This window comes from Amycolatopsis methanolica 239, assembly GCF_000739085.1.
Classification (GTDB): Bacteria; Actinomycetota; Actinomycetes; order Mycobacteriales; family Pseudonocardiaceae; genus Amycolatopsis_E; species Amycolatopsis_E methanolica.
The window spans coordinates 1,348,183-1,455,867 of sequence record NZ_CP009110.1 but is presented as its reverse complement, the minus strand read 5'-3'; the positions used below and the strand labels follow the sequence as shown (position 1 = coordinate 1,455,867).

Here is a 107,685-nt window from a genome sequence, read left to right as displayed (position 1 = left end):
GACGTCGTGACCGGCGCCAACGTGGCCTGCGGCTTCCACGCCGGTGACCCCTCGACCATGCGGCACGTCTGCGAGGCGGCGGTGAAGCGCGGGGTCACCATCGGAGCCCACGTCGGGTACCGGGACCTGGCCGGGTTCGGCCGCCGGTTCCTCGACGTGGACCCCGTCGAACTGATCGACGAAATCCTCTACCAGCTGGGTGCGCTCGACGCACTGGCCGGCGCGTCGGGCGGCGAGATCGCCTACGTCAAGCCGCACGGCGCGCTGTACAACGCAATCGCCACGCACGAGAAGCAGGCGGGCGCGGTGGCCGAGGCGGTGTGGCAGTACGACCCGACGCTGCCCGTGCTCGGGCAGCCCGGGTCCCGGTGGCTGGCGCGTGCCGCCGAGGCCGGGCTGACCACCATCGCCGAGGCCTTCGCCGACCGCGGTTACTCGCCCGACGGGCGGCTCCTCCCCCGGCGTGAGCCGGGGGCGGTGCTGACCGACGCGGACGAGGTGGCGCGGCGGTGCGTCCGGCTGGTGCGGGACGGCGAGGTGGTGGCCGTGGACGGCACGGTCATCCCCCTCCAGGCGGGTTCGCTGTGCGTGCACAGCGACACCCCGGGCGCGGTGGAACTGGCCACCGCGGCCCGGACCGCCCTGGTGTCGGCCGGGGTCGAGGTGCGGAGCTTCGCATGAACATCCGGCGATGCGGGGACCAGGCGCTGCTGGTCGACGTCGGGGACACCGGCGGGATCGACGCGGTGCTCGGCCTGTACTCCGCGCTGTCCGACCCTCGTCCCGACGGCGTGACGGAACTGGTGCCCGCGGCGCGCACCCTCCTGGTGCGCTTCGACCCGGCCGTGATCGGCGCCGGTGAGCTGGCTGACCTGCTGGCGGGCACCGAACCGGTGCCCGCCGAGGCGATGCGCGGCGAACTGGTGGAAATCCCCGTGTTCTACGACGGCGCCGACCTGGCCGAGGTCGGCAAGCACACCGGCCTCGGCGCGGACGGCGTCGTCGAAATGCACACCGCCGCCGAGTACACGGTGGCGTTCGGCGGGTTCGCGCCCGGTTTCGGTTACCTGACCGGGCTGCACCCGAAACTGCACCTGCCGCGGCGGGCCACGCCGCGGACGCACGTGCCCGCCGGGGCGGTCGCCATCGCCGGTGAGTTCACCGGCATCTACCCGCGGTCCTCGCCGGGTGGCTGGCAGCTGGTCGGCCGGACCGAGGTCCCGCTGTGGGACCCGGCCCGCCGTCCGCCGGCCCTGCTGCGGCCCGGCACCCGCATCCGCTTCCGGGAGGTTCGATGATCGAGGTGGTGCGGCCGGGTCCGCTGACCACGGTGCAGGACCTGGGACGTCCCGGACTGGCCGCCCTGGGGGTCGGCCGGTCCGGGGCGGCCGACCGGCGGTCGGCCGCGCTGGCGAACCGGCTCGTCGGCAACCTCGACGGCGCCGCGGTGCTGGAAACCACGTTCGGCGGCCTGGTGCTGCGGTTCCAGCAGGTGGCGCGGGTCGTGGTGACCGGCGCGCCGTGCCCGATCCGGCGGGGCCGCCGCGGCGAGGCGATGAACGCGCCGTTCACCGTCTGGCCGGGCGAGGAGCTGACGCTCGGTGCGCCGACCTCCGGCCTGCGCACCTACGTCGCCGTGCGTGGCGGGATCGGCGTCGACAAGGTGCTGGAGTCCCGCTCGACCGACTTGCTGGCCGGGCTCGGCCCCGCCGCGCTGAGCGAGGGCGACGAGCTGCCGATCGGCGACGACGAGTGCGGCCCGCTGCCCTCGGTCGAGGTCGCGCCGGTGCCCGACCCGGCCGGGTTCGCGCTGACCGTGCGCGTGATGCCCGGCCCGCGGGACGACTGGTTCACCGCGGAGGCGCTGAAGACCTTCGCGTCGGCGACCTACGAGGTGACCTCGGAGAGCAACCGCGTCGGCGTCCGGCTCACCGGCCCCGTTCTGGAGCGGGCCCGCGAGGGCGAGCTGCTCAGCGAGGGCATGGTGCCGGGCGCGATCCAGGTGCCGCCCTCGGGACTGCCGCTGGTGTTCCTCGCCGACCACCCGGTGACCGGCGGATACCCGGTGATCGGTGTGGTGCTGACCGACGACCTGCCGGTGATGGCCCAGGCGCGGCCGGGCCAGACCGTGTCGTTCCGCCTCGTGTCCGCCGATCTCCCGGCGGCTGCCTGATCTCCCGGGAGCCATCCGGCGGGGTGGCTCCCGGGCTCCAACCTCAGCGCCCGGCGAGCTCCCGCAGCGCCGGCAACAACGCCCGCAGGGCGCGGCCGCGGTGGGAGAACGCGTCCTTCTCCGCCGGTTCCATCTCCGCCGACGTGCGGGTCTCCCCCTCCGGCACGAAGATCGGGTCGTAGCCGAACCCGTTGGCGCCCCGCGACTTCCGCGTCAGCCTCCCCCGCCACTCGCCGCGCACCACCGTCTCCGCGCCGCCCGGCAGGACCAGCGCGGCCGCGCACACGAAGGCCGCGCCCCGGCGCTCGTCCGGGGTGTCGGTGAGCTGTGCGAGCACCAGGTCCAGGTTCGCCTGGTCGTCGCCGTGCCGTCCGGCCCAGCGGGCGGACAGCACGCCGGGCATCCCGTTCAGCGCGTCCACCGTCAGGCCGGAGTCGTCCGCGACGGCGGGCAGACCGGTGGCCGCGACGGCGTCCCTGGCCTTGGCGACCGCGTTCTCCTCGAAGGTCGCGCCCGTCTCCGGCGCCTCGGGGAACTCCGGCACGTCGGCGAGACCGACCACCTCCAGCCCCTCGACCCCCTCGGCCGCGAGGATTCGCCGCAGCTCGCCGAGCTTCTTGGCGTTGCGGGTGGCCAGCAGGACGCGGCTCACTTCGAGCCCTTCTTCTTGCCCGTGACCGGCTCCGGCAGCTCGTACGGGTACGGCTCGGCCAGCGCCGCCGTCTGCAGCCGGGTCAGCTCCGCGCACCCGGTCTGCGCCAGATCCAGCATCTTGTCCAAAGTGGATCGGGTGAAGGTCGCGCCCTCGCCGGTGCCCTGCACCTCGATCAGCGTCCCGGCGTCGGTGGCGACGACGTTCATGTCGACCTCGGCCCGCGAGTCCTCCTCGTAGGGCAGGTCCAGGCGCACGCGCCCGTCCACCACGCCGACGCTGACCGCGGACACCATCGCGGACAGCGGTTGCGGATCAGCCAGCCGGCCCGCTGCCGCGAGCCAGGTGACCGCGTCGGCCAGCGCCACGTAGGCGCCGGTGATCGCGGCCGTGCGGGTGCCGCCGTCGGCCTGGATCACGTCGCAGTCGAGCTGGATCGTGTTCTCACCGAGCGCGGCGAGGTCGATGCAAGCCCGCAGGGAGCGGCCGATCAGCCTGCTGATCTCGTGGGTCCGCCCGCCGATCCGGCCCTTGACCGACTCGCGGTCGCTGCGGTCGTGCGTGGCCGACGGCAGCATGGCGTACTCGGCGGTCACCCAGCCGAGGCCCGATCCCGTCCGCCACCGCGGCACACCTTCGCTGACGCTCGCCGCGCAGAGCACCTTCGTGTTGCCGAACTCGATGAGCACCGAGCCGGCCGGCCACTGCTGGAATCCCCGCGTGATCTTCACGTCGCGGAGCTGGTCGTCGTTCCTGCCGTCTTTTCGCACCACGCGTGCAGCGTAGAACCCCGCTACCGTGCCTGTTCATGCGCGCCGCCTTCGCGACCCTGCTCGCCTGCCTGCTGTGCCTGACCGCCGCACCCGCCACCGCGTCCACCACCACCTGCGCCGGCACGCTGACCTGCACCGCCGAGGACATCAACGGGATGACGATCGCGCAGCGCCTGGAGTTCGTGCGCGCGCTGTCGGCCGGTCCGGCGGCGGAGGTCGTCCCCGGTCACGCGCCGCGCTGGCGCAACATCGAGGGGGTGCTGGAGTTCTTCGCCGACCGCGGGCTGGGCGCGCCGGGCAGCTGGGTGTCCTATGTGGATGCCGGGATCCTGGAGGGCGTCGAGCGGGGGATCGCGCTGGCCCGCGGGGACAGCACGGACACCTTCGGCAACCCCGGTGCGACCTTGTGGGCGAGCTACCTCACCCGCCTGCGTGACGGGAGGCTGACGGCCCGTTCGGCGCACGACCGCGCGTGGAGCGAGGCCGAGCAGTCCTCCACCGAGTACGGCGTCGCACTGGCCCGGCGGGTGCACGGCATCGCCGCCACCCCGGTCGAGGAGCGCTTCTACCAGTTCTCCGAGTTCTACCGCTGGACGCTGCGCAGCCGCCCGATGCTGCTGGACCCGCTGACCCCGCCGGTCGGCCCCGGCGACCAGCGGCAGCTGACGTTCCTCGACTGGTTCACCGACGTCACCAACGACGTGCCCGCCCGCCGCGGCTCGCACCTGGCCTACGACCTCGCCGAGTTCGACGTGCCGGGCGGCACGCTGAACTTCCTGGCCCTGTTCGCCGCCTACTCCGACGCGCTGGCCGAGGACTACCTGGCGGTGTAATTCAGCACATGTTGACAAAGGCGCACCCGCGCGGAGAATTCATCATAAGGTGAATTAGGGGGTGTGCGTGATGCGGCGCAGACTCGTCCAGGCCCTCGGGCTCGCGGCCGTCCTGGCGATCGTGGTCGGGACTCTGCGCGACCGCGTCCCCTCGCCCGGGAAGATCGGTGCCGCGCTCCGCCAGGCGGATCCACGCTGGCTGGCGGTGGCGGCAGCCGCCGAGTTCGTGTCGATGGGGATGTTCGCGCGCCAGCAACGGCGGCTGCTCACCGCGTTCGGCGTGACCCTGCAGCGCCGCCGGATCCTGGCCCTGTCCTACAGCCGGTCCGCCATCTCGATCAGCCTGCCGCCGGTTCGGCCGTGTCCGCCGCCTACGCGTTCCAGCAGTTCCGGGCAGGCGGCGCGAACCGGAAGCCGGCCGCCCCGGTGATGGTGCTCTCCGGCGTGCTCTCCGCGCTGGGCCTGGCGCTGCTGTACGGGACCGGCGCCCTCGCCGCGATCCACCCGGCGGCCGCGGTGGCCCTCGTCGTGGGCGCGGTCGTGCTGGTCACGCTGGTGTCCCGGCAGTCGAGCGCGATCGCGCCCCGGCACTGGCTGCTCGCGCTCGCCGCGGCCACCGCGAACTGGCTCGGCGACCTCGTCTGCCTGGTCGTGGCGGCCCGTGCCTTCGGCATCGGCCTCGGCGTGCTCGAACTGGCCACGCTCGACCTCGCGGTGCAGCTCGTGCGACAGATCCCGCTCACCCCTGGCGGGATCGGCGTCATCGAGGTCAGCCTGCTCACCGGGCTGGTCTCGGCGGGCGCGGCGGAACCGGTCGCCGCAGCGGCGGTGCTCACCTACCGGCTGCTGTCCTGCTGGCTGATCATCCCGATCGGGCTGGCCTGCTGGGCGGCGCTGCGGCGGGCCTCAGACGTCGTAGACCGCGCCGCGCTCGACGAGCGCCGCGCCGGGGAAGACCGCCCGCGCCTCGGCGAGGATGGCGTCCCGATCGCTCCAGGGCGCGACGTGCGTGATGAGCAGCCGCTCCACTCCCGCGTCCCGCGCCAGCTCGCCCGCCTGCTTGCCGGACAGGTGCACGCCCGGCGGCCGGTCGTCCGCGTCGGTCCAGGACGCCTCGGCCAGCAGGACGTCGACGTCGCGGACCAGGTCGGCGAGCGCGTCGCAGGGCCCGGTGTCGCCGGTGTAGGCGAGCGTGCGGCCGGCGTGCCGCACCCGTAGGCCGAACGCCTCGGTCGGGTGGACCACCGGGATCGCGGTGACCTCGAACGGGCCGATCTTCACCGGCTCGCCGGACAGGGCGTGGAACTCGTAGACGTCGGACAGATCGGTCTCGGCCAGTTCCGCCTCGTTCGGGGCGTACGCCATCGCGAGCCGGACCGGCGCGTTCGCCGGGGCGTGCACCGGGAGACGGCGCGCGGTCGTGTCGTACGGCGGGGCCGGGTGGTAGCGGCGCAGCACGGTCAGCGCACTGAAGTCCGCGCAGTGGTCCGGGTGGAGATGCGACAACACGAGCGCGTCGAGGTCGAACGGGTCACGCCGCTGCTGCAGCTCGGCGAACACGCCGTTGCCGAACTCGAGACCGAGCAGGAAACCGTCCGCTTCGAGCAGGTAGCCGGACGCGGGCTGGCCAGGGCCGGGAACGCTGCCCGAACAACCGAGGATCGTCAGTCGCACGGGACAACACCCTGCCAGCTCAGGCGCTGATCGGCGAGAGCACGCCGGGTGCGAATCCCATGAAGCGCTGCGCGAGCCGGACGAACGGCTCCGGTGAGCCGGTCGCGATGAACTCGTGCTGGGGCGGCGTGTCCCGTTCGGCCAGCATGTCCTGTTCGGTGAGCACGCGGACGACGTCCTTCGCGGTCTCCTCGGCGCTGGACACGAGCGTCACGTCCGGCCCCATGACGATCTGCAGGACCCCGGCGAGCAGCGGGTAGTGCGTGCAGCCGAGCACGAGCGTGTCGACCTCGGCGCGCAGCAGCGGTTCGAGGTACCCCTGCGCGAGGCCCAGCACCTGGCGGCCGGACGTGACACCGCGCTCGACGAAGTCGACGAACCGGGGGCACGCGACGCTGGTGACCGACACGTCCCGCGCCGCGGCGAAGGCATCCTCGTAGGCGCGGGAGCGGATCGTGCCCTCGGTGCCGATCACGCCGATGCGACCGGTGTGGGTGGCGGCCACGGCCCGGCGCACGGCCGGCAGCACGACCTCGATCACCGGCACGTCGTAGCGCTCGCGCGCGTCCCGCAGACACGCCGCGGACGCCGTGTTGCACGCGATGACCAGGGCCTTCACCCCATCCGCGACGAGCTTGTCCAAGGCCGTGAGCGCGAGTTCCCGCGCCCGCGCGATGGGCAGCGGGCCGTACGGGTTGTGCGCGGTGTCCCCGACGTAGCGCAGCTGCTCGGACGGCAGCTGGTTCAGGATCGCGCGGGCGACCGTGAGGCCCCCGACTCCGGAATCGAACACACCGATCGGGGCCTCACGACTGCTCACGGCTTCGAGGGTACCGCCCGCTTCCGGCCGGCCCGCGCGGCGAACCAGGCCGCGAGAACCCCGCCGAGCGCGCCGAACAGGTGCGCCTGCCACGAGATGCCGGGCTGGCCGGGCAGCACGCCCCACAGCATCCCGCCCCAGCCGATCAACAGCACCGCGGCGAGCGCGATCTGCCAGAACGCGCGGTTGAACAGCCCGCGGACCAGCAGGTAGGCCAGCCATCCGAAGGCCAGCCCGGACGCGCCGATGGTGATCGTGCCCGGCTCCGAGGTGAGCCACACCCCGAGGCCGCTGACCAGCCAGATCGTGGCCGTCACGAGCGCCCACCGGGCGATCCCGCCCGCCATCGCGAGGAAGGCGAACACCATGACCGGCAGCGTATTGGCCAGCAGGTGCGCCCAGCTGCCGTGCAGCAGCGGCGCCCACACGACGCCGTCCAGCCCGTCTAGCGAGCGCGGCGCGATGCCGTCCGCGTCGAGCCGGTTGTCCAGCACGACGTCGACGCCCTCGACGAGGTACAGCAGCGCGGTGAACGCCAGCACCACGAGGGCGGCGGTCATCGGCTTCGCCGGCAGGACGCGCTTCGCCTGGTCGGCCTGGGGTGCGGGCAGCGTGCTCATGCCTCCACGGTACGAGCGCCGCGGGCCTGCGGAATCGGGTGAAAACCCTGAATTGACACCGGTATTACCTGGCAGAAACCGCGCTCCGGTTCGCTGGTCCCAGGTGACCACCACTGCCTGGAGGAACACGCGTGACGAGCATCTACGAACAGATCGGCGGGCAGGACGCGCTGATCGCCGTGGTCGACGACTTCTACGAGCGGGTGCTCGACGACGTCGAACTGGCGCCCTTCTTCACGGGCACGAACCTGCCGCGTCTGAAGGGCATGCAGGTCGAGTTCTTCGCCGCCGCGCTCGGCGGGCCCGACGAGTACCGGGGCCGGTCGATGAAGGACGTGCACCGCGGCCGCGGCATCGCCCAGCACCACTTCGACCTGGTCGCGAAGCACCTCACCGAGTCGCTGCTGGCCGCCGGGGTGCCGGAGGAGACCACGAACACGATCATCGGCGCAGTCGCCCCGCTGTCCGCCGACATCGTCTCGCCGAGCGCCTGAACAGCGAAAACGCCCCTCTCCCCGCCGGGGAGAGGGGCGTTCGCGCGTGGTCCTAAGCCCAGAGCTGCCCGTCGAGGCGCTCGGCTGCCTCGTCCAGCGTGCCGCTGTAGGCGCCGGTCGACAGGTACTTCCACCCGGCGTCGGCGACGATGAACGCGATGTCGGCCTTCTCGCCCTTGGCGGCGACCTTCTCGGCCGTGCCGAGCGCCGCGTGCAGCACCGCGCCGGTGGAGATGCCGGCGAAGATGCCTTCGTGCTCCAGCAGCTCACGCGTGCGGCGCAGCGCGTCGTACGCGCCCACCGAATAGCGGCCGTTGAGCACGTCCGGGTCGTACAGCTCCGGCACGAACCCCTCGTCGAGGTTGCGCAGCCCGTACACCAGCTCGCCGTAGCGCGGCTCGGCGGCGATGATCTGCACGTCCGGCTTCTGCTCGTGCAAGTACCGGCCGACGCCGACCAGCGTGCCCGTGGTGCCGAGGCCGCCGACGAAGTGGGTGATCGTCGGCAGGTCCTTCAGCAGCTCCGGCCCGGTCGTGCGGTAGTGCGCGTCCGGGTTGGCCGGGTTGCCGTACTGGTAGAGCATCACCCAGTCCGGGTTCTTCTCCGCCAGCTCCTTCGCGCGCCGCACGGCCTCGTTCGAGCCGCCCGCGGCCGGCGAGAACACGATCCGCGCACCGTAGGCCTGCAGCAGCTGCTTGCGCTCGGCCGAGGTGTTCTCCGGCATCACGCACACCAGGCCGTAGCCCTTGAGCTTCGCGGCCATCGCCAGCGAGATGCCGGTGTTGCCCGACGTGGGTTCGAGGATCGTCGAGCCCCGGCGCAGCCTGCCCTCGCGCTCGGCGGCCTCGATCATGGCCAGCGCGGGCCGGTCCTTGATCGAACCGGTCGGGTTACGGTCCTCGAGCTTGGCCCACAAGCGCACGTCGTGCGTCGGGGACAGCCGGGGCAACCCCACCAGCGGCGTGCCGCCGAGGGCTTCGAGCAGCGATTCGTACCGGGCCATGGCCTAGCGTGCGCCGCCGGCCACCGCGGGCAGGATGGTGACCGTGTCGCCGTCCTTGACCTCGGCGTCCAGACCGCCGGCGAAGCGCACGTCCTCGTCGTTGACGTAGACGTTGACGAAGCGGTGGAGCTTGTCCTCCTTGACCAGGCGGGCCTTGAGACCACCGTGGCGCGACTCGATGTCGTCGATCACCTCGGCCACGGTCTTGCCGGCCGCCTCGACCGACTTCTGACCACCCGTGTGCGTGCGCAGGATGGTGGGGATGGACACGGTCACGGCCATGGGTAACTACCTCCGCTTGGGTTTCTTCCAGGTCTGACGTCGGGCTGCCCGGCGTTATTCCGTGATCTCCACGGGCTCTTCGGTGACGACCCCGTCGACGATCCGGTAGGACCGGAACTCGTGCGTCTCGGGGTCGCGGGTGGAGACCAGCACGTAGTGCGCGTCGGGCTCGGAGGCGTAGGACACGTCGGTGCGTGACGGGTAGGCCTCGGTCGCGGTGTGCGAGTGATAGATCACGACCGGGACCTCGTCGTTCGCGTCCATCTCGCGGTAGAGCTTGAGCAGGTCACCGGAGTCGAACTCGTAGAACGTCGGCGAGCGCGCCGCGTTCAGCATGGGGATGAACCGCTCGGGGCGGTCGGAGCCCTCGGGCCCGGCGATCACGCCGCACGCCTCGTCCGGGTGGTCCCGGCGAGCGTGGGCGACGATCTCGTCGACGAGTTCACGGCGGATCCGAAGCACGACGGACATCTTACGTGCCGGACACCGGGGGCTCACAGGGTGAGACTGCGCACGCCTGTGCCAGCGCGGCCTGCGTGTAGTGCAGCCAGAAGAGCCGGACCTCGTTCTCGGTGACCGGCAGCCGGGTCCAGGCGCCGACCGTCCAGCGCGGCTTGCGCACGTACAGGGCGGGGGCGTGGGCGACCATGGTGAACCAGGCCCGCAGCCAGGCGCGGTCCAGGGTGAACACCGTCTGCCCCCGGTAGTTGAGCACCACCGCGCGCACCGCCGCGGTCAAGCTCTCCCGCATCGCCGCGCCGTGCCGCTCGCGGAACGCCTTGCTGTCGCGGATGAGCTCGTAGGCGTCCGGGAACAGGTCCTCGTCCCGCAGGCGCCGCCGGCCCCGGTAACCGGTCTCCAGCGCGGTCAGCAGGTCACGGCCGATCGCGTACAGGCACTCGGCGACGTTGGGGGACATCTCGACCAGGACGTGCCCGCCCTGCCCCGGCACGGCGTTCAGGAAATCCACCTCAGCGCCCCTGCAGCGTCGCGTGCAGGCCGAGCACCTGGAGGTGGGCGACCAGTTCCTCGGCCTGCTCCCGCCCGGCGCACAGGGTCAGTTCCGCGCGACCGTGCTCGATGACGTCCTCCACGAGTTCGAGTCCGCGCTCGAACGGCAGGCCGAAGACCTCGTGGATCGCGTAGGCGATCGACGGGGAGGAGTTCATGTGGTCGTGCACGACGACCGCCCAGGCCTGCTCTGCGCTCACGGCCATCAGATCGCTCCGTGACCAGCCGTGTTACTCGAACGCTTCCGGCCACACGTCCCGGTACGCGGGCACGCCCGCCAGGCCCACCGCGCTCACCAGCCCGTGCACGCACGCCCGCGCGAAGACCCGCGCCGCGGCCGCGCACAGTTCGTCCAGGCCGGCCGCGCGCGTGGTCACGCCGAAGGGGCCTTCGGCCGCCGGCAGGTCCCGCGCGCCCGTGGCCAGCGCGAACACCGTATCGCCGTCGAACATCGAGTGCGCCGGGCGCACCGCGCGGGCCAGGCCGTCCTGCGCCGCCACCGCCAGGCGGCGGCACTCGGCCTTCGACAGGTCCGCGTCGACCGCCACCACGCCGATCGTGGTGTTCAGGTCCGTCTCCCGGCCAGGCGCCGACGCCGCCCGGTCCGGCCAGCGCACCCCGAACTCGCCCGCCACCTCGTGGTCCGCCGCGTACGGGCGGCCGCTGTCGAACGACACCGCCTCGCCACGCGCGTTGACCACCGCGAGCGCCCCGACCACGAAGTCGCCCACGCGCTCGCTCGCCGTGCCGACCCCGCCCTTCAGCGACCCGACCGTCGCCCCCGCTCCCGCGCCGACGCAGCCCTGCTCCACCGCGGTGCCCGCCGCCTCGCAGGCGGCGTACCCGAACGACGCGTCCGGCCGGTTGCCCCAATCCGACCGCGGCAGGTCGAAGATCACCGCGCCGGGCACGATCGGCACCACCTCGTGCGGCTCGACGCCGACCTGGAACCCGCGGTCCCGCTCGGCCAGCCACCGCATGACCCCGTCCGCGGCCGCCAGCCCGTATGCGCTGCCGCCGGACAGGCAGATCGCATCGACGTACCGGACCAGGTTCTCCGGCTCCAGCAGGTTCGTCTCGCGCGTGCCGGGCGCGCCGCCGCGCTGGTCGACCGCGCCCGTCGTGCCCGGCGGCGCGAGCACGACCGTCGTCCCGGTCGCCCAGCCGTCCCCGATCCGGTGGTGGTGCCCGACCAGCACACCCGGCACGTCCGTGATCACGCCGTCAGTGCCTGGACCAGGCTTTCCTGCACCCAGGTCAGCCAGTGGTAGACGCCGAGGTGGGGCGAGCGCGGATCGTCCTCCGGCAGCTCGTCGGGCATGTCCTCGGTGACGTCGAGCGCGGTGCCCAGCGCCAGCCGGACGTCGTTGAGCGCGGACAGCCACGCGTCGGCCTGCTCGTAGGTCAGCTTCACGTCGCCGCCGTCGCGGGGCAGGGTCTCCATGACCACCGCGGCCACGCCGACCTTCGCGTCGACCAGCTCGGGCTCGTGCAGCGACCGCAGCGCGCTCGCCGAGTCCAGGACCTCCTGGCTCGGCGTGTCCGGGTCGATCTTGTGGTAGTCCGGGAGCAGGCGGGACAGCACCGGGTCGTCCGGCGACTGCGACGGGCCGGTGCGGATGCCGGTCAGCTCGGCCAGCGGGTCCTGCGGGGCCTCCTCGGCACGCGCCCGCAGCATGTCCTCGAGCTGGCTCACCAGGCCACGCAGCACGGCGGCCTCCTGCTGCTCGAAACCGGCGTGCACGCGGCCGCCCCTGCGCTGCCAGCCCCTCACGAAGTGTGCTCCATCGTCGCCCACAGTCCCGCGGCGTGCAGTTTCGTCACGTCCGCCTCGACCTTCTCCTTCGTGCCCGAGGACACCACCGCGCGCCCCTTGTGGTGCACGTCCAGCATCAGCTTGGTGGCGTGGTCGCGGCTGTAGCCGAACAGCTTCTGGAAGACGTACGTCACGTACGACATCAGGTTCACCGGGTCGTTCCAGACGATCGTCTGCCACGGCTGGTCTTCGGCGCCTGCCTCGGTGCCGAGTGGTTCAACCTGCGTCTGTTCGGATGCGACAGGCGTGGTCATGCGCCCCATGGTGTCACGGAACCGGCACTGCGTGGACCGGTGGTGGGTCTGTTCGGGTGATTCGGCCGGACGCGCAAGTACCTCATAGTCTGATCCCATGGGTTTCCCCGAGACGCACGGCAGCACCGCCCTGCTGACCGACCACTACGAGCTCACCATGCTGGGCAGCGCCCTCGCCGACGGCACCGGCGACCGCCAGTGTGTGTTCGAGGTCTTCGCCCGCCGCCTGCCCGCCGGACGGCGCTACGGCGTGGTCGCGGGCACCGGGCGCGTGCTGGAGGCGATCGCCGACTTCCGGTTCACCGACGCCGAGATCGACCAGCTCGCCGCCACCGCCGTGGTCGACGACGACACGCTGTCCTGGCTGGCGAACTACCGGTTCGGCGGCGACGTCGACGGCTACCCCGAGGGCGAGCTGTACTTCCCGGGCTCGCCGATCCTCACCGTTCGGGGGACCTTCGCCGAGGCGGTCCTGCTGGAGACCGTCGCGCTGTCCATCCTCAACCACGACAGCGCGATCGCCTCCGCGGCCGCACGCATGTCCTCGGCCGCGCACGGCAGGCCGATCATCGAGATGGGCGGCCGCCGAACGCACGAAATGGCCGCGGTCGCCGCGGCGCGCGCCGCCTACATCGGCGGGTTCGCCACCACGTCGAACCTGGAGGCCGGGCGCCGCTACGGCATCCCGACCCGCGGCACCGTGGCGCACGCCTTCATGCTGCTGCACGACAGTGAAGAGGACGCCTTCCGCGCCCAGGTCGAGAAGATGGGCACCGACACCACCCTCCTGGTCGACACCTACGACATCACCTGCGGCATCGAGACCGCGGTGCGCGTGGCGGGCCCGGAGCTTGGCGCGATCCGCATCGACTCCGGCGACGTGGGCGTGCTGGCCCGCAAGGCGCGTGAGCAGCTCGACTCGCTCGGCGCGAAGGACACCCGGATCGTGGTGTCCGGCGACCTCGACGAGCACGCGATCGCCGCCCTGCGCGCCGAGCCGGTCGACGCCTACGGCGTGGGCACATCGGTGGTCACCGGGTCCGGCGCGCCGACCGCCGGGATGGTCTACAAGCTGGTCGAGGTCGACGGCCGCCCGGTCGCCAAGCGCAGCGAGAACAAGGCCTCGCGCGGTGGTGAGAAATCCGCGCTGCGCCGCCACAAGCCGACCGGGACGGCGCTGGAGGAGGTCGTGTACGCGGCCGGTCAGCGTCCCGAGGCCGGGGAGAACGACCGCGAGCTGCCCATCCCGCTGGTGCGCGGCGGCAAGCCGGTGGACGGCCTGCCCACGCTGGAGGACAGCCGTCAGCGGCTGCGCGAGGGCCTGGTCAGCCTGCCGTGGGAGGGCCTCAAGCTCTCCAGCGGCGAACCCGCGATCCCCACCGTCTTCCCCCAGGAGGCGTGATGAGCAGGGCACTGATCGTCGTCGACATGCAAAACGACTTCTGCGAGGGCGGCGCACTCGCGGTCACCGGCGGGGCCGAGGTGGCCGCCAGGATCACCGAGCACCTCGCGCGCGGCGGTTATTCGGCCGTCGCCGCGACCCGCGACTACCACATCGACCCGGGCGCGCACTTCAGCGACAACCCGGACTACGTGCGGTCCTGGCCGCGGCACTGCGAGGCCGGGACTCCGGGCGCGTCGTTCCACCCGGCGCTCGACGTCGGGCCGATCACCGCGGTGTTCTCGAAGGGCCAGTACAGCGACGGCTACTCGGGGTTCGAGGGCCACACCGACGCCGGCGAGAAGCTCGCCGACTGGTTGCGCGAGCGGCAGATCACCGACGTCGACGTGGTGGGCATCGCGACGGACCACTGCGTGCGGGCGAGCGCGCTGGACGCGGCGGCGGCCGGGTTCTCGGTGCGGGTCCTGCTGGACCTCACCGCAGGCGTGGCGCGCGAGACCGTGGACGAGGCGCTCGAACAGCTGCGGGCCGCGGAGGTGGATCTCGTGGGCACCCCGCGGGTCGGCTGATGCGCACCGTGCTGCGGAAGCACAACAACCGCTTCCGGGAGCGGCTGGCGACCGGCCGCGTGGTGGCGATCCTGCGCGCGGATGACCCGTCGTGGTTCGCCGACGCGGGCCAGGTCCTCTACGAGGCGGGGCTCGGTGTGCTGGAGGTCGACCTGGCGACCCCGGGCGCGCTGGACGCGATCGGCGTGCTGCAGGCCGAACTGGGGCAGGACGCGCTCATCGGCGCCGGCGGGGTGCGCACGGTGGCCGCCGTGGACCGGTGCGCCGCCGCGGGGGTGGACTTCATCGCGACGACGGTCTTTTCGCCGGACGTACTGTGGCGGGCGCGGGAATACGCGCTGCCAATCGTGTGCGGCGCGCTCACGCCCACGGAGGTGGACGCCGCCTGGCGCTACGGCCCGGCCGCGGTGAAGCTCCACCCGGCGGCCACCGCCGGCGGAGCGCGGTACCTGGAGGAGGTCCAGGCCGCGCTGCCGGAGGTGCCACTCGTGCCCGCCGGCGGGGTGGAACTGTCCGATGTGGACGCCTACCTGGCCGCGGGCGCCCTCGCGGTCGGCGTCGGATCCCCCCTGTTCGGCGACGCCCTGGACGGCGGCCGCCTCGACGAGCTGGGCAAACGCGCGTCCCAGCTGGCGGCGACCGCCGACCGCTACGCCTGAGCCGTCAGAGCCCGAACGGCGAGCAGCTCGCGGACCCGACGAGGATGTCGCCGGAAGCCGGGCCGCCCTGCGGGAACAGCTTGATGTGCATGGCGTTCGTCGTGAGGCTGCCGTCGGCGGGCACCGGCACGACGAGCTCGTTCAGCACGACCTCGGCCATCGGCGGCGCGCCCGGCGTCGCGCCCGGGATGGTGATCACGTGGTTCGGCGGGATGTTCTGCGGCACCGTGATCCCGGTGACGGTGCCCAGCGACATGTAGCCGTTGCTGCCGTTCGCCGTGGTGTTGCAGCCCGCGCCGAACGTCCTCGCCTTGATCACGGGCCCGCCGAACTGCTGCAGCACGCTCGTCTCGAACCGCTGGCCGGTCACCTTCACGCTCGCCGTGCCGTCGGCGTTGCGCGTGCACGTGGTGCTGCCAAGGCCGTACTTCGTGCGGGTGCCGACGGTGATCGGATCGGTGCGGCCCTCCGCGGTGGTGTCCACGACGCACGGCGCGATCGGGTCCGCGTGGGCCGACACGCCGTCGACCGTGATGTCGACCGCACCCACCGAACCGGCGCCGGTCGCCTCGGCCTGCGCCTGCGCGGTCGCCGGCACGGCCACCACCGCCCCGAACACGGCCGCCACCGCCACCATCCGCCTGGCCCGCTCCATGAGCCGCTCCTTTCGCCGGAGAAATGCCTCCTCGACAATCGGCAGGTCGCGGCGGCACCCTGACCCACCCGGCCGGATGCCACCCGGACGAGTGGATCCCGGACTTGCCGGGAGCGGGGCGGTGGCCCGGTCTTGACGGTGGCCCCCGGTACCGTGTCCTGGTGGCCGTCCGTACTGCGTTCCCCGGTGTCAACGAGCTCCTCACGACCGCTGTCGAGGCGCTCGGCGGTGCGGAGCGCCCGGGGCAGGTCAAGATGGCCGAGGCGGTCGGCCGCGCGATCCGCACCGGCGAGCACCTGGCCGTGCAGGCGGGCACCGGCACCGGGAAGTCGCTGGCGTACCTGGTCCCGGCCATCCGGCACGCGGTCGAGAAGGACACCACGGTGGTCGTGTCGACGGCGACGATCGCGCTGCAGCGCCAGCTCGTCGACCGCGACCTGCCCCGGCTGGCAAAGGCGCTGAAGAAGCCGCTGGGCCGCATGCCGACGTTCGCGATCCTCAAGGGCCGCCGCAACTACCTGTGCCTGCACCGCCTCGACTCCGGCGCGCCGGAGGAGCCGGAGGACCCGGCCCTGTTCGACCCGTTCGCGGTGTCGCGGCTGGGCAAGGAGGTCACGCGGCTGCGCGAGTGGGCCTCCGACACCGAGACCGGCGACCGCGACGAGCTGGTGCCCGGCGTGACCGAGCAGGCGTGGCGGCAGGTGTCGGTCACCGCCAAGGAGTGCCTCGGCGTCGCGCGCTGCCCCATCGGCCAGGACTGCTTCGCGGAGCGGGCGCGCGGTGAAGCGGGCAAGGCGGACGTGGTGGTCACCAACCACGCGCTGCTGGCGATCGACGCGTTGCAGGGCTACCAGGTGCTGCCGGAGCACGACCTGGTGATCATCGACGAGGCGCACGAGCTGGTCGACCGCGTCACGTCGGTCGCGACGGGCGAGCTGACGTCGTCGGCGGTCGCGGTGGCCGTGCGGCGCTGCGGGAAGCTGATCGACGCCGACACGGCCGACCGGCTGCAGGAGGCTTCCGAGGGCCTGGCGATGATCCTGGAGGACATGCCGGCCGGGCGGCTGGACACGCTGCCGAAGGCGCTGGGCGGCGCGGTGGCCGCGGTGCGGGACGGCGCGCACGCGTGCCTGAGCGCGCTGGGCTCGGACCGCAAGGAGGACGTCGAGGAGGCCACCGCCCGCAAGCTCGCGCGCTCGCAGCTGGAGGAGGTGCACGACACCTCGGTGCGGCTGCTCGACGCGTTCGCCGAGGACACCGCGCACCAGCGGGACGTGGTGTGGCTGTCCAACGACAAGTTCTCGTTCAGCAGCAGGCCGCCGATGCTGCACGTGGCGCCGCTGTCCGTGGCCGGGTTGCTGCGGGAGCGGGTGTTCGCGCAGAAGACGACGGTGCTGACGTCGGCGACGCTGGCGCTGGGCGGCGCGTTCGACACGCTGGCGCGGCAGTGGGGGCTGCCGCCGTCGCAGGCGCGGGTGGTCGCCGCGGAGGGCACGGCGACGGAGAAGGCCCCGCCGGCGGACGACGACGAGCTGAAGTGGTCCGGCCTGGACGTCGGTTCGCCGTTCGACCACCGGCGCAACGGGATCCTCTACATGGCCAAGCACCTGCCGCCGCCGGGCCGCGACGGTCTCGGCGAGAAGACGCTGGACGAGATCGCGTCGCTGATCGAGGCCGCTGGTGGCCGGACGCTGGGCCTGTTCTCGTCGATGCGCGCGGCGAAGCAGGCGACCGAGGAGCTGCGGGACAGGATCAGTTTCCCGATTCTGTGCCAGGGCGAGGACACCACGTCGCTGCTGGTGACGAAGTTCGCGGAGGACCCGCGGACCTGCCTGTTCGGGACGTTGTCGCTGTGGCAGGGCGTGGACGTGCCGGGGCCGTCGCTGCAGCTGGTGATCGTCGACCGGATCCCGTTCCCCCGCCCGGACGACCCGGTGTCGTCGGCGCGCCAGCGGGCGGTAGAAGCCCGCGGCGGCAACGGTTTCCTGACGGTGGCGGCCACCCACGCGGCGCTGCTGCTGGCGCAGGGCACCGGACGGCTGCACCGCTCGGTCGGTGACAAGGGTGTGGTGGCGGTGCTGGACTCCCGCCTGGCAACGGCCCGCTACGGCGGCTTCCTGCGCTCCTCACTCCCCCCGTTCTGGCCGACGTACGACCCTGAGGTGGCGAAAGCAGCGCTCAAACGCCTGGACGCCGCCGCCAGCTGACCCCGCGCACTCGCGCGCCCCACCCTCAACGCCGCGGGTTCTACCTCCAGCCGCGCGAGCTCCACACTCACCGCCGCGAGTCCCACGCTCAGCCGCGCGAGTTCTGCCTCCAGCGGCGCGAGTCCCACGCTCGGCGGCGCGAGTAAGCAGCGCGAGTTCCCCGCCCGCACCGCGAGCTCCGCGCTCGGCCCGCGGCGAACCATCCCCGACGCGGGCCGAACGCTCACGTGAGGGCCTGCGTCTCCAGCCGCCAGTCCCCGCCTGCCCTACCGGCGCGAGCCGTCCTCCGGTCCACCGGCGAACTCCTCCGTCACCGGGATCCCCTTCTTCAGCGTCCGCGACACCGTGCACAACCGCTCGATCGCACGGTCCACCGCGGCCACCACCTTGTCCCGCTCGTCGTCCGCCAGTGTCGACAGGTCGACGTCGAAGAGCACGTGCACCGCGTCCAGTTCGGACGCCCCCTCACGGCGGTCGGCGGTCACCGCCACACGCAGCGGCGCGTCGGTCCGGCGCGTGATCAGCTCCTCGGCCGTCACCGCGGCGCAGCCGGCCGCCGCGATCTGCAGCAGCTCCGCGGGAGAGAACGACCCGGGCGCGCCCTTCCGCCCGATCCGCACCGACGCGCCACGCTCGTTGCGCCCGACGAACTCGTGCTCGCCCTCGCGGCGGACGTCCAGGCTCACACGCACTCCTCGATCGGGGTCAACGCCACTGGGCAAGGACCGTGACGGTTCCGGGGTCGACCTCGGTGAACCCGGCGTCCCGCACGGCGACGACCCGCCGCTCGCGCCAGGCCGCCGCGGGGTCGTCTCCCGGGTGCAACTGCTTCCACTGGTCAACGGTCGCGGTCCGCACCGCGCACGCGTAGCCCCGCTCGGCCCACGCGGCCAGTTCGTCGTCGCCGAGGAGCGACGCGAGGATCATCGTGCCGTGGCCGACCTGGGCGGCCGCCTTGCCGACGGTCATCGCGACCTCGGGGTTGAGCAGCAGCAACGGCAGGTCGTCGGGGGCCGGACCGGGCTCGTCGGGCGGCAGGTCGCTGCCCGAGATCTGCAGGCGGCTGATCTCCTTCGGCACGTCGACCACGCGGCCCGGCACCAGCGCGCGGACCTCGGCTCCCTCGACCGAAACGGTCACGCCAGGGAAGTCCTGCGCCGCGACCCAGTGCGCGCCCCGCGCACGGCGGGCGACCTTCCGGATGTGTCCGGCGACCCAGTCGTGCACCGGCTCGTGCCACTCCCTGCCCGGCTGCGCGCGTTCGTCCAGGCAGACGGCGAGCGCCGCGGTGGCAGCGGCTTCGAGCAGCGGGGTGCGCGACGGCGGTTCGGCCTTTTCCAGTCGCAGGATCACCGGCATCGCCCGGACCTGCTCGGGCGAGGCCTCCGGCAGCGCGGTCTCCTCCGCGGGCAACCCGAGCCAGGTGGCGTACCGGGCGGCCAGCGGGTCGAGAACGCTCATGGCCGGGCGAGCGAGAGGCCGTCGGCCGCGTCGGCGGCCTCGACCTCCGCGCGGCTGACGCCGAGCACGAACAACACGGCGTCGAGGTACGGGTGGGACAGCGCGGTGTCCGCGACCTCGCGCAGCGCGGGCTTCGCGTTGAACGCCACCCCCATGCCGGCCGCCTTGAGCATGTCGATGTCGTTGGCGCCGTCACCGACCGCCACGCACTGGGCGAGCGGGATGCCGTAGTGGTCGGCGAACCGGCGCAGCGCCGTCGCCTTCCCGGCCCGGTCGATGATCTCGCCGACAACCCGGCCGGTGAGCTTGCCGCCCACCACCTCCAGCTCGTTGGCGGCGACGAAGTCGAGCCCGAGCTGGTCGGCGATCGGCTGGATGATCCGGGTGAACCCGCCGGACACGACACCGCAGCGAAACCCGAGCCGCTTGAGGGTCCGGACAGTGGTGCGCGCGCCCGGAGTCAGCTGGATCTGCTCGCCCACCTCGTCGAGCACCGACTCGGGCAGCCCGGCCAGCAGGCCGACCCGCCGTTCGAGCGACTCGGTGAAGTTCAGCTCGCCGCGCATGGCGGCCTCGGTGATCTCGCGGACCTTCGGCTCGACCCCGGCGTGCGCGGCCAGCATCTCGATGACCTCGCCCTGGATGAGGGTCGAGTCCACGTCGAACACGATCAGGCGCTTGGCCCTCCGCGCGAGCCCGCCGCGCTCGATGGCGATGTCCACACCGCCTGCCGACGCGACGTCCGCGACCGCGGCTCGCAGCTCGGTGTCGGCCTGCTCGGTGTCCTCCGCGACCGACAGGTGCACCTCGAGCCCGGTGACCGGGTAGTCGGCGATGCGCCGGATCGCGTCGATGTTGGCACCGAGCGCAGCCAGCCTGCCTGCGAAGTCGGTGAAGGCCCGGGCGGTCAGCGGCCGCCCGAGGATCACGGCGACGTGCGTCGAGCCCTGCCGGGCGGGGGCGAACGGGTCCTCCCCGATCTCGTCCCCGACCCGAACGTCGACATGCATGGCCACGCTGGCCATCGCCTGCTCGACGGACTCCTGCAGGCCCTCCGGATCGTCGGCCACCGCGACCAGCACACCCAGGGTGAGCCGGCCGCGGATGACGACCTGTTCGACGTCGAGCATCTCGACACCGTGCCGCGTGAGAGCCGCGAAGAGCACCGACGTGACGCCCGGCTTGTCCGGACCGGTCGTTGTGATCAGCACCGGCGTCATGGTCTCGTTCCCACCCGGAGGCCGCGGATCACTGCTCGCTCGCGTTGTCCTTGTCGTGGTCGCCCGGGATGACCGCGTCGGTGAGGGCCTGCGACGGGGCCTTGACCCCGGCGTGGACCTTCGGCTTGCCGAAGAAGCCGATCTCACCCTCGTGGTGCATCCGCTCGACCATGTGCGGGTAGTGCAGCTCGAACGCCGGGCGCTCGGACCGGATCCGGGGCAGCTCGGTGAAGTTGTGCCGCGGCGGCGGGCACGAGGTGGCCCACTCCAGCGAGTTGCCGTAGCCCCACGGGTCGTCCACCGTGACGAGCTCGCCGTAGCGGTAACTCTTGAACACGTTGTAGATGAACGGCAGGGTCGACGCGCCCAGGATGTAGGCGCCGATGGTCGAGATCGTGTTCAGCGTGGTGAAGCCGTCGCTGGCCAGGTAGTCGGCGTAGCGGCGCGGCATGCCCTCGGCGCCCAGCCAGTGCTGCACCAGGAACGTGGCGTGGAAGCCGAGGAACGTGGTCCAGAAGTGGAGCTTGCCCAGCTTCTCGTCCAGCATCCGCCCGGTGATCTTCGGGAACCAGAAGTAGATGCCGGCGAAGGTCGCGAACACGATCGTGCCGTAGAGCACGTAGTGGAAGTGCGCCACCACGAAGTAGCTGTCCGACACGTGGAAGTCGATGGCCGGGGCGGCCAGCAGGATGCCGGTCAGACCACCGAACAGGAAGGTCACGAGGAAGCCGACCGAGAAGATCATCGGCGTCTCGAAGCTCAGCTGGCCCTTCCACATGGTGCCGATCCAGTTGAAGAACTTGACACCGGTCGGGACCGCGATCAGGAAGGTCATGAAGGAGAAGAACGGCAGCAGCACGGCGCCGGTGGCGTACATGTGGTGCGCCCACACCGCGACCGACAGCGCCGCGATGCCCAGCGTCGCGAAGACCAGACCCTTGTAGCCGAAGATCGGCTTGCGCGAGAACACCGGGATGATCTCGGAGACGATGCCGAAGAACGGCAGCGCGACGATGTACACCTCGGGGTGCCCGAAGAACCAGAACAGGTGCTGCCAGAGGATCACGCCGCCGTTGGCCGGGTCGAACACGTGCGCCCCGATGTGCCGGTCGGCCATCAGGCCCATCAGCGCCGCGGTGAGGATCGGGAAGGCGAGCAGCACCAGGATGCTGGTGACCAGGATGTTCCAGGTGAAGATGGGCATCCGGAACATGGTCATACCGGGCGCGCGGAGGCACACGATCGTGGTGACCATGTTGACCGCGCCGAGGATGGTGCCCAGACCGGAGACCGCGAGGCCGGCGATCCACATGTCCGCGCCGATGCCCGGCGAGTGGATGGCGTCCGACAGCGGGGTGTAGGCGAACCAGCCGAAGTCGGCCGCGCCACCCGGGGTCAGGAAGCCGGAGACGGTGATGATGCCACCGAACAGGTACAGCCAGTAGGAGAAGGCGTTCAACCGCGGGAACGCCACGTCCGGCGAACCGATCTGCAGCGGCATGACGAAGTTCGCGAACCCGAACAGGATCGGGGTCGCGTACAGCAGCAGCATGATCGTGCCGTGCATGGTGAACAGCTGGTTGTACTGCTCCTGCGACAGGAACTGCTGCCCTGGGCGCGCCAGCTCGGTGCGAATCAGCATCGCCATCGCGCCGCCCACCATGAAGAAGGCGAACGACGTGACCAGGTACATGATGCCGATCTGCTTGTGGTCCGTCGTGCGGAACAACCGCAGCAGCAACGAACCCTTGGCCTCCTGTCGCGCCGGGTACGGACGCGTGACAATCGGCTGCGGGGCTACGGCTGTCACTCCTGCCTCCAAGATCCTCTTCGGTGTGTCAGCGGCCGCGGCGAACGCGACCAGTCCGGATCGTATCCCTCGCCCCCGACACAGGTGCGCACCGGCTGGGAAGATCACGCCATGAGAGACCGCCACACGACCGCCGCCGGGGCGGCCGCGGTCGAGGTCGGGCAGCGGTTCCGGCTGCCCGCCGAGCACCCGGAAGTGCTGGCCACGCGGTCGAACGTGCTGGTGAGACTGGGTGCGGTCGTGGCGAGGGTGCCCGGGACGACGCTGGTCGCGCGGCCCGGGTGCTCCAGTCGCTGGCCCGCGAAGTGGCACTCTCGTCGTTCCTCGAGATGCGGGACGCGCCGGTCGTGCCGCCGTTCGAAAGCCCAGGTCCGCACGTCGCGAACGGTCTTCCGGTCACATTGTGGCGTTTCACACGTCACGACCCGAATCACGTCTTCGCCCCCGGCGAGGCGGCCTGGTCGCTGGCCGCACTGCACGCCGCGCTGCGGGATTTCCCCGATCCGCTGGACGCGCCGGGACCGCTGGCAGAGGCCCGTTCCTGGATCTCGCGGTTCGACCTGCCTGCGGAGCTGGCGGACGAGGTCGACGCCCTCGAGGCGGCGCTGCCGGACGGCCCGGCGCAGCCCCTGCACGGCGACGCGCACCCGGGCAACCTGCTGGCCACGGCGAGCGAGCCGCACTGGCTCGACTTCGAGGACACCTGGGCCGGGCCGGTCCTCTGGGGCCTGGCATGCCTGGCGCTGACCACGCGGCTGGACGGCCGCGCCGCGGTCGCCGCGTACCCGGGCGCGCCGGATCCCGACGAGCTGGCGCCGTGGCTGAGGCTGCGCGACCTGTTCGGGGTGTGCTGGCGGTTCGCGATCGCGCGCCGGTTCCCGGAACGGTTGCCGGAAGTGCAGGCTGACCTGCGGCGATTCAAAACTGTCGGTGGGTCCCGCTAGCTTTCCCGGCATGGAGAAGCCCGGGTACCTCACGGCGTTGCGCAGGGACGGCGGCCGCTTGGCGGAAGCGGTGCGAGACCTGCGTGCGGCGGTGCCTGCGTGCCCGGGCTGGGACGTGGCCGAGCTGGTCTGGCACACCGGCGAAGTCCACTGGTTCTGGCGGCAGATCGCGTCCGGAGCGGTTCCCGGGCCGGACGACTACCGGGAGCCGCCGCGGCCGGCGGACGACGAGCTGGTGACGTGGTTCGCCGAGGGGGTCGATGCGCTGGCGGGCGCCTTGGCCGCGCTCGACCCGGCCGAGCCCAGGTGGACGTGGGCGGAGCGGAAGGACGCGGGGTTCATCCAGCGCCGGATAGCCCAGGAGACGGCGGTGCACTGCTGGGACGCGCTGTCGGCGGCAGGGCGGGACGAACCAGTCGAGCGGGAGCTCGCGGTGGACGGGATCGACGAGTTCCTCCGGTTCTTCCTCCCGGACGCCCCACCGGCCGGCTTCCGGGCGGACGTGCACCTCCACGCGACGGACGGTCCGGGCGAGTGGCTGGTCCGGCCGTCCGGCGCGAACTGGTCGGTGACGGGCGAGCACCGCAAGGCCACGGCGGCGGTGCGCGGGACGGCGTCGGACCTGTTGCTGCTGCTGTGGCGCCGGAAGGGTCCCGAAGAGGTCGAGGTACTCGGCGACGCCGGGCCCCTGGAGGAGTTCGTTGATGTTTCTCAACTGAATTAGCCGGGTGGGCTGGAGCGCGCAGGGGGCGTTCCGACGCTGGCGGCGCGTGCGCGTCGCGGGCGCTGCCCTGGCTGGGGCCGTCCAGCTGTTGAGGTGGCGACGCGAACCTCCGCCGGGCACCTTCACGCGAAGGGCCACCAGCCCAGGATCGCCTCGATGACCATGGCCGGCGCTTCCAGCGGCGTGAGGTGCCCGGCCTGGGGCACGACCACCAGTTCGCCGCTGGGCAACGTCTCGGCCATCGCCTGGGCGCCGTGGGGTGGGGTGAGCCCGTCGTCCTCGCCCACGATCACCAGGGCGGGCACGTCGGTGGCGGCCAGCAACGCGGTGGAGTCCGGCCGGTCGGCCATCGCGCGAGCGGCCCATGCCACGCCCGCCGGGGGTTGGCTGTCGATGAGGTCACGCACCGTCTCGACCACGTCTGGGCGGGTCTCGCGGGTCTCGGCGCTGAGCACGTTCGGCAGCATGGCCTCGGCGAGCCAGCCGGTCACGCCCTCGGACTCGGCGCGCAACGCCAGGTCCCGCCGGGCCTGGGCCGCCTCGGGCGCGTCCGCGGTCGCCTTCGTGTCGATGAGGACCAGCCCGGCGACGCGCTCGGGCGCGGCGCGCAGCACGGCCATGCTCACGTAGCCGCCCATGGAGCAGCCGCCGAGCACGACCTGCTCCAGTTCGAGCTTGTCGAGCAGGGCGACCACGTCCCGGGCGGCGTCGTCGAGGCTGGGCTCGCGGTCGGTCCCGGGCAGCGGCGTCCGCCCGAGGCCCCGCTGGTCGGGCGTGATCAGCCGGTGCCGGGTGGTCAGACCGCCGCGGACGGGGTTCCACATGCGGGCGTCCACCGGGAAGGCGTGGAGGAGGACCAGGGGAAGATCAGCCATACCGAGATTGTGCTGGACCGGCGCGCTACCTTCGCCCTGTGAGCGTCGAGTGGCGGGAGATCCGCACTGACCGCCTGTTGCTGCGGCCACTGCGCCCGGAGGACCGGGACGACGTCGTCGAGATCCAGACCGACCCGGGGACCAACCGCTACCACCCCGCGCCGCCCGGCGAGGAGGAGACCGAGGTCAAGCTCACCGCCTGGCTCGAACACTGGAAGGCCCACGGGTTCGGCTACCTCGCGGTGGTGCCGCTCGCCACTGGTGCGGTCGCGGGTATCGGCGGGCTGCAGCACCTGGAGTTCGGCGGCGCCCGGCTGCTGAACCTCTACTACCGTTTCCGGCCCGGGGTGTGGGGGCGCGGCTACGCGACCGAGATGGCCCGGGCGGTGGTCGAGTGGGCGGAGCGGGAGCTGCCCGAGTTTCCGGTGCAGATCAGCGTGAACATCGCCAACGAGCCGTCACTGCGCGTCGCGGAGCGGCTCGGGTTCACCGTCTACACCGAGACCTTCTACGACGGCGCCGTGTCCCGCCACTTCCGGAAGCTCCCGAAGCCCGAAGACGCGCGGCGGGCCTAGAAGCGCTTGCGCGTCGGGCCGCGGCGGCCGCGCGCGTCCCAGCAGGCGCGGTGCCAGTGCCTGCGATCGGCCACCGAGCCGAGTTCGTCGGCGGGCCAGGCCACCACGTGCGGCACGCCGGGCTGGATCTCGTGGTCGCAGCCGGGGCAGCGGTACACCTTGGTCGCCTGGCTGCCCGGGACGCTGCGCACCAGCCAGTCACCGTCCGGACCGGACTCGGCGTGCGCCCAACCGGGAGCCGCCCCGGCGCGGTCGGCGTCGGGGCGGCCACGGTGTGGTCGGTTGCGGCGGGGCACCCGGCCACGGTAACGCCTACGCGGCGCGGTCCGCGTCGCGACGGAAGGTGAGTGCCACCACGAAGGTGAGGCACGCGATCACCACCGAGCCGGCGAACGCGGTCGTCATCCCGGTGACCAGCACGTCGTGCGGCGAGCCGGTCGCGGTGCGGGTGGTCGCGCCGAAGATGGTGACCAGGATGGCGAGGCCGAGGGTCGCGCCGGTCTGCTGCATCGTCTGCAGCACACCGCCCGCCGCGCCGGCGTCCCGCGCCGGGACGCTGCCCATGATGATCACGTTGAGCGGTGAGAAGGCCAGTCCCATGCCCAGTCCCATGAGGACCATCGGGCCGAGCACACCGGTCAGGTAGGGAGTGCCGGTTGCCAGCTGCGTCAGCCAGCCCACCCCCGCGATCATCGACAGCGTCCCGGCGATCGCGACCGGCTTGGGCCCGAACCGGGGCAGCAGCCGTGGGATGGCCCGGCTCAGCGCGAACACCAGCAGCGCCATCGGCAGGAACGCGAACCCGGTGCCGAGCGCGTTCATGCCCCGCACGTCCTGCAGGTACTGGGTGAGGAAGAAGAACATCGACATGCCCGCCATCGGGCCGAGGAAGAAGTTGGCGTACGCGGCGGCTCGATTGCGGTCGGCGAACAACCGCAACGGCAGCAGCGGCTCGGCGGTGCGGACCTCGACGGCGAGGAACGCGCCGAGCAGCACCAGCCCGGCGATCAGCGAGACCAACGTCAGCGTGTCCGACCAGCCCGCCTCGGCGGCGCGGATGAAGCCGTAGACGAGGGCCGCCACCCCCACCGTCCCGGTCACCGCGCCGGGCAGGTCGAGCCGTGCCCGCTGCCGCGGCGGCTCCACCACGAACCGGGCGGCCAGTGCGGCCACCACCAGTCCGAACGGCACGTTGATGAACAGCACGGCCCGCCACGACAGCCACTCGGTGAGCAGCCCGCCGAGGATGAGGCCGACCGCGAACCCGGCGCTGGACATGCCGGAGAACAGGGCGAGCGCGCGCAGCCGGGCGCGGGCTTCGGTGATGGTCGTGGTGAGCAGGGCCAGCGTGCTCGGCCCCGCGGCGGCGGCGCCGAGGCCCTGCGCGATCCGCGCCACGATCAGCCACTCGGCCGATCCGGCCAGGCCGCCGGCGAGCGAGGCGGCGGTGAACAGCAGCACGCCGCCGGCGAACATCCGCTTGCGACCGAAGAGGTCGCCCGCGCGTCCGCCGAGCAGCAACAGACCACCGAAGACGAGGGTGTAGCTCGACATCACCCAGCTCAGCGAGGCCGCGGTGAACCCGAGGTCAGCCTGGATCCGGGGCAGCGCGACGTTCATGACGGTGATGTCGAGGACGATCATCAGCTGGCAGGTGAGCAGGGTTGCCAGCACCACGCCGGGGCGTGGCCGCGCCGCGGTCGCGGCGACAGCCGTGCCGGACGCGGGCAGCGTTGTCTCAGACAAGAAGTCTCCGTCGAAAGAGGACGACAGAAGCGGACAAACTCTCCGCTTCGATGGAGCTAGCATATGGAGAATGTCTCCGGTTGCGCAAGGGCATCCGGAGAATGTGTCCGGTTTTGAGGGTGAGGCGCATGGCGGCACCGCGGCCGATGCGGGCTGACGCGCGGCGCAACTACGAACGGATCCTGGTCACGGCTCGCGAGGCGTTCCGGGAGCACGGACCGGACGCCCCGCTGGACGACATCGCGCGCCGGGCCTGCGTGGGCGCGGGCACCCTCTACCGGCACTTCCCCACCAGGGAGACGCTCATCGAAGCCGTCTACCGCGACGACATCGAGCGGCTGAGCTCCGCCGCACACAAGTTGCTGGAGGAGCACGAGCCAGCGGAGGCGCTGGAGCTGTGGATGCGCGAGCAGGTCGCGTTCGTGCTGCACAAGCGCGGGCTGGCGGCCACGCTGAAGGCGGCGATGGACCGGGATTCCGAGACGTTCGCCGTGTGCAAGACGCTGATCAACGACGCCGCCGCAGTGCTGCTCAGCCGGGCGCAGGAAAGCGGCGCCATCCGCGACGACGTGCGACCGCGCGACCTGCTCCTGCTGGGGCACGGGGTGGGCGTGGCCGCGGAAGGCAACGACGAGACGGCCGAGCGGCTGCTCACCGTGCTGCTGGACGGCCTGCGCCGGCCGAAGCCCTGAGCCGGCGGGGATTCCACGCCGCCTGCCCCGATCCACGTCCAAGGCAAACGGCCGGCAGGAATTCGACGGTCGCGGCTCCCCGATTGACGGGAATCCAGCCACCGGGGGTTCCACGGCAAGGGGGATCCGGCCGACCGGGATCCCACGCCGAGCGAGCGGCTCCGCGCCGCCCACCTGCCCCCGATCGACGACTGACAGCAGCCCGCGCGGAACCGGCGCCTCAACGGTGCGCAACCGCCAGCGGCACCAGCCGCCCAGCGCCCCAACTACGCAACCGCCAGCGGGGCCAGCCCGCAGCGCCTCAGTGGCGCAACCGCCAGCGGGGCCAGCCGTTCGGCGCCTCAACGGCGCGCAATCGCCGACGGGGCCAGGCGCTCAGCGCCCTGCCGGTCCGCAACCGCCAGCGGCACCCAGTCGCTCGGCCCTCAGCGCCACCAGCCGCCCAGCGCCTCAACGGTTCGCAACCGCCAGCGGCACCCAGTCGCTCAGCCCCTGAACGGTGCGCAACCGCCAGCGGGCCCCTCGCCCAGCGCCACAACCGTGGGCGACCGGCCGGCGAACCCCCGCGCTCCGCGCCTCAGCGGCGCGCAACCGCCAGCGGGGCCAGGCGCTCAGCGCCCAACCGTGCGCAATCACCAGCGGCGCCCAGTCGCTCGGCCCTTCAGCGGCGGCCAATCGCCGGCAGAACGAGGCGCGGTGCCTCAAGGGCGCGCAACCGCCGACGGCACCCGCCGATCAGCGGCTCAGCGGTGCGCGATCGCCAGCGGGACCAGTTGCTCGGCGGGCGTCATGGAGCCGTGTTGGCCGATCAGCTTCGACTCCAGCGGCTCGGCCGTGCGGCGCAGCATCCCGAAGTCGTCCCGGGCGGCGGCTATCACGTCGCCGAAGCGGGAGCGCACCCGGTCGCTCACGCGCGGCCCCAGCCAGCCCGCCGCGATCGCCTCGTCCCGGCGCGTCACCCACGCCCGCGGACCCAGCACCGAGCGCCACGTGGCCAGCACGTCCTCCGCCGCGCCGGGCTCGGTGTACACGTGCCGCACCCGCGGGTCCCCACCGAACGCCCGCACTCCGGACCGCAACTCCGGCGTCACGTCGATGTCGATCACGTTGGCGCCCAGCGCGACCATCCCGTGGTCGGCCACCACGGCCAGCACCCGGCCGGGCGGCAGACCGTCCACAAGCAACTCGACGAGCCGGTCGACCTGCCTCAGCTGCATCACCCACGCCGGCGAACCCGGGCCGTACCGGTGACCGAGCTCGTCCAGCTGGCCGTGGTAGGCGTAGCAGAACCCAGGCGACTCGCGCAGGGCGCGCAGCGTCTCCGCGGCCAGGTCACCCATCGCGTACACGCCGCGGTACTCCGCGCCGCGCTGCACCGCCCGCGTCAGCGGCGAGTTCGCGAACTTCGCCTCGGCCACCACCACCGCCTCGACACCCGCCGCGGCCGCCCGCTCGAACGTCGTGGGCAACGGCTGGACGTCCTCCGGCCGCAGGTCCAGCTCGCCGCCGCCGGGATGCTCGCGCCAGCGCAAGGCGTTGAGCACACCACAACCAGGCACCTCGAAGGTGTACCCCGCCATCCCGTGCTCCCCCGACGCGACCCCGGTCCCGATCGCGGCCAGCCCGGCGACCGTCGTCGACGGGCAGCCGACCGTCAGCGTCGCCTTCGCGAGCTCGGTCAGCACCGGCGCGTCGTCGGCGTGCGCGCGCAGCAGCTCCGAACCCAGACCGTCGATCAGCAACACACAGACTCCGGCAGCATCGGGCAGGCCTAGCGTGTCGACGCAACCAGGCACACCCAGCGTCGCGAGGACCGACGGCACAACCTCGGCGAGATGCCCCTGGCCGGACAGCGTTGGCAGCTCCACATGGTCAGCTTGGCAGGAAAGTGGCTCCGAGCGCACGCCTTACCCGATAATGACGACATGCCGACCTACGCCTACCGCTGTCGCGAATGCACCGGCACCTTCGAGGTGAACCGGCCGATGAGCGAGTCGAGCGCGCCCGCGACCTGCCCCGAGGGCCACACGGACACGGTCAAGCTGCTCACGACCGTCGCCCTGACCGGTTCCGCCGCAGGCGCGCCCGCGGGCGGCGGTTGCTGCGGCGGCGCCTGCGGCTGCGGTCACTGAGCGGTGTAGTCCGCGAACCCCTTCCCCGTCTTGCGGCCCAGCCGCCCGGCCGTGACGAGGTGTTCCAGCAGCGGCGCGGGTGCGAAGCCCTCCTCGCGGAACTCGTTGAACAGCGTCCGCTGGATCGCCAGCGACACGTCGAGCCCGACGACGTCCAGCAGCTCGAACGGGCCCATCGGCAGCCCGCACCCGACCTTCATCGCGATGTCGATGTCCGCGGCCTGCGCGTAGTGCGCCTCGAGCATCTTCACCGCGTCGTTCAGGTACGGGAAGAGCAGCGCGTTCACGATGAAGCCGGCCCGGTCACCGCAGTGCACCGGGTGCTTGCCGATCGCCGCGCAGACCGCGTGCGCGGTGGCCACCACGTCGGGTGCGGTGGCGACCGTGCGCACCACCTCGACCAGCTTCATCACCGGCGCCGGGTTGAAGAAGTGCAGCCCGACCACGTCGCCGGGGCGCTCGGTCGCGGCCGCGCACTCGATCACCGGCAGCGACGAGGTCGTCGTCGCGAGGATCGCGCCCGGCTTCGCGACCGCGTCCAGCGCGGCGAACACCTCCTGCTTGACCGCGAGGTCCTCGGCCACCGCCTCGACCACCAGGTCCACACCGGACAGCGCGTCGAAGCCGGCGACCGGCGCGGTCCTGGCCAGCGCCGCGGCGCCGTCGGACTCGGAAAGCTTGCCCTTCGATACCGCCCGGTTCACCGACTTCGCGATCCGCGCCACCGCGGCCTCGGCCTTCTCGGTGGTGCGCGCGCGGAGGACGACGTCGTACCCGCGCTTGGCGAACACCTCCGCGATCCCGGTCGCCATCGTGCCGGTGCCGATCACGCCGACCGCACGAACCGCCCGCACTTCACCGGGGTCCACGGGTGCGACGCCAGGCGCCGAGTCAACGACGACCGGTGAGTCCGGGCCCTCGTAGGTGTAGAACCCGCGACCGGACTTCCGGCCGAGCAGGCCCGCGGTGATCATCTGCTTGAGCAGCGGCACGGGCGCGTGCAGCCGGTTGCGCGACTGCCGGTACATCGACTCGAGGATCTCGTATGCGGTGTCCAGCCCGATCAGGTCGAGCAACGCGAGCGGGCCCATCGGGTACCCGCAGCCGAGGCGCATCGCCGCGTCGAGATCCTCGCGCGTGGCGTAGCGCTGCTCGAACATCCGCACCGCGTGGTTGAGGTAGCCGAACAGCAGGGCGTTGGCGATGAACCCGGCGCGGTCGCCGATCACGACCGGCGTCTTGCCGAGGCGCTCGGCGAACCCGGTGACGTCGGCGATCACGTCCGGCTCGGTGACGACGGTCCGGACGATCTCGACCAGCCTGAGCACGGGCGCCGGGTTGAAGAAGTGCATCCCGACGACCTTGCCGGGGCGCGAGGTGTGCACGCCGATCTCGGTGACCGACAGGGACGACGTGTTCGACGCGAGGACCGCGCCGGGTCCGACGATCTTGTCCAGCTGGGCGAACACCTCGGCCTTGAGGTCGAGGCTCTCCGGGACGGCCTCGATGACCAGGTCGGCTTCGGCGAGGTCGGTCAGCGAGGTGGTGTAGGTGATGTGGGTCAGGAGGGCCGCGCGGTCGTCTCGTCGAGCTTGCCGCCGGTGAGCGCGCGGGCCGTGGACTGCTCGACGTGCCCGCGGGCGCGCGTCACCGCGGCGGAGTCCACCTCGACGCCGATCACCCGGATGCCGCTGCGGGCCAGGACCTCCGCGATCCCGGAGCCCATCGTGCCGAGCCCGACCACGCCTGCCGTTTCGATCGTCCGCGCCATAGCGGCCTCCGGGTTACTCGTCGGTAGCCCTCGATGGTGCCACGCGGGGCGACCGGACGGGAGGTGTATCGAATCAGGTGTACCCGCGCGAGTTCCACCGCCGCTGGGCTTGGTACCGGGAGACGGGCGGCGGCGTGGACGCGGATCGCAGTCCGGCCGGATACGGGTGTCGATCGTGAAGGTGGGACTCGCGCTGGCGAGTGGGGAACAGGCGGCCAGGAGCGTGGGACTCGCGGCGACGAGTGCAGACCTGCGACCAGCGGCGCGGGCTCGCGGGCCAGGGACGCATGGCTCGAGACCGCGAGCGCCGCGCTCGCGACCGCCAGCGCCGCACGGCCGGCAAGCGCGGGGCCGCGGTCAGGAGCGCGTGGAGGCGCCGCGAGGGCCGCGTGCGGCCCAGCGGCGAAACGGCAGGCGAACCGTCAGGCGGGGTCGCCGAAGTTGTCCTCCACCAGGTCCTGCACCACGCGCAGCGCCTCGGCCGCCTGGGGGCCGCCCGCGCGCACCTCGATCCGGTCCCCCTTCCGGGCGCCGAGCGCCATCAGCGCCAGCACGCTGTGCGCGTCGGCCTCCTGGTCGCCCAGCCGCACGCTCACCTCGGCCTCCAGCTCGGCCAGGCTGCGTGCCAGCACCGCCGCGGGGCGGGCGTGCAGGCCCACCTCGTTGGTCAGCGTCAGCTCCACGCAATCCGTGGCCTGCTCCGCCGGCGCGGCCAGCTCCGGGGGCGCGGCGGCCGCCGTGGCGGCTTCCAGCACCCCGGCCCGGTCGGCTCCGTTCTGCGCCGCCACCGCCGCCGCGACCGTGCCCTCCACCAGCGGCGCGTCCGCCACCCCGACGGCGGACGGGTCCGCCAGCGATTCGACCGCGAGCTCCGCCGTCATCTGCGCGCTGCCCAGGTCGTAGAGCAGCACGACCCCGGACCCGGAATCGGCGCGCTGCACGGCAGCCACCACCGAGTCGTAGTCCGTGCCGATCCCGCCGCCGGGCAGCCCGCCCGCCGGCACGATCGTCACGTCGGGCGCCATCTGCGCGGCGACCTCGGCGACCCCTTCGGCGAGCTTCGCGCTGTGCGACACCAGCACCAGGCCGACGCTCATCGGGCCGCCTCGGCGAACGCGGCGAGCAGCAGCGACGTCGAGCGTGCACCCGGGTCGAGGTGACCCGCGCTGCGCTCGCCGAGGTAGGACGCCCTGCCCTTCCGCGCGACCAGGTCCACAGTGGACTCGGCGCCGGTGGCCGCGCCCTCGGCGGCCGCCGACAGGACGGCCGCGACGTCCCCGCCGCCCGCCTTCTCCGCCGCCGCGACCGCGGGCAGCAGCGCGTCGACCATCGTCTTGTCGCCCTCCACCGCCTTGCCGCGCGCCCGCACGCCTTCCAGCCCCGCCCGCAACGCGGCCACGACCTCCGCCGCGCCCAGCTCCGGCTGGTTCGACACCACGGTCGACGCCCGCAGGAAAGCCGTGCCGTACAACGGCCCCGCCGCGCCGCCGACCTTCGAGATCAGCGTCGTCGCCGCGAGCTTGAGCACCCCGCCCGGCGTCTCCGGCAGGGCGCTGTCCAGCGCGGCCACCACGGCCTGGAACCCGCGGTTCATGTTCTCGCCGTGGTCACCGTCCCCGATCGCCCGGTCGAGTTCGATCAGTTCGGCGCGGTGCTCGGCGATCACGGCCGCGGCGCCCCGCAACGCGTTCGCGACGCCCTCCGGCGTGCATCCCATGTCCTCAGGCCTTCCAGCGCAATGCGGCGGTGTTCACCGGCGCGTCCCACAGTTCGGTCAGCTCGTCGTCGAGCTTCAGCAGGGTCAGGCTGATGCCCTGCATCTCCAGGCTGGTGATGTAGGGGCCCACCAGCCGGCGTTCGACCATGATGCCGCGATCGGCCAGCAGCCGCTCGGCGATGCCGTGCGCGAGGTACAGCTCGACCAGCGGGGTGGCGCCCATCGAGTTGGTGAACAGCAGCACCCGGTCGCCCTCGGTGAACGGCAGGTCCTCGACGACCGCACCGACCATGCGCGCCACCAGCTCGTCGGCGGGCTCGGCCTTGATCCGCTCGCGGCCCGGCTCGCCGTGGATGCCGATGCCGAACTCGATCTCGTCGGCGCCGAGGTCGAAGCTGGGCTCGCCGACGTGCGGCACGGTCGGCGCGGTGAGCGCGACCCCGATCGACCGCACCTGGCCGATGACCTTGCGCGCCAGCGCTTCCACCGCGTCCAGCGAGTCGCCCCGCTCGGCCGCGGCGCCGGCGATCTTCTCCAGCAGCACCGTGCCGCCGACGCCCCGGCGTCCCGCGGTGTAGGTCGAATCGGCGACCGCGACGTCGTCGTCGATCACCACGCTGCGCACTTCCAGGTCCTCCGCCGCGGCCAGCTCGCCCGCGGTCTCGAAGTTCAGCACGTCACCGGTGTAGTTCTTGACGATCAACAGGGCGCCTGCCGCGCCGGTGGTCGCGCTGATGGCGGCCTGCACCGCGTCCGGCGTGGGCGAGGTGAACACCGCGCCGGGCACCGCCGCGTCGAGCATGCCGACGCCGACGAACCCGCCGTGCAACGGCTCGTGCCCGGACCCGCCGCCGGAAATCACCGCGACCTTGCCGTCCACCGGCGCGTCGGCGCGCACGACCACGTTCGGGTCCTCCTGAACACGCAGGATGTCCGCGTGCGCGGCGGCCAGCCCGCGCAGCGACTCGGTGACCACGTCGGCCGGATCGTTGATGATCTTTTTCATGCCCGCCTCCTGACTCCGTCGTCGCCCCTTTCCTATCAGGACTTGGGCAGCTTGGGCAGGATCGTGTCGACAATGCGCCGCGCTTTCCCGCACGAGTCGTCCTCGGCGGCGTCGTCGTGGAAGTTGTCGTACTCGAACTTCACGACCTCGCCCTCGCCGTCGCCGGTCCGCAAGTGGGTCCACGCGATGGTGCAGCTGTTGCCCGCCGTGGTCCGCTTCTCCTGGTAGCCGGTGATCCCGCCGCCCAGGTCGACGCGCGTTCCGTCGTCGCCGTCGGAGGGCTCGACGGCCTCGGAGATCCGCAGGTAACCAGTGGCGTTGCCGCCCGACCAGTGGCACTCGTGCAGGCCGCCGGGCCGCTTCTCGGTGCTGCGGCCGAGGACCTCGGCGGCGACCGCATCGTCCACCAGCGTGCACGGGTCGAGCGGCACGGCCGAGTTCGCCGCGCGGGTCATCCGGGGCGGCGAGCCGTGCATCTCGGCGACGACCTCGCGGATGACGGTCAGGCCGGCGCCACAGGCGTCCCCGCCCTGGTAGGTGACCTGGACGGAGATGCCGATGGCAGGCGTCTCGGAGGTGACCGCGGTGACCACGCAACCCTCGTTCTCGGTGGTGTCCGGGTCGTCCAGGTCGCTCTCGACGACCGGCAGGCCTTCGACGGTGCCGACCGGGGTCGTGGAGGACAGCAGGAGCGTCTCCCCCATCGTGAGGCTCAACCGGGCCTCCTTGCCGCCCGCGTCGGTGACCTCGACGGCGCAGCCGTCCAGCCCGGTCGGGTGGAGGCTGTCCTCGACCGGCGTGCCGACGCCGGTGACGGTGTCGCCCTGCAGCACCCCGCACGGGTCGACGGTGCGCAGCGCGTCCGTGCTGACCGCGGCGTCGTCGACCGGACCGGTGGCGACGCTGGTCTGCGTGACGGTCGTGCGCGGGAAGTTCTGCTTGCCGAGGTCCGGTCCGGCGCACGCGGAAACGGTCAGTGCGAGCAGGACCACGGGGACGAAACGGCGAGGCCGGGCGACATGGTGCACGCGGTGCACCGTAGCCGCCCGGCCTCGCCGGGATGTTCCGAACCTGCCTATCCGGCCGGGGTCTCGTCGCCTTCCGGCACCGGGACCCGGATCGGCCGCAGCACGGCCCACAGCACGAACAGCGCGGTGAAGATCAGCATGCCGATGCCGGCCCACAGGTTGATGTTCACGCCCGCCGCCTTCTGCAGCTCGGCGTCGTCGGTGAACGCGATGCCCATGATCGTCAGGACCACGCCGTACACACCGGTCAGCAGCGCGATGATCAGCCGGATGTCGAACGCGCCTGCGCGGCGCGTGCGCACGGGGGTTTCGCTAGCCATGTCTGCCAACCTCCTAGAAGGCGATGTTCAGCGCGATCGTGAGGACCAGGACGATGCCCGCGAGCAGGCCCGGGTTGCGGTACCAGCCCGCGTCCTCGCCGGTGGTGGAGCGCTTGAGCGACTCCCGCGGGGTCAGCGAGTAGACCAGGCCGGTCAGCTCGGAGGCCTCGCGCGGCTTGGTCACCATCGTGACCGCCACGCTGACCGCGATGTCGACCACGAACGCCGCACCGGCGCCGATGAAGCTGGCGCCCTGGCCGGGCAGGTCCCACACGCCGGTCTCGGCGAGCAGGAACACCACGATGGCCGACGCGGTACCGGACAGCAGACCGATCCAGGCCGCGGCCGGGGTCATGCGCTTCCAGAACATGCCGAGGATGAACGTGGCGAACAGCGGCGCGTTGAAGAACGAGAACAGCTGCTGCAGGTAGTCCATCAGGTTCGAGTACTGCGACGCGATGGCCGCCGTGCCGATGGCCAGGACCGTGGCGCCCGCGGTGACCCAGCGGCCCATGTTCAGGTAGTACGAGTCCGGCTTGTCCTTCTTGATGTAGGCCTGCCAGATGTCGTACGTGAAGACCGTGTTGAACGAGCTCAGGTTCGCCGCCATGCCCGCCATGAAGGAGGCCAGCAGACCGGCGATGGCGACACCGAGCACACCGTTGGGCAGCAGATCGCGCATCAGCAGCAACAGCGCGTCGTTGAAGGTCGCGCCGCTGGGCGCGGAGCCGCCGTCGATCAGGGCCTGCTTGTTCTCGCCCTGCAGCTCGGTCACGGTGACCGCGGCGATCATGCCCGGGATGATCACGATGAACGGAATCAGCATCTTCGGGAACGCGCCGATGATCGGGGTGCGCTGGGCCGCCGACATGCTCTTCGACGCCATCGCGCGCTGGACCTCGACGAAGTTCGTCGTCCAGTAACCGAAGGACAGCACGAACCCGAGACCGAACACCAGGCCCAGCACGGACAGGAAGTTGCTGCCGAAGCCGGTGAGCTGGTTGCCCGGCCAGGATTCCAGCTGGGCCGCGCCGCCGGGGCCGCCGGAGACCTTGTCGACCAGGCCGTCCCAGCCGCCGACCTTGTAGAGGCCGACGATCGTCAGCGGCACCAGCGCGGCGACGATGACGAAGAACTGCAGCACCTCGTTGTAGATCGCGGCGGACAGGCCGCCGAGCGCGGTGTAGGCGAGCACGATGACGGCGGCGACGACGATCGACACCCAGATCGGCCAGCCCAGCAGCAGGTTCACCACGCTGGCCAGCAGGTACAGGTTCGCGCCCGCGATGAGGATCTGGGCCAGCGCGAAGCTGATGCCGTTCGTCAGGTGGGCGCCGGTGCCGAAGCGGCGCCGCATGAACTCCGGCACGCTGCGGACCTTCGACCCGTAGTAGAAGGGCATCATCACGATGCCGAGGAACAGCATCGCCGGGATCGCGCCGATCCAGAAGTAGTGGGCCGTCGGCAGGCCGTACTGCGCGCCGTTGGCCGACATCCCCATCACTTCGATGGCGCCGAGGTTGGCGGAGATGAAGGCGAGCCCGGTGACCCAGGCAGGCAGGGAACGGCCGGACAGGAAGAAGTCGATGCTGCTCGACACCTGTTTCCGGGCCAGGTAGCCGATGCCGAGCACCAGCACGAAGTAGAACGCGAGCAACACGTAGTCGATCGCGTGCGCATCAAGTCGCAGGTTCGCTGCGGCTAGGACGGGCACCGATGCCACCTCCGGGAGTCCAACATCTCCGAACAAAAATCACCACGATCGAGTGACGAGCGCACATTACTACGCGGTATCCCAGCCGTGCACGCCAGCGGGTGCGCCTTGACCGTGTCGAGATCAAACCGGTGACAACCCAACAGCGCGGCGTCACCCAGCGCAACTCGGCGCCCGATCGTGATCGTGATCCACGTCATGGGAGATGCGAAACGTCGCGGAAAGCGCCCGTTACCCAGCGGCAATGCGCCTTCGATTGCCTTCGCCGGTCGCCGGATACGGCGGCGTACCCACCGTTGACAATTTTCGAGGGAGGACCCCGGTGAGCCTGAACGACCTGGTCTACGGCCTGATCAACCTGATCAGCGCGATCGTCAACAGCATGTGATGTGAACGGGGATTCGCCGCACCACGTCCGGCGTGGTGCGGCGAATCCGCGTGTTCAGAACAGGCGGAGATCGTCGGATTCGGTACCGCGGAGGGCGTCGTAGTCCAGCGTCAGGCAGCGGATGCCGCGGTCCTCGGCAAGGGTGCGCGCCTGCGGCTTGATCAGCTGCGCGGCGAACACGCCCTGCACCGGCGCCAGCAGCGGGTCGCGGTTGAGCAGCTCCAGGTAGCGGGTCAGCTGCTCGACGCCGTCGATCTCCCCGCGGCGCTTGATCTCCACCGCCACCGAGCCGCCGTCGGCGTCGCGGGCCAGGATGTCGACCGGCCCGATCGCCGTCGGGTACTCGCGGCGGACCAGCGTGTACCCCTCGCCGAGCGTGGTGATGTGCTCGGCGAGCAGCTCCTGCAGGTGCGCCTCGACGCCGTCCTTCTGCAGGCCCGGCTCGGCCCCCAGGTCGTGGCTGATCTCGTCGATCCGCTCTTCGATGGTGATGACGAGCTTCTCGCCCGCCTTGTTCTGCACCGTCCAGACGTCGCCGTCCTCGATGAGCCAGCAGGGCGGGCTCATCCAGTTCAGCGGCTTGTAGGCGCGGTCGTCGGAGTGCACCGACACCGAGCCGTCCGCCTTGATGAGCAGCAACCGGGTGGCCATCGGGAGGTGGGCCGTCAGACGGCCGGCGTAGTCCACTTGGCAACGAGCGATCACGAGACGCACCCGGCGAGGGTAGAAGATGCTTCGGCAGACTGGTCGCGTGGATCCCATCGAACGGCTCGGCTCCCGCGAGGTGTACCGGAACAACTGGATGACGGTGCGCGAGGACGGCATCCGCCGCCCGGACGGCTCGACCGGCATCTACGGCGTCGTCGACAAGCCGGACTACGCGCTGGTCGTCCCGCTCGACGGCGACCGGCTGCACCTGGTCGAGCAGTACCGGTACCCGCTCGGCCTGCGGCGCTGGGAGTTCCCGCAGGGCACCGCGCCCGGGCTGGCCGAGCTGGACCCGCTGGAGCTGGCGGCGCGTGAGCTGCGGGAGGAAACCGGGCTGGTGGCCGGTTCACTGACCGACCTCGGGCTGCTGGACGTCGCGCCGGGCATGTCGAGCCAGCGCGGCCGGGTCTACCTGGCGACGGAGCTGGTCGAGGGCCCGCACGAGCGTGAGCACGAGGAACAGGACATGCGCACGGCGTGGTTCAGCCGGGACGAGTTCGAGAAGATGATCGCGCGCGGGGAGATCACGGACGCCCAGTCGATCGCGGCGTACGGGCTCCTGCTGCTGCACGAACGCTGACCATCGCGACAGCGCCGAGGAGCGGGCCGATCGACAGCAGGGTGACCGCGTCGCGCCAGCCGGTGAGGTCGGCGAGCAGCGGGAGCAGCTGGATGGTGATCGCGCTGACGACGAACCCGGCGGCGGTCATCGCGGTGAGGGCGGTGCCGGCGTAACGCGGGTCGGCGACCTCGGACAGGGCCGCGGAGAACTGCGCGGAGTCGGCGATCACGGCGGCGCCCCACACGAGCAGCAGCGGCGCGAGCAGGGGCGTCCCCCACGCGGCGACGGAGAGCAGACCGCAGGCGGCGCTGGTGAGCATGGCGCCGGTGGTGACGGCCGCGCGGCCGAAGCGGTCGGCGAGGACGCCGCCGAGCAGCGCCCCGGCGACGCCCGCGACGCCGATGGTGGCGAAGGTGTCGCCGTCGCCGGCGGCCGCGACATAGCTGGGCAGCCAGGCCCACAGCGCGTACAGCTCCCACATGTGGCCGAAGTAGCCGAGGCAGACCAGGCGTTGCGCCCGGTCGCGGGCCATGCGGAGCAGGTAGCGGGGTTCCCACGGCGGCGACGGGCGCCAGTCCGGCCCCGGCCGGACCAGAGTGAGGGCGATCGGGGCGGCGAGGAGGGCCAGCGCCGCGGCGATGACCAGCACGATCCGCCAGTGGCCGGCGCCGCCGAGGAGGCTGGGCAGCGCGGAGCCGAGGGTCAGCGCGCCGACGAGGACGCCGAGCGCGGTCCCGCGCTGACGCGGGAACCAGGAGACGACGATCTTCATGCCGACCGGGTAGACGGCCGCGAGGGCGAACCCGGTGATGAACCGGAGCGGGGCGGCTGCCGCGGACCCGGCCGACGGGAACGCGAACGTGGCGGCCGCACCGAGCGCACTGCCCGCGGCGACGAGGACCTGCGGCCGCGTGCGATCGGCGAGGTTGACCGCGGCGGAGACGACGGCCCCGGTGGCGAACCCGAGCTGCACGGTGATGGTCAGGAGGATCCCCGCCTGCCGCGAGAGACCCCACTCCGCGCGGAGCGCCGGGACCACGGTGGACGCGGAGAACCAGAGGCTCATGGCGAGCACCTGCACGAGGGCGACGAGGGCCAACTGAGGTCCGCGCCGCCGGAGGATCACTCGTCGTGCTTATTGGCGGTGGGTTGGCGCGGTCAATCGCGGGGCACGGTGCTTCATCCGATCGCGTGGAACCGGTCCCAGGCCGTGGAACGCGGGGTCCCGTCTCAGGGACCCCCCGTGCCCCGGCCGGCTGGGTCAGCCGGTTTGCGCGGTGAGCAGTACCACCAACGCGACGTAGAGGGCGGCGGACACCACAGGAATGATCACCAGCACCCACATCAGGATGCGGCCGATCGAGTGCAGCACCGAAAGCTGCTCCAGCGCGATTTGCCGCGCCGCTTCTTCAGGGCTGTCGGCCTCGACGATGTTCCGGTGACTGCCCTGAATCGGAGCGGCGTGGATCCAGTTCCAGGGCCGCATCAGCCCGAGTCCGGTCAGGTCTCTGGGCGCGGTCTCGGTCACGTCAGTGGCCCGTGTAGGAGCAGATCGCGGCCACCAGGTTCGAGTTCTCGGCGACCGGCTTGCCGTCCACGGTGATCTTGCAGCTGTTCGGCCGGGCGTTGACGTCGGTGGTCACCGGCGTCACCGTGACCGACGTGAAGCCGAGTTCCTCGACGCCCAGGGTCTTGGACCAGGTCTGCCCGGCCTCGACGATCTCCTGGTTGTTCACGCTGAGCCCGCTGGTCCAGTTGAGGTTGCTCCGCTGACCTGTGGTCACCTCGAGCAGGATCTGGTGCGCTGCCGCAGCCGGGTCGCCACTGGTCGGGGTCGAGTCGTTGACCTTGTCGACCGCGGCGCCGAACACGGCGGTCCACAGGATGCAGATCACGAGGCCGACCGCCGAGCACACGACGCCCGCGACGGCGAGCCCCTTGTTCGTCGCGGCGCCCTTGGTGGCGCGGGAAACGCCGACGATCGACAGGATCAGGCCGATGATGACCAGCGGCCACGCCACGACGCCGACGAGCGGGATGAAGGCGAACACGAGGCCCACGAGTCCGAGGACGAAACCCGCGGTGCCGAGGCCGTTCTTCGGCTGCGCGTGCGCGGGCGGGGCATAGGGCGGATGAGTCACGAGCGTTCCTTGAGTGCGTGCGCAGCGGGCCGTCCCGCATGCGTCGCACCGTGAATCGCCGCGTGCTCCGGGTTGTAACAGCGTTCAGGCGGGCGAACCGGCAGAAGTGGATCTTGACCGCGGTCGCCCACGGTGGCGCTGAAGTGCGCGAACGACCACCGTTCCGGACGTGACGGAACGTGGTGGTTGAATTTTCAGTTCACCCGAACAGAGCAGTCCGAGCATCCCTCACTCGGGCCACTCCGGCTTCCGCTTCTCCAGGAAGGAAGCCATCCCCTCCCGCGCCGCCGGCGTTTGCGACGCCGCCGCCATCACCTCGACCGCGATGGCGTACGCGTCGGCCTCCGGGCGGTCCAGCTGCGCGTACAGGGTCTGCTTCCCGAGCGCCTTGCTGGCCCGGCTGCCGCGCGTCGCCCTGGCCAGCAGGTCGGCCACCGCCGCGTCCAGGTCCTCGTCCGGCACCACCCGGTTCACCAGGCCCCACTCCAGGGCGGTCGCCGCGTCGATGACGTCCCCGGTCAGCGCCAGCTCCATCAGCCGCTTGCGCCCGATCGCCCGCGCGACCGGCACCGCCGGCGTGTGGCAGAACCAGCCGCCCTTGCCACCGGGCAGCGCGAAACCCGCCGAGGCCGCCGCGACCGCCAGGTCGCACGACGCGACCAGCTGGCACCCCGCCGCGGTCGCCAGTCCGTGCACCCGCGCGATGACCACCTGCGGCACCGACTCCATCGTCCGCATCAGCCGGGTGCACAACGTGAGCAGGCTCCGCACCCCCGTCAGGTCCCGCGACGCCACGTCACCGAAGTCGTGCCCCGCCGAGAACACCGGGCCCGCGCCGGCCAGCACGACGCCCGTCGCGTCGGTCGTGGCCGTCTCCTCGAACGCCGCCAGCAGCTCGGCGAGGTGGGCTTCGGACAGGGAGTTGCGGCGGGCGGCCCGGTTCATCGTGATCGTCACCGTCGCGTCGTCGCGCTTGACCAGGATGTGCTCGTACTCGGCCATGGCCCGACGCTACCTCGCGGCGGCCGTGTTGTGGTACCCGAAGACGCGCCGCTCCCGCGCGGTCACCGTCGACATCACCCGGTCCCGCCACGGCGTGCTGGTCGCGTGCCGGTAGGCAGGCGACTCGAACAGCGACACGTCCGCGATCTCGTGGAAGGCCAGCAGATCCGGCCCGGCCCCCTCGACCCGCCGGTACCGCCGGATCCGGTGCCAGCCGGGCAGCTCCAGCAACAGCGGCACGTGCTCCTCGCGGTACCAGCGCTCCAGTTCGGCGGCGTCGCCGGACAACGCCACCGACACCACCACCGGCGCCGGCGTCTCACAGTCACCCCAGGCCCCGGTCAGCTCGTAGACCCGCCGGTCGAGCGTCGCCAGCCGCGAGACCACCGACTGCTCCCGCGGGCTCCGCCGCCGCGCGACCTCGTACCCCGGGCTCGCCAGCGCCGCCAGGTCCAGCTCGTACCAGGCCAGCCACGACGGCCGCGCCCCATCCAGAGCGCGGTACCGGTACCCGCTGCGGATCCCCGGCACCCCGACGCGCGCGGGCGCGTGCTCGTTGTCGTACCAGTCGTGGAACTCCGCCTCGGCGACCTCGCCCGGCTCGGACAGCACGTACAGCAGTCCCTCCGTCATCCGCCACTCCTCCCCCGCGCTCGGGTACCGTTTCGGGCAGGCGACCACGGCGAGGAGCGGCAGTGTCGAGAGAGGACCCCGACGTCATCGACTCGGTGGAGAAGGCCTTCCGGCTGCTGCAGACCTTTTCCGCGGAACGGCCGGCGATGACGGTGAGCGAGGCGGCCGCGGCCACCGGGTTCACCCGCGCCACCGCGCGCCGCATCCTGCTGACACTGGAACGCCTCGGGTTCGCCGAGGTGGACGACCGCCGCTTCCGCCTCACCGCGGGCGTCCTGCGGCTCGGCTACGGCTACCTGGCCGCGCTGCCGTTCTGGGAGCACGCCCAGCCGCACATGCGCGCGCTGGCCGACGAGCTGCGGGAATCCTGCTCGATGGCCACTTTGGACGGTCCGGAGATCGTCTACGTGGCCCGGGTTCCGGCGTCGCGCTCGATGTCCATCACGCTCAACGTCGGTTCGCGCCTGCCCGCCTACCCCACGTCGATGGGCCGCGTGCTGCTCGCCGCGCTGCCATCCGCCGAGCTGGAGTCTTATCTGGACACCGTGGAACTGCGGAAGCTCACACCCAACACCATCACCGACCCCGCCGAGCTGCGGGCGGAACTGGCCCGGGTCGCCGAGCGCGGGTACGCCGTGGTGGACGGCGAGCGCGAGGAAGGCGTCCGCTCGGCCGCCGCGCCCGTGCGTGGCGGGGGCGGGCGGGCGCTGGCCGCGCTCAACGTGTCGGTCAACGCGGCCCGCGTCTCGCTGGACGAACTCACCGACCGGTTCGTGCCGCGCCTGCTGGACACCGCCGCGGCCATCACCCGCGACATCGAGGGTCTGCACTAGTCCTCCGCGAAGAAGCAACGCGCCGGGTTCGTGACGAGCAGCGCCTCCGGGTCCGGGGTGATCTCTGCGATCAGGTCGGCCAGGTCGCCGTCGTTGGGCACGAAACCGTGCGTGTTCGGGTGCGGGAAGTCGGTGCCCCACACCACCCGCTCCGGCGCCTCGGCGGCCAGCAACCGCGCCAGCTCCACGGAATCGGCCATGCTGGGCGGCGCGGTCGCGATCCGGTCGGCGCCGCTCAGCTTCACCCACACCGAACCACTCTCCAGCAACCGCAACAGCGACCGCACGGCGGCACTGTCCAGCCCCTGCCGCAGGTCGACGCGGGCCATGTGGTCGATCACCACCTGCACGCCGAGCGATCGCACCAGGTCCGCGTGCTCGGCGATGCCGTCACCCGCGACGTGCAGGGCGATGTGCCAGCCGTACGGCCGGATCAGGGCGAGGATCGCGTCGATCTCCTCCTGCGACGGCGCCGGCCCGAGGTGCGGTGTGAAGTGCAGCCGGGCGCCGCGCACGCCGGCCTCGTGCAGGCGCTCCACCTCGGCCTTCGGCGTGGTCGGCCGGATCAACGCGACTCCGCGGTACCGGCCGCCACCGGTTTCCAGCGCGTCGAGCAGCGCCGAGTGGTCGGCGCCGTGGCAGGCGGACTGCACGATGACCGCGCGCTCGAAGCCGAGCAGCCGGTGCAGCGCCTGCAGGTCCTCTTTGGGCGCCTCGGGCGGGGTGAACGTGCGGTCCGGCGCGTACGGGAACTTCGCGATGGGCCCGAAGATATGGCAGTGCGCGTCGCAAGCGTTTGCGGGCAACGGTATCGCGGGCGCGTGCGGGTTCGGGTCCGGGCCGGGGTTGCGGGGATCGGTCATCAGTCACACCTCGCGGTCATGCCGCCGTCGACGACGATTTCGGTACCGGTGACGAACCGGGCTTCGTCGGAGGCCAGGTACAACGCCGCGTACGCGGTGTCGCGGCCGTCGCCGGCGAAGCCGAGCGGGATGCGCGCCTGCCGCTGGGCGAGCAGCGCGTCCACGTCCCCGCCCGCCCGCTGCCCGGCCAGGCGTGCCTCGACCATCGGCGTGTGCAGCTGTCCCGGCACCACGGTGTTGACGCGGATGCCGTCCGGCGCGTGCTGCACCGCGATCACCTTGGACAGCTGGATCACGCCCGCCTTCGCCGACGCGTAACCGGCCTGCGCCGAGCCGGTCCAGCGGGTGCCGGACGTGGACGCGGTGTTGACGATCGCCCCGCCGCCCTGGGCCTTCATCACCGGGATGACGTGCTTGCAGGTCAGGAACACGCTCGTCAGGTTGTAGTCCAGCTGGGCGGACCAGTCCTGTTCGGACAGTTCGACCGGTCCGCCCTTGCGCGAGCCGCCGACGTTGTTGACCAGGACGTCGACGTGGCCGAACTCCGCCCGGCACGCCTCGACCATCGCCGCCACGGCCGCGCTGTCGGTGACGTCGCACAGGTGCGTTCGGATCGTGCCGCCCTCGGATTCGACCGTGGCGACGGTCTCCGCCAGCGCCTCGGCCCTGAGGTCCACGGAGAACACCTTCGCACCTTCGCGGGCGAAGAGCACGGCGGCGGCCCGGCCGTTGCCCCAGCCGGGGCCGACGCTGCCGGCGCCGGTGACGATCGCGACCTTGCCGGCCAGGCGCCCCGTCACGACCCGACCTCCAGCGCCACCAGGAACCGGGACACCAGGTTGTAGGCGCCGATCGTCACGGTCAGCTCGACGATCTCGCGGGCGTCGAAATGCTCGCGCAGGGTCGCGAACAGCTCGTCCGGCACCCGGATCCGCCTGGTCATCGCGTCGGTGTAGTCGAGGACGGCGCGCTGCCGACCGTCCAGGACGTTCCGGTCGCCGCCTTCGCGCAGGGCGGCGATCTGCTCGACCGTCATGCCCTCCTCCTTGGCGACCGGCTCGTGGGCCGCCCATTCGTACTCGGCGCCGTTCAGCTCGGCGACGCGCAGCACCGCCAGCTCACGCAGGTCCCCGGGCAGCGTGCCCTGCCCGCGGATGGCGCCCAGCAGGCTGTTCCAGCCATCGGCGAACGGCGGGCTGTGCAGCAGCATGCCGTCCAGCGGGGTCAGGCGCCCCCCTCGGCGCGCGCGGATCCGGTCGGCGACCTCGCTGCCCGTCTCCACGTAGTCCAGCCTGGCCATGTGTTTCCCTTCTAGTTCACTGCGACGGTCGCGGGGACGGGCTCGTGCCCGTCGAGGACGCGGCGCGCCCGGTCGCGGTCGAAGACGCCCTCCCAGCGGCTGACGACGATGCTGCCGAGCATCTGGCCGCACAGGCTGACGAGACCGCGCATGGTGGAGAGGAACCGGTCGATGCCGAGGACCAGCATGATCCCGGCGACCGGGACGACGCCCGTGGTGGACAGGGTCGCGGCGAGGATGACGAACCCGGCGCCCGCCACGCCCGCGCTGCCCTTCGAGGTGATCATGAAGACGGCGAGCAGGCCGACCTGCTGCCAGATCGTCAGGTTCACGTCGAAGGCCTGCGCGATGTAGAGCGAGGCGAAGCCCAGGTACAGGCACACGCCGTCGCCGTTGAAGGCGTACCCGGACGGCACCACGAGGCCGACGATCCGCTTCGGGCAGCCGAGGTGCTCCAGCTTGCGCATCAGCTGCGGCATCACGACCTCGTAGTTCGCGGTGCCGAGCGTAATGAGCAGCTCGTCCTTGAAGTACCGGTACAGCTTGAGGATCCGGATACCGCACAGCCGTGCGACGGCCCCGAACACGACGAGGCAGAACACGATCCCGGTGCCCCAGAAGAGGAGGACGACGCCACCGAGGCTGGCCAGGGTGGCGGCCCCGAACTTGCCCGTCGTGTAGGCCATCGCGGCGAACGCGCCGACCGGCGCCAGGTACATGACGAGCTTGACGATCCCGAACACCACTTCGCCGATCCGCTCGATGCCGCGGATCACCGGCGCGCCGCGTTCGCCCAGCGCCTTGACCGCGATCGCGAACAGGATCGAGACGAGAAGGACCTGCAGGACGTTGCCGCCGGTGAAGGCACTGACGACCGTGTCCGGGATGATGTTGATCAGGAAGTCGTACCAGTGCTGGGATTCGCCGGTCTGCGCGTACTGCTGCGCGGTGCCGGACAGGTGCAGCGCGGCCGGGTCGGCGTGGATGCCGGCGCCCGGGTTGAACAGGTCCATCACGATCAGCCCCACGATGAGCGCGATCGTGGTCAGGACCTCGAAGTAGACCAGTGCCTTGACCCCGATGCGGCCGACGCTGGTCAGCTCGCCCGCCGAGGCGATCCCGGTGACGATCGTGCAGAACACCACCGGGGCGATGAGCATCTGGATCAGCTCGATGAACCCGGTGCCCACGGGTTGCAGCGCGGCGCCCACACCCGGCGCGACGAAGCCGAGGGCCGCGCCGAGGACGATCGCCACCAGCACGGTGACGTAGAGCTTGGTGGTGAAGGCGGTGCGCAAGAACGATCCGGCGGACATCTTCGTCTCCCTTGTGTTCGTCTGACGTACAGTTGCACGTCTGACGAACACGAGTATGCGAGACGACACCCGGGCGGGTCAACCCATGACGAAAGTCGGTTCCCTTCCCTGCCGTCCGTGTCCTGTGCGGACACCCGCCCGGTTCCTACCTTGGCTCTCGTGAAACGCGTGTGCGCGGCGATGGCCGCGATCGTCGCCCTGATCCCCGGTACGGCGACAGCAGAACAACTAGCGGATCCGTCCTCGATCGACTCCTACGTCGCCGAATTCGCCGAGACGGCCGGGTACCCCGGGGTCGCGCTGGCGATCACCGAGGACACCGACGTCGTGCACCTGCACGGCTACGGCACCGCGACGGCGACGACCCCGATGCCGATCGCGTCGGTGTCGAAGGCCTTCACCGCGCTGGCCGTGGTGCAGCTGGCCGAGAGCGGCAGGCGCGGCCTGGACGTCCCGGTCGCCACCTACTTACCGGAGTTCCGCCTCGCCGACCCGCGCGGCGGCGCGATCACCGTGCGGCACCTGCTCAACCAGACCTCCGGGATCACCGACGGAACCCTGCCGGGGAAGAGCCTCCCGCAGCCGGACGACCTGGCCGGCGCCGTGCAGCGCGCCCGCCAGGCGGCGCTGGCGAGCGATCCCGGCGCCGAGTACCGCTACACCAGCACCAACTTCCACCTCGCGGCGCGGCTCGTCGAGGTCGTCAGCGGCCAGGCCTTCGGCGACTACCTGCGGCAGCACGTCTTCGAACCGGCGGGGATGCGCTCGACGACCGCCATCACGCGGACGCCCCGCGACCTGCCCGCCACCGTCCACCGCGGACACGTCTACGCCTACGGGCTCACCCCCGCGGCGTCCGAACCGGACCGGTTCGTCGCAGGCTCGGACGGGGTGATCACCACCGCCGAGGACATGGCCCGCTGGCTCGCCGTCCAGCGCACCGGGGGCGGCCTCGTGTCCGCGGCGGGCCTCGCGCTCATGCACACCGCCGCGCGCGAGAACTACGCCACGGGCTGGCAGACCGACGACCAGCGCCGGGTGAGCCACACCGGGATCTGGTTCACCTACACCGCGGGCGCGCTGATGCTGCCCGACGGATACGGCATCGCGGTCATGGTCGACAGCGGCGTCTCGCTCGGCAACGAGGGGACCACTCAGCTCACCGAGGGCATCGCCGCGATCCTGCACGGTCAGCAGCCGCCGGCCCCGTCCTCGACGCGGCTGCTGGTCGACCTCGTCCTGGCCGCGCTGGCGCTGCTCACCGTCGGCATCGGGATCCGCACCGCGCTCCGCACCCGCCGGTGGGCGGCACGGGCCACCCGGTGGCGGGTCGTCCGCGGACTGTGGCCCCGGGTGATCCCGATCGTCGCGCTCGTGGCGCTGGCAGACCTGGCGGGCGGCCTGTTCGGCGGGCGCGACGCCACCTGGTTGCAGACCGCGTACTTCTCCCCCGCGCTGGTGATCTGGCTCGCGCTGTGGAGCGCGACGGAACTCGCCGTGATCGCCGCCAGGACCGCCGCGCTGGTCCGGCTCACCCGCGGTCGAGCACCGCTTGCAGGAACTCCCGTGTCCGTCGGTGGTCCGGGTCGGTGAACAGCTTCTCCGGCGGCGCGTCCTCGACGATCTGCCCATGGTCGAACATCAGCACGCGGTCCGACACGTCCCGCGCGAACTGCATTTCGTGCGTCACGCAGAGGAACGTGATGTCCGTGGTCGACGCGATCTCCTTCAGCACCTTCAGTACGCCGGCCACCAGCTCGGGGTCGAGCGCCGAGGTCACCTCGTCCAGCAGCAGCACCTCGGGCCGCATCGCCAGCGCGCGGGCGATCGCCACCCGCTGCTGCTGGCCACCGGACAGCTGAGAGGGGTGAGCGTCGGCCTTCTCGCTCAGCCCGACCATCTCCAGCAGCTCCCGTCCGCGCTGCTCGGCCTCCTCGCGGGTCAGGCCGAGCGCGCGGATCGGGGCCTCGGTGACGTTCTGCAGCACCTTCATGTTCGGGAACAGGTTGAACTGCTGGAACACCATCCCGATCCGCCTGCGCATGCGCCGCTGGTGCTTCTCCCCCGCCGGCACCATCCGGCCGCCCTTGTCGACGTGCGACAGGCATTCGCCGCCGACGAAGATGCGCCCCGCGTTCACCTGCTCCAGCGTCATCAGAAGCCGCAGGATCGTCGTCTTGCCCGAACCGCTCGGCCCGATCAACGTGACGAACTCCCCGGGCTGCACCGAGAAGTCCAGCTCCCGCAACACCACGTGGTCGCCGAACCTCTTCACGACCTCCTCGAACCGGATCATCTCAGAGCTGTCCGACACGGCTTTCCAACCTTCGCACCAGGATCGACGACGGGTAACTGATCAGCAGGAACAGGATGCCCGCGAGGGTGTAGGGCTCGATCACCTGGAAGGTCTCGGCCCCCTGCTCCTTGGCCCGGTTGAGCACGTCGAGCACCCCGATGCTGATCAACAGCGGGGTTTCCTTGAACATCGAGATCATGTAGTTGCCCAGCGCGGGCACCACCCGCGGCACCGCCTGCGGCAGGATGATCCCCGTCCACACCCGGCCGCGCGGCAGGCTCAGCGCCCTCGCGGCCTCCCACTGTCCTTTCGGGACGGCCTCGATCCCCGCGCGGTACACCTCGGAGGTGTAGGTGGCGTAGTGGATCCCGAGCGCGATCACGCCGGTCACGAACGCCGACGGGGTGATGCCCAGTGCCGGCCACAACAGGTAGAAGACGATGAACACCTGGATGAGCAGCGGAGTGCTGCGCACCACCTCGATGAATAGGTACATCAGCTGGCTCAGCACCGGGATCCGGGCCCGCCGCACCAGCGCGAACACCAGGCCCAGCACGTAGGCCACCGCGGAGCCGAGCACGGTCAGCTCGAGGGTGACCAGCAAACCCTCCAGCAGCAGCGGGACGGATTCCCAGAAGTAGTCCCAGTTCCAGTTCATCCGGGCGCCCCCGCCCTGGCCCACGCGCGCTCACGCTTGGGCGGCTCACGCCCGAGCCGCCGCGCCAGCACGCGTTCCAGCGCCCGCATGATCATCGTGATCACAACGGCGATCGCCAGGTAGCACAACAGCTCGACGCCGTAGATCAACACGAGCTGGCTGCCGTACACCGGCCGCAGCAGCTCGCCTTTCTCGGTGATCTCCCCGGCCGAGATGAAGTACAGCAGGGCCGTGCTCTTCATCAACTGGATGAACAGGTTGTTGAACGGCGGCAGCATCTCCACCACCGCCTGCGGCAGGATCACCCGGAACATGCGCTGCGCCGGGCTGAACGACAGCGCCACGGCGCCTTCCCGTTGCGCCCGCGGTACGGACTGCACGGCGCCGCGCACGATCTCCGCGCCGTAGGCGCCGTGATTCAGCCCGAGCACGATGATGCCTGCGAACAACGGAACGAGCTTGAACCCGACCAGCGCGGGCAGGACGAAGAACAGCCAGAACAGCTGCACGACCTCCGACGTCCCGCGGAACCCTTCGACGTAGACGCGGCTGACGAACCGGACCGTCCGGGACCGCGACAGCATCGCGAGCCCGGCGATCAGTGCCAGGACGATCGTCAGCGCGATACCGCCGACCGTCGCGTACACCGTCGTGCCGAGTCCACTGAGGATGGTCGAGATGATGTTGGATGTCGAGTCCGACACGACGCGTCCCCGGGCTCGAGCGTCAGGCCGCGCAGAGCTTGTCGGTCGTCAGGTCGGCCTTGGGCAGGTTGCTCTGGTCGAACCCGAACGGCGTCACGATGCGCAGCCACTCACCGTTGTCGTGCAAGGTCTTCAGCTGCTGGTTGAACGCGTCCCGCAGCGAGGTGTCGTCCTTGCGGAAGACGAACCCGCCCGCGGTCTGCACCGGCTGGCCGTTCTCGGTCGGCTGGAAGCCGGGCGTCACCTCGACCCCGGCGTTCGGGTTCTGCTTCACCAGCCACTTCAGCGAGATGTCGGTGAGCGCGGCGCAGTACACGCGGCCCGCGGTCACCGCGCGCAACATGTTGTCCTGCGTGTCCAGGGTTTCGATCTGGTCCTCGGAAACCCCGGCCCCGGTGGCGAAGCCCTTCTCCACCGCGGCGGAGAGCACCGCGACCTTGACCTTCTTGGCGGCGACGTCGGCGAGGGTGTTGACGCCCTGCGGATTGCCGCTGGGCACGAGCAGCGCGGTCAGCGCCGAGTAGTCCGGATCCGAGAACAAGGCCGCGTTGCAGCGCGTCGGCGTGATGTTCATGCCCGCCGCGACGATGTCGAACTGCTTCGCGTTCAGGGCGGGAATGAGCTGATCGAACGGCACCACGTTGGCCTGCACCGTGTCGATTCCGAGCGCCTTGCACACGGCACGGGCCACTTCCGGGGCTTCACCGGTCGTGTTCCCCGAGGTGTCGGCGAAACCGTAGGGCGCCTCGTTGGCGATTCCGATCCGGATCGTCTTGGCGCTCTTCGCCGAGTCGAGGGTGTTCCCGCTTTCGGTGCTCTGGCAGGCTGCCAACAATGTCGGCCCCGCCACCGCCGCTGCGCCGACGACCGCCGATCGCCGGAAGAAATCCCGTCGTGTCCACTGACCGTGCGTCATTTTCGTCGCACCCCTTATTCGGTTCCGCCGGTTCACCGAACGTAGGCGGTGCGTCCGATGGGGTCAAAAGAAGCAACGAGATCGCCACTCGCTGTTATCGGAAAGAGATCAACGTTGCGTGTGGACGATGCGCACGGAAAGTGACAGAACTGGCTCAGTCCTGCGGCAACTCGTGGCGTTCCCGCACCACCGAAACGATTTCGTCCATGATCTCGGTCAGCTCGTAGTCCTTCGGCGTGAACACCCGGGCAATGCCGCGCTCGGTGAGCAGCCGCGCGTCCTCGGGCGGGATGATCCCGCCCACGATCACCGGGATGTCCCCCGCGCCCGCCGCCCGCAGACCGTCGACCACCTGCGGCACGACCTCGAGGTGCGAGCCGGACAGCACCGACAGGCCGACGACGTGCACGCCCTCCTGCACCGCGGCGGCCACGATCTGCTCCGGGGTGAGCCGGATGCCCTGGTAGATGACCTCGAACCCGACGTCGCGGGCCCGCACGGCGACCTGCTCGGCGCCGTTGGAGTGCCCGTCCAGGCCGGGCTTGCCGACCAGGATCCGGAGCTTCTCGCCCAGCTCCTCGCCGGTCGCCCGCACGCGGTCGCGCACCCGGGACAGCTCGGCGGCATCGCCCGACATCGCCGCCGCCGACACACCGGTCGGCGCCCGGTACTCGCCGAACTCCTCGCGCAGCGTGCCGGCCCACTCCCCGGTGGTCACACCGGCCGCCGCGCACGCGAGCGTGGCGTCGAACAGGTTCTCCGACGTCTTCGCCACCTCGCGCAGCCGCGCCAGCGCCGCGTCGACCGCGGCCTGGTCGCGCTGCTGGCGCCACTCCTCCAGCGCCGCGACGGCCTGCTTCTCCACCGCCGGGTCGACGGTTTCGATCGCCTTCGCGCCCTCGGCCTGCAGCGGGCTCGGCTCAGTAGTGTCGAACTTGTTGACCCCGACGATGACGCGCCCGCCGGACTCCACGTCGCGCCGGTACTCGGCCAGCGAGGCCACCAGCTGCGACTTCATGTAACCGCTTTCCACCGCGGCCACCGCGCCGCCGAGATCCTGCACCTGCTCGATCTCCGCGCGCGCCCCCGCCACGATCTCATCCACTTTGGACTCGATGACGTGCGAGCCTGCGAAGATGTCCTCGTACTCCAGCAGGTCCGTCTCGTAGGCCAGCACCTGCTGCATGCGCAGCGCCCACTGCTGGTCCCACGGCCGCGGCAGGCCGAGCGCCTCGTTCCAGGCAGGCAGCTGGATCGCGCGGGCACGGGCGTCCCGCGACAGGGCGACGCCGAGCATCTCCAGCACGATCCGCTGGACGTTGTTCTCCGGCTGCGCCTCGGTCAGCCCGAGCGAGTTGACCTGCACGCCGTAGCGGAGGCGGCGCGCCTTCGGGTCCTCAACGCCGTACCGCTCGCGCGTGATCTCGTCCCAGAGCCGGGTGAACGCGCGCATCTTGCACATCTCTTCGACGAACCGGACCCCTGCGTTGACGAAGAACGAGATGCGGCCGACGACCTTGGCCATGTCGGTGGGCTCGACCTGGCCGGAGTCACGCACGGCGTCGAGCACCGCGATCGCGGTGGACAGGGCGTAGGCGACCTCCTGCGTCGGGGTCGCGCCCGCCTCCTGCAGGTGGTAGCTGCAGATGTTGATCGGGTTCCACTTGGGGATGTGGTGCACCGTCCAGGCGATCACGTCGGTGATCAGGCGCAGGCTCGGCGCGGGCGGGAAGATGTAGGTCCCGCGGGACAGGTACTCCTTGATGATGTCGTTCTGCGTGGTGCCGGTGAGCTTGGCGAGCACCTCGTCGCGGTCGCGGCCCTCGGCGTCGGCCTGCTCCTGGGCGACGGTGACGTAGAGCGCGAGCAGCCACATGGCCGGCGCGTTGATCGTCATCGACGTGTTGGCCTCGGCCAGCGGGATGCCGGTGAACAGGCGGCGCATGTCGCCGATGTGCGAGATGGGGACGCCGACCTTGCCGACCTCGCCCTTGGCCAGCGGGTGGTCCGGGTCGTAGCCGGTCTGCGTCGGCAGGTCGAAGGCCACCGACAGGCCGGTCTGGCCCTTGGCGAGGTTGCGCCGGTACAGCTCGTTGGAGGCCGCCGCCGACGAATGGCCCGCGTAGGTGCGCATGACCCAGGGGCGGTCCCGCTCGCGATCCGTGGGGTAGGGCATCGGTGCACCTCCAGATGAACGACACACAGAGCGTACTCGTCGGTAACTTCGCGCGCAGCCCCGCAAGGACGCATCTCACTGGGTGCGAAATCAGCCTGACCCCATCATGACTGCCGAGTTAGCCTCGTGGGTGTGACGTGGAGCCTGTACGCGAGTTACCTGGTGTTCGCCCTGCTGATCGCGGTGGTGCCGGGTCCGGACACGATGGTCGTGCTGAAGAACGCGCTGGCCGGCGGCGCGCGGGGCGGGTTGTTCACCTGCTCCGGCATCGCGCTGGGCAACCTGGTGCAGGCCACCGCGGTCGGGCTCGGGCTGGGCACGCTGATCGTGCAGGTGCGGCCGCTGTTCGAGACCGTGCGGTGGGCCGGGGTCGCCTACCTGTGCTGGCTGGGGTTCCAGGCGCTGCGCGGTGCGTGGCGCGGGAACTACGAGGCGCTGGACGAGTTGGACCGGCGCCGGGCGAGCGGGCTGCGGCGGTTCCGTGAGGGGTTCCTGTCGAACATCACCAACCCGAAGGTGATGGCGTTCTACCTGTCGGTGCTGCCGCAGTTCCTCGACCCGGCGACGACCGGTGCGGGCGAGGCGCTGCTGCTGGCCTACACGGTGCTGGTGGTCGGCACGGCGTGGCAGCTGACGCTGCTGTTCCTGGTCCACTGGGCGAAGGGCTGGCTGAACCGGCGACGCGTCCGCCGCGCGATGGACGCCGTGACGGGCACCGCGCTGATCGGCTTCGGCGTCGGCCTGGCGGCGGAGTGAGTCAGAGCAGCGCGGCGAGGTCGATCGTCACGGGGAACGGGTCGTGGAGGCTGACCTTGCCGGTGTCCACACCCGCCGAGGCGTAGACGCACGTGGTGGGATCGAGGCGGTAGCGGAAGAGCGCGATCTCCCCCCGGTCAAGGCCCTCGACACGCCAGAAGTGGGGAATCCGGGCCCGCGCGTACTCGGCCGGCTTGTCCGTCTGATCCGCCGTTACGGACCCGGGCGACATCACCTCGATGGCCAAGAGGCAGTGCTGCGGCCGGAGCACCGCGTCTTCGTCGAGCGAGGCGTCGTACACGACGAGATCCGGCCTCCGGTTGAGCAACGGCACGTCACGCAGGCGAAGGTCGACGTCGGTCGCCACTGCCCAGTCGTCCGGCGCGGCTTCCTCGAGAGCGTTGGCGAAACGACGGGCGGCGATCTGATGCGCCCTACGGGGGGCCGGATTCACGACAATGGCTCCATCGACGATTTCCAGACTGCGGCACACTTCCTCCGGAAGGGCTTCGTAGTCTGCCGCCGTCAAGCCATCGGGCGGGAGCACCATCCACTCGGGTAGCGCCGTCATCCGACCCCCAAACCGTGAGTTCCTGGTTCGAGGCTACTTGACTTCCAACACGGTTGAAAGTAAAGGCGCGGTCAGCAGCGCTCCGCCGCGCCGACGACCCGCTCCACCCGCGCGCCCAGCCGGTTCAGGTTCTCGACGAAGTACGGGTACCCGCGGTCGATGTGGAACACGTCCCAGATCTCGGTGACCCCGTCGGCGCACAGGCCGGCCAGCACCAGGCCGGCGCCCGCGCGGATGTCGGACGCCCAGACCGGCGCGGAGGACAGCCGCTCGACCCCGCGGACCACCGCGTGGTGGCCGTCGGTGCGGGCGTCGGCGCCCAGCCGCACCATCTCCTCGATGAACCGGAACCGCGCCTCGTACACGTTCTCCGTGATCATCGACGTGCCCTCGGACACCGCGGACAACGCGACGGCGAACGGCTGCAGGTCCGTGGCGAACCCCGGGTAGGGCAGCGTCACGAAGTCGACCGCCTTGGGCCGGTCGTGCTGCACCACCCGGAACCCGCTCTCGCCGAACGTCGTGATCTCGGCGCCGGCCATCCGCAGCTTCTCCAGCACCAGGTCCAGGTGGTGCGGGTTGACGCCCTTCACCGTCAGGTCGCCGCGCGTCATCGCGGCCGCGAAGGCCCACGTCGCGCCCACGATCCGGTCGCCGATCACGCGGTGCTCGGTCGGGTGCAGCTCGGTCACACCGTGCACGGTCAGCGTCGACGTCCCGGCGCCCTCGATCTTCGCGCCCATCTGGTTCAGCATCACGCAGATGTCGACGATCTCCGGCTCGCGCGCGGCGTTGTCGATCACCGTCGTGCCCTCGGCCAGCACCGCGGCCATCAGGATGTTCTCGGTCGCGCCGACGCTCGGGAAGTCCAGCCAGATCTGGGCGCCCTTGAGGTGGTCGGCGGTGGCGACGACGCAGCCGTGCTCGATGGTGCTCGTCGCGCCGAGCGCACGCAGCCCGTTCTGGTGCATGTCCAGCGGCCGGGACCCGATCGCGTCACCGCCCGGCAACGCGACCACCGCCTGCTTCAGACGGCCGACCAGCGGGCCGAGCACGCACACGGACGCACGCAGCTTGCCCATCGCGGGCGAGTCGGCCCGGTGCGACAGCTCGGCTGGGGTCGTGATCTTCGCGGTGTCGCCGTCCAGGACCACCTCGCACCCGACGCTGCGCAGCACGTCCGCCATCAGCGGGACGTCCAGGATCTGCGGGCAGTTGGTGATGGTGGTGGTGCCCTCGGCGAGGAGTGCGGCCGCCATCAGCTTCAGAACACTGTTCTTGGCTCCGACGACCTCGACCTCGCCCACCAGCCGCGCACCACCGTGCACGTCGAAGTGCTCGCTCATGGCCGTCATCATGCCTTCCGGTTCAGGCACCCGGACGGAGGGGCGGGACATAACAGAGGGCGACGGAGTTCGCACTATCGTGTGAAACACTGTGCTCCCTCGCGGCGATAACGCGCCCGTGCGTCCCACTCGACTGGGGGAACCTTGAGCGAAATGTTGACCCCGCCCGCGCCTCCGTCCCTGCCCGAGGTGCACCGGGCCGAGATCGACGGCGTGCCGGTCTTCTGGACCGACCAGCCGGGCAGGCTCAGCGCGAGCCTGTTGTTCGGGGTCGGTCTGGCGCACGAGTCGTTCCTGCAGACCGGGATCACGCACCTCGTCGAGCACCTGGCGATGCGGCGCGTGCGCACGAGCCGCTACGAGAACAACGCCTCGACCGAGGTCCTGCACACCAGTTTCGACGTCACCAGCACCCCGGAGACCGTCGCGGAGCACCTGCGGCGCGTGTGCGAGTCGCTGGCGGACCTCGACACCGGGCCGCTGCGGCTGGAGCGCGGCGTGCTGCTCGCCGAGGAGCGCGGCAACGACGGCCCGGGCGTGACCGCGTGGCTGCCGTCGGCGCTGTGGTTCGGCAACCGGGCGTTCGGCCTGACCGGCAACGTCCAGCTCGCCGCCGTCCACGCCGGCCCCGAGCAGGCCCGCGAGTGGTGCGCGCGCTGGTTCCACTGTGGCAACGCCTCGCTCGTGCTGTCCGGCCCTCCCCCGGCCGGCCTGAAGCTCCCGCTGCCCGCGGGCCCACCGCGGCAGCCGGTGACCGCCGAGCCGTTCGACCTGCCCACCCCGGCCCAGACGAGCATCCCCAACGGCGTCGTGGGCTGCGCGCTGGTCGAGTGGACCGCGGAGATCGCCTGCGCGGCCGGCATCCTCATCCACCGCCTCACCGACCGCCTGCAGCACCTCGAGGGCCTGGTCTACGACATCGCCTTCGACCACCAGATGGTGGACGCACGCCGGGCCGTCCTCGGGTTCGGCACCGACGTGCCGGACAAGCAGGCCGCCCGGGTCGTCGACGCGATCCGCACCGAACTGGCCGAGCTGGGCCGCAGCGGGCCGACGGAGGAGGAACTGGCCGTCGACCGGGCCGGGCTCGCCGAGGAGGTCGCCGAGCGGGATTTCGCGGTCTACCGGGCGTTCGACGCGGCGATGAGCGAGCTGACCGGCTGGCCCTCGGCGGCCGAGCACCAGCAGCGCGTGCTGGCCGGGCTCGACCCGGCCGCGGTCGCGGCGGCGGCCCGTGAGCTGGCCGGAGGGCTCGTGCTGTGCGCGCCCGAGCGGCACGTCCCGCGGGACCTGCCGGAACTGCCCGGCAGCCCGCTGCCCGCGCCACCGGGCCGGGAGATGAAGCGGGCGCTGGTCGGTTCGACCGCGCCCCGCGGCTACCGGCTCGTGGTCGGCGAGGAGGGCCTGTCCACCTACTTCGGGCAGAACCCGTCACCGGCGGCCGTCGTGCGGTTCGACGACCTCGCCGGGGTCGGCATCGAGCACACCGACGGTCAGCTGCCGATCCTGCACCTGTTCGGCACCCATGGTGGGGCGATCACCGTGCGCCCCGGCGACTGGCGCGGCGGCCGGGCGCTGGTGCGGGACCTGCGGGCGCGAATCGATTCCGCGGTGTGTTTCGAAGCGCCGGAGGCCATGCGGCTGTTCGAGCAGTCGTAAGGTGCTCGGTATGCCGGTACGGATCAACCGCGTGTACACCAGGGTCGGCGACAACGGGACGACCGCGCTCGGCGACGGCTCGCGCGTGCCGAAGACCGACCCGCGGCTGGCCGCCTACGCCGACGTCGACGAGACGAACTCGGTGGTCGGGCTGGCGCTCGCGATGGGCGGTCTCGACGAGGAGATCGCGGTGGTGCTGCGCCGCGTGCAGAACGACCTGTTCGACGTCGGCGCGGACCTGTGTTCGCCGGTGGTGCCCGATCCGGAGTTCCCCCCGCTGCGCATCACCGAGGCCTACATCGAGCGGCTCGAAGGCTGGTGCGACGAGTTCAACGAGCGCCTGCCGAAGCTGACGTCGTTCATCCTGCCCGGCGGCACCCCGGGGGCCGCGTTCCTGCATCAGGCGCGCACGGTGAGCCGGCGGGCCGAGCGGGCCGGGTGGGCGCTGGTGGAGGCGGACGCGGACCGCACGAACGTGCTGGCCGTGAAGTACCTGAACCGGCTCTCCGACCTGCTCTTCATCCTGGCCCGCCTGGCCAACCCGGACGGCGACGTGCTGTGGAAGCCCGGCGGGGAGGCCTGACGGTCCACCCAGGGCGAGCGCGTGTGTCCGCCACCAGCACGTCGACGCTCCGGAAAGCCGCGGAGATACCTGCCGGACCCCACTCCGGCAAGCATGCGGTCATCCTCATACCCGCCACCAGCACGGCGACCTAGGTTCGTCCCATGACCGACGACGCACCACCGCTGCCGGGAAGCATCCGGCTGCCGGACGGCTCCTGGATTCGCGGGCGCGGCCTGCGCCGCCCCCAGCCCACTGGCCCGGCGCCTCAGTTCGGCCTCTACCTGGGCTCCGCGCGGCTGCGCCGCGACCACGACGCCAGTCTGGGGTGGCCGCACACCTGGCTGGACTGGCCCGACTTCCGGCTGCCCCGCGACCAGGACGCCGCCGTCCGGGAGATCCGCGCCCTGCACGAGCGGGCGCGCGCCGCCGAAGCGGTCGAAGTCGCCTGTGCCGGCGGGGTCGGGCGGACCGGCACGGTCATCGCCTGCCTCGCCGTTCTGGCCGGCGTAGACCCCGCTGAAGCCGTCTCCTGGACGCGGCGGCACCACCACCCCCGGCCGGTCGAAACGCCGGGGCAGCGCCGCTGGGTACGCCGGTTCACGCGGGACTAGGTTGGGGCTGGCTGTGGCGGGCGAGCCGCCCTCGGCGACTCTCGTCACCCGGGCCGCGCACCAGTATGCGGGCGGTGCCGCTACGTGCCGGGATGGTGGTCGGGCGGATCGGACCTGGCCACCCGCTACGCCGGACTCACTATGGCCGCCATCATCCTCCGGCTCCGATGACGTGCCAGACGGGACTAGATCAGGACGCGCGCGGCACCTGGCGGCCCGGCGGAGCGGACTCCAGCCAGGACAGGAACCCGGTCAGCGCGTCCGGGCCCATCGCGATCTCGATGGGCTCCTGGAGCGCCGACTCGCAGCGCAGGACCGTCGCGTCCGAGGGCACCGCGTACGCCTCGGTGCCGACGGGGTCGCGGCGGTCCGCGATCATCAACGTTTCACGTTCGAACACCCGGTCCGGGCCGGTGCGCAAGCTCCACACCCGGTACCAGGCGAACACCTCACCCTCGTAGCGCCCCAGACCCAGGTGCCAGCCCGCACGGGCGTTGTCCGGGTCCCAGCGCAACGCGACGCTCACGCCGCCCTGACGCCGCATCCGCCCCCAGCGGAAGCTGTACCAGAACGCGACGACGGCAAGACCGAGCAGGACGACCAGGACAACGACGGTGATTTCCACGGCCGGCTCCTGCTCGTCGCCGGGTCAGACCGACTGGCCGGCCGCGCGGAGACGAGCGGTTGCTCTGGCCCGCTCGGCCTCGTCCTCGCCACCGAGCGCGGAGCGGGCGGCCTCGACGTCGATCTCGTCGGCGAGCTCCGCCGACTCGGCGAGGATGCTCACCCGCTCGGCGGTCACAGACAGGAAGCCACCGTGGACCGCGGCGCGGACGGTCTCACCGTCCGTAGTCGTCACCTTGACGACGCCACCCTCGACCAGCTGACCGAGTACCGGCTCGTGGCCCGGCATCAGGCCGATCTCACCCTCAGTGGTCTGTGCGACCACGAACGTCGCCTGACCGGACCAGAGACGGCGTTCGACGGCGACAAGCTCGACGGTCATCTCAGCCACGTGGTTCTCCTTCGTTCCCGCGCCGATGAGCGCAGTCTAATAGGTTCGCGACCGGTTACGACAACGGCGGGGTGAGAGTCCTTAAAGGACACCCGCCCCGCCGTCGTCCCGACATCACTTGCCGGTGAGTTCCTTGTACTTCTTCTCGAGGTCCTCGAGGCCACCGATGCCCAGGAACGCCTGCTCCGGGTAGTGGTCGAACTCACCCTTGCTGATCTTGTCGAACGCCTCGACGGTCTCCGCGCGCGGCACGGTCGAGCCCGGCTGGCCGGTGAACTGCTCGGCGACGAGCATGTTCTGCGACAGGAACCGCTCGATGCGGCGGGCCCGCTGCACGGTCAGCTTGTCCTCTTCGGACAGCTCGTCCATACCGAGGATCGCGATGATGTCCTGCAGCTCCTTGTACTTCTGCAGGATCCGGATGACCTCGGAGGCCACCCGGTAGTGGTCCTCACCGACGATCGCCGGGTCGAGGATCGTGGACGTGGAGGCCAGCGGGTCCACGGCCGGGAAGATGCCCTTCTGGAACACCGACCGGGAAAGCTCGGTGGTGGCGTCCAGGTGGGCGAACGTGGTGGCCGGGGCCGGGTCGGTGTAGTCGTCCGCAGGCACGTAGATCGCCTGCATCGAGGTGATCGAACGACCCTTGGTCGAGGTGATCCGCTCCTGCAGCTCACCCATCTCGTCGGCCAGCGTCGGCTGGTAACCCACGGCCGAGGGCATGCGGCCCAGCAGCGTCGACACCTCGGAACCTGCCTGGGTGAACCGGAAGATGTTGTCGATGAACAGCAGCACGTCCTGGTTCTTGACGTCGCGGAAGTACTCCGCCATCGTCAGCGCGGACAGCGCGACCCGCATACGGGTGCCCGGCGGCTCGTCCATCTGGCCGAAGACGAGCGCGGTGTCGTTGATGACGCCGTCCTCGCTCATCTCCAGGAACAGGTCGGTGCCCTCACGGGTGCGCTCGCCGACACCGGCGAACACCGAGGTGCCACCGAAGTTCCGGGCGACACGGGTGATCATTTCCTTGATCAGAACCGTCTTGCCGACGCCGGCGCCGCCGAACAGGCCGATCTTGCCACCCTGCACGTACGGGGTGAGCAGGTCGATGACCTTGAGGCCGGTCTCCAGCATCTCGGTCTTGCCCTCGAGCTGGTCGAAGGCGGGCGGCTTGCGGTGGATGCTCCAGCGCTCCAGGTCCGCGCCGTAGCCCGGCTGGTCGAGGCAGTCGCCCAGCGCGTTGTAGACGTGGCCCTTGACCTCGTCGCCGACCGGCACCGAGATCGGGGCGCCGGTGTCGATCACCTCGGCGCCGCGGACGAGACCGTCCTGCGGGGCCAGCGAGATCGTGCGGACGAGGTTGTCGCCGAGGTGCTGCGCGACCTCGAGGGTGATCGTCTTGCGCAGCTGCTCGAACTCGACCTCGACCTTCAGCGCGTTGAACAGCTCGGGCACGGCGCCGCGCGGGAACTCCACGTCGACGACCGGGCCGGTCACCGAGACGATCCGGCCCTTGGTCCGGGTTTCAGTGGTGGTCATCTACTCATCACTTCCTACAGCGGCGAGCGCATCGGCCCCACCGACGATTTCGCTGATCTCCTGCGTGATCTGGGCCTGCCGCGCCTGGTTCGCCAGCCGGGTGTAGGTCTCCACCAGCTCGCTGGCGTTGTCCGACGCCGACTTCATGGCGGTGCGCCGGGCGGCCAGCTCGGAAGCGGCCGACTCGAGCAGAGCCGAAAAGATCCGCGTGTTGATGTACTTCGGCAGCAGGGCCGACAGCAGCCGGTCCGCGCTGGGCTCGAACTCGTACGCCGGGAGGATCTCGCCGGGCTGAGCGGTGCCCTCCGCGCCGTCTTCCACGTACTCGACCTCGAGGGGCGCCATCCGCTTGGCGACCGGGGTCTGGGTCAGCATCGACTTGAACTCGGTGTACACGATGTGCACCTCGTCCACGCCGAGGACGCCGTCCTCGCCCGGCCCGTCCGCGTCGTCGTCCGCGCCGGCGAGGAACGCCTTGGTCAGCGTCTCGCCCGCGGCGGCGGCGTTCTCGTAGCGCGGCTGGTCCGAGAAGCCGGTCCAGCTGTCGACGACCTCGCGGTTGCGGAACCGGTAGTAGTTCAGGCCCTTGCCGCCGATGACGTAGACCTGGGGCTCCTTGCCCTCCGAGCGCAGCAGCGAGAGCAGCTCCTCGGTGGCCCGCAGCACATTGGTGTTGTAACCACCGCACAGGCCCTTGTCACTGGTCACCACCAGCACGGCCGCCCGCTTCGGGTTGGGCCGCTCGACGAGGAACGGGTCGTCGAGGCTCGCGGCCCCGCCCGCCAGGGCGGAGAGCACCTTGGTGATCTCCTCGGCGTACGGGCGCGAAGCCTCGACGCGTGCCTGGGCACGGCCGATCCGCGAGGTGGCGATCAGTTCCATCGCCTTGGTGATCTTGCCGATCGATTTCGTCGCCCGGATCTTTGCCCGGAGCTCGCGAAGTTGCGCCATCAGCTATCCGGTCACTTCGTCGGGGCGGGCTTGTTGACCTTGACGGTCTCCTGCCCGACCTTGTCGGCGTCCATCGCCTCGGCCTCGGCCTCGTTCACGAGCTGCTCACCGGAAGAAGTGGTGAAGCCCTTCTTGAACTCGGCGGCCGCGGCGGCGACGCGCTCGGCGAGCTCGTCGGTCCACTTACCCTTGTCGCGGATCTCGGCGAGGATGTCGTCGTGCTTGTGGCGGATGTTCTCCAGCAGCTCGGTGTTGAAGCGAGCCACATCCTCCACCGGCACGTCATCGAAGTGCCCCTTGGTGCCGAGGTACACGGTGACGACCTGCTGCTCGACCGGGATCGGCGAGTACTGCGGCTGCTTGAGCACCTCGTACAGGCGGGCACCGCGGTCCAGCTGGGCGCGCGAGGTCGGGTCCAGGTCGGAGGCGAAGGCGGCGAACGCCTGCAGCTCCTGGTACTGGGACAGGTCGATCCGCAGCGAACCGGACACCGTCTTCATCGCCTTGATCTGCGCGTCACCACCGACCCGGGAGACCGAGGTGGTCACGTCGACCGCGGGGCGCTGACCCGAGTTGAACAGGTCGGACTGGAAGAAGCACTGACCGTCGGTGATCGAGATGACGTTGGTGGGGATGTAGGCCGAGATGTCGTTGGCCTTGGTCTCGATGACCGGCAGACCGGTCAGCGAGCCGCCACCCAGCTCGTCCGACAGCTTCGCGCAGCGCTCGAGCAGCCGGGAGTGCAAGTAGAAGACGTCGCCGGGGAACGCCTCGCGGCCCGGCGGGCGGCGCAGCAGCAGCGACAGGGCGCGGTAGGCGTCCGCCTGCTTGGACAGGTCGTCGAACACGATCAGGACGTGCTTGCCCTGGTACATCCAGTGCTGGCCGAGGGCCGAACCGGTGTAGGGGGCCAGCCACTTGAAGCCGGCGGAGTCCGACGCGGGGGCCGCGACGATGGTGGTGTACTCCAGCGCGCCCGCGTCCTCGAGGGACTTGCGGACACCGGCGATGGTGGAGCCCTTCTGGCCGACCGCGACGTAGATGCAGCGGACCTGCTTGCTCGGGTCGCCGGTCGCCCAGTTGGCCTTCTGGTTGATGATCGTGTCGACGCAGACCGCGGTCTTGCCGGTCTTGCGGTCGCCGATGATCAGCTGGCGCTGGCCGCGGCCGATCGGGGTCATCGCGTCGATCGCGGTGATGCCCGTCTGCAGCGGCTCGGACACCGGCTGGCGCTCCACGACCGAGGCGGCCTGCAGCTCGAGGGCGCGGCGGTCCTCGGCCGGGATGTCGCCGAGGCCGTCGATCGGCTTGCCGAGCGGGTCGATGACGCGGCCGAGGAAGCCCTCGCCGACCGGGATCGAGAGGATCTGGCCGGTCCGCTTGACCTCCTGACCCTCCTCGATCTGCTCGTAGTTGCCGAGGATGACGACACCGATCTGGCGCGGCTCCAGGTTCTGGGCCACGCCGAGGATCCCGCCGGGGAACTCCAGCAGCTCGTTGGCCATGGTCGAGGGCAGACCCTCGACGTGGGCAACGCCGTCGCCGGTGTCCACGACGACGCCGACCTCTTCCCGGTTGACTTCGGGTGAGTAACTCGAGACGTAGTTCTCGATCGCGCTACGGATCTCGTCCGAGGAGATCGTCAGCTCCGCCATGTCGTTCCCGCTCTCTCGTTCCTGCAGGTGTGCAAAGTCTTTGTGTGGTGTCAGGCCAGCTGCCTGCGCAGCTCGGCGATCCGGCCCGCGGTGCTGCCGTCGATGACCTCGTCGCCCACCCGGACGACGAGCCCGCCACCGAGGCGGGCGTCGACCTCGACGTGCAGCCCGATCGGGCGCCCGTAGATCCGGTGCAGCTGCTCGGCCAGCCGCTCCCGCTGCTCCGCGGACAGCTCGCTCGCGCTCGTGACGTACGCGACCGAGCGCTCGCGGCGCTGCGCGGCCAGCTTGACCAGCTGGTCCAGGTTGAACCCGACGCTGCGGCCCGCCGACCGGCCCACGACCTGCTCCACCAGGGCAAGGGTGATGTCGTCCACCTTGCTCTGCAGCAGCTCGCGCACCAGCCTGCGCTTCGCGTCGCCGGGTGCCGTCTGGTCGGACAGCGTCTGCTCCAGCTCCGGGTTGCTCACCACGATACGGGCGATCCGGAACAACTGGTCCTCGACGGCGTCGAGCTTCCCGGCCTTCTCCGCGCTGGTGAGCAGCGCGTTGCGGCCGAGCGACTCGACCCCGTCGACCAGTTCCCGCGGGCTGGACCAGCGGGCCGCGACCACGGCGTCGAGCACGCGCAGGGCCTGCTCGGACACCTTGCCGGTCAGCAGCGCGCGGACCAGCCGGGTGCGGGCCTCCGGGTCGGACGAGGCGTCGGCGACCGCGCGGCGCAGCCCGATCTCCCTGCCGAGCAGGTCGACCACGGCCAGCAGCTCGTTGCCGAGGGCGGCCGAGTCCGCGCCGGCCTCGCCGGTGACCTCGGCGAGCCGGGTCTCGGCGGAGGCGAGCGCTTCGCGGCTCGCGGCGTGCAGCGTCAGCGTCATCTGGACTACTTTCCTGCTCCGTTACCGGCGCTGCTGCCGAGCTCGGCGAGGAACCGGTCGACCGTGCCACGGCGACGGACCTCGTCCTCGAGGTGCTCCCCGACGATCCGGCTCGCCAGCTCGATCGAGTTGCGGCCCAGCTCGTTGCGCAGCTCCGTGACGATCTGTGCCTTCTGGGCCTGCAGCGCGGCGTGGCCCTGGGCGATGATCCGGGCGGCCTCGTCCTGGGCCTCGGCCCGCAGCTCTTCCTTGATCCGCTCGGCCTCGAGGCGAGCGTCGTCACGGATCTTGGCGGCCTCGGAGTAGGCGTCCTTGAGCTGTGCCTGGTACTTCGCGAGCGCCTCTTCGGCTTCGGCCTGCGCCTTCTCCGCCTTGGCGATGCCACCCTCGATGGCCGCCGTGCGCTCTTCGTACATCTTCTCGAAGCGCGGCACGGCGAACTTCTTGAGCAGCCACAGCAGGATCAGGAAGGCCACCAGGCCGAGGATGATCTCGCTGAGATGCGGCAGCACCGGGTTCGGCGCCTCTTCCGCGGCCAGCACGATCTGGGTCTTCACCACAACGACTCCTTCAGCGGTGAGCGGTTAACTCAGGCGGCGGAGGCGATGAAGTAGACGACCAGACCGATCAGGGCGAGCACCTCGGTAAGCACGAAGGTGGTCCAGGCGATACCCATGAGCTTGCCCTGGGCCTCCGGCTGACGGGCGGTGCCGTTGATGACGGCGGCCCAGATCAGACCCACACCGATGCCCGGGCCGATCGCGCCCAGACCGTAGCCGATGGCGGCGAGGCCCGGGTTGATGCTGGAGGCGGTCTCGGCGGCCTGGGCAAGAACGATGTTGCTCACTTGCGTTTCCCTTTCACTCGGTCCGCTACCACGCGGATCGGGGGCTTTTCGGTTCGTTTTCTTCTAGTGGTCTTCGGCGAGCGCGGCGCCGATGTAGTTCGCCGACAGCACGGCGAACACATACGCCTGGATCACCTGGATCAGCGCTTCCACGAAGGTCATCAGGATGGCGAACGCCCACGAGACCAGCGAGATGGGCTTGAAGACCCCGCCCGCGTGGAGCAGCAGGAACTCGCCCGCGAGCGTGAACACCAGCAGGATCAGGTGGCCTGCGAACATCGCGGCGAACACCCGGACCGCCAGGGTGAGCGGGTTGAGGACGAACTTCTGCAGGAACTCGATCGGCGTCAGCAGGATGTAGATCGGGCCTGGCGCGCCCGGCGGGACGGTCGCGTGCTTGAGGTAGCCCACGAAGCCGTGCCGCTTGAACCCGACGTAGTGGTACACCGGGTAGACCACCAGCAGCGACAGCGCGATCGGGAAACCGATGTGCGAGAACGTCGGGAACTGGAAGATCGGGATGATCCCGAACAGGTTGTTGATCAGCACGAAGCTGAACAGCGTCAGCACCAGCGGGATGAACGGCTTGAAGTCCTTCGACCCGATCTGCTCACGCGCGATGCCGTTGCGCGCGAAGTCGTAGACGTACTCGGCGGCGAACTGCGCCTTGCCCGGCACGACCTTCAGCTTTCGCGAGGTCAGCAGGAAGAAGGCCGCGATGATGATCACCGACAGCACGACCAGGATCATCGGCTTGGTGACGCCGAGGAAGATCGGCGGCAGGTCGAAGTCTCCGGCACCCGGGGGCGCGAACGTGTCGCCCTCGGCCAATACCAGCGCGCCCAACTGGGCTCCTTCCGGTTCTCCCGGCCGGCGTTCACTCCGCCGGGGGAATCGTCACGATCTGGACTTAACGTACCCGATACGTTTCGGGTACTTGGAGGCGGATCCCCTGAGTGAACAGCGCGTGTACTTTCAGCCACCTGGGGGTTTCGGCACTACGATCTCCGACAGCAGAATCAGCCAGGCCGGCTCAGGGGCCATCCGTCTCGATCGCCACGTTGCCGGTTGGGTTCCGCATCGGGAGCGCGGGCCGAAGGCCCCACCTCCACAGTGCGGACGATACCAGCCGGTAAATCGACACCGTACGGGCGTACTCCTTAATTGGTTCCCACCCGTTGGAGTACCGCCGGAATCCTGCGCTGACCTGCGGAAGTCAGCTCGGGATGATCGTCGGGATCTTGGTCTTGCGGAAGGCCAGGAACTCCGCCGCGGCCCAGACCAGGATCACCGCCAGCGTGGTGAACGCGAGCGCGTAGCGGTTGAACGCGTCGACGCCCTTGAGAGCGGTCATGACGCCGAACAGGACCAGCACCTTGAGGATGTAGCCGCCGATCGCCACCGCCATCACCATGAACGGGTCCAGCGCGGCCGACTTGCGCATCATGAACAGCGTGATCAGGGACGACGCGAACGCGATCGCGCCGCCGACCAGCGAGCCCAGCAGACCCGGCACACCGGACAGGATCGTCGACACGACCACGCCGATCACGACCGTGGCCAGCCCCGGCCACAGCGCGAAGCGCAGCATCGCGTCGGCCAGCTTGAGCACCGACTGCGCGTGCGGGTTTTCGGTGTTGTCGGTCATGACACTCCCTGGTTCCGCGACCTCAGGCGCGGAATGACGGACACGATCCCGGCGAGGACGAGTCCCGCGCCGACGATCCAGAGTACCGCCGTCGTGTCGAACAGCGTCATCGAGACCGCGCCGAAGCCGAGCAGGCCCGCCCACAGGTAGATCAGCAGCACCGCGCGGCGCTGCGAGTGGCCGATCTCCAGCAGGCGGTGGTGCAGGTGCATCTTGTCGGCCGCGAACGGGCTCTCGCCGCGCCGCGTGCGACGGACGACCGCCATCAGCAGGTCGAGGACCGGCAGGAACAGGACCGCCACGACGACCAGCAGCGGGGACAGCAGCGCCAGCGCGTCGGAGCCGCCGAACCGGGTGTAGTTGATCTTGCCGGAGGCCGACGTGGTGGCACCGGCCAGCATCAGGCCGATCATCATCGAGCCGGAGTCGCCCATGAAGATCTTCGCGGGCTGGAAGTTGTGCGGCAGGAAGCCGAGGCACGCGCCGGCCAGCGTGGCGGCGATCAGCGCCGGCGGGTAGACGCCGACGTCGCCGCCTTGGGAGTTGAGCAGACCGAGCGAGAACGCGCAGGTCGCGGCCGCCGCGATGAAGCCCAGCCCGGCGGCGAGGCCGTCCAGCCCGTCGACGAAGTTCAGCGCGTTCACCAGCAGCACGACGAGCAGCACCATCAGCAGCCCGCCCTGGTTGTTGTCCAGGGTGACCACGGAGCCGAGCGCGTCGCCGTTGCCGCCCCACGGCACCCAGAACACGTTCCACTGCACGCCGAAGATGACCAGGATGCCCGCGCACATCACCTGGCCGGCGAGCTTGGTCCAGGCGTCGATCTCGAACCGGTCGTCCAGCGCGCCGATCAGCACGATGACGCCGCCGCCGATCAGCACGCCGACCGGGTCGAGGGAGAAGTCGAACGCGCGGCGCAGCACCGGCAGCTGGTGGGCCATCGCCATGCCGCAGACGACACCCAGGTACATGCCGACGCCGCCCATGCGCGGGATCGGGATGACGTGCACGTCCCTGGCACGCGGGTTGGCGATCGCGCCGAGGCGGATCGCCAGGCGCCGGATGACGCCGGTGAGCAGGAACGTCAGCGTCGCGGCGATGAGACCGACGAGGATGTACTCCCGGATCGGGAGGCCTGCGGTGGTTACGGGGGTCATCAGGCCGCGGTCTTCACCGGTGCGCCGAGCACCTCGCTCACCGCTTCCGCGCTCACCGCGCCCGCCCGCAGCAGCACGGGCTCGTCGCCGGTCAGGTCGACGATCGACGAGGGCACCGGTTCGCCGCTGGGCCCGCCGTCGAGGTAGACGGAGACCGACTCGCCGAGCTGCTCCTGCGCCTCCTCCGCGCTGGACGCCGGGGGCCGCCCGGAGACGTTGGCGCTGGAGACGGCCATCGGGCCGACGTCGCGGAGCAGCTCCAGTGCGACCGGGTGCAGCGGCATCCGGAGCATCACGGTGCCGCGGGTGGTGCCGAGGTCCCAGCGCAGGCTCGGCGCGTGCGGGAGCACAATGGACAGATCACCGGGCCAGAAGGCCTCGATGAGGGCCCGTGCCTGCGGCGGGACGCCGAGGACAAGACCGTCTATTGTGGACCATGAGCCGACGAGGACGCCGACGGGCAGGTCCAGGCCGCGGTTCTTCGCCCGCAGCAGCGCCCGCACGGCGGCCGAGTCGAACGCGTCCGCCCCGATGCCGTAGACCGTGTCGGTGGGCAGCACGACAAGCCGCCCCGAACGCACCGCGCTCGCCGCCGCGGCCAGCCCCTCGGCCCGCGTCTCCGGACAGCTGCAGTCGTACACCGCGCTCATGGGGTGAAGACTATTCCCGGTCGGGTAACGGCTTGGTTGCGGGTGGCGCTCACCGCACCGGCCGCGCGACACGCCGCGGCGCGTGTGCCGGGCGTCGCGGGGTCAGCCGCGGAGGGCGGTCACGAAACGGGGGCGTCCGGCGAGGTCGCGGTGGTCCTGGACGTCCGTCAGCACCTTGCGGGACGCGACCAGCGCCGGCGCGGCCGAGCCGTGCGTGTCGTCGTGTTCGATGGCCACCCCGCCGCCGCGCTTGAGGAGGCGGCAGGCGGTCGCCACGGCCTGCCGGACCACCGCGAGACCGCCGTCGGGGGCGAAGACCGCCTGCGGCGGGTCGAAGTCGACCACCTCGGGCGGCAGGTCGCCGCCCGGCGGGACGTACGGCGGGTTGCACACCACCAGGTCCACCAGGCCGTCCAGCTCGGCGAAGATCGTGCTGTCCCCGACGTCGCCGGAGTACAGGCGGATCGGCGTGTCCCCCGCCGCGGCCTGCTTGTCCGCGTTGTGCCGCGCCCACGCGAGCGCGTTCGGGTCGATGTCCACGGCGTAGACCACCGCGTCCGGCCGCTCGTGCGCGATCGCCAGCGCCAGCGCGCCCGAACCGGTGCACAGGTCGACCACCACCGGGTACTCGCGGCCGTGGATGAGCCGCAACCCCCACTCGACCAGCAGTTCCGTCTCCGGCCGCGGGATGAAGACACCGGGCCCGACGTCCAGCGTGATGCCGGCGAACCCGGCCCACCCGGTCAGGTGCTGCAGCGGCACCCGCTTGGCGCGCTGCGCCACCAGCTTGCCGATCGCCTCGATCACGGGCGGGTCGACGAGGGGCACGAGCGGCAGGCGACCGCGGTCGACGCCGAGCACGTGCGCGGCGATGAGTTCGGCGTCGGCGCGCGGAGACGCCACCCCCGCCTCCTCCAGGATGCGCATCGCCTCGAGGATCGCCAGTCGCAACGGTTGCCGCTTCACGCACCCAACTTTTCCACAGCGGTCATCCGCTCGCGGGGACGTATGCCGCGAGCGCCCCGCGCGTCTGCCGGAGATCGTCGATGCGCTCGTCCAGCGCGTCGAGCTGCTCACGCAGTGTGCGCACCAGCGACGGGCACATCTCCAGCTCCGGCTTCTCGCCCCGGGCGCAGGGCAGCACCTCCCGGATCACGCACGTCGACAACCCGGCCGCGAGCAGCGCGCGGATCTGCCGAACCGTGACCACGGCGTCGTCGTCGTAGACCCGGTAACCGTTCGTGTCCCGGCGTGGCACCAGGAGCCCCTGCTCCTCGTAGTACCGCAGCAACCGCTGGCTGACCCCGGTCCGGGCGGACAGCTCACCGATCCGCATGCGACCTCGCTCACTCGAAAGTTGACCTTCACACCGGTGTCAGTTCCTAACGTCGCGGCATGATCGAACATTTCTCGCACGTCGTCCGCGGATCCGGCCCCGGCCTGCTGCTCGCCCACGGCGCTGGCGGCGGCATCGAGGCGAACTTCGGCCCGATCCTGGACGACCTCGCCCGCACGCACACCGTGGTCGGCCCGGACTACCCGGGCAGCGGGGCGACGCCACGCAGCGACGGGCCGCTGACCCTGGACGGGCTGGCCGACTCCCTGGTGGCGACCGCCGTGTCCGCCGGCGTGAAGCGCTTCACGATCCTCGGCTATTCGCTGGGCACGGCCGTCGCGGTGCGCGCGGCCACGCGGCACCCGGAGCGGGTGAGCGGCCTCGTGCTGACCGCCGGGTTCGCCCACCCGACGAACCAGATGCGGCTCGCCGTCGACGTGTGGCGGGAGCTGCTGGACCTCGGGAACAAGGAGCTGCTGGCGAAGTACCTGACCTTCGCGGGTGTGGGCGCGGGGTACCTGAACGCGCTGTCGCCGCAGGAACTCGAGGGCGCGCTGGCCGGGCTGGCCGTTCCCGAGGGCGCGCCGGAGCACGTGGACCTGGTGGCGTCGGTGGACACCCGCGCCGAGCTGGGCCGGATCACCGTGCCGACGCTGGTCATCGGCACGCGACAGGACGTGCTGGTGCCGATCGGCGTGCAGCGCGAACTGGCCGACGGGATCCCGGGCGCGGAGTTCGTGGCGATCGCGAGCGGCCACTCGATGCAGGCCGAGGCCCGCGACGAGTGGCTCGCCCGGATCAGGGACTTCCTGGACCGGTAGGGGTCACTGGCCCGCGGTGGCCAGGCGCTCCTCGCGGTCGGCGGCGGCCAGGGCGTCGAGCACGGCGTCCAGGTCGCCGTCCAGGACCTGGTCCAGGTTGTACGCCTTGTAGTTCACCCGGTGGTCCGAAATGCGGTTCTCCGGGAAGTTGTAGGTGCGCACCCGCTCCGACCGGTCGACCGTCCGGACCTGCGACTTCCGCGCGTCGGCGGCCTTCGCGGCGGCCTCTTCCTCCGCCATCGCCTGCAGCCGCGCCTGCAGCACCTGGATGGCGCGGGCCCGGTTCTGGATCTGCGACTTCTCGTTCTGGCAGGACACCACGATCCCGGTCGGCAGGTGTGTCACGCGCACGGCCGAGTCGGTCGTGTTGACGCTCTGCCCGCCGGGGCCGGACGACCGGAACACGTCGATCCGCAGGTCGTTCGGGTCGATCTCGACCTCGACCTCCTCCGGTTCCGGGTAGATCAGGACCCCCGCGGCGGAGGTGTGGATCCGGCCCTGCGACTCGGTCGCAGGCACGCGCTGCACCCGGTGCACGCCGCCTTCGAACTTCAGCCGCGCCCACACCCCGTCCGCGTCGGTGCCCTTGCTCTTCACCGCGACCGTGACGTCCTTGTAGCCGCCCAGGTCGGAGTGCACCGCGTCGAGGACCTCGGCCTTCCAGCCGTGCCGCTCGGCGTAGCGCAGGTACATGCGCAGCAGGTCGCCGGCGAACAGGGCCGACTCCTCGCCACCCTCCCCGGACTTGATCTCCATCAGGACGTCCGAGCCGTCGTACGGGTCGCGCGGCAGCAGCAGCTCCGTCAGCCGGGACTGCAGCTGGGGGATGCGCGCCGCGATCTCCTCGGCCTCGGCCGCGAACGCCGCGTCCTCGTCGGCCAGCTCACGCGCGGTGCCCAGGTCGTCCCGCGCCTGGTCCAGCTCGTTGATGACCTTGACGATCGGGCTCAGCTCCGCATACCGGCGGCCGAGCTTGCGCGCCCGGCCCTGGTCGGCGTGCACGGCCGGGTCCGCCAGCTGCTTTTCCAGATCGGCGTACTCGGCGAGCAGCCCGTGCAGGGAAGACGAATCCACGACCGAACCTTCCTCTTGATGGCCTCAGGACACAAAAGCGGCGCCCACCCCCGATCGTCGGGAGTGGGCGCCGGCGGTGGAGCTACTTGGCGTCGGCCTTCTTGCCGGCCCGCTTGCCGTAGCGCGCCTCGAAGCGCGCGACCCGGCCACCGGTGTCCATGATCTTCTGCTTGCCGGTGTAGAAGGGGTGGCAGTTCGAGCAGATTTCGACCGTGATGGCGCCGGAGGTCTTGGTGCTGCGGGTCGTGAAGGTGTTGCCGCAACCACAGGTGACGGTGGTGGGCACGTACTCGGGGTGGATACCGCTCTTCATGGAGTCCTCTCTCGGTGGCCGCCGGGTCCCCGCGGCGTTCTTCGACACGTGGGGTGAACCGGAGCCGGACGTTAGCGGATTGATTCTGCCAGACGCGCTGACGTGCAGGTCAACGCCCCCCGGACGGCGCATATTCCGGGTACTGGACCTTTACGGGTTTTGTACGGGCGCACGCGACGCTCCCGGCCGAGACCCGGACCCGCCGGGTGAGGAGGAGCCGATGTCACTTTCGCGCACCGCCAAGTCCGCCGCCGTCGCCGCGCTCGCCGCCACGGCACTCGCCCTCGTGCCGGCCACGAGCCAAGCCGCGGCCCTCGCCACCATCGCCCCGAGCAGCGACGTCTCGATCCTCGCCGCCGGTGACGGCACACCGGCCGGCGCCGTCGCGTGGTTCAGGGCCCGCATCGGCAGCACCGCCTACCAGGGCTACTGCGAGAACGCCTACGGCACCACCGGCGTGTGGGCCTCGGCCAACGCGCACTGGAACGGCGCGAGCCACAAACACGCCGGCGACCGGAACCCGCCGCTGGGCGCGTTCGTGTACTGGAACATCTCCTCGCCCTACGGCCATGTCGGCATCTCCGACGGTGCCGGCGGGTTCTACGCGACCAGCGTCGGCGGCAAGATCGGGCACGTCACGAAGTCCCAGGGTGGCTACAGCTACTACAGCAACTACCGCGGCTGGACCCCCGCCGCTGTCCCCCACCAGTAGGAAACACAACGAAAACGGCCACCCTTCCTGGGGGAGGGTGGCCGTTTTTCGCTTGCTACGACTCTCAGTCGTCGTCGGACGCCAGAGCCGTCTTGCTGACCTGCATCAGGAACTCGATGTTGGTCTTCGTCTTGCGCAGGCGGGACAGCAGCAGGTCGATGGCCTGCTGCGAGTCCAGCGCGTGCAGGACCCGGTGCAGCTTGTGCGTGACCGCGAGCTCGTCCGGCGAGAGCAGCAGCTCCTCCTTGCGGGTGCCGGACGGGTTGACGTCCACCGCCGGGAAGACGCGCCGCTCGGCGATCTTGCGGTCGAGCTTGAGCTCGGCGTTGCCGGTGCCCTTGAACTCCTCGAAGATCACCGTGTCACCGGTGGAACCGGTCTCGACCATCGCCGTGGCGAAGATCGTCAGCGAGCCGCCGTTCTCGATGTTGCGCGCCGCGCCGAGGAAGCGCTTCGGTGGGAACAGCGCCGTCGAGTCGACACCACCGGAGAGGATCCGGCCGGACGCCGGGGCCGCCAGGTTGTAGGCGCGGCCGAGGCGGGTGATCGAGTCGAGCAGGACCACCACGTCCATGCCCATCTCCACGAGGCGCTTGGCCCGCTCGATGGACAGCTCGGCGACCGAGGTGTGGTCTGACGGCGGGCGGTCGAAGGTCGAGGCGATGACCTCGCCCTTCACCGACCGCTGCATGTCGGTTACCTCTTCCGGACGCTCGTCGACGAGGACGACCATCAGGTGGCACTCGGGGTTGTTCGTGGTGATCGCGTTCGCGATGTCCTGCATGATCGTGGTCTTGCCCGCCTTCGGCGGCGACACGATCAGGGCGCGCTGCCCCTTGCCGACCGGCATGACCAGGTCGATCACGCGGGTGGTCAGCTTGTGCGGCTCGGTCTCCAGGCGCAACCGCTCGTTCGGGTAGAGCGGGGTCAGCTTGGTGAACTCGGGGCGGCGCTTGGCCTCGTCCGGGTCCAGACCGTTGACGCTGTCGACGCGCACCAGCGGGTTGAACTTCTGGCGCTGCTGCTCGCCCTCGCGCGGCTGCTTGACGACACCGGTGATCGCGTCACCGCGGCGCAGGCCGTGCTTGCGCACCAGCGACAGCGACACGTACACGTCGTTCGGCCCCGGCAGGTAACCCGAGGTGCGCACGAACGCGTAGTTGTCCAGGACGTCGAGGATGCCGGCGACCGGCAGCAAGACGTCGTCCTCGCGGATTTCGGTGTCCGTGCCGCCCTCGCCGCGGTTGCCACCGCGACGGCGGCGGTCCCGGAACCGGCGGCCGCGACGGCCGCCCTCGTCGTCGTCCGCGTTGTTCTGGCCGCCACCGGAGTTCTGGCCACCGCCCGGGTTCTGCTTGGACTGGCCGGCGCCGGAGTCGCGGTTGTTCTGCTTGCGCTGGTCGCCACCGCCCTGCTGGGCCTGGTCGCCACCGCGCTGCTCGCGCTGGTCGTTGCCGCCGCGGTCGTTGCCACCGCGGTTGTCCGGGCTGCCCGCGGCGCGGTTCGCGCCACGGCGACGGCGGGCGCCGCCCTCGCGACGGGGGCCGTCCTCACCCTGCTGGGGCGCCTCGGCGCCGTTCACGGGCTTCTCGGCCGGAGCCGGCTTCTCGGCCTTCTCCACCACCGGGGCGGGCTTGTCGGCCGGGGCCGCGGCCTGCCGGGGCGCCTTCTCGGCGGACTTGGCAGGCGCCGGAGCCTCCACCTTCGCGGCAATGCCCTCGAGGGGCAGGGTCTCGTCGGCGGCGCGCTTGCGCGGGGCCTTGCCCTGGCGCTCGCGGATCGCGGCGATCAGGTCGCCCTTGCGCATCCCCTTGGTGTCGCCGATGCCCAGCTGGGTGGCGAGTTCCCGCAGATCGGCGATCACCATGCCGGACAGGCCGCCGCTGCGGCGCTTCGGCGCGGCCGGGCCGTTGCTCTCCCCTGGCTCAGCGTTCGTCGCGGCGGTCGCCACGTCGCCGCTCAAAAGATCGGTGTTGCTCACACATGTCCTTCCTGACCGATCCACGCCTCCAGGTGGATCAGCGGACTACCGCCCGCGTCCGATCGCGAGGCGGTCTGCTCCTGCCCGGTGTGGCTTCCCCGGCCGGGACACGCAGGTCACAGCGGCGGAGCCGCCACACGGGGTTCTCGCGTGCTCCAGGTGGAACGCGCCGGATTCGTGTCACCGTGGCTACCGGAAACCCGCCTAGGTCAATCCCTGCACCAGCTATGCGGAATTATCGACTCAACGAGAGAATGCGATCCGGGACGAACCCCCGGGACCGACACCGGGTGCGATTGCGCGCGGTGATCGAACGCCCCCGAGGGTAGACCGACCGGGCACGAGGTGCAACAACCACCCCCCGGCGTGCCACTAATCTCCGCACGGAATCTACCGGCCCGTGACCTGGACGCCGGTCTGGTCGACCGGCAGCTCGATGACTTCGAACCCTGCAACGTCCACCGACGCGGGAATTATTCCGTCGACCGTCAGGGCGAGCACGGTCGGCCCGGCGCCGGACACCGTCGCCGCGACCCCGGCGGCACGCAGGTCGTGCACCAGGCGCCCGGTCGCCGGGTAGGCGGGGGCGCGGTAGTCCTGGTGCAGGCGGTCCTCGGTGGCGGGCAGCAGCAACGACGGATCTCTGGTCAGGGCGTGCACGGCGAGCGCCGCGCGGCCCGCCGCGAACGCGGCGTCGGCGTGCGGCACCTTCTCCGGCAGCAGCCCGCGCGTCGCCTCCGTGGACGACTTCACCGACGGCACCGCCACGACCGGGCGGATCGACGGGTGCGGCGTCAGCCGTTCCCCGTGAAAACGGCCCTTTTCACACCACGCCAGGACGAACCCGCCCAGCAGGCTGGCGGCGGCGTTGTCCGCGTGCCCCTCGAACTCGGCGGCCAGCTGGACCGCGTCGCCGTCCAACGGCCGCTCCGCGAGGGCGTAGCCGGCGGCGATCCCGGAGACCACGGCCGCGGCCGACGAACCGAGCCCGCGCGCGTGCGGGATCTTGTTGAAGCACCGCAGGTGCAGCCCCGGCGGCGTGACGCCGAGGTGCTCGCACGCGCGCCGCAGCGCCCGCACCACCAGGTGCGTGTCGTCGGTGGGCACGTCCTCGACCCCGCCGGCCCCGGCGTCGAACACCTCGACCTTGAGTCCGGCGTCGGTGACCTGCACCTCGACGACGTCGTGCAGCGCGAGCGCCAGCCCGAGCGCGTCGAAGCCCGGGCCGAGGTTCGCGCTCGACGCCGGGACGGTCACCTTCAGAGCGGTCACGTCAGCTCCAGCGCCGCGGCGACGGCCCGCGGGTCCACCGCCAGCGGCTCCACCTCGACGTTGCCCTCCAGCGCGGTGCCCGGGTCCTTGAGGCCGTGGCCGGTGACGGTGCACACCACCGTCGAGCCCTTCGGCAGGCGGCCGTCGGCGGCGGTGGCGAGCAGGCCCGCGACGCTGGTCGCCGACGCCGGCTCCACGAACACGCCCTCCTTGCTGGCCAGCAGGCGGTACGCGGCGAGGATCTTCTCATCGGTCACCGCCTCGAACAGGCCGCCCGAGGCGTTCTTCGCCTTCACCGCGCCCTCCCAGGAGGCGGGGCTGCCGACGCGGATCGCGGTCGCGATCGTCTCCGGCTCGGCGATCGGCTCCCCCTTCACCAGCGGGGCCGCACCGGCCGCCTGGAACCCGAACATGCGCGGGGTGTTCTTCACCACACCGTCTGCGGCGTACTCGGAGTACCCGGCCCAGTAGGCGGTGATGTTGCCCGCGTTGCCGACCGGCAGGCAGTGGATGTCCGGCGCCTGGCCGAGGACGTCGCAGATCTCCCACGCGGCGGTCTTCTGGCCGATCAGGCGCACCGGGTTGACCGAGTTGACCAGCGTGACCGGGTGGTCGATCGCGGTCTTGCGGGCGAGTTCGAGGCAGTCGTCGAAGTTGCCGTCGATCTGGAGGATGCGCGCGCCGTGCAGGATGGCCTGCGCGAGCTTGCCCATCGCGATCTTGCCCTGCGGGATGAGGACCGCGCAGGTCAGTCCGGCGCGCGCGGCGTAGGCCGCGGCCGAGGCCGACGTGTTGCCGGTCGAGGCGCAGATGACCGCCTGCAAGCCGCTGGCCTTCGCGTGGGTGATCGCCACCGTCATGCCGCGGTCCTTGAAGGACCCGGTCGGGTTGGCGCCCTCGACCTTCAGGTAGACGGTCGACCCGGTCAGCTCGGACAGGTGCGGCGCGGGCATCAGCGGCGTGTTGCCCTCGCCGAGGGTGATGACCTCCGCCCCGGCCGGAACCGGTACCCGGTCGGCGTACGCCTCGATGATCCCGGGCCAGCCGGCCTTCGCAGTCATGAATCCTCGCCTTCCACCCGCATCACGCTCACGACCTCGTTGACGACGTCCATTTTCCCGATGGCCTCGACGGTCGCCTCGAGCGCCGCGTCCGGTGCGAGATGCGTCACGATGACGAGGCTGGCGGTGTCGTGCCGGTCACGCTGCCGGACCGCGGCGATGCTCACCTCGTGGGCCGCGAACACCTGCGCGACCTGGGCGAGCACACCCGGCTTGTCGGCCACGTCGAGGCTGACGTGGTAGCGGGTCGGGGTCCGGCCCATCGGCCGCACCGGCAGCTGGGCGTGCGCCGACTCGCGCGGGCCGCGGCCGCCGAGCACCCGGTTGCGGGCCACCGCGACCAGGTCGCCGAGCACCGCGCTGGCCGTCGGCGCGCCACCGGCGCCCTGGCCGTAGAACATCAGGCTGCCCGCCGCGTCCGCCTCGACGAACACGGCGTTGTACGCGCCGCCGACGTTCGCCAGCGGGTGGGTGCGCGGCAGCATCACCGGGTGCACGCGCGCGGACACCGACTCCGCGCCGTCCTCGCCCTCGACGCGCTCGCAGATCGAGAGCAGCTTCACCGTGCGGCCCAGCGCCTTCGCCGCCGCGATGTCCGAAGCGGACACGTTCGAGATGCCCTCGCGGTGCACGTCGGACGCGGTGACGCGGGTGTGGAACGCCAGCGAGGCGAGGATGGCCGCCTTGGACGCGGCGTCGTAGCCGTCCACGTCCGCGGTCGGGTCCGCCTCCGCGTAGCCGAGCCGGCTGGCCTCGTCGAGCGTCTCGGCGTAGCCGGCGCCCGTGGAGTCCATCGCGGACAGGATGAAGTTGGTGGTGCCGTTGACGATGCCCATCACCTTGGTGATGCGGTCACCGGCCAGCGACTCGCGCAGCGGGCGCAGCAACGGGATCGCGCCGGCCACCGCCGCCTCGAAGTAGAGGTCGGCGCCACTGGAGTCGGCCGCCTCGAACAGCTCCGCGGAGTACTCGGCCAGCAGCGCCTTGTTCGCCGTGACGACCGACTTCCCCTTGCGCAGCGCGGTGAGCAGCCACTCGCGCACCGGGTCGACGCCGCCGATCAGCTCGACCACGACGTCCACATCGGACTCCACGAGCGCGGCGGCGTCGTTGGTCAGCAGGTGCTGCGGCAGCTCGGGGTGCTTGTCCGGGCGGCGCACCGCGATGCCGGCCAGCTCGACCGGGGCGCCGGCGCGGGCGGCGAGCTCGTCCGCCTGCTCGGTGAGCAGCCGCGCGACCTCGGTGCCGACCGTGCCGCAGCCCAGCAGCGCGACGCGCACCGTCTTGCCGTCTACAGTGGACATTGCAGTCACGACACCTCCAGCTGCAGCATGTCGTCGATCGTCTCGCGGCGCAGGAGCAGCCGCGCGCTGCCGTTGCGGACCGCGACGACCGCGGGGCGCGGCTGCCGGTTGTAGTTGCTGGCCATGGAGTAGCAGTACGCGCCGGTTGCCGCGACGGCGAGCAGGTCGCCGGGAGCGAGGGTGTCCGGCAGCCAGCAGTCCCGCACGACGATGTCGCCGGACTCGCAGTGCTTGCCCACCACGCGGCTCAGCGCCGCGCCGACCTGCTCACTCGTCCCGTCGTCACTCGCGCGCGACACCAGGCGGACGTCGTACACCGCGTCGTAGAGCGGCGTGCGGATGTTGTCGCTCATCCCACCGTCCACGCTGACGTAGCGCCGGGACTCGTTGTCCCCCAGCGACACCTCCTTGATGGTGCCCACCTCGTACAGCGTGACCGTGCCGGGGCCGGCGATGGCGCGGCCCGGCTCGCCCGCGATGCGCGGCACCGGCAGCCCGGCGAACTCGCACTCCTTGCGCACGATCTCGCGGATCTGCGTGATCATCTGCGCCGGCGGCGGCGGGTTGTCCTTGTCGGTGTAGGCGATGCCGAACCCGCCGCCGAGGTCCACCAGCGACAGCTGCTCCAGCAGCTGCTCGCCGTGCTCCTTGACCAGCTCGGCCATCAGCCCGATGACCCGGCGCGCGGCGACCTCGAAGCCGTCGGCGTCGAAGATCTGCGACCCGATGTGGCTGTGCAGGCCGACCAGGCGCAGCGACGGCGCGTTCAGCACCCGGCGCACCGCCTCCGCGGCGTCGCCCGCGGCCAGCGAGAAGCCGAACTTCTGGTCCTCGTGGGCGGTCGCGATGAACTCGTGCGTGTGCGCCTCGACGCCGACCGTGACGCGGATCAGCACCTTCTGCTCGACGTCGAGCCGTGCCGCGACGTCGGCCAGCCGCGCGATCTCGTAGTAGGAGTCCAGCACGACCGTGCCGACCCCGGCGCCGACCGCGGTCTCCAGCTCGGCGACCGACTTGTTGTTGCCGTGGAAGGTGATCCGCTCCGGCGGGAAGCCGGCGCGCAGCGCGACCGCGAGCTCGCCGCCGCTGGCGACGTCCAGGCTCAGGCCCTGCGCGGCGACCCAGCGGGCCACCTCGGTGCACAGGAACGCCTTGGCCGCGTAGTGCACCAGCGACGGGTCGTCGAACGCCTCGGCGTACTCGGCGCAGCGCGACTTGAAGTCGGCCTCGTCGACGACGAACAACGGCGTGCCGTAGGTCTCGGCCAGCTGCCGGACGTCGACGCCCGCGATCCGCACCACGCCGTCCGGGGCGCGGTAGGAGTTGCGGGGCCAGACCTTCGGGTAGAGCCGGTCGAGCTCTTCGGAACTGGACGGGGGAAAACCGGAGGTGTCGGCATGCGGGTAGACCTCCGCGTGCCGCGGGCCGGCGGGGTGAGCCATCTGGGTTTACATCCGTTCCGGAGCTGAGACACCGAGCAGGGCGAGGCCGTTCGCGAACACCTGGCGCGCCGCCTCGCACAGGGCGAGGCGGGCGAAGGTGAGCGGGGTGGCTTCCTCGTCGCCCTTGGGCAGGACCTGCGCGACGGCGTAGAACTTGTGGAACGCGCCGGCGAGGCTTTCCAGGTAACGCGCCACGCGGTGCGGTTCACGCAGTTCGGCGGCGCGCTGCACGATCGTCGGGAACTCCCCGATCGTGCGGATGAGGTCACCCTCGCGGTCGAGGGTGAGCAGCCCGAAGTCGGCGTCGTTGTCGAACTTCAGTCCGAGGTCGGCGGCGTTGCGCTGGAGCGAAGCGAGCCGGGCGTGCGCGTACTGCACGTAGTACACCGGGTTCTCGTCGCTGCTCTTGCGCAGCAGGTCGAGGTCGATGTCGATGCTGGAGTCGACGGAGTAGCGGGTCAGTTCGTAGCGGGCGGCGTCCACGCCGACGGCCTCGACGAGGTCCTCCATCGTGATCACCGTGCCCGCGCGCTTGCTCATCCGGACCGGCTTGCCCTCGCTGACCAGGTTCACCAGCTGGCCGATGAGCACCTCGACCACGGACGGGTCGTGGCCCATCGCGGACGCGGCGGCCTTGAGCCGGGCGATGTAGCCGTGGTGGTCCGCGCCGAGCATGTAGATGCACAGGTCGAAGCCGCGGCCGATCTTGTCGTGCAGGTAGGCGATGTCACCGGCGATGTAGGCGGGCGCGCCGTCGCTCTTGATGACCACGCGGTCCTTGTCGTCGCCGAACTCGGTGGAGCGCAGCCACCAGGCGCCGTCGGCGTGGTAGAGGCTGCCGTTCTCCTTGAGGCTCTCGACGGCCTTCTCCACCGCGCCGGACTGGTGCAGGGAGTCCTCGTGGAAGTAGACGTCGAAGTCGGTGCCGAACTCGTGCAGGCTCTTCTTGATCTCGCCGAACATCAGGTCGACGCCGATGCGGCGGAACGTCTCGTTGCGCTCGTCCTCGGGCAGCGACAGCGCGCTGGGCTCCTGGCGCAGGACCTCGGCGGCGATGTCGCTGATGTAGGCGCCCGCGTAGCCGTCCTCCGGCGCGGGGTCGCCCTTCGCGGCGGCGATCAGGGACCGGACGAACCGGTCGATCTGCGCGCCGGCGTCGTTGAAGTAGTACTCGCGGGTGACGTCGGCGCCCTGCGCCTGCAGGACCCGGCCGAGCGCGTCGCCCACCGCGGCCCAGCGGGTGCCGCCGAGGTGGATCGGGCCGGTCGGGTTCGCCGACACGAACTCGAGGTTGATCTTGCGGCCGGCCAGGGCGGTGCCGCGGCCGTAGGCGTCGCCGAGGGTGAGCACCTGGCGGATCTGCTCGCCCTGGGCGTCGGCGGCCAGCCGGAGGTTCACGAACCCGGGGCCCGCGATCTCGGCGGAGTCGATGCCGTCGGTGGCGGCGAGCGCGTCGGCCAGCTCCTGGGCGAAGTCGCGCGGGGCCAGGCCGGCCTTCTTCGCCACCTGCAGCGCGAGGTTGGTGGCGTAGTCTCCGTGTTCCGGGTTGCGCGGGCGCTCAACGGTCACCGTGGCGGGGAGCACGGCTGGGTCGGCGCCACGGGCGGTGAGCACCTGCGCGGCGGACGTACGGACCAGGTCAGCTAGGGCCTCGGGAGTCACCAGCCGAGTGTAAGGGCCGCGACCTCGGCCGTTGACAGGGACCGAACACGGGGTCCCTAAACTCTACCCGGGTATATCCACTTGACGGGAGACGCGGGAGCCATGGCCAGCGGCACTAAAAGGAAGGGCGCACCGAAGAAGGGCAGCGTGAAGGCGGCCCGCGGCTCGGTGGTGTCCAAGAAGGGTGTGCCCTGGGGCACGATCATCTCGGTGGTCGCGGTGGTCGCGCTCGCCGCCGTGGTGGTCACCTACTACCTCGTCCAGTCCGCGCCCAAGCGCGCGCTGGCCAGCTGGGCGCCCACCGCGGACAACCCGGACCCGTCGCTGAACATCCCCGGCATCGTCACCGGCCAGTACCAGGCCAGCGTGCACATCCTGCCGACCGAGCGGGTGGCCTACGACCACAGCCCGCCCTACGGCGGCCCGCACGACGGCTACTGGGCGGCGTGCAACGGCGTCGTCTACCCCGTCGCGGTGCGCACGGAGAACATGGTGCACTCGCTCGAACACGGGGCCGTGTGGATCGCCTACAACCCCGACCAGGTCAGCGGTGACGCGCTGAACACGCTCAAATCCAAGGTCGAGGGCAAGCCGTACACGATGATGTCGCCCTACCCCGGCCTCGATTCCGCGGTCTCCCTGCAGTCCTGGGGCCACCAGCTGAAGGTCGGCTCGGCCACCGACGAGCGGATCGACCAGTTCATCACCGCGCTGCGGACCAACCAGAACACCTACCCGGAGGTCGGTGCCTCGTGCGACGCCCTCGGCGCGGGCGCCTTCGACCCGGACAACCCGCCGCCGTTCGACCCGACGCCGCCGGGCCCGGACGCCAAGCCGATGGACTACCAGGGTTCCGCGGGCACGCAGCAGGACACCGGGATGCCCAGCTCGGCCCCGACGTCCTGATCCTGATGGCGGACGAAGAAGACGCTCCGGTGGCGGACCGGCCGGGCCCCCGGCCGGTCGTCATCGGCGCGACGGTGGTCGTGGTGCTGCTGGTCGGCGCGGTGCTCGGGATGTTCCTGACGTCGTTGGCGCGGGGTCCGGAGACCTCCGCCACGCCCGCGGAGGGTTCGGTCGAGGTCGGGTTCGCGCAGGACATGTCGGTGCACCACCTGCAGGCCGTGACCATGGCCGGCTGGGAGCGCGACCACACGAGCGATCCGCAGCTGAAGCAGCTGGCGTTCGACATCGAGTCCACGCAGCGCGAGCAGGTCGGCCGGATGAAGGGCTGGCTCATGCTGTGGGGCCAGCCGGAGCAGGCCACGGGCGAGTACATGACCTGGATGACGGCCGACGCCGGGCACGACCACATGGCGATGGCGCCGACGTCGTCAGCCGGGGCGTCTGCGGGCGCGCCGATGCCCGGTATGGCGACCAACGCGGAGCTGGCGAAGCTGCGCTCCCTGTCCGGCGCCGAGCTGGACGTGTACTTCCTGCAGCTGATGCTGCGGCACCACCAGGGCGGCACCGAGATGGCGCAGTACGCGCACGACCACACCTCCGTGTCCGCGGTCAAGGCGCTGACGCAGAGCATCCTGACGTCGCAGGGCGCGGAGATGACGGTGATGCGGAACATGCTCACCGCGCGCGGCGCACAACCACTGCCATTCCCCTGACCCCCACAAAACGCGAGTCCCACGCTCCCGGGCGCGAGTTTCGCGGTCGCGAGGCGCGAGGCGCGGGTGCCACGCCTGGGCGCTCAGTCCGTGATCACCAGCTGAGTTCCTGGCAGCGCGCCGCGGATTCGCGTGGTTCGCACTGCAGCGTGGCGTGCTCGATCGAGTACTGGTCCTTGAGGAGCGTCTGCGCGGCGGCGAGCACCTCGGCCGGCTGCGCGGTGCGTTCCAGGGTGAGGTGCGCGGAGGCGACCTCCATGCCCGAGGTGAGCGTCCACACGTGCAGGTCGTGCACGTCGCACACCCCGGCGAGCTCGGCGAGTTCCGCGCTGATGCGTTCGACGTCCACCTCGGCGGGAGCGTGCTGGAAGAGGATGCGCAGCGCCCGCCGGGCGAGGGTGAAGGTGCGCGGCAGCACGAACAGTCCGATCGCGACACCGATGAGGGCGTCCGCGTAGCGCCAGCCGGTGGTCAGGGTGATCACGCCGCTGACGAGGACGCCGACCGACCCGATCAGGTCGGCGAGGACCTCCAGGTACGCGCCGCGCAGGTTGAGGCTCTCCTTGGAGCCGTCGCGGAGCAGCGCGAAGGCGACGACGTTCGCGGCGAGCCCGGCGACCGCCACGAGCAGCACGGGCAGGCCGGGCACCGCGGGCGGGTTCGCGAGCCGCTCGACGGCCTCGAAGATCACGTAGCCGGCCACCCCGAAGAGCAGGACGGCGTTGGCCAGCGCGGCGAGCACCTCGGCCCGGTAGAGCCCGAAGGTGCGCCGGTAGCTCGGCCCGGACCGGCGCGCCAGGACGATCGCCGTGAGGGCCATCGCCAGCCCGAGGACGTCGGTGAGCATGTGCCCGGCGTCGGAGATCAACGCGAGCGACCCGGTGACCACCCCGACGAGGACCTCGAGCAACAGGAAGGCGACGCCGATCCCGAGCGCCGCGGCGAGCCGTGGCAGATATCGGGCGGACGCGCTACCGGGCGGCTGGTGCCCGTGTCCGTGGCCGTGTCCCATGCGCTGGTGTCCTCCTCTGTCCCGCACCGGGAATATATAGTGATATGCGCATGTATTCAAGGGCAGGTAAGGCTTGCCTTCTTCGCGCAGCCTAACCGAGCGGCGGCCGTGGCGCCCCCTCCGAAGGGGTAGCCGCCCACAGGGCGGAAACACGGGTGCGCTAGGCTTTGTCACGTCGCCCAGCGATGGGCCCTCGTAGCTCAGGGGATAGAGCACTGCCCTCCGGAGGCAGGTGTCGCAGGTTCGAATCCTGCCGAGGGCACCCAGCACCACATGCAAAAACCGGCCCCTACCAGCGAGAACGCGGTAGGGGTCGATTCATTCGCACCACCCGGCGGGCACCCCCAGACCGTTGCGCTGCCGCGGCCGGGAGGCTGCGGCAGGATGCTCGACCTGACCCTGCCGACGTTCCGCCAGGTCGTCCTCGACTGCACCGACGCCCGGCAGCTCGCGGAGTTCTACCGCGAGCTGCTCGGGCTGGTGTACCGGCCGGGCGACGAGGACGGCGACGCCGACTGGCTCGTGCTGCGCACCCCGGACGGCCGCCCCCAGCTGGCCTTCCAACAGGTCGCCACCCTGCCCGCGGCGACGTGGCCGGACGGCCCGGTGCCGCAGCAGCTGCACCTCGACCTCACCGTGCCCACCAAAACCGACCTGCAGGCCCAGCACGAGCGGGCCCTGCGCCTCGGCGCCCGGCTGCTCCGCGACCGCAGCGACGACCCCGACGAACCGTTGTACGTCTACGCCGACCCGGCCGGGCGCCCGTTCTGCATCTTCGTCGGCTAGACGGTCAGCACGATCTTCCCGCGCGTGCGACCCTGCTGACTCAAGCGCCACGCGTCGGCGGCCTCGGCGAGCGGGAACGTCCGGTCGACGTGCACCGTCAGCTTGCCCTCGTCCACCAGGCGCGCCAGCTCGGCCAGCTCGGCGCCGTCCGGGCGGACCCACACGTAGCCGTGCGCGCCGACCGCCGGGTTCGCGATCGACGCGATCCGGTCCGGGCTCACGAACTCGCGGGACGCCTCCACAGCGTCACCACCGACGAAGTCCACCGCGGCGTCGATCGGGCCGAGCTCACGGAGCCGGTCCGCCAGGCCCTCCCCGTAGGTGACCGGCTCCGTGCCCTGCGCACGCAGGTAGTCGTGGTTGCGTTCGCTCGCCGTGCCGATCACCCGCGCGCCCAGCGCGACCGCGATCTGCGTGCCGAACGAGCCGACACCACCGGCCGCGGCGTGGATCAGCACCGTCTCACCGGCCCGCAACCCGACGCGCTTCAACGAGCGGTCGCGGTCTGCCCGGCCAGCGGCACACCCGCGGCCTGCGTGAAATCCAGCGAACGCGGCTTCTTCGCGAGCATCCGCACGTTCGCCGTCACCAGCTCGGCGTACGCGCCCTGCTGCACCCAGTCCTCGCGGACGTAGCCGAAAACCTCGTCGCCGACCGCGAACGCACGAGCGGGAACCGGACCTCCATCAAGGCGTCCAGCCCGCCCGCGGCGAGCTTCCAGTCGACCGGGTTCACCCCGGCGGCCTTGCCCCTGACCAGGACCTCCGCCGGACCGACCTTGGGATCCGGGAGATCGGCCAGCCGGAGGTCGTCCGCCGATCCGTACTCCGTCAGCGCGATTGCCTTCATGTCCGGCGCAACGGCACGCCCCCGACGGGGTACTCCACCGCCGGCGAGTTTCGCCGGTGCGTACCTGGGCATACCCGTACATGGCCACTGCAGGGCCGCACCACAACGCTGGGACCGTCGCCGCGCTGGTATGCGGCATCAGCACCGAAATCGCCGTCACAGCCGCCGCGGTCCGGCTGCACGCCAAGACGGCCTGCGAACGAGCAGCAGGCGAGCGAGCCAAGGCGGCGCGGCGCCGCGAAGAGGCGAAACGGCTCACGAACGAGTCACGGGCCCTGCGGAGGCAGCAGCGACCGGCTCACTGACGTGGAATGATGAGGAGATGACCGAGGCAGCGGACGACCGGAACCGCGCGGCCAACGAACGCGACGACCTGGCCGACGCACGCGACCGGGCAGCCGACCGCCGGGACAGGGCAGCCGTCGACCGGGACACCCTCGCGGAGATCGACGCGGCGCAGCAACGGCGGGAGCGGCACGCGCTCTTCACGTCGCTGGCGCACGCCGAGGCCCGGGAGCGGGCCGCGCTGCAACGCGAAGCCGAAGCGACCCGCCGGGAAAAGGAACTGGCGACGGACGATCCGGACGCGGTTGCCGCGTTCATGGCGGACGCCGAGGCGGACCGGCTGGCGGCGGCAGGGGACCGCGCCGCCGCGGCCGAGGGCCGGTTCGACGTCCGGACCTACCTCAACAAGGCGGCGAGCGACCAGGGCTCGGCGAGAACCGCCCGGCAGCAGGCGGCGCGGGACCGGGGAGCCTCACACGAGGACCGCTCGGCGTCCCAGGGCGACCGCGACGCGTCGCTGTCCGACCGCGAGCAGAGCGAGGTCGAGCTGAACACCGGCCTTTACCTGCCGCACCGCTGATCACCGCACGGATATCGTCGTCGGGTGACCAAGGATGAGCCCGTCACGCTGATCGCCGTGGCGAAGGCCGCCGGGGTGTCCAAGACGACCGCATCGGACGCGTTGCGTGATTCCGGCCGGGTGTCGGAGCGGACGAAGCAGCACGTGGTCGCCGTGGCTCGGCGGCTCGGCTACACCCCGAACCCGGCGGCGCGCTCGCTGCGGCGCGCCAGCATGGGCGTGATCGGGCTGCACCTGCCGGAGATCCTCACCCGCTCCGAGTACTACCTGTCGTTCGTGTTCGGCGTGGTCGACGAGGCCGCGCGGCAGAACCACGACGTCACCCTGCTGACCTCACACAACCTGCCCGCCCGCGGCTCGTTCCACCGCGTCGACGGGATCATCCTCGGCGATCCGCTGGAAACCGATCCGATGGTCCGCGGCCTGTTCGACTCCGCCGTGCCGGTGGTCACCTGCGAGCGGTTCACCGGCGGCGCCGAACCGGCGGGCGTGGTGCTGTCCGACCACGCCGCGATGCTCGAACAGCTCCTCGGCCACCTCGCCGCGGCGGGCGCGGAGCACATCGCGCTGCTCGCGTCCAGCACGGTCACCGACTGGGGCCGCACCCTGCACCGCACCTACCTCGACTGGTCCGAGCGGCACCGGCGTCGTCCGCGGCTGCGGGAGATGGCGTTCGGGTCGCCGAGCACGGTCATGCAGGACAACGTCCGCGCGCTGCTCAACGCCGATCCGGAGGTCGACGCGCTGGTGTGCGCGCCGGACGGCGCCGCGGCCGCCGCGCTGCCGGTGATCCGCGCCGCGGGCCGGACGATCGGCAGGGACCTGCTGCTCGCGTCCTGTGTGGACAGCACCGCCCTGGCGCACAACGACCCGCCGATCACCGCGATCGACCTGCGGCCGCGCGACGCGGGCGACTCCTGCGCGCGGCTGCTGTTCGACATCCTGTCCGGCGAGGCGCCGCCCGGGACCGTGCGCACCCAGGCGATCGGCCTCATCGAGCGGTCGTCGACACGGCGCGCCTGACCCCGAACTCCGCCCAGCTCTCCGGCGCCACCGAACAGGGGCCGCCAGTGTGCACGTGCATCCGCCCCGCCACCACGTCCAACGAGATCGTCGCCAGGCTCTCCCACCGCTCGTGCGCGGGCAGCGACATGTCCGGGTGCGCGCAGACCGCCGCGCCGTCCTCGGTGTGCGCGCACAGCGAGCGAGCCCGCGCGGTCAGGTCCGCCGCGCCGAGTTCCGCGGCGTGCGCCCGCAGCCACGAGCCGCGGGCGAGCGTCGTCGACACGTCGACCGTGGTCCGTTCCCCCGGCGCGAGCGCCGCGTCGAGAAAGTGGTTGGCGTGCCACAGAACCCCGTCCACCGGGTCGACCACGCTGACCCCGGCCGGGCTCAGTTCCAGGCACCGCGCCCGGTCGGCGGTCACGACGGTGATCACCGACGACGCCGACAACCGCGCCGAGCGGGCCAGCTCCGTGGCCTCCTCGACGGTCGACGCCTCGTCCAGGATCCGCCGCGCCACCACGTGCACCGGCACGCCGATGTCCGCGTGGTCCGAGGCGTGCCGCAGCACGTTGAAGTGCACGCCGAGCCCGGCTGAGTTCACGCCGATCTTGCCGGCCACGCCGGCCTCGGTGAACGTGCACACGCCAGGCCAGGACACGACGGTCATCCAATCGCGCAGGGTGTCGTACCAGTCCCAGGTCTGCACGGTGCGCGGCGAGCCGTCCGCGAGCACCACCGACGTGGAGCACTCCCCCCTCGCCCGTCACGGCCGTCGCGGCCAGGATTTCGGTGCGCCCGTTCAGCGCGCCCAGCTGCCACCCCGCGAGCCCGCTGCCCTCGGCCACCCCGAGCAGCTCCTCGCCCAGCGACGGCGCTCATTCGCTGGTTTCCTCCAGCGCCGCCGCGCCCCACGCCCGCACCTGCTCGAACCCGATGCCGTGGGCGGCGAACAGCCGCGCGTAACCGTCGAAGGCCGCCCGGATCTCGCCCGCGCAGTCCGCGCCGAGCGTCCGCGGGTCGTCGGCCACCACGACCTTCATCGGGTCCTCGCCAGCACCGCGTCCCACGCCACCTCGGAGGCCCGCGCGCCCAGCCCGGTCGGGTTGATGCCCTCCAGGTCGACCGCGTCGGTGGTCAGCGCGTACAGCGTGTCGCCGTCCAGCTCGGTGTGGAACGGGTGGATCGTGCGGTGCATCGAGCTGTGCACCTGCGTCGCGAACTGCTTGAGGGCCACGTCGTTCAGCTTCGCGTTGGTGATGACGACCGTCAACGTCGTGTTCCCCGAGGCCGTGCGGGCCGTTTCCGTGCCGGCGCAGGCCGATTCGTAGTCCACGAACGGCAGGTGCCGCTCGCCGGTGCCGGCGTGGTAGTTGCCGCGCACCACCTTGCCGTCCCGGTCCACGATCACGCCGACCGCTCTTTTTCCGTCATTGACCAATTGCCCGAAGCGAACTAGCCTCCGATCCCGCTGCCGGAACGTTCCGGCACCGGTGACCTCAAGAGACTCACGTGACGGACCGTCGCGCCCCGCACCCGCTCGCGCCCCTCACCGCGAACGAGATCACCGGCGTGCGAAACATTCTGGAAACATCCGGCGCTCCGCGGAATTCGACGCGGTTTTCCTATGTGGGCTTGGTGGAACCGGCGAAATCCGACGTCGCGCGTTACGAGCTCGACGGCGCGCCGGTGCCCCGCCGCGCGCGGGCGCTCCTGCTCGACACCGCCTCCGGCGACGCCGAAGAGGTGCTGGTCGACCTCACCGCCGACGCGGTCGGCTCCCGCACGCCGGTCACCGGCGAGCACGGCCAGGTCCCGGTGCTCACCGGCGAGCACGAGCTGGTCCGCGAGATCATGGCCGCCGACGAGGAGTGGTGCGCGGCGCTGCGCGAGCGGGGCATCGACGACCCCGCCCAGGTGTACCTCGCGGCGCTGTCCGCGGGCCGGTTCACCGGTGACGAGGGCAGGCGGCTGGTGCGGGTGCTCGCGCACAGGCGGCCCGAACCGTCCACAATGGTCTGGGCGCACCCGGTGGACGGGCTGGTCGCGTTCGTCGACCTGATCGCCCGCGAGGTCGTCGAGATCGTGGACACCGGCGCGGTGCCGATCCCGGCCGAATCCGGCGACTACGACGACCCGGCGGTGTCCGGCCCGGCGCGCACCACCCAGCGGCCGATCGAGATCACCCAGCCGGACGGCCCCCGCTTCACGCTGGAGGACGGGCTGCTGACCTGGGAGAACTGGCAGGTCCGGGTCGGGTTCGACATGCGCGAGGGCCTGGTGCTGCACCAGCTCGGGTTCAGCGACGGCGGGCGGCTGCGGCCGGTCGTGCACCGCGCGTCGGTGGCCGAGATGGTCGTGCCCTACGCCGACCCCGGGCCCATCCGGTTCTGGCAGAACTACTTCGGCACCGGCGAGTACCAGCTCGGCAAGCTGTCCAACTCGCTCGAGCTGGGCTGCGACTGCCTCGGCGAGATCACCTACGTGGACGCGATCGTCGCCGACGACGAGGGCAAACCGGTGACGCTGGCCAACGCGATCTGCATCCACGAAGAGGACGCCGGGGTGCTGTGGAAGCACACCGACCCGTCCAACGGCAGCAGGCAGACCCGGCGGCAGCGGCGGCTGGTCGTGTCGTTCTTCGTCACCGTCGGCAACTACGACTACGGTTCTACTGGTGCCTCTACCTGGACGGCACGATCGAGCTGGAGTGCAAGGCGACCGGGATCGTGTTCACCGCCGCCTACGACGAGCGGATCGCGCCGTACGCCTCGCAGGTCTCGCCCGGACGGGGACGTCAACGCGGTGGAGGAGGTCGAGATGCGACGGGTGCCGATGGGTCCCTCGAACCCCCACGGCCACGCGTTCACGCGGTCCGTCCGGCGGTTGTCGCGCGAGTCGGAGGCGCAGCGGATGGCCGCGCCGGACCGCGGGCGGGTGTGGCACATCGTCAACCCGGAGCGGGTGAACCGCGTCGGCGAGCACCCCGGGTACGCGTTGATGCCGGAGGGCCTTCCGGTGCTGCTGGCCGATGAGGGCTCGTCGATCCACGGCAGAGCCACGTTCGCGACGAAGCACCTGTGGGTGACGCGCTTCGCCGAGGACGAGCGCTACCCAGCCGGCGATCTGGTGAACCAGAGCCCGCCGGGCGAGGGGCTGCCCGCGTACACCAGCGGAAACCGGGACATCGACGGTGCGGACCTGGTCGTGTGGCACACGTTCGGCCTGACGCACTTCCGCGGACCGAGGACTGGCCGGTGATGCCGGTCGACCGGTGCGGGTTCACGCTGAAACCGGCCGGGTTCTTCGACCGCAACCCGACGCTGGACGTGCCCGCGCCGCGCGGTGCGCACTGCCACTCGCACGGGGCTGAGGTGCACGAGTTCGCCCGGTACGCGGCCCCGTCGGTCGCCGACGAGATCGCCTGCTGCGGCGCGACCCGTTCGCGCTGCTGGTGACACCGTCCGACGATGCGCCGGTCGCCACGCACCTGCCGGTGGTGTTCCCGGCGGGCCCGCTGCCCGGCGGCTGGGACGACGTGGCGCTGCTGGGGCACCTGGCGCGGGCGAACCCGCAGTGGCGGTCCTTCGCTTCGCGGCCCCGGTGCTGCTGGTGTTCCGCGACGCACACGGCTACGTCTCCCCCACCGCGTACGGCTACACCCCGGCCGTGCCGACCTGGAACTACGCGGCCGTGCACGTGACCGGCGTGCTGGAGCCGGTGGACGACCCCGCCGAGACGCTCGCGGTGGTCGAGCAGACGGTGACGCCGGCGGAGGAACTGCGGTCGCCGTCGTAGGACATGACGTCGTCCCGGGAGCGGTTCGCATCGCTGGTCGAGCACGTGGCGTTCCGGGTGCGGGTGCGTGAGGTGCACAGCGTGTTCAAGCTGAGCCAGGACATGCCGGCCGACGTGCGGGCCAGGGTGCGGGCCAGGGTGCGCGCCGACGTCGGCGGCGAGCTGGCGGAACTCATGCTGCGCTACGACGGGCCACCAGCTCCGCGATGATCCGCACACCCTCCTCGATCTCGCCCGGCGACCTGGCACCGTAGCCGAGCACCAAGCCGGCCGCGCCGGGGAGCTGCCGGTGCCAGGACAGCGGCTGCACCTTGACCCCGCGGGACAGCGCCGCGGTCGCCAGGTCCACATCGGACAGTTCGCCGTCGAACGTGATCATCAGGTGCAGGCCCGCCGCCGCGCCGTGCACGCGCACGCCGGGCAGGTGCCGCCGGACCGCGTCGATCATCGCGTCCCGGCGGCACCGGTGGCGGCGGCGCACGAAGCGCAGGTGCCGCTCCAGCTCACCGGACGTCATGAGGTGCCCCAGCACCAGCTGCGGCAGCACCGCGTTGCCGAGGTCGGCGTACCGCTTCGCGTCCACGAGGTCCCGCTGGTACCGCGGGGGCACGAGCAGCCAGCCGATCCGCAGCGCCGGGGCGAGCAGCTTCGAGATGCTGCCCGCGTAGCAGACCCGCTCGGGCAGCATCGAGCGCAGCGCGGGCACCGGCGGGCGGTCGTACCGGTGCTCGGCGTCGTAGTCGTCCTCGACGATCAGGCCACCCCACCGCATCAGCTCGCGCCGCCGCTCGCCGCCGAGCACCACGCCCACGGGGAACTGGTGCGCGGGCGTCAGCAGCACCGCGGGCGACCGCAGTTCGGACACTTGCACGCCTTCGTCGTCGACCGGCACCGGCGGGGTGGTCAGGCCCCTGTTGCGGAGGTGCTGCCGCGCGCCGAGCGAGCCGGGGTCCTCCACCGCGATCTCGCCGATGCCGTGCGCGCGAAACACCGTCGCGAGCAGGCCGAGCGCCTGCGCGACCCCGGCGACCACGACGACGTCGGCGGGATCAGCGCGGATGCCCCGGTTGCGCGCCAGCCAATTCGCCACCGCCAGCCGGAACGCCGGCGCGCCCCGCGGGTCGCCGTACCCGAAGTCCGCCGCCGACAGCCCGCCGAGCACCGCCCGTTCCGCCCGCAGCCACGCCACCCGCGGGAACGCGGCCAGGTCCGGCACGCCGGGGGTGAGGTCGATGCGGGCCGGCGCGGCACGCAACCGGTCGAAGACGTCCGGCCGCGGCTCGAACACGACGTCCGCGCTCGGCGCGGGCGGCGGTGCGGGCGACGCGGTGACGGGTACCGCCACCACGACGGTCCCGCCACGGCCGCGCCCTGCGACGTGCCCGTCCTCGACGAGCCGCTGGTACGCCTCGGTCACCACCCCGCGCGACACGCCCAGCTCGGCGGCCAGCGTCCGCGTCGGCGGCAACCTGCTGCCCACCGGCAGCCGCCCGTCCGCGATCGCGTCCCGCAGGCGTGCCGCGAGCCACGCCGACCGCCCGCCCGGCGGGGCCTCGCCGATGTCGAGCTGGAGGAAGTCCGATCCCGTTACGGACCTCTCAACGGGCTCGGGTTTGGACCTGTCCACCGGACCAGTATCCCGCCAGGCTGGTCGCATGTCCGTCGAATTCCTGCTCACCGCGCTGGTCGTCGTGGCCACGCCGGGCACCGGTGCGCTGCTGACCATGCGTGCGGGCCTGGCGCACGGCACGCGGGCGAGCGTCATCGCCGCGATGGGCTGCACGCTGGGCACCGTTCCGCACGCGGTCGCCGCGATCACCGGCCTCGCCGCGCTGCTGCACGCCAGCGCCGTGGCGTTCCAGGTGATCAAGTACGCCGGGGTGGCCTACCTGCTCTACCTGGCGTGGTCGGCGTTGCGCGAGCCGGACCGGCCGCCGGAGGCGCCCGCGCCGCGCTCGGCCGCCCGGGTGATCGTGTCCGCGGTGCTGGTCAACGTGCTCAACCCGAAGCTCACGATCTTCTTCTTCGCGTTCCTGCCGCAGTTCGTGCACCCCGGTGATCCGCGCTCGCTGCTCACGATGGCCGAGCTGAGCGCGGTGTTCATGGCCCTGACGCTGGTCGTGTTCGTCGCCTACGGGGCGGGCGCCGCGGCGATGCGCGACCGCGTGCTGTCCCGGCCGCGGGTGCGGGCGTGGATGCGCCGGATCTTCGCGGGCACGTTCGCCGCCCTCGCTGTCCGGCTGGCCGCCGAATGATCCGCTTCCGGCACTCCGGCGCGATCTGGTCGGACTTCCCGCAGCTGGTCCCGGGTGTGCTGTACGCGGAGCACGCGCGGCCGTCGGCCGATCCGTCCCGCTACTGGCGGATCGCGGCGGAGCGGCTCGCCCTGGACGGCCAGCTGAAGATCACAGACCCGGCGCAGGCCGCGGAGCAGTTCGGGGCGCCGCTCACCGCACCCCTGGAGTCGCGGACGCGGCTGGGCACGCGGGCGCTCCCGGCGGCCGAACGGGACGCCGTCGCCGCCGCGGCCGTCGACACCTTCCTGCGCGCCTACGGCTGACCAGCCGTGCCGGGAGCGGTGCGCCCCCGGCACGGCCTCCCCTCAGGCGTTGGCCAGCAACCCGTGCGGGTCGAGCACGTACTTGCGCGCCGCGCCCTGGTCGAACTCCTGGTAGCCCCGCGGGGCCTCGGCCAGGGGGATCGGCGTCGCGTTGACCGCCTTCGCGATCTGGACCCGGTCGTGCAGGATCGCCATCATCAGGCGCCGGTGGTAGCGCATCACCGGGCACTGCCCGGTGGTGAACGCGTGCGACTTCGCCCAGCCGAGGCCGATCCGGATGGACAGCGAACCGTGCCGCGCGGCCTCGTCGGCGGCGCCCGGGTCGCCCGTCACGTACAGGCCCGGGATGCCCAGGGCGCCGCCCGCCGCGGTGATGTCCATCAGCGAGTTCAGCACCGTCGCCGGGTGCTCGTCGGACGCTTCCTTGCCGTGCCCGCGCGCCTCGAACCCGACCGCGTCCACACCGCAGTCGACCTCGGGCACGCCGAGGATCTCCGCGATCTGGTCCTTCGGGTCGCCTTTCGACACGTCCACCGTCTCGCAGCCGAAGCTGCGGGCCTGCTCCAGCCGGTCGGCGTTGAGGTCGCCGACGATCACCACCGCCGCGCCGAGCAGCTGCGCCGACGCCGCCGCGGCCAGCCCGACCGGTCCGGCGCCCGCGATGTACACCGTCGACCCGACACCGACGCCCGCGCTGACGCAGCCGTGGAAACCGGTCGGGAAGATGTCCGACAGCATGGCCAGGTCGAGGATCTTCTCCATGGCCTGGTCGCGGTCCGGGAACTTCAGCAGGTTCCAGTCCGCGTACGGCACCATCACGTACTCGGCCTGCCCGCCGACCCAGCCGCCCATGTCGACGTAACCGTAGGCCGACCCAGGCCGATCCGGGTTGACGTTGAGGCAGATGCCGGTCTTGCCCTCCTTGCAGTTGCGGCACCGTCCGCAGGCGATGTTGAACGGTACCGAAACCAGGTCGCCCTCCTTGATGAACTCGACGTCCCGGCCCGTCTCGACCACCTCGCCGGTGATCTCGTGGCCCAGCACCAGCCCTTCCGGCGCGGTCGTGCGGCCACGCACCATGTGCTGGTCGCTGCCGCAGATGTTGGTCGCGACGTTCTTGAGAATGACACCGTGATGGGTTTCCCGCCCCACGTTGGCCTGGTGCACGCCGGGGCCGTCCTTCATCGAGAAGCTCGGGTAGTCGATGGTGTCGACCTCGACCTTGCCGGGTCCCAGATAGGTGACCGCTTTGTTGCCCGCCATGAGTCCTGCCGCCTCGATTCCTCGTTCGCCGTTGAACGGTCAGGACCCGATGCTAGGAACGTGCGCGGCGCCCGGCCTAGGGCCGGAAGACCATTCCGGTAAGCGCTCGCGAGCCGCCAGCGCGTCACCGGCGCGAACCCGAGACCGGTCAGCAGGAACAGCGCGCCGAGGACCAACCACCCCACCGCACCACCGCCGAGGACCAACGTCGTGAGCAGCACCGGCCCTGCCATGCGGGCGATCGCCACGCAGCGCGGCCGCGTACCGGTCGGCGAGGTGACCGGTACCCACCCCGGCGACGGCGCCTGCCGCCCACCCGAGCGTCAGCCCGAGCCCCACCTGGGCCGACGGCAATCCGATGACCAGCGTGAAGTACAGGGCGGACGTGACGTAGTAGGCGCCGTCGCCGAGCGAGTTGACCAGCTGCGCCGTGGCGAGCAGCCGCGCGGCGGTCATGACACGACCGGGCGCCGCGTGCGGGCCCGCTTCAGCTCGAAGAAGCCGTCGGTGCCCGCGACCAGCACCACCCCGTCCCACAGACGGCCTGCCGCGTCGCCGCGGGGAACCGGCGTGACCACCGGGCCGAAGAAAGCGTTGACCTCGCCGTCGGGGCCGGTCACGTGGATCGCCGGGGTGCCCAGGTCCTCCCCCACCGGCCCGAGACCCGCCGACGTGCTCTCGCGGAGCGCGTCGTCGTGCTCGGTGACGCCGGCGGCGTCCGCGAGGTCCGCGGGCAGGTCGCAGTCGGCCAGCGCGTCGCGGTACAGGTCGCGCCCGAGCGGCGCGCGGTCCAGATGGATGCGCCTGCCCAGCGCGGTGTAGAGGTCACGCAGCACCTCGTTGCCGCACCTGCGCTCCGCCGCGATCGCGACCCGTGCCGGGCCCCAGGCGCTGTCCAGCCACTCCCGGTACCACGGCTCCACCTCACGCCCCTCGTTGAGCAGCGACAGGCTCAGCACGTGGAACCGGACCCGGACCTCCCGCACCCGCTCCACCTCCAGCAGCGAGCGCGAGGTGATCCAGGCCCACGGGCACTTCGGGTCGAACCAGAGGTCGGCGTCGTCATGGCGAAAACGCTAGGCAGCAGATTGGCCCGGGGTAAGCTCCAATTCCTACCTGCTTGTTTGGGCCATTTTCGGAGGCGTGGTGGACCTGCACATCAGCCTGACCGGCGGTGACCTCGTCGCGCAGATCTACCGCCAGGTCCGCGACGCGATCGCCGACGGACGCCTCCGGCCGGGCGAGCGACTGCCGCCGTCGCGGGAGCTCGCGCGGACCCTGGCCGTCTCCCGCAACACGGTCGCCGCCGCCTACGACCGGCTTACCGCCGAAGGGCTGCTGACCGGGCGGGTCGGGGCCGGGACGTTCGTCGCGGGCAGCGCACCGGGACGGCCCCGCCGGGCGCCCCGGGGTGTGCTCGCCGCGCGACCGTTCTGGGACATGCTGCCGGACCCCGTCGAGGCGGCGCCGGTGCGCTACGACTTCCGCGTCGGCGCCCCGGACGCGAGCCTCTTCCCGTTCCAGACCTGGCGGCGGCTGGTCTCGCAGAGCCTGCGGAGCCACGAGATCCCGGCCGGCTACGCCGATCCGTCCGGACACAGTGGACTGCGAGCGGCGATCGCGCGGCACCTCGGGATCGCGCGGTCGGTGCGGGCGGCGGCCGAGGACGTCCTGGTCACCCAGGGCGCGCAGCAGGCGCTCGACCTCGTCGGCCGGGTGCTGGTCGAGCCGGGGGCGTGCGTCGTGGTCGAGGAACCCGGCTATCCCCCGGCGCGGCGACTGCTCGCATCGCTCGGCGCGCGGGTCACCGGGGTGCCGGTGGACGGCGAGGGGATCGTCGTGGACCGGATCCCGGGCGCCGCCCGCCTGGTGTACGTGACGCCGTCGCACCAGTTCCCGCTGGGCACGCCGATGTCCCCGGCGCGCCGGGCCGCCCTGCTCGAGTGGGCCGGGCGGCGGGACGCGGTGATCGTCGAGGACGACTACGACAGCGAGTTCCGCTTCGCCGGGCGGCCGCTGGACCCGTTGCAGAGCCTGGACCGCGCCGGGCGGGTCATCTACGTGGGGTCGTTCTCCAAGACGCTGCTGCCGATGCTGCGGCTGGGTTTCCTGATCGCGCCCGCGGCGCTGCGGCCCGCGCTGCTCAAGGCCAAACAACTCACCGACTGGCACGGCGACCTGACCACGCAGGCCGCGCTCGCCCGGTTCCTGGACGAGGGCCTGCTGACCCGGCACGTCCGGAAGGCCACTCGCGAGTACGCGGCCCGGCACGAGCTGATCGTGCGCACGCTGGAGCGGGAGTTCGGCGACTGGCTTCAGCTCGTGCCCTCCGCCGCGGGCCTGCACGTGTGCGCCAGGTCGGTGGTCGACACGTCGGCCCTGCGCGCCCCGGGAGTCGCGTTCGACCGGTTGCACACCTACTACGCCGATTCGCCGCCGGAGCAGGGGCTCGCGCTCGGCTACGGGGCCGTGTCGCCGGACGGGATCGCGGCCGGTCTCCGCCTGCTGCGGGACGCTTTCAGGGCAGCAGGAGGACTTGGATCGCGGTGAGGAGACCGGCCGCCGCGACCGCGATGGTCGCCGCGCCGAGGATGTGGCGCGCGCTGCCGGTCGCCGGCGGGCGCCGCACGGCGATGAACCACAGCACCACGACCGCGGCGGCGCACCCCGCGGCGGCGACCTCCAGCGGGGCGCCGCGGATCAGGCCGCTGCGCAGCAGGAGGACGGCGGCGACGGCGGCGGCGAGCGCGGTGCGCTGCCACGCCAGGGCGGTCCGCTCCGGCTGGAGACCGGGGTCTCTCATCGGACCGTGGCCAGCGCGACCACGAGGACGACCGCACCTGCGACTGCGGCCGCCCACCCGACCACGAATGGCAGCCACGTCATCGGCAGCGGCCGCTTGTTGCGCATCGCGCGCTGCACTCGCGCCCAGCGCCGGTAGGCGAACGCCGCGAGCAGGGTGCCGGTGACGGCGAGCAGCGCGGCGAGGACGCCACGCAACCCGGCGACCGAGAACTGGGGGACGAACTGCATGAGCGCCACAGCGCCGGCGATGAGCGCGAGCGCGGTTCGCAGCCACGCCAGGAAGGTGCGCTCGTTGGCCAGGGTGAAGCGGTAGTCGGGCTCCTCCCCCTCTTCGTACCAGCGTGGGCTCATGCGGGTGACGTTACTGTCCGGCGCGCGCCCGGGGCAGTTTGACCGGGTCGTCGTGCAGGTCCTCGAACAGGTCGCCGATTTCCTCCACCCGGTCGAGGACGTCGTCGCTGAGGAACTTCAACTGCGCGGGGCGGCGACACGCCTCCACCTCGTCCCAGGTGACCGGTGTGGACACGGTCGGCTCCGGGCGCCCGCGCAGCGAGTACGGCGCGACCGTCGTCTTGTGCGGGTTGTTCTGGCTCCAGTCGATGAACACCTTGCCGGGCCGGAGGCTCTTGGTCATCGCCGCGGTGACCTCTCCCGGCGTCTCGGCGGCGAGCTTCTTCGCGGCGGCCTTGGCGTAGGCCGAGGTGTCCTCCGGGGTCGCGGTCTTCACCGCCGCGTACAGCTGCAGGCCCTTCGAGCCGCTGGTCTTCGGGTAGAGCCGCAGCCCGTCGGCCGCCAGCAGGTCGCGCAGCCGCTCGGCGACGCGACAGCACTCGACGATCGTCGCCGGCTCGCCCGGGTCGAGGTCGAACACCAGCAGATCGGGGTTGCGGCGGGCCCCGCGCGGGCCGACGGTCCACTGCGGCGCGTGCAGTTCCAGCGCGGCGAGGTTGGCCGCCCATATCAACGTCGGCACGTCGTTGACCAGCGGATACGCGTTCACGTCCGAGCTCTGACCGCGCCCGCCGCTCGCGATCTTCGCGGTCTTCACCCAGTCGGGGGCGTGGCGTCCGGCGTCCTTCTCGTAGAACGGATTCGACTGGACCCCGCCCGGCCAGCGGCGGAAGGTGAGCGCCCGGTCCCGCAGGTGCGGCAGGATGACCGGGGCGACGCGCGCGTAGTAGTCGATCACCTGCCCCTTGGTGAACCCGGCTTCGGGGTAGAGCACCTTGTCCAGGTTGGACAACGACAGACGGCGCCCGTCGACCTGCACCGTCACCCTGTCCTCGGCCATGCCCCCAGCCTGCCGCAGCGCGGCGCGCCCTGCATCCCGCACCATGTCTCGCTGGACGGAACAGTTCTTGCTCGGAACCGGTACAGTATGGGGGTAGCTGCACCGCACCGTTCCTCTCACCGGAACGCTAACCCGAGGACCGTCGGCTTTGACCACCAAGAGTACCGCCGGACGCAAGCTGGCACCGGCTAACGACAACACCGGCACCGAGGCCGCGGCCCGGGTCGCCGACGTGCTCCTGCTCTTCGCCGGCGGTCCCCGTTACCTGGGGGTGAGCGCGATCAGCCGCGAGCTGGGACTGTCGAAGGCGGTCGTGTTCCGGATCCTGCAGTCGCTGGTGTCGCGTGAGCTGCTGGCGACCGATCCGGGCGTGAACGGCTACCGGCTGGGACAGGCCGCGGCGGCGCTCGGCGCGAGCGCCCTGCGCCGGTTCGACGCCCGCACGGTCGCGACGCCCATACTGCGCCGGCTGCGGGACGAAACCGGGGAGACCACGACGCTGTCCGGACTGGTCGGCGACGAGCGGGTGTACCTGGACCAGTTCGAGAGCCCGCGCGAGATCAAGATGACGGTGGATATCGGCCGTCGTTTTCCCCTGCACGCGGGCTCGTCGGGCAAGGTCATCCTGGCGTTCCTGCCGGAGGACCGGCAGGAGTCGGTGCTGCGGCGAACGCTGGAACCCCTCACGGACAAGACGATCACCGACGTCGACGCCCTCCGCACCGCACTGGCCGAAACCGCGAGGGAAGGCGTGGCGGTGTCCCTTGGCGAACGCCAGGCGGGCGCCGGCTCGGTCGCCGCGCCACTGTTCGGCCCCGACGGCGAAGTCCACGGATCGATCAGTATTTGTGGCCCGCAATACCGCTTCACCCCCGAAGCGATCGACCGTTATCGAGGCCTGATCCGCGCAGCATCGGAGGAGATTCGAGACAACTGGACCTGGCTCCGCGACAGCGAGGCAGGCAGCGCATAGCGCAAGCTTCAACCCAAGGTAGCTGGGTGGTCATCCCGTCGCCTGACACCGGCGAGGGATCTTTTGATCTTTACAGCCGCGCCTTCGCGCGGAAAGCGCCTCACGGCGCTGGAAAGGTCACCTTACGACCACCCCCGATGCCTGATCGTGTTTCAGTGGCCGAGCAGGCGTGTCAAGGCAGGGAAGAGTACCTTGACACGCCTGGTCGGCGACCAAAGATCGGCTGTGGATCGGGGGCGGGGGACGTCTGGGTTGGAGTGGTCGCTTGCTTTGCGTTGCCGGTCGGCGGTTTCTTTTTTAGCGGCCGCGCTTCAGGAATTGTCCTTGCGGCTCGCCTTGGATCTTGCCGTCCGCGTAGACGTGGTTGCCGCGGACGAAGGTGTCCGTGACTCGTGCCGTCATCGCGAAGCCCTCGAACGGGGTGTATTCCTGGGTGGATTCCGAGTCGGCCGCGCGCACCGTCCACTGGACGTCCGGATCCACCAGTGCGAAGTCCGCGTCGAAGCCTTCCGCGATCTTTCCCTTGCGCAGCAGGCCGTACCGCTGCGCGGGGTTCCACGACAGCAGCGCGGCGATCTTCTGCAGCGACAGGCCCCGCTTGGTGCCCTCGCCCACCAGGCCGGGCAACAGGTACTCGGCGCCGCCGAAACCGGACTTCGCCAAGAACACGTCCTCCCGGTCCGATCCGAACTTCAACTCGTCCCGGCAGCAGGCGTGGTCACTCACCACCCAGTCCACCTCGCCCGCCAGCACGTGCCGCCACAGGGCTTCCACGTCCTCGCGCTCCCGCAGCGGCGGGTTGACCTTGCCCCCGATACCCGACGCCGTGTCGACGTCCGCCAGCAGGTGGCCGATCGTCACCTCGCGGCGGAAGTCGATGTGCGGGAACGCCGACGCCATGGTCAGCGCCGCGGACAGGGCCTTCTCCGACGACAGGTGCAGCAGGTTGATGTTCGGCAGCCCGGTCTCGTGCGCCAGGTACGACGCGATGGTCACCGCCAGGCCCTCCGAGTGCGGCGGCCGCGAGGCGCTGTACGCGCGCAGGCCGGTCAGCGAGCCGTCCTGCTCGACCATCTTCGTGTATGCCGTCATGATCTCCGCCGTCTCGCAGTGCAGCGACAACGACAGGTGCGGTGCGTACTCGGTGAGGATTTCCCGCGCCTTCTGCACGCCGCGCATCACGAACTCGAAGTGCGCGATGTCGTAACGCTCGTCCGGCGGGATCATCAGGAAGTCGCTCTGGCTCGTCGACCGGCCGTGCAGCCCGTGGGAACCGTAGAACATGAAGATCTTGAACGACGTGACGCCGTGCTCCTCGACGAGGTACGGGATCTCCTCGATGTGCTGCGCCGACATCGGCGCAAGGTGGAAGGCGTAGTCCACGTACGCGTTGCCCGCCGACTTGCTCAGCACCTCCGGGAAGAAGTCCCGGTAACGCCCACCCTTGTTGAGGTAGTACTGCCCCGTCCGCATGTACGTCAGCGACGTCGTCACGCCGCCCTGCGCGCTCGCCCGGCTTTCCGTGCGCGTGTCGGTGGACAGCTCGTTGTAGATGCCCCAGTGCTGGTGCGCGTCGACCACGCCGGGGAAGGCCAGCAGGCCCCGGCCGTCGATCACCCGTGCGGCGTCGTCGGCGGGCAGGTCCGGCGCCACCCGCGTGATCGTGCCGTCGTTGACGGCGATGTCCAGCAGTTCCGGCTCACCGTCGGGGCCGTCGGGCCGGACCACACGCACGTTGCGGACCAGCAGTTCCGTCGTTGCCATCTCTCGTTTTCCTCCGCGTGATCGATCAGGCCGGGCGACGTGCGACGTCGTTCGCGGCCAGGTAGGCCAGCCCGAAGGCCGGCAGGAGCCCGTTGCCGGGCAGGTATCCGGCGGCGCCGTGACCGGAGATGCCCGCCGCCGCGCCGCCCGCGGCGTACAGGCCGGGGATCGGCCGGTCCCGGGCGTCCACGACGGCGGCGTTCTCGTTCACCAGCAAACCGCCCTGGGTGTGGAAGAGCGCCGGCACCACCCGCACCGCGGCGAGGCGGCCGGACAGCGGGCGCTCCCAGTTGGTGCGGCCGAACGAATCCGTGCGCTCACCGCGGGCGATCGCGCCGGCGACGGCGAGTTCGTCGGCCAGCTCCGGCAACCCGGTGGCCGCGGCCAGCTCCTCGGCCGAATCGGCCCACACCAGCGCGCCCGAGGCGACCGTGTCCCGGAAGTCCTGGAACGGCTGGCACTGCTCGAAGATCGTCTCGTCCAGCACGATCCAGCCGGTCGCGCCGGGCCGGGCGGCCAGTTCGGCGGCGTACTCGGAGTAGCCGCGGGTCTCGTCGCCGAAGCGGCGGCCCGTCGTGTCCACCAGGATCGCGCCGTGGATGATCGTCGCCCAGCCGACGAGCGTGCCCGCGTTCGCCGCGACCGCGCCGTGGCCCTGGTAGGCGTCCAGGTAACCGACCGCCGCGCCGAGCTTCTCGCCGATCCGCAACGCGTCGCCGAGCGACTGGTCGCTGCCCTGGTACAACGCGTCCGCGATCTCCGGCAGGTGCCGGGCGACCAGCTCGCGATCGGCTCCGAAACCGTTGGTGGCCAGCAGGACCGCGCGGGCCGGGATCTCCTCCTCCGTGCCGTCCGGGTACCGCACCACCGCCGCGTGGACACCGCCCGCACCGGTGAGCACGTCGACCAGCTTCGCCGGCGCGAGCAGCTCGATGTTCTCGTGCTCGGCGACCCGCCGGGCCAGGTGGTCGATGACGCCGGAGCCGTGCCGCCCCGGGATCGAGTGGCAACGCGGCACCGCGTGGCCGGGGTAGTTGAAGTCGGTGACCAGCGACAACGGCAGTCCCGCCGAATCCGCCAGCCACTCCACCAGCGGCGCGCTCACCTCCGCCAGCGTACGGGCCAGCCGCGGATCGGCCTGGCCCTTCGTCTTCGCCATGATGTCGGCGACGAACCGCTCGGGCGAGTCGTCGACGCCGGCCTCGGCCTGCCAGCGCGAACCGGCGCCGGGGAACATCGCGGTCGACATCGACGTGTTGTTGCCGCGCCGGAAGTGCTCGCTGGCCTCGACGACGACCACGCTCAGCCCGAGTTCGGCGGCACGCAGCGCACCGGCCAGGCCGCCACCGGCGCCCGCGACGACGAGATCCATCACGCCTCCACCGCCAGCAGCCGCAGCGCCAGCGCCGTCGGGTCGACGATCCGGGCAGGCAGGTCGGCGGGTTCGACGTCCACCGCCGAGCAGCCGTTGATGACCGCGGTCGCGCCCAGCGACGCCAGTTCGCGCACCGCGGCGCCCACTGCCCGGTTCCACGTGCCGGTGTCGGCGATCGCCTCGAACGGCAGGTCCAGCACGCGGGTGCCGGCGAAGTAAGCGCTCAGCCCGTAGGCGGCGATGCGCTTGCCGAACTCGGCGGCGATGGCCTCGTTGCGCACCACCGCGCCGAACCGCACGCCCTTGCCCGCGAGGTAGGTCGCGGACAGCTTCAGCAGCCCGTGCACCGGCCGCGGATCCGCCGCGACGGTGGCCGGCACCGCGGGGTCGAGCACGCAGTCCGGGAAGGCCAGGTCGTAGCCATCCCCCGCCCGCGCGAGGGCGGCGGCCACCTGGCGTTCGGAAGCACGCACGGACTCGTCGGTGTCCAGCGAAGCCGGTGCGGCGGCGCCGACGTCGACGAGCTCGACCTCCAGGCCGGGCGGGGCGAGCCGGTCGTAGCGGGCCTGCCGCCGCCGGATCTCCTCCGCGGGCAGGTGGATGGGCGTCACCGCGAGGGCACGCATCAGTTCAGCTCCTTCTCGTCCGGCCCGGCCAGCCCGCGCAGGGCGTCCCCGACGCGGGCCAGATCGGGCAGCTCGTGGCTGACCGCGACGGCGCGGTCCACGAGCCCGGGCTGCCGGGGCAGCCACGTCTTCAGCAGGGCGACCAGGTCGTCCTCGGCCAGGGGGTGGTGGTCGGCGTCGCCGACCGGGTTGGGCACCTCGCGGGTGAGCGTGGTGCCGTCGTCGAAGGCGACCGTGACCCGCGCGGCGCGTTCGGCGGGCAGGCGGGCGGTCAGGTCGTCGGCCGCGACCAGCCGCACCCGCTGCGCAAGCGTTTGCACCGCCGGGTCGTCGAGGGCGCTGTCCGGGTCGACCCGCCCGGTCAGCGCCGCGGTGGCGACCACGAACGGGGTGGAGAACATCGCCGACAACCGGTTCGTCCAGTCCGTGCCGGTGAGGCCGGCGCCGAGCGCGTGGGACTCGACGAGGATCGACGTGATGCCGGCCCCCGGGAACTCGCCGCGCAGCGCGAGGACCGCGTCGGCCGCCGGGTGGGTGAACGAGCAGGACGCGTGCTGCTTGAAGTAGCCGTGCTGGATGTCCCACCGCGTCCCCAGATCGGCGGTCAGCTCACCCGGGTCGAACGAACCGAGCAGCGTGCCGAGGGACAGCGCCGCGGTGCCGGTGTTGCGGGCCATCCCGGCGGCCGCCATCCGCGCGGCCGCCAACCCGGAGGTCGCCGAGGCGCCCATCCAGGCGTTGCGCACCGGGTTGCCGGTGGTCGCCGAGTCGAAGTGCCCGGCGATCGCCATGCCCGCCGCGGTGTCGATGGCCGCGGCGGTCTGCTCCGCGTCGAGCCCCAGCAACCGCGCGCAGCCCGCCGCCGCACCGGGCACACCCCAGCTGCCGTGCGGGTGCGCGCCGGGCCGGAGCGCCGTGGCCCGGCCGAACCGGGACGCGACCTCGTACGCCGCGAGCAGCGCCGCCGCGGTGTCGGCGCCGGTGCTGTCCAGGTCCGCGGCCAGCGCCAGGACCGCGGGGAAACCGTGCGCGGCCGGGTGACCCTTGGCGTACTTGTTGCCCTCGTCGAGCTCCAGCGACACCAGGGCCATCCCGTTGAGGAACGCCGCCGCGTCAACGGTGACCGATCGACCGGCCCCGATCAACGGCGCCGGTCCGTCCGGGGCTCGCCACGCCGCGCGCAACGCCCGCTGCTCCGGTTGCGCCGCACCCACCGCGGTCACCCCGAGGACGTCCAGCAGGACCAGCGCGAGCCGGTCCCGCACCGCGTCCGGGGTGTCCAGTTCGGACACCCACGCGCCGAGCCGTCGAGTCGATTCCACCGCTGTCACAGTCCCAGGTACGCCTTCCGCACCCGGCTGTCGCCGGCGAGTTCCGCACCGCTGCCGGACAGCACGGTCGACCCGCTCTCCAGCACGTACGCGCGGTCCGCGATCGCGAGCGCCTGCTTGGCGTTCTGCTCGACCAGCAGCACCGACACCCCGTTGTCCCGGATCCGCCGGACCGCTTCGAGCATCGTCCAGGTCAGCTTGGGCGACAGGCCGGTCGACGGCTCGTCCAGCATCAGCAGCTTCGGCGCCGCCATCAGCGCGCGGGCGATCGCCAGCATCTGCTGCTGACCACCGCTGAACGTCTGCGCGATCTGCGTGCGGCGCTCGGCGAGGACCGGGAACAGTTCGTAGACCTCGGCCAGCGACTTCGCCGCCTGCGCCGGGGTGCGCGTCCACGCGCCCATCCGCAGGTTCTCCTCGACGGTCAGCGTGCCGAACAGCGCCCGGTCCTCCGGCACGTGCACCAGCCCGTCGCGCACGAGCTGGTCCGGGCGGCGGCCCGCGGTCGGCGAGCCGTTGAACGTGATGCTGCCGGACAACGCCTTCAACTGCCCGCAGATGCTGCGCAGCGTCGTGGTCTTGCCCGCGCCGTTCGCGCCGACCAGCGCGACGATCTCGCCCTCGCCCAGGTGCAGGTCGACGTCGTGCAGGATCCGCATCCGCCCGTACCCGGCGCACACCTTCTCAAGCGTCAGCATGGGTCGGCTCCTCACCGAGGTAGGCGTCGATGACACGGGCGTCGCTGGTGACCTCCTGCGGCGACCCGACGGCGATGACCCGGCCCTGGTCCAGCACGAGCACGCGGTCGGCCAGCC

At 71.4% G+C, this 107,685-nt stretch carries 118 protein-coding genes, 1 tRNA gene and 7 pseudogenes (2 of these 126 cut by a window edge); 39 read left to right on the top strand and 87 right to left on the bottom strand.

The features are described 5' to 3' along the window. The 3 genes in view from AMETH_RS07145 to AMETH_RS07135 are tightly spaced (each overlapping or abutting the next) and all read left to right on the top strand, a layout consistent with a single transcriptional unit that may run on beyond the window. Window positions 1-681, top strand: the 3' portion of a protein-coding gene (locus tag AMETH_RS07145) for a LamB/YcsF family protein (protein ID WP_017987380.1). Its footprint begins 96 nt before the window's first position; 681 of the gene's 777 nt are visible here — the last part of the coding sequence; its start codon lies beyond the left edge, outside the window; it ends in the stop codon at window positions 679-681. Next, complete coding sequence (gene pxpB, locus AMETH_RS07140; protein ID WP_017987379.1) at window positions 678-1,298, top strand: 5-oxoprolinase subunit PxpB; 621 nt, start codon at window positions 678-680, stop codon at window positions 1,296-1,298. The genes AMETH_RS07145 and pxpB overlap by 4 nt, the downstream gene beginning before the upstream one ends. Next, window positions 1,295-2,173, top strand: coding sequence for a 5-oxoprolinase subunit C family protein (locus AMETH_RS07135; protein WP_017987378.1), 879 nt, complete (start codon window positions 1,295-1,297; stop codon window positions 2,171-2,173). Before pxpB ends, AMETH_RS07135 begins: the two co-directional genes overlap by 4 nt. 43 nt (window positions 2,174-2,216) lie before the next feature. Here AMETH_RS07135 and rdgB read toward each other — a convergent pair whose 3' ends face one another. Together rdgB and rph are read right to left on the bottom strand one after the other, a co-directional pair. Continuing rightward, on the bottom strand, window positions 2,217-2,825 hold the full coding sequence (gene rdgB / locus AMETH_RS07130) for an RdgB/HAM1 family non-canonical purine NTP pyrophosphatase (RefSeq protein ID WP_017987377.1): 609 nt from the start codon (window positions 2,823-2,825) through the stop codon (window positions 2,217-2,219). Further along, window positions 2,822-3,598: a ribonuclease PH gene (rph, locus tag AMETH_RS07125; protein ID WP_017987376.1), complete on the bottom strand. Its 777-nt coding sequence runs from the start codon at window positions 3,596-3,598 to the stop codon at window positions 2,822-2,824. Before rph ends, rdgB begins: the two co-directional genes overlap by 4 nt. Window positions 3,599-3,633: 35 nt before the next feature. Here rph and AMETH_RS07120 point away from each other — a divergent pair, with 35 nt between their 5' ends. The 3 genes and pseudogenes from AMETH_RS07120 to AMETH_RS39040 all read left to right on the top strand — a co-directional run. Next, entirely contained in the window at window positions 3,634-4,431 is a 798-nt protein-coding gene (locus AMETH_RS07120) for a hypothetical protein (protein WP_017987375.1), read from the top strand. 70 nt (window positions 4,432-4,501) lie between these two features. Next, window positions 4,502-4,861: a hypothetical protein gene (locus tag AMETH_RS37765; RefSeq protein WP_026153894.1), complete on the top strand. Its 360-nt coding sequence runs from the start codon at window positions 4,502-4,504 to the stop codon at window positions 4,859-4,861. Next, window positions 4,861-5,265 (top strand): annotated as a pseudogene (locus tag AMETH_RS39040) (lysylphosphatidylglycerol synthase domain-containing protein); the annotation flags it as partial. The gene AMETH_RS37765 and the pseudogene AMETH_RS39040, both read left to right, overlap by 1 nt. 72 nt (window positions 5,266-5,337) lie before the next feature. Here AMETH_RS39040 and AMETH_RS07110 read toward each other — a convergent pair. Genes AMETH_RS07110 through AMETH_RS07100 form a run of 3 tightly spaced genes read right to left on the bottom strand, consistent with a single transcriptional unit; the run spans window position 5,338 to window position 7,545 of the window. Next, window positions 5,338-6,105 carry an MBL fold metallo-hydrolase gene (locus tag AMETH_RS07110; protein WP_017987373.1) on the bottom strand — a complete coding sequence of 256 codons (768 nt, stop codon included), beginning with the start codon at window positions 6,103-6,105 and terminating at the stop codon, window positions 5,338-5,340. A 19-nt stretch (window positions 6,106-6,124) separates the two neighbouring features. Beyond that, complete coding sequence (murI, locus tag AMETH_RS07105; protein WP_017987372.1) at window positions 6,125-6,925, bottom strand: glutamate racemase; 801 nt, start codon at window positions 6,923-6,925, stop codon at window positions 6,125-6,127. Next, entirely contained in the window at window positions 6,922-7,545 is a 624-nt protein-coding gene (locus AMETH_RS07100; RefSeq protein ID WP_017987371.1) for a rhomboid family intramembrane serine protease, read from the bottom strand. The genes murI and AMETH_RS07100 overlap by 4 nt, the downstream gene beginning before the upstream one ends. Before the next feature lie 131 nt (window positions 7,546-7,676). Between AMETH_RS07100 and AMETH_RS07095 the strand changes: the two genes are divergently transcribed. Further along, window positions 7,677-8,039 (top strand): group I truncated hemoglobin, encoded by a 363-nt coding sequence (locus AMETH_RS07095; RefSeq protein ID WP_017987370.1) that lies wholly within the window; start codon window positions 7,677-7,679, stop codon window positions 8,037-8,039. A gap of 52 nt (window positions 8,040-8,091) precedes the next feature. On the opposite strand, the gene AMETH_RS07090 is transcribed toward AMETH_RS07095, so the two are convergent. From AMETH_RS07090 to clpS, 8 genes are read right to left on the bottom strand one after another with little or no spacing between them, the layout of a single operon-like run. Continuing rightward, a complete protein-coding gene (locus AMETH_RS07090) occupies window positions 8,092-9,042 on the bottom strand; it encodes a PLP-dependent cysteine synthase family protein (RefSeq protein ID WP_017987369.1) in 951 nt (316 codons plus the stop codon). Window positions 9,043-9,045: 3 nt separating this feature from the next. Beyond that, window positions 9,046-9,324, bottom strand: a complete 279-nt coding sequence (locus AMETH_RS07085; RefSeq protein ID WP_017987368.1) for a MoaD/ThiS family protein — start codon at window positions 9,322-9,324, stop codon at window positions 9,046-9,048. A gap of 54 nt (window positions 9,325-9,378) precedes the next feature. Then, the gene (locus tag AMETH_RS07080) at window positions 9,379-9,795 is read right to left on the bottom strand and encodes a M67 family metallopeptidase (RefSeq protein ID WP_017987367.1); all 417 of its coding nucleotides are present in this window, start codon (window positions 9,793-9,795) and stop codon (window positions 9,379-9,381) included. Window position 9,796: 1 nt separating this feature from the next. After that, on the bottom strand, window positions 9,797-10,294 hold the full coding sequence (locus tag AMETH_RS07075) for a hypothetical protein (protein ID WP_017987366.1): 498 nt from the start codon (window positions 10,292-10,294) through the stop codon (window positions 9,797-9,799). 1 nt (window position 10,295) lies between these two features. Continuing rightward, window positions 10,296-10,541 (bottom strand): hypothetical protein, encoded by a 246-nt coding sequence (locus tag AMETH_RS07070; protein ID WP_017987365.1) that lies wholly within the window; start codon window positions 10,539-10,541, stop codon window positions 10,296-10,298. A 24-nt stretch (window positions 10,542-10,565) separates the two neighbouring features. Next, window positions 10,566-11,555, bottom strand: a complete 990-nt coding sequence (locus AMETH_RS07065) for a P1 family peptidase (protein ID WP_017987364.1) — start codon at window positions 11,553-11,555, stop codon at window positions 10,566-10,568. Further along, window positions 11,552-12,109 carry a DUF2017 domain-containing protein gene (locus tag AMETH_RS07060; RefSeq protein WP_026153892.1) on the bottom strand — a complete coding sequence of 186 codons (558 nt, stop codon included), beginning with the start codon at window positions 12,107-12,109 and terminating at the stop codon, window positions 11,552-11,554. Before AMETH_RS07060 ends, AMETH_RS07065 begins: the two co-directional genes overlap by 4 nt. Further along, a complete protein-coding gene (clpS, locus tag AMETH_RS07055; protein ID WP_017987362.1) occupies window positions 12,106-12,405 on the bottom strand; it encodes an ATP-dependent Clp protease adapter ClpS in 300 nt (99 codons plus the stop codon). Before clpS ends, AMETH_RS07060 begins: the two co-directional genes overlap by 4 nt. 97 nt (window positions 12,406-12,502) lie before the next feature. Between clpS and AMETH_RS07050 the strand changes: the two genes are divergently transcribed. From AMETH_RS07050 to AMETH_RS07040, 3 genes are read left to right on the top strand one after another with little or no spacing between them, the layout of a single operon-like run. Further along, window positions 12,503-13,807 carry a nicotinate phosphoribosyltransferase gene (locus AMETH_RS07050; RefSeq protein ID WP_017987361.1) on the top strand — a complete coding sequence of 435 codons (1,305 nt, stop codon included), beginning with the start codon at window positions 12,503-12,505 and terminating at the stop codon, window positions 13,805-13,807. After that, on the top strand, window positions 13,807-14,376 hold the full coding sequence (locus AMETH_RS07045) for a nicotinamidase (protein ID WP_017987360.1): 570 nt from the start codon (window positions 13,807-13,809) through the stop codon (window positions 14,374-14,376). The genes AMETH_RS07050 and AMETH_RS07045 overlap by 1 nt, the downstream gene beginning before the upstream one ends. Beyond that, window positions 14,376-15,035, top strand: coding sequence for a bifunctional 4-hydroxy-2-oxoglutarate aldolase/2-dehydro-3-deoxy-phosphogluconate aldolase (locus AMETH_RS07040; RefSeq protein ID WP_017987359.1), 660 nt, complete (start codon window positions 14,376-14,378; stop codon window positions 15,033-15,035). Before AMETH_RS07045 ends, AMETH_RS07040 begins: the two co-directional genes overlap by 1 nt. 4 nt (window positions 15,036-15,039) lie before the next feature. On the opposite strand, the gene AMETH_RS07035 is transcribed toward AMETH_RS07040, so the two are convergent. Then, entirely contained in the window at window positions 15,040-15,690 is a 651-nt protein-coding gene (locus AMETH_RS07035; protein ID WP_017987358.1) for a choice-of-anchor P family protein, read from the bottom strand. A gap of 161 nt (window positions 15,691-15,851) precedes the next feature. Between AMETH_RS07035 and AMETH_RS07030 the strand changes: the two genes are divergently transcribed. Beyond that, window positions 15,852-17,897, top strand: a complete 2,046-nt coding sequence (locus AMETH_RS07030) for an ATP-dependent DNA helicase (RefSeq protein WP_017987357.1) — start codon at window positions 15,852-15,854, stop codon at window positions 17,895-17,897. A 266-nt stretch (window positions 17,898-18,163) separates the two neighbouring features. On the opposite strand, the gene AMETH_RS07025 is transcribed toward AMETH_RS07030, so the two are convergent. From AMETH_RS07025 to ctaD, 4 genes are read right to left on the bottom strand one after another with little or no spacing between them, the layout of a single operon-like run. Beyond that, a complete protein-coding gene (locus tag AMETH_RS07025) occupies window positions 18,164-18,583 on the bottom strand; it encodes an OsmC family protein (RefSeq protein WP_017987356.1) in 420 nt (139 codons plus the stop codon). Between the two features lie 19 nt (window positions 18,584-18,602). Continuing rightward, window positions 18,603-19,358: a peptidyl-tRNA hydrolase gene (locus AMETH_RS07020; protein WP_017987355.1), complete on the bottom strand. Its 756-nt coding sequence runs from the start codon at window positions 19,356-19,358 to the stop codon at window positions 18,603-18,605. Beyond that, window positions 19,355-20,578 carry a phosphoserine phosphatase SerB gene (serB, locus tag AMETH_RS07015; RefSeq protein ID WP_017987354.1) on the bottom strand — a complete coding sequence of 408 codons (1,224 nt, stop codon included), beginning with the start codon at window positions 20,576-20,578 and terminating at the stop codon, window positions 19,355-19,357. Before serB ends, AMETH_RS07020 begins: the two co-directional genes overlap by 4 nt. Before the next feature lie 28 nt (window positions 20,579-20,606). Continuing rightward, window positions 20,607-22,388, bottom strand: coding sequence for an aa3-type cytochrome oxidase subunit I (gene ctaD / locus AMETH_RS07010; RefSeq protein ID WP_026153888.1), 1,782 nt, complete (start codon window positions 22,386-22,388; stop codon window positions 20,607-20,609). A 281-nt stretch (window positions 22,389-22,669) separates the two neighbouring features. On the opposite strand from ctaD, the gene AMETH_RS07005 reads away from it, so the two are divergent. Both AMETH_RS07005 and AMETH_RS07000 read left to right on the top strand, forming a co-directional pair. After that, entirely contained in the window at window positions 22,670-23,332 is a 663-nt protein-coding gene (locus tag AMETH_RS07005; protein ID WP_017987352.1) for a phosphotransferase family protein, read from the top strand. Between the two features lie 10 nt (window positions 23,333-23,342). After that, on the top strand, window positions 23,343-24,056 hold the full coding sequence (locus AMETH_RS07000) for a maleylpyruvate isomerase family mycothiol-dependent enzyme (protein WP_017987351.1): 714 nt from the start codon (window positions 23,343-23,345) through the stop codon (window positions 24,054-24,056). Window positions 24,057-24,178: 122 nt separating this feature from the next. Here the strand turns inward: AMETH_RS07000 and AMETH_RS06995 are convergent, their stop codons facing one another. Further along, window positions 24,179-24,931, bottom strand: a complete 753-nt coding sequence (locus AMETH_RS06995; protein ID WP_017987350.1) for an alpha/beta fold hydrolase — start codon at window positions 24,929-24,931, stop codon at window positions 24,179-24,181. Between the two features lie 38 nt (window positions 24,932-24,969). Here AMETH_RS06995 and AMETH_RS06990 point away from each other — a divergent pair, with 38 nt between their 5' ends. Continuing rightward, window positions 24,970-25,506 carry a GNAT family N-acetyltransferase gene (locus tag AMETH_RS06990; protein WP_017987349.1) on the top strand — a complete coding sequence of 179 codons (537 nt, stop codon included), beginning with the start codon at window positions 24,970-24,972 and terminating at the stop codon, window positions 25,504-25,506. On the opposite strand, the gene AMETH_RS06985 is transcribed toward AMETH_RS06990, so the two are convergent. Then, entirely contained in the window at window positions 25,503-25,802 is a 300-nt protein-coding gene (locus AMETH_RS06985) for a hypothetical protein (protein WP_017987348.1), read from the bottom strand. The two genes, AMETH_RS06990 and AMETH_RS06985, sit on opposite strands and share 4 nt — an antisense overlap. Window positions 25,803-25,818: 16 nt before the next feature. Beyond that, the gene (locus AMETH_RS06980; RefSeq protein WP_020486772.1) at window positions 25,819-27,252 is read right to left on the bottom strand and encodes an MFS transporter; all 1,434 of its coding nucleotides are present in this window, start codon (window positions 27,250-27,252) and stop codon (window positions 25,819-25,821) included. A gap of 128 nt (window positions 27,253-27,380) precedes the next feature. Between AMETH_RS06980 and AMETH_RS06975 the strand changes: the two genes are divergently transcribed. Continuing rightward, the gene (locus AMETH_RS06975; protein ID WP_017987346.1) at window positions 27,381-27,944 is read left to right on the top strand and encodes a TetR/AcrR family transcriptional regulator; all 564 of its coding nucleotides are present in this window, start codon (window positions 27,381-27,383) and stop codon (window positions 27,942-27,944) included. Between the two features lie 743 nt (window positions 27,945-28,687). Here AMETH_RS06975 and AMETH_RS06970 read toward each other — a convergent pair. Next, complete coding sequence (locus AMETH_RS06970) at window positions 28,688-29,812, bottom strand: alkaline phosphatase family protein (protein ID WP_026153886.1); 1,125 nt, start codon at window positions 29,810-29,812, stop codon at window positions 28,688-28,690. Window positions 29,813-29,869: 57 nt separating this feature from the next. On the opposite strand from AMETH_RS06970, the gene AMETH_RS06965 reads away from it, so the two are divergent. Beyond that, on the top strand, window positions 29,870-30,076 hold the full coding sequence (locus AMETH_RS06965) for an FmdB family zinc ribbon protein (protein WP_017987344.1): 207 nt from the start codon (window positions 29,870-29,872) through the stop codon (window positions 30,074-30,076). Here AMETH_RS06965 and AMETH_RS41355 read toward each other — a convergent pair. From AMETH_RS41355 to AMETH_RS06930, 8 genes and pseudogenes are all read right to left on the bottom strand, one after another. Then, a complete protein-coding gene (locus AMETH_RS41355; protein ID WP_410468245.1) occupies window positions 30,070-31,236 on the bottom strand; it encodes a 3-hydroxyacyl-CoA dehydrogenase family protein in 1,167 nt (388 codons plus the stop codon). The genes AMETH_RS06965 and AMETH_RS41355 overlap by 7 nt on opposite strands. Window positions 31,237-31,353: 117 nt before the next feature. Further along, a pseudogene (locus tag AMETH_RS42410) lies at window positions 31,354-31,802 on the bottom strand (3-hydroxyacyl-CoA dehydrogenase family protein); the annotation flags it as partial. Between the two features lie 467 nt (window positions 31,803-32,269). Beyond that, window positions 32,270-32,944 carry a dihydroxyacetone kinase phosphoryl donor subunit DhaM gene (dhaM, locus tag AMETH_RS06955; protein ID WP_017987343.1) on the bottom strand — a complete coding sequence of 225 codons (675 nt, stop codon included), beginning with the start codon at window positions 32,942-32,944 and terminating at the stop codon, window positions 32,270-32,272. Beyond that, window positions 32,941-33,564 carry a dihydroxyacetone kinase subunit DhaL gene (gene dhaL, locus AMETH_RS06950; protein WP_017987342.1) on the bottom strand — a complete coding sequence of 208 codons (624 nt, stop codon included), beginning with the start codon at window positions 33,562-33,564 and terminating at the stop codon, window positions 32,941-32,943. Before dhaL ends, dhaM begins: the two co-directional genes overlap by 4 nt. 4 nt (window positions 33,565-33,568) lie before the next feature. Further along, on the bottom strand, window positions 33,569-34,570 hold the full coding sequence (gene dhaK / locus AMETH_RS06945; protein ID WP_017987341.1) for a dihydroxyacetone kinase subunit DhaK: 1,002 nt from the start codon (window positions 34,568-34,570) through the stop codon (window positions 33,569-33,571). Between the two features lie 35 nt (window positions 34,571-34,605). Then, window positions 34,606-35,598, bottom strand: coding sequence for a DUF3558 domain-containing protein (locus AMETH_RS06940; protein ID WP_223843072.1), 993 nt, complete (start codon window positions 35,596-35,598; stop codon window positions 34,606-34,608). Window positions 35,599-35,645: 47 nt separating this feature from the next. Further along, entirely contained in the window at window positions 35,646-35,918 is a 273-nt protein-coding gene (locus AMETH_RS06935; RefSeq protein WP_026153885.1) for a hypothetical protein, read from the bottom strand. Between the two features lie 13 nt (window positions 35,919-35,931). Beyond that, window positions 35,932-37,632 carry a sodium:solute symporter family protein gene (locus AMETH_RS06930; protein WP_026153884.1) on the bottom strand — a complete coding sequence of 567 codons (1,701 nt, stop codon included), beginning with the start codon at window positions 37,630-37,632 and terminating at the stop codon, window positions 35,932-35,934. 205 nt (window positions 37,633-37,837) lie between these two features. Between AMETH_RS06930 and AMETH_RS37760 the strand changes: the two genes are divergently transcribed. Beyond that, window positions 37,838-38,020, top strand: a complete 183-nt coding sequence (locus AMETH_RS37760) for a hypothetical protein (RefSeq protein ID WP_156131621.1) — start codon at window positions 37,838-37,840, stop codon at window positions 38,018-38,020. Window positions 38,021-38,074: 54 nt separating this feature from the next. On the opposite strand, the gene nucS is transcribed toward AMETH_RS37760, so the two are convergent. Continuing rightward, complete coding sequence (gene nucS / locus AMETH_RS06925; protein ID WP_026153883.1) at window positions 38,075-38,734, bottom strand: endonuclease NucS; 660 nt, start codon at window positions 38,732-38,734, stop codon at window positions 38,075-38,077. A gap of 46 nt (window positions 38,735-38,780) precedes the next feature. Between nucS and AMETH_RS06920 the strand changes: the two genes are divergently transcribed. After that, the gene (locus AMETH_RS06920; protein WP_209436889.1) at window positions 38,781-39,308 is read left to right on the top strand and encodes an NUDIX domain-containing protein; all 528 of its coding nucleotides are present in this window, start codon (window positions 38,781-38,783) and stop codon (window positions 39,306-39,308) included. On the opposite strand, the gene AMETH_RS06915 is transcribed toward AMETH_RS06920, so the two are convergent. From AMETH_RS06915 to AMETH_RS35530, 5 genes are all read right to left on the bottom strand, one after another. Beyond that, complete coding sequence (locus AMETH_RS06915) at window positions 39,253-40,389, bottom strand: MFS transporter (protein WP_017987334.1); 1,137 nt, start codon at window positions 40,387-40,389, stop codon at window positions 39,253-39,255. The genes AMETH_RS06920 and AMETH_RS06915 overlap by 56 nt on opposite strands. A gap of 162 nt (window positions 40,390-40,551) precedes the next feature. Next, the gene (locus tag AMETH_RS06910; RefSeq protein WP_017987333.1) at window positions 40,552-40,818 is read right to left on the bottom strand and encodes a hypothetical protein; all 267 of its coding nucleotides are present in this window, start codon (window positions 40,816-40,818) and stop codon (window positions 40,552-40,554) included. A 1-nt stretch (window position 40,819) separates the two neighbouring features. Then, complete coding sequence (locus tag AMETH_RS06905; RefSeq protein ID WP_017987332.1) at window positions 40,820-41,431, bottom strand: DUF4190 domain-containing protein; 612 nt, start codon at window positions 41,429-41,431, stop codon at window positions 40,820-40,822. A 228-nt stretch (window positions 41,432-41,659) separates the two neighbouring features. Then, on the bottom strand, window positions 41,660-42,433 hold the full coding sequence (locus AMETH_RS06900; RefSeq protein ID WP_017987331.1) for an enoyl-CoA hydratase-related protein: 774 nt from the start codon (window positions 42,431-42,433) through the stop codon (window positions 41,660-41,662). A 9-nt stretch (window positions 42,434-42,442) separates the two neighbouring features. Then, window positions 42,443-43,066 carry a hypothetical protein gene (locus AMETH_RS35530; protein ID WP_017987330.1) on the bottom strand — a complete coding sequence of 208 codons (624 nt, stop codon included), beginning with the start codon at window positions 43,064-43,066 and terminating at the stop codon, window positions 42,443-42,445. Between the two features lie 62 nt (window positions 43,067-43,128). On the opposite strand from AMETH_RS35530, the gene AMETH_RS06890 reads away from it, so the two are divergent. Next, window positions 43,129-43,899 (top strand): IclR family transcriptional regulator domain-containing protein, encoded by a 771-nt coding sequence (locus AMETH_RS06890; protein ID WP_017987329.1) that lies wholly within the window; start codon window positions 43,129-43,131, stop codon window positions 43,897-43,899. On the opposite strand, the gene AMETH_RS06885 is transcribed toward AMETH_RS06890, so the two are convergent. The 4 genes from AMETH_RS06885 to dctA are packed head-to-tail and all read right to left on the bottom strand — an operon-like array spanning window position 43,896 to window position 47,378. Then, the gene (locus AMETH_RS06885; protein ID WP_017987328.1) at window positions 43,896-44,762 is read right to left on the bottom strand and encodes an amidohydrolase family protein; all 867 of its coding nucleotides are present in this window, start codon (window positions 44,760-44,762) and stop codon (window positions 43,896-43,898) included. The genes AMETH_RS06890 and AMETH_RS06885 overlap by 4 nt on opposite strands. Further along, window positions 44,762-45,562, bottom strand: a complete 801-nt coding sequence (locus tag AMETH_RS06880; RefSeq protein ID WP_017987327.1) for an SDR family NAD(P)-dependent oxidoreductase — start codon at window positions 45,560-45,562, stop codon at window positions 44,762-44,764. The genes AMETH_RS06885 and AMETH_RS06880 overlap by 1 nt, the downstream gene beginning before the upstream one ends. Further along, complete coding sequence (locus AMETH_RS06875) at window positions 45,559-46,062, bottom strand: carboxymuconolactone decarboxylase family protein (protein ID WP_017987326.1); 504 nt, start codon at window positions 46,060-46,062, stop codon at window positions 45,559-45,561. The genes AMETH_RS06880 and AMETH_RS06875 overlap by 4 nt, the downstream gene beginning before the upstream one ends. An 11-nt stretch (window positions 46,063-46,073) precedes the next feature. Continuing rightward, entirely contained in the window at window positions 46,074-47,378 is a 1,305-nt protein-coding gene (gene dctA / locus AMETH_RS06870; RefSeq protein ID WP_017987325.1) for a C4-dicarboxylate transporter DctA, read from the bottom strand. A gap of 159 nt (window positions 47,379-47,537) precedes the next feature. On the opposite strand from dctA, the gene AMETH_RS06865 reads away from it, so the two are divergent. Next, on the top strand, window positions 47,538-48,971 hold the full coding sequence (locus AMETH_RS06865) for a serine hydrolase domain-containing protein (protein ID WP_017987324.1): 1,434 nt from the start codon (window positions 47,538-47,540) through the stop codon (window positions 48,969-48,971). Here the strand turns inward: AMETH_RS06865 and ehuA are convergent. The 5 genes from ehuA to AMETH_RS06840 form a co-directional block, all read right to left on the bottom strand. Next, window positions 48,910-49,674 carry an ectoine/hydroxyectoine ABC transporter ATP-binding protein EhuA gene (gene ehuA, locus AMETH_RS06860; protein ID WP_017987323.1) on the bottom strand — a complete coding sequence of 255 codons (765 nt, stop codon included), beginning with the start codon at window positions 49,672-49,674 and terminating at the stop codon, window positions 48,910-48,912. The two genes, AMETH_RS06865 and ehuA, sit on opposite strands and share 62 nt — an antisense overlap. 1 nt (window position 49,675) lies before the next feature. Beyond that, window positions 49,676-50,332 (bottom strand): ectoine/hydroxyectoine ABC transporter permease subunit EhuD, encoded by a 657-nt coding sequence (ehuD, locus tag AMETH_RS06855; RefSeq protein WP_026153881.1) that lies wholly within the window; start codon window positions 50,330-50,332, stop codon window positions 49,676-49,678. Next, a complete protein-coding gene (gene ehuC / locus AMETH_RS06850) occupies window positions 50,329-51,036 on the bottom strand; it encodes an ectoine/hydroxyectoine ABC transporter permease subunit EhuC (RefSeq protein WP_017987321.1) in 708 nt (235 codons plus the stop codon). Before ehuC ends, ehuD begins: the two co-directional genes overlap by 4 nt. A 22-nt stretch (window positions 51,037-51,058) precedes the next feature. Continuing rightward, window positions 51,059-51,952, bottom strand: coding sequence for an ectoine/hydroxyectoine ABC transporter substrate-binding protein EhuB (ehuB, locus tag AMETH_RS06845; RefSeq protein WP_026153880.1), 894 nt, complete (start codon window positions 51,950-51,952; stop codon window positions 51,059-51,061). Window positions 51,953-52,106: 154 nt separating this feature from the next. After that, on the bottom strand, window positions 52,107-54,128 hold the full coding sequence (locus AMETH_RS06840) for a protein meaA (RefSeq protein ID WP_017987319.1): 2,022 nt from the start codon (window positions 54,126-54,128) through the stop codon (window positions 52,107-52,109). Window positions 54,129-54,254: 126 nt separating this feature from the next. On the opposite strand from AMETH_RS06840, the gene AMETH_RS06835 reads away from it, so the two are divergent. Next, complete coding sequence (locus AMETH_RS06835) at window positions 54,255-54,884, top strand: LysE family translocator (protein ID WP_017987318.1); 630 nt, start codon at window positions 54,255-54,257, stop codon at window positions 54,882-54,884. A 1-nt stretch (window position 54,885) separates the two neighbouring features. Here AMETH_RS06835 and AMETH_RS06830 read toward each other — a convergent pair whose 3' ends face one another. Further along, on the bottom strand, window positions 54,886-55,455 hold the full coding sequence (locus AMETH_RS06830; protein WP_017987317.1) for a Uma2 family endonuclease: 570 nt from the start codon (window positions 55,453-55,455) through the stop codon (window positions 54,886-54,888). A 71-nt stretch (window positions 55,456-55,526) separates the two neighbouring features. Further along, the gene (murA, locus tag AMETH_RS06825) at window positions 55,527-56,801 is read right to left on the bottom strand and encodes a UDP-N-acetylglucosamine 1-carboxyvinyltransferase (protein WP_026153877.1); all 1,275 of its coding nucleotides are present in this window, start codon (window positions 56,799-56,801) and stop codon (window positions 55,527-55,529) included. A gap of 153 nt (window positions 56,802-56,954) precedes the next feature. Here murA and AMETH_RS06820 point away from each other — a divergent pair, with 153 nt between their 5' ends. The 3 genes from AMETH_RS06820 to AMETH_RS06810 all read left to right on the top strand — a co-directional run bounded on the left by AMETH_RS06820 (window position 56,955) and on the right by AMETH_RS06810 (window position 59,636). Further along, window positions 56,955-58,460, top strand: coding sequence for an insulinase family protein (locus AMETH_RS06820; protein ID WP_017987315.1), 1,506 nt, complete (start codon window positions 56,955-56,957; stop codon window positions 58,458-58,460). 10 nt (window positions 58,461-58,470) lie between these two features. Beyond that, window positions 58,471-59,043 carry a cob(I)yrinic acid a,c-diamide adenosyltransferase gene (locus AMETH_RS06815; protein ID WP_017987314.1) on the top strand — a complete coding sequence of 191 codons (573 nt, stop codon included), beginning with the start codon at window positions 58,471-58,473 and terminating at the stop codon, window positions 59,041-59,043. Between the two features lie 143 nt (window positions 59,044-59,186). Then, window positions 59,187-59,636 carry a protein-tyrosine phosphatase family protein gene (locus AMETH_RS06810; RefSeq protein WP_017987313.1) on the top strand — a complete coding sequence of 150 codons (450 nt, stop codon included), beginning with the start codon at window positions 59,187-59,189 and terminating at the stop codon, window positions 59,634-59,636. Window positions 59,637-59,826: 190 nt separating this feature from the next. On the opposite strand, the gene AMETH_RS06805 is transcribed toward AMETH_RS06810, so the two are convergent. From AMETH_RS06805 to AMETH_RS06740, 14 genes are all read right to left on the bottom strand, one after another. Continuing rightward, entirely contained in the window at window positions 59,827-60,261 is a 435-nt protein-coding gene (locus AMETH_RS06805) for a DUF2550 domain-containing protein (RefSeq protein ID WP_017987312.1), read from the bottom strand. 24 nt (window positions 60,262-60,285) lie between these two features. Then, window positions 60,286-60,651, bottom strand: coding sequence for a F0F1 ATP synthase subunit epsilon (locus AMETH_RS06800; protein WP_026153876.1), 366 nt, complete (start codon window positions 60,649-60,651; stop codon window positions 60,286-60,288). 114 nt (window positions 60,652-60,765) lie between these two features. Then, window positions 60,766-62,190: a F0F1 ATP synthase subunit beta gene (gene atpD / locus AMETH_RS06795; RefSeq protein WP_017987310.1), complete on the bottom strand. Its 1,425-nt coding sequence runs from the start codon at window positions 62,188-62,190 to the stop codon at window positions 60,766-60,768. Then, the gene (locus AMETH_RS06790; RefSeq protein WP_026153875.1) at window positions 62,191-63,144 is read right to left on the bottom strand and encodes a F0F1 ATP synthase subunit gamma; all 954 of its coding nucleotides are present in this window, start codon (window positions 63,142-63,144) and stop codon (window positions 62,191-62,193) included. It lies immediately after the preceding gene. An 8-nt stretch (window positions 63,145-63,152) separates the two neighbouring features. Further along, window positions 63,153-64,796 carry a F0F1 ATP synthase subunit alpha gene (atpA, locus tag AMETH_RS06785; RefSeq protein ID WP_017987308.1) on the bottom strand — a complete coding sequence of 548 codons (1,644 nt, stop codon included), beginning with the start codon at window positions 64,794-64,796 and terminating at the stop codon, window positions 63,153-63,155. A gap of 50 nt (window positions 64,797-64,846) precedes the next feature. After that, window positions 64,847-65,665 (bottom strand): F0F1 ATP synthase subunit delta, encoded by an 819-nt coding sequence (locus AMETH_RS06780; protein ID WP_026153874.1) that lies wholly within the window; start codon window positions 65,663-65,665, stop codon window positions 64,847-64,849. Window positions 65,666-65,676: 11 nt separating this feature from the next. Next, window positions 65,677-66,231 (bottom strand): F0F1 ATP synthase subunit B, encoded by a 555-nt coding sequence (locus AMETH_RS06775; RefSeq protein ID WP_017987306.1) that lies wholly within the window; start codon window positions 66,229-66,231, stop codon window positions 65,677-65,679. A 29-nt stretch (window positions 66,232-66,260) separates the two neighbouring features. Further along, a complete protein-coding gene (locus AMETH_RS06770) occupies window positions 66,261-66,518 on the bottom strand; it encodes an ATP synthase subunit c family protein (RefSeq protein ID WP_017987305.1) in 258 nt (85 codons plus the stop codon). Between the two features lie 63 nt (window positions 66,519-66,581). Further along, a complete protein-coding gene (gene atpB / locus AMETH_RS06765) occupies window positions 66,582-67,364 on the bottom strand; it encodes a F0F1 ATP synthase subunit A (RefSeq protein WP_026153873.1) in 783 nt (260 codons plus the stop codon). Window positions 67,365-67,734: 370 nt separating this feature from the next. Further along, complete coding sequence (locus AMETH_RS06760) at window positions 67,735-68,166, bottom strand: Cg1360 family ATP-synthase-associated protein (protein ID WP_017987303.1); 432 nt, start codon at window positions 68,164-68,166, stop codon at window positions 67,735-67,737. Next, a complete protein-coding gene (locus AMETH_RS06755) occupies window positions 68,163-69,323 on the bottom strand; it encodes a glycosyltransferase family 4 protein (protein WP_017987302.1) in 1,161 nt (386 codons plus the stop codon). Before AMETH_RS06755 ends, AMETH_RS06760 begins: the two co-directional genes overlap by 4 nt. Further along, window positions 69,323-69,973, bottom strand: a complete 651-nt coding sequence (locus AMETH_RS06750) for an L-threonylcarbamoyladenylate synthase (protein WP_017987301.1) — start codon at window positions 69,971-69,973, stop codon at window positions 69,323-69,325. The genes AMETH_RS06755 and AMETH_RS06750 overlap by 1 nt, the downstream gene beginning before the upstream one ends. Window positions 69,974-70,075: 102 nt before the next feature. Beyond that, a complete protein-coding gene (gene prmC / locus AMETH_RS06745; protein WP_017987300.1) occupies window positions 70,076-70,939 on the bottom strand; it encodes a peptide chain release factor N(5)-glutamine methyltransferase in 864 nt (287 codons plus the stop codon). A gap of 22 nt (window positions 70,940-70,961) precedes the next feature. Next, on the bottom strand, window positions 70,962-71,309 hold the full coding sequence (locus AMETH_RS06740) for a MerR family transcriptional regulator (RefSeq protein WP_017987299.1): 348 nt from the start codon (window positions 71,307-71,309) through the stop codon (window positions 70,962-70,964). 59 nt (window positions 71,310-71,368) lie between these two features. Between AMETH_RS06740 and AMETH_RS06735 the strand changes: the two genes are divergently transcribed. Beyond that, the gene (locus tag AMETH_RS06735) at window positions 71,369-72,130 is read left to right on the top strand and encodes an alpha/beta fold hydrolase (RefSeq protein WP_017987298.1); all 762 of its coding nucleotides are present in this window, start codon (window positions 71,369-71,371) and stop codon (window positions 72,128-72,130) included. Window positions 72,131-72,133: 3 nt separating this feature from the next. Here AMETH_RS06735 and prfA read toward each other — a convergent pair whose 3' ends face one another. After that, window positions 72,134-73,204 (bottom strand): peptide chain release factor 1, encoded by a 1,071-nt coding sequence (gene prfA, locus AMETH_RS06730; RefSeq protein WP_017987297.1) that lies wholly within the window; start codon window positions 73,202-73,204, stop codon window positions 72,134-72,136. Window positions 73,205-73,286: 82 nt separating this feature from the next. Then, complete coding sequence (gene rpmE / locus AMETH_RS06725; protein ID WP_017987296.1) at window positions 73,287-73,517, bottom strand: 50S ribosomal protein L31; 231 nt, start codon at window positions 73,515-73,517, stop codon at window positions 73,287-73,289. 220 nt (window positions 73,518-73,737) lie between these two features. Between rpmE and AMETH_RS06720 the strand changes: the two genes are divergently transcribed. Beyond that, a complete protein-coding gene (locus AMETH_RS06720; protein WP_017987295.1) occupies window positions 73,738-74,229 on the top strand; it encodes a hypothetical protein in 492 nt (163 codons plus the stop codon). Between the two features lie 64 nt (window positions 74,230-74,293). On the opposite strand, the gene rho is transcribed toward AMETH_RS06720, so the two are convergent. The 6 genes from rho to argS form a co-directional block, all read right to left on the bottom strand. Then, on the bottom strand, window positions 74,294-76,210 hold the full coding sequence (gene rho, locus AMETH_RS06715; RefSeq protein ID WP_017987294.1) for a transcription termination factor Rho: 1,917 nt from the start codon (window positions 76,208-76,210) through the stop codon (window positions 74,294-74,296). Window positions 76,211-76,600: 390 nt separating this feature from the next. Further along, entirely contained in the window at window positions 76,601-77,482 is an 882-nt protein-coding gene (gene thrB / locus AMETH_RS06710; protein ID WP_017987293.1) for a homoserine kinase, read from the bottom strand. Continuing rightward, a complete protein-coding gene (gene thrC, locus AMETH_RS06705) occupies window positions 77,479-78,543 on the bottom strand; it encodes a threonine synthase (RefSeq protein ID WP_017987292.1) in 1,065 nt (354 codons plus the stop codon). Before thrC ends, thrB begins: the two co-directional genes overlap by 4 nt. Continuing rightward, window positions 78,540-79,847, bottom strand: a complete 1,308-nt coding sequence (locus tag AMETH_RS06700; protein ID WP_017987291.1) for a homoserine dehydrogenase — start codon at window positions 79,845-79,847, stop codon at window positions 78,540-78,542. The genes thrC and AMETH_RS06700 overlap by 4 nt, the downstream gene beginning before the upstream one ends. Before the next feature lie 5 nt (window positions 79,848-79,852). After that, window positions 79,853-81,289, bottom strand: a complete 1,437-nt coding sequence (gene lysA, locus AMETH_RS06695; protein ID WP_017987290.1) for a diaminopimelate decarboxylase — start codon at window positions 81,287-81,289, stop codon at window positions 79,853-79,855. Window positions 81,290-81,295: 6 nt separating this feature from the next. Further along, window positions 81,296-82,951, bottom strand: coding sequence for an arginine--tRNA ligase (gene argS / locus AMETH_RS06690; RefSeq protein WP_026153872.1), 1,656 nt, complete (start codon window positions 82,949-82,951; stop codon window positions 81,296-81,298). 102 nt (window positions 82,952-83,053) lie between these two features. Here argS and AMETH_RS06685 point away from each other — a divergent pair, with 102 nt between their 5' ends. Next, window positions 83,054-83,857, top strand: coding sequence for a DUF3105 domain-containing protein (locus AMETH_RS06685; protein ID WP_026153871.1), 804 nt, complete (start codon window positions 83,054-83,056; stop codon window positions 83,855-83,857). A 5-nt stretch (window positions 83,858-83,862) separates the two neighbouring features. Continuing rightward, on the top strand, window positions 83,863-84,570 hold the full coding sequence (locus tag AMETH_RS06680) for a DUF305 domain-containing protein (RefSeq protein WP_017987287.1): 708 nt from the start codon (window positions 83,863-83,865) through the stop codon (window positions 84,568-84,570). Window positions 84,571-84,664: 94 nt separating this feature from the next. Here AMETH_RS06680 and AMETH_RS06675 read toward each other — a convergent pair whose 3' ends face one another. Then, on the bottom strand, window positions 84,665-85,582 hold the full coding sequence (locus AMETH_RS06675; RefSeq protein WP_017987286.1) for a cation diffusion facilitator family transporter: 918 nt from the start codon (window positions 85,580-85,582) through the stop codon (window positions 84,665-84,667). 189 nt (window positions 85,583-85,771) lie between these two features. Between AMETH_RS06675 and AMETH_RS06670 the strand changes: the two genes are divergently transcribed. Together AMETH_RS06670 and AMETH_RS06665 are read left to right on the top strand one after the other, a co-directional pair. Then, window positions 85,772-85,844 (top strand) — tRNA-Arg (locus AMETH_RS06670). 122 nt (window positions 85,845-85,966) lie between these two features. Then, window positions 85,967-86,368, top strand: a complete 402-nt coding sequence (locus AMETH_RS06665) for a VOC family protein (RefSeq protein WP_017987285.1) — start codon at window positions 85,967-85,969, stop codon at window positions 86,366-86,368. Here AMETH_RS06665 and AMETH_RS06660 read toward each other — a convergent pair. Next, window positions 86,365-87,217: pseudogene (locus AMETH_RS06660) on the bottom strand (NADP-dependent oxidoreductase). The gene AMETH_RS06665 and the pseudogene AMETH_RS06660 sit on opposite strands and share 4 nt — an antisense overlap. 322 nt (window positions 87,218-87,539) lie before the next feature. Between AMETH_RS06660 and AMETH_RS06655 the strand changes: the two are divergent. Beyond that, on the top strand, window positions 87,540-88,082 hold the full coding sequence (locus AMETH_RS06655) for a hypothetical protein (protein WP_017987284.1): 543 nt from the start codon (window positions 87,540-87,542) through the stop codon (window positions 88,080-88,082). A gap of 24 nt (window positions 88,083-88,106) precedes the next feature. Continuing rightward, on the top strand, window positions 88,107-89,105 hold the full coding sequence (locus tag AMETH_RS06650) for a LacI family DNA-binding transcriptional regulator (RefSeq protein WP_017987283.1): 999 nt from the start codon (window positions 88,107-88,109) through the stop codon (window positions 89,103-89,105). Here the strand turns inward: AMETH_RS06650 and AMETH_RS06645 are convergent. The 3 genes from AMETH_RS06645 to AMETH_RS06640 all read right to left on the bottom strand — a co-directional run bounded on the left by AMETH_RS06645 (window position 89,074) and on the right by AMETH_RS06640 (window position 90,495). Continuing rightward, the gene (locus AMETH_RS06645; RefSeq protein WP_017987282.1) at window positions 89,074-89,823 is read right to left on the bottom strand and encodes a C45 family autoproteolytic acyltransferase/hydrolase; all 750 of its coding nucleotides are present in this window, start codon (window positions 89,821-89,823) and stop codon (window positions 89,074-89,076) included. The two genes, AMETH_RS06650 and AMETH_RS06645, sit on opposite strands and share 32 nt — an antisense overlap. 139 nt (window positions 89,824-89,962) lie before the next feature. Beyond that, window positions 89,963-90,127 carry a hypothetical protein gene (locus AMETH_RS39715; RefSeq protein ID WP_017987281.1) on the bottom strand — a complete coding sequence of 55 codons (165 nt, stop codon included), beginning with the start codon at window positions 90,125-90,127 and terminating at the stop codon, window positions 89,963-89,965. Further along, window positions 90,124-90,495, bottom strand: coding sequence for a P1 family peptidase (locus tag AMETH_RS06640; protein WP_017987280.1), 372 nt, complete (start codon window positions 90,493-90,495; stop codon window positions 90,124-90,126). Before AMETH_RS06640 ends, AMETH_RS39715 begins: the two co-directional genes overlap by 4 nt. A gap of 101 nt (window positions 90,496-90,596) precedes the next feature. Here AMETH_RS06640 and AMETH_RS06635 point away from each other — a divergent pair. The 3 genes and pseudogenes from AMETH_RS06635 (at window position 90,597) to AMETH_RS35520 (ending at window position 93,092) form a co-directional block, all read left to right on the top strand. Beyond that, window positions 90,597-92,542: pseudogene (locus AMETH_RS06635) on the top strand (copper amine oxidase). Further along, window positions 92,539-92,882: pseudogene (locus AMETH_RS42405) on the top strand (FMN-binding negative transcriptional regulator). Before AMETH_RS06635 ends, AMETH_RS42405 begins: the two co-directional pseudogenes overlap by 4 nt. 3 nt (window positions 92,883-92,885) lie before the next feature. Beyond that, window positions 92,886-93,092: a hypothetical protein gene (locus AMETH_RS35520; protein WP_017987277.1), complete on the top strand. Its 207-nt coding sequence runs from the start codon at window positions 92,886-92,888 to the stop codon at window positions 93,090-93,092. Here the strand turns inward: AMETH_RS35520 and pdxR (AMETH_RS06625) are convergent. Continuing rightward, a complete protein-coding gene (gene pdxR, locus AMETH_RS06625; protein ID WP_017987276.1) occupies window positions 93,055-94,509 on the bottom strand; it encodes a MocR-like pyridoxine biosynthesis transcription factor PdxR in 1,455 nt (484 codons plus the stop codon). The two genes, AMETH_RS35520 and pdxR (AMETH_RS06625), sit on opposite strands and share 38 nt — an antisense overlap. 28 nt (window positions 94,510-94,537) lie before the next feature. Here pdxR (AMETH_RS06625) and AMETH_RS06620 point away from each other — a divergent pair, with 28 nt between their 5' ends. Next, window positions 94,538-95,137: a LysE family translocator gene (locus AMETH_RS06620; RefSeq protein WP_017987275.1), complete on the top strand. Its 600-nt coding sequence runs from the start codon at window positions 94,538-94,540 to the stop codon at window positions 95,135-95,137. Then, complete coding sequence (locus AMETH_RS39705; RefSeq protein ID WP_017987274.1) at window positions 95,134-95,442, top strand: TetR/AcrR family transcriptional regulator C-terminal domain-containing protein; 309 nt, start codon at window positions 95,134-95,136, stop codon at window positions 95,440-95,442. Before AMETH_RS06620 ends, AMETH_RS39705 begins: the two co-directional genes overlap by 4 nt. A 42-nt stretch (window positions 95,443-95,484) precedes the next feature. On the opposite strand, the gene fdhA is transcribed toward AMETH_RS39705, so the two are convergent. From fdhA to AMETH_RS06605, 3 genes and pseudogenes are all read right to left on the bottom strand, one after another. Continuing rightward, window positions 95,485-96,705, bottom strand: coding sequence for a formaldehyde dehydrogenase, glutathione-independent (fdhA, locus tag AMETH_RS06610; protein WP_017987273.1), 1,221 nt, complete (start codon window positions 96,703-96,705; stop codon window positions 95,485-95,487). A gap of 264 nt (window positions 96,706-96,969) precedes the next feature. Further along, window positions 96,970-97,161 (bottom strand): annotated as a pseudogene (locus AMETH_RS42400) (MFS transporter); the annotation flags it as partial. Beyond that, a pseudogene (locus tag AMETH_RS06605) lies at window positions 97,158-97,763 on the bottom strand (mycothiol-dependent nitroreductase Rv2466c family protein); the annotation flags it as partial. The pseudogenes AMETH_RS42400 and AMETH_RS06605, both read right to left, overlap by 4 nt. An 88-nt stretch (window positions 97,764-97,851) precedes the next feature. Here AMETH_RS06605 and pdxR (AMETH_RS06600) point away from each other — a divergent pair. After that, a complete protein-coding gene (gene pdxR / locus AMETH_RS06600) occupies window positions 97,852-99,255 on the top strand; it encodes a MocR-like pyridoxine biosynthesis transcription factor PdxR (protein WP_020486770.1) in 1,404 nt (467 codons plus the stop codon). Here pdxR (AMETH_RS06600) and AMETH_RS06595 read toward each other — a convergent pair. The 3 genes from AMETH_RS06595 to ligD are packed head-to-tail and all read right to left on the bottom strand — an operon-like array spanning window position 99,224 to window position 100,801. Beyond that, the gene (locus AMETH_RS06595) at window positions 99,224-99,508 is read right to left on the bottom strand and encodes a DUF202 domain-containing protein (RefSeq protein WP_017987270.1); all 285 of its coding nucleotides are present in this window, start codon (window positions 99,506-99,508) and stop codon (window positions 99,224-99,226) included. The two genes, pdxR (AMETH_RS06600) and AMETH_RS06595, sit on opposite strands and share 32 nt — an antisense overlap. Further along, on the bottom strand, window positions 99,505-99,861 hold the full coding sequence (locus AMETH_RS06590; protein ID WP_017987269.1) for a YidH family protein: 357 nt from the start codon (window positions 99,859-99,861) through the stop codon (window positions 99,505-99,507). Before AMETH_RS06590 ends, AMETH_RS06595 begins: the two co-directional genes overlap by 4 nt. Window positions 99,862-99,871: 10 nt before the next feature. Next, a complete protein-coding gene (gene ligD, locus AMETH_RS06585) occupies window positions 99,872-100,801 on the bottom strand; it encodes a non-homologous end-joining DNA ligase (protein WP_017987268.1) in 930 nt (309 codons plus the stop codon). A 148-nt stretch (window positions 100,802-100,949) separates the two neighbouring features. Here ligD and AMETH_RS06580 point away from each other — a divergent pair, with 148 nt between their 5' ends. Continuing rightward, a complete protein-coding gene (locus tag AMETH_RS06580) occupies window positions 100,950-101,774 on the top strand; it encodes an IclR family transcriptional regulator (protein ID WP_017987267.1) in 825 nt (274 codons plus the stop codon). A gap of 297 nt (window positions 101,775-102,071) precedes the next feature. On the opposite strand, the gene AMETH_RS06575 is transcribed toward AMETH_RS06580, so the two are convergent. The 6 genes in view from AMETH_RS06575 to AMETH_RS06550 are tightly spaced (at most 25 nt apart) and all read right to left on the bottom strand, a layout consistent with a single transcriptional unit that may run on beyond the window. Continuing rightward, on the bottom strand, window positions 102,072-103,538 hold the full coding sequence (locus AMETH_RS06575; RefSeq protein WP_017987266.1) for a dihydroorotase: 1,467 nt from the start codon (window positions 103,536-103,538) through the stop codon (window positions 102,072-102,074). 25 nt (window positions 103,539-103,563) lie between these two features. Further along, entirely contained in the window at window positions 103,564-104,910 is a 1,347-nt protein-coding gene (locus AMETH_RS06570) for an FAD-dependent oxidoreductase (RefSeq protein WP_017987265.1), read from the bottom strand. Beyond that, the gene (locus tag AMETH_RS06565; RefSeq protein WP_017987264.1) at window positions 104,910-105,539 is read right to left on the bottom strand and encodes an aspartate/glutamate racemase family protein; all 630 of its coding nucleotides are present in this window, start codon (window positions 105,537-105,539) and stop codon (window positions 104,910-104,912) included. Before AMETH_RS06565 ends, AMETH_RS06570 begins: the two co-directional genes overlap by 1 nt. Then, window positions 105,539-106,861 carry an MmgE/PrpD family protein gene (locus AMETH_RS06560; protein ID WP_020486769.1) on the bottom strand — a complete coding sequence of 441 codons (1,323 nt, stop codon included), beginning with the start codon at window positions 106,859-106,861 and terminating at the stop codon, window positions 105,539-105,541. Before AMETH_RS06560 ends, AMETH_RS06565 begins: the two co-directional genes overlap by 1 nt. 5 nt (window positions 106,862-106,866) lie before the next feature. Next, complete coding sequence (locus tag AMETH_RS06555; protein WP_017987262.1) at window positions 106,867-107,568, bottom strand: ABC transporter ATP-binding protein; 702 nt, start codon at window positions 107,566-107,568, stop codon at window positions 106,867-106,869. Continuing rightward, on the bottom strand, window positions 107,555-107,685 hold the end of the coding sequence (locus tag AMETH_RS06550; protein ID WP_223843071.1) for an ABC transporter ATP-binding protein. 604 nt of this gene lie beyond the right edge of the window; only the last 131 of its 735 coding nucleotides appear in the window; its start codon lies off the right edge, out of view — the gene reads right to left on this strand; its stop codon occupies window positions 107,555-107,557. The genes AMETH_RS06555 and AMETH_RS06550 overlap by 14 nt, the downstream gene beginning before the upstream one ends.

What these genes read in the sequence shown, in the direction of transcription:
- pxpB (WP_017987379.1), top strand. Translation starts at nt 678, where the DNA reads ATGAACATCCGGCGATGCGGGGACCAGGCGCTGCTGGTCGACGTCGGG.
- AMETH_RS07135 (WP_017987378.1), top strand. Translation starts at nt 1,295, where the DNA reads ATGATCGAGGTGGTGCGGCCGGGTCCGCTGACCACGGTGCAGGACCTG.
- AMETH_RS07120 (WP_017987375.1), top strand. Translation starts at nt 3,634, where the DNA reads ATGCGCGCCGCCTTCGCGACCCTGCTCGCCTGCCTGCTGTGCCTGACC.
- AMETH_RS37765 (WP_026153894.1), top strand. Translation starts at nt 4,502, where the DNA reads ATGCGGCGCAGACTCGTCCAGGCCCTCGGGCTCGCGGCCGTCCTGGCG.
- AMETH_RS07100 (WP_017987371.1), bottom strand. Translation starts at nt 7,545, where the DNA reads ATGAGCACGCTGCCCGCACCCCAGGCCGACCAGGCGAAGCGCGTCCTG.
- AMETH_RS07090 (WP_017987369.1), bottom strand. Translation starts at nt 9,042, where the DNA reads ATGGCCCGGTACGAATCGCTGCTCGAAGCCCTCGGCGGCACGCCGCTG.
- AMETH_RS07085 (WP_017987368.1), bottom strand. Translation starts at nt 9,324, where the DNA reads ATGGCCGTGACCGTGTCCATCCCCACCATCCTGCGCACGCACACGGGT.
- AMETH_RS07080 (WP_017987367.1), bottom strand. Translation starts at nt 9,795, where the DNA reads ATGTCCGTCGTGCTTCGGATCCGCCGTGAACTCGTCGACGAGATCGTC.
- AMETH_RS07070 (WP_017987365.1), bottom strand. Translation starts at nt 10,541, where the DNA reads ATGGCCGTGAGCGCAGAGCAGGCCTGGGCGGTCGTCGTGCACGACCAC.
- clpS (WP_017987362.1), bottom strand. Translation starts at nt 12,405, where the DNA reads ATGACCACGCCTGTCGCATCCGAACAGACGCAGGTTGAACCACTCGGC.
- AMETH_RS07050 (WP_017987361.1), top strand. Translation starts at nt 12,503, where the DNA reads ATGGGTTTCCCCGAGACGCACGGCAGCACCGCCCTGCTGACCGACCAC.
- AMETH_RS07045 (WP_017987360.1), top strand. Translation starts at nt 13,807, where the DNA reads ATGAGCAGGGCACTGATCGTCGTCGACATGCAAAACGACTTCTGCGAG.
- AMETH_RS07040 (WP_017987359.1), top strand. Translation starts at nt 14,376, where the DNA reads ATGCGCACCGTGCTGCGGAAGCACAACAACCGCTTCCGGGAGCGGCTG.
- AMETH_RS07035 (WP_017987358.1), bottom strand. Translation starts at nt 15,690, where the DNA reads ATGGAGCGGGCCAGGCGGATGGTGGCGGTGGCGGCCGTGTTCGGGGCG.
- AMETH_RS07020 (WP_017987355.1), bottom strand. Translation starts at nt 19,358, where the DNA reads ATGAGCGTTCTCGACCCGCTGGCCGCCCGGTACGCCACCTGGCTCGGG.
- serB (WP_017987354.1), bottom strand. Translation starts at nt 20,578, where the DNA reads ATGACGCCGGTGCTGATCACAACGACCGGTCCGGACAAGCCGGGCGTC.
- AMETH_RS07000 (WP_017987351.1), top strand. Translation starts at nt 23,343, where the DNA reads ATGGAGAAGCCCGGGTACCTCACGGCGTTGCGCAGGGACGGCGGCCGC.
- AMETH_RS06995 (WP_017987350.1), bottom strand. Translation starts at nt 24,931, where the DNA reads ATGGCTGATCTTCCCCTGGTCCTCCTCCACGCCTTCCCGGTGGACGCC.
- AMETH_RS06975 (WP_017987346.1), top strand. Translation starts at nt 27,381, where the DNA reads ATGGCGGCACCGCGGCCGATGCGGGCTGACGCGCGGCGCAACTACGAA.
- AMETH_RS06965 (WP_017987344.1), top strand. Translation starts at nt 29,870, where the DNA reads ATGCCGACCTACGCCTACCGCTGTCGCGAATGCACCGGCACCTTCGAG.
- AMETH_RS41355 (WP_410468245.1), bottom strand. Translation starts at nt 31,236, where the DNA reads ATGTTCGAGCAGCGCTACGCCACGCGCGAGGATCTCGACGCGGCGATG.
- dhaM (WP_017987343.1), bottom strand. Translation starts at nt 32,944, where the DNA reads ATGAGCGTCGGCCTGGTGCTGGTGTCGCACAGCGCGAAGCTCGCCGAA.
- dhaL (WP_017987342.1), bottom strand. Translation starts at nt 33,564, where the DNA reads ATGGGATGCACGCCGGAGGGCGTCGCGAACGCGTTGCGGGGCGCCGCG.
- dhaK (WP_017987341.1), bottom strand. Translation starts at nt 34,570, where the DNA reads ATGAAAAAGATCATCAACGATCCGGCCGACGTGGTCACCGAGTCGCTG.
- AMETH_RS06935 (WP_026153885.1), bottom strand. Translation starts at nt 35,918, where the DNA reads ATGGCTAGCGAAACCCCCGTGCGCACGCGCCGCGCAGGCGCGTTCGAC.
- AMETH_RS37760 (WP_156131621.1), top strand. Translation starts at nt 37,838, where the DNA reads ATGCGAAACGTCGCGGAAAGCGCCCGTTACCCAGCGGCAATGCGCCTT.
- AMETH_RS06900 (WP_017987331.1), bottom strand. Translation starts at nt 42,433, where the DNA reads ATGGCCGAGTACGAGCACATCCTGGTCAAGCGCGACGACGCGACGGTG.
- AMETH_RS35530 (WP_017987330.1), bottom strand. Translation starts at nt 43,066, where the DNA reads ATGACGGAGGGACTGCTGTACGTGCTGTCCGAGCCGGGCGAGGTCGCC.
- AMETH_RS06885 (WP_017987328.1), bottom strand. Translation starts at nt 44,762, where the DNA reads ATGACCGATCCCCGCAACCCCGGCCCGGACCCGAACCCGCACGCGCCC.
- AMETH_RS06875 (WP_017987326.1), bottom strand. Translation starts at nt 46,062, where the DNA reads ATGGCCAGGCTGGACTACGTGGAGACGGGCAGCGAGGTCGCCGACCGG.
- dctA (WP_017987325.1), bottom strand. Translation starts at nt 47,378, where the DNA reads ATGTCCGCCGGATCGTTCTTGCGCACCGCCTTCACCACCAAGCTCTAC.
- ehuA (WP_017987323.1), bottom strand. Translation starts at nt 49,674, where the DNA reads ATGATCCGGTTCGAGGAGGTCGTGAAGAGGTTCGGCGACCACGTGGTG.
- ehuD (WP_026153881.1), bottom strand. Translation starts at nt 50,332, where the DNA reads ATGAACTGGAACTGGGACTACTTCTGGGAATCCGTCCCGCTGCTGCTG.
- ehuB (WP_026153880.1), bottom strand. Translation starts at nt 51,952, where the DNA reads ATGACGCACGGTCAGTGGACACGACGGGATTTCTTCCGGCGATCGGCG.
- AMETH_RS06840 (WP_017987319.1), bottom strand. Translation starts at nt 54,128, where the DNA reads ATGCCCTACCCCACGGATCGCGAGCGGGACCGCCCCTGGGTCATGCGC.
- AMETH_RS06830 (WP_017987317.1), bottom strand. Translation starts at nt 55,455, where the DNA reads ATGACGGCGCTACCCGAGTGGATGGTGCTCCCGCCCGATGGCTTGACG.
- murA (WP_026153877.1), bottom strand. Translation starts at nt 56,801, where the DNA reads ATGAGCGAGCACTTCGACGTGCACGGTGGTGCGCGGCTGGTGGGCGAG.
- AMETH_RS06820 (WP_017987315.1), top strand. Translation starts at nt 56,955, where the DNA reads ATGTTGACCCCGCCCGCGCCTCCGTCCCTGCCCGAGGTGCACCGGGCC.
- AMETH_RS06815 (WP_017987314.1), top strand. Translation starts at nt 58,471, where the DNA reads ATGCCGGTACGGATCAACCGCGTGTACACCAGGGTCGGCGACAACGGG.
- AMETH_RS06810 (WP_017987313.1), top strand. Translation starts at nt 59,187, where the DNA reads ATGACCGACGACGCACCACCGCTGCCGGGAAGCATCCGGCTGCCGGAC.
- atpD (WP_017987310.1), bottom strand. Translation starts at nt 62,190, where the DNA reads ATGACCACCACTGAAACCCGGACCAAGGGCCGGATCGTCTCGGTGACC.
- atpA (WP_017987308.1), bottom strand. Translation starts at nt 64,796, where the DNA reads ATGGCGGAGCTGACGATCTCCTCGGACGAGATCCGTAGCGCGATCGAG.
- AMETH_RS06760 (WP_017987303.1), bottom strand. Translation starts at nt 68,166, where the DNA reads ATGACCGACAACACCGAAAACCCGCACGCGCAGTCGGTGCTCAAGCTG.
- AMETH_RS06755 (WP_017987302.1), bottom strand. Translation starts at nt 69,323, where the DNA reads ATGACCCCCGTAACCACCGCAGGCCTCCCGATCCGGGAGTACATCCTC.
- AMETH_RS06750 (WP_017987301.1), bottom strand. Translation starts at nt 69,973, where the DNA reads ATGAGCGCGGTGTACGACTGCAGCTGTCCGGAGACGCGGGCCGAGGGG.
- AMETH_RS06740 (WP_017987299.1), bottom strand. Translation starts at nt 71,309, where the DNA reads ATGCGGATCGGTGAGCTGTCCGCCCGGACCGGGGTCAGCCAGCGGTTG.
- AMETH_RS06735 (WP_017987298.1), top strand. Translation starts at nt 71,369, where the DNA reads ATGATCGAACATTTCTCGCACGTCGTCCGCGGATCCGGCCCCGGCCTG.
- rpmE (WP_017987296.1), bottom strand. Translation starts at nt 73,517, where the DNA reads ATGAAGAGCGGTATCCACCCCGAGTACGTGCCCACCACCGTCACCTGT.
- AMETH_RS06720 (WP_017987295.1), top strand. Translation starts at nt 73,738, where the DNA reads ATGTCACTTTCGCGCACCGCCAAGTCCGCCGCCGTCGCCGCGCTCGCC.
- thrC (WP_017987292.1), bottom strand. Translation starts at nt 78,543, where the DNA reads ATGACTGCGAAGGCCGGCTGGCCCGGGATCATCGAGGCGTACGCCGAC.
- AMETH_RS06700 (WP_017987291.1), bottom strand. Translation starts at nt 79,847, where the DNA reads ATGTCCACTGTAGACGGCAAGACGGTGCGCGTCGCGCTGCTGGGCTGC.
- lysA (WP_017987290.1), bottom strand. Translation starts at nt 81,289, where the DNA reads ATGGCTCACCCCGCCGGCCCGCGGCACGCGGAGGTCTACCCGCATGCC.
- AMETH_RS06685 (WP_026153871.1), top strand. Translation starts at nt 83,054, where the DNA reads ATGGCCAGCGGCACTAAAAGGAAGGGCGCACCGAAGAAGGGCAGCGTG.
- AMETH_RS06680 (WP_017987287.1), top strand. Translation starts at nt 83,863, where the DNA reads ATGGCGGACGAAGAAGACGCTCCGGTGGCGGACCGGCCGGGCCCCCGG.
- AMETH_RS06675 (WP_017987286.1), bottom strand. Translation starts at nt 85,582, where the DNA reads ATGGGACACGGCCACGGACACGGGCACCAGCCGCCCGGTAGCGCGTCC.
- AMETH_RS06665 (WP_017987285.1), top strand. Translation starts at nt 85,967, where the DNA reads ATGCTCGACCTGACCCTGCCGACGTTCCGCCAGGTCGTCCTCGACTGC.
- AMETH_RS06655 (WP_017987284.1), top strand. Translation starts at nt 87,540, where the DNA reads ATGACCGAGGCAGCGGACGACCGGAACCGCGCGGCCAACGAACGCGAC.
- AMETH_RS39715 (WP_017987281.1), bottom strand. Translation starts at nt 90,127, where the DNA reads ATGAAGGTCGTGGTGGCCGACGACCCGCGGACGCTCGGCGCGGACTGC.
- AMETH_RS35520 (WP_017987277.1), top strand. Translation starts at nt 92,886, where the DNA reads ATGACGTCGTCCCGGGAGCGGTTCGCATCGCTGGTCGAGCACGTGGCG.
- AMETH_RS06620 (WP_017987275.1), top strand. Translation starts at nt 94,538, where the DNA reads ATGTCCGTCGAATTCCTGCTCACCGCGCTGGTCGTCGTGGCCACGCCG.
- AMETH_RS39705 (WP_017987274.1), top strand. Translation starts at nt 95,134, where the DNA reads ATGATCCGCTTCCGGCACTCCGGCGCGATCTGGTCGGACTTCCCGCAG.
- fdhA (WP_017987273.1), bottom strand. Translation starts at nt 96,705, where the DNA reads ATGGCGGGCAACAAAGCGGTCACCTATCTGGGACCCGGCAAGGTCGAG.
- AMETH_RS06595 (WP_017987270.1), bottom strand. Translation starts at nt 99,508, where the DNA reads ATGAGAGACCCCGGTCTCCAGCCGGAGCGGACCGCCCTGGCGTGGCAG.
- AMETH_RS06590 (WP_017987269.1), bottom strand. Translation starts at nt 99,861, where the DNA reads ATGAGCCCACGCTGGTACGAAGAGGGGGAGGAGCCCGACTACCGCTTC.
- ligD (WP_017987268.1), bottom strand. Translation starts at nt 100,801, where the DNA reads ATGGCCGAGGACAGGGTGACGGTGCAGGTCGACGGGCGCCGTCTGTCG.
- AMETH_RS06575 (WP_017987266.1), bottom strand. Translation starts at nt 103,538, where the DNA reads ATGGCAACGACGGAACTGCTGGTCCGCAACGTGCGTGTGGTCCGGCCC.
- AMETH_RS06570 (WP_017987265.1), bottom strand. Translation starts at nt 104,910, where the DNA reads ATGGATCTCGTCGTCGCGGGCGCCGGTGGCGGCCTGGCCGGTGCGCTG.
- AMETH_RS06565 (WP_017987264.1), bottom strand. Translation starts at nt 105,539, where the DNA reads ATGCGTGCCCTCGCGGTGACGCCCATCCACCTGCCCGCGGAGGAGATC.
- AMETH_RS06555 (WP_017987262.1), bottom strand. Translation starts at nt 107,568, where the DNA reads ATGCTGACGCTTGAGAAGGTGTGCGCCGGGTACGGGCGGATGCGGATC.